This window comes from Crossiella sp. NPDC003009, assembly GCF_053591555.1.
On sequence record NZ_JBSFUA010000010.1, the window covers coordinates 173,015 to 255,731 of the forward strand.

80 protein-coding genes (1 of these 80 only partly in view) are annotated in these 82,717 nt (G+C 71.7%); 43 read left to right on the forward strand and 37 right to left on the reverse strand.

Annotated features, from left to right (window positions below; translation table 11 throughout):
• The 6 genes in view from ACWDY5_RS14030 to ACWDY5_RS14055 are tightly spaced (at most 54 nt apart) and all read left to right on the forward strand, a layout consistent with a single transcriptional unit that may run on beyond the window.
• A protein-coding gene (locus ACWDY5_RS14030; RefSeq protein ID WP_449722600.1) for a hypothetical protein crosses the window boundary here: on the forward strand, positions 1–648 show its 3' portion. 810 nt of this gene lie to the left of the window's left edge; the window shows 648 of its 1,458 coding nt (coding positions 811–1,458); its start codon lies off the left edge, out of view; it ends in the stop codon at positions 646–648.
• A gap of 33 nt (positions 649–681) precedes the next feature.
• Complete coding sequence (locus ACWDY5_RS14035; RefSeq protein ID WP_449722601.1) at positions 682–1,677, forward strand: SDR family NAD(P)-dependent oxidoreductase; 996 nt, start codon at positions 682–684, stop codon at positions 1,675–1,677.
• Between the two features lie 29 nt (positions 1,678–1,706).
• Entirely contained in the window at positions 1,707–2,453 is a 747-nt protein-coding gene (locus ACWDY5_RS14040) for a sugar phosphate nucleotidyltransferase (RefSeq protein ID WP_449722602.1), read from the forward strand.
• A 54-nt stretch (positions 2,454–2,507) separates the two neighbouring features.
• The gene (locus ACWDY5_RS14045) at positions 2,508–3,461 is read left to right on the forward strand and encodes an NAD-dependent epimerase/dehydratase family protein (RefSeq protein WP_449722603.1); all 954 of its coding nucleotides are present in this window, start codon (positions 2,508–2,510) and stop codon (positions 3,459–3,461) included.
• Positions 3,458–4,171 carry a spherulation-specific family 4 protein gene (locus tag ACWDY5_RS14050; RefSeq protein ID WP_283664264.1) on the forward strand — a complete coding sequence of 238 codons (714 nt, stop codon included), beginning with the start codon at positions 3,458–3,460 and terminating at the stop codon, positions 4,169–4,171. The genes ACWDY5_RS14045 and ACWDY5_RS14050 overlap by 4 nt, the downstream gene beginning before the upstream one ends.
• The gene (locus ACWDY5_RS14055; protein WP_449722604.1) at positions 4,096–5,070 is read left to right on the forward strand and encodes an endo alpha-1,4 polygalactosaminidase; all 975 of its coding nucleotides are present in this window, start codon (positions 4,096–4,098) and stop codon (positions 5,068–5,070) included. Before ACWDY5_RS14050 ends, ACWDY5_RS14055 begins: the two co-directional genes overlap by 76 nt.
• Here the strand turns inward: ACWDY5_RS14055 and ACWDY5_RS14060 are convergent.
• From ACWDY5_RS14060 to ACWDY5_RS14075, 4 genes are all read right to left on the reverse strand, one after another.
• Positions 5,018–7,255, reverse strand: a complete 2,238-nt coding sequence (locus tag ACWDY5_RS14060) for a copper-translocating P-type ATPase (protein WP_449722605.1) — start codon at positions 7,253–7,255, stop codon at positions 5,018–5,020. The two genes, ACWDY5_RS14055 and ACWDY5_RS14060, sit on opposite strands and share 53 nt — an antisense overlap.
• Before the next feature lie 126 nt (positions 7,256–7,381).
• A complete protein-coding gene (locus ACWDY5_RS14065) occupies positions 7,382–8,230 on the reverse strand; it encodes a glutamate ABC transporter substrate-binding protein (protein ID WP_449722606.1) in 849 nt (282 codons plus the stop codon).
• Between the two features lie 752 nt (positions 8,231–8,982).
• The gene (locus tag ACWDY5_RS14070; protein ID WP_449722607.1) at positions 8,983–11,424 is read right to left on the reverse strand and encodes a family 20 glycosylhydrolase; all 2,442 of its coding nucleotides are present in this window, start codon (positions 11,422–11,424) and stop codon (positions 8,983–8,985) included.
• Positions 11,425–11,548: 124 nt separating this feature from the next.
• The gene (locus ACWDY5_RS14075) at positions 11,549–12,442 is read right to left on the reverse strand and encodes a M23 family metallopeptidase (protein ID WP_449722608.1); all 894 of its coding nucleotides are present in this window, start codon (positions 12,440–12,442) and stop codon (positions 11,549–11,551) included.
• A 93-nt stretch (positions 12,443–12,535) separates the two neighbouring features.
• On the opposite strand from ACWDY5_RS14075, the gene ACWDY5_RS14080 reads away from it, so the two are divergent.
• Positions 12,536–15,343: a BTAD domain-containing putative transcriptional regulator gene (locus tag ACWDY5_RS14080; RefSeq protein ID WP_449722609.1), complete on the forward strand. Its 2,808-nt coding sequence runs from the start codon at positions 12,536–12,538 to the stop codon at positions 15,341–15,343.
• On the opposite strand, the gene ACWDY5_RS14085 is transcribed toward ACWDY5_RS14080, so the two are convergent.
• Entirely contained in the window at positions 15,310–16,119 is an 810-nt protein-coding gene (locus ACWDY5_RS14085) for an SGNH/GDSL hydrolase family protein (protein ID WP_449722610.1), read from the reverse strand. The genes ACWDY5_RS14080 and ACWDY5_RS14085 overlap by 34 nt on opposite strands.
• Positions 16,120–16,217: 98 nt before the next feature.
• Positions 16,218–17,345, reverse strand: a complete 1,128-nt coding sequence (locus ACWDY5_RS14090) for a lactonase family protein (RefSeq protein ID WP_449722611.1) — start codon at positions 17,343–17,345, stop codon at positions 16,218–16,220.
• A 232-nt stretch (positions 17,346–17,577) separates the two neighbouring features.
• Here ACWDY5_RS14090 and rocD point away from each other — a divergent pair, with 232 nt between their 5' ends.
• The gene (gene rocD / locus ACWDY5_RS14095) at positions 17,578–18,819 is read left to right on the forward strand and encodes an ornithine--oxo-acid transaminase (RefSeq protein ID WP_449722612.1); all 1,242 of its coding nucleotides are present in this window, start codon (positions 17,578–17,580) and stop codon (positions 18,817–18,819) included.
• Positions 18,820–18,871: 52 nt separating this feature from the next.
• Here the strand turns inward: rocD and exaC are convergent, their stop codons facing one another.
• A complete protein-coding gene (gene exaC / locus ACWDY5_RS14100) occupies positions 18,872–20,389 on the reverse strand; it encodes an acetaldehyde dehydrogenase ExaC (protein ID WP_449722613.1) in 1,518 nt (505 codons plus the stop codon).
• Between the two features lie 162 nt (positions 20,390–20,551).
• Between exaC and ACWDY5_RS14105 the strand changes: the two genes are divergently transcribed.
• The gene (locus tag ACWDY5_RS14105) at positions 20,552–20,941 is read left to right on the forward strand and encodes a peptidase inhibitor family I36 protein (protein ID WP_449722614.1); all 390 of its coding nucleotides are present in this window, start codon (positions 20,552–20,554) and stop codon (positions 20,939–20,941) included.
• Positions 20,942–20,962: 21 nt separating this feature from the next.
• On the opposite strand, the gene ACWDY5_RS14110 is transcribed toward ACWDY5_RS14105, so the two are convergent.
• Positions 20,963–22,165, reverse strand: a complete 1,203-nt coding sequence (locus tag ACWDY5_RS14110; RefSeq protein WP_449722615.1) for a transcriptional regulator — start codon at positions 22,163–22,165, stop codon at positions 20,963–20,965.
• A 50-nt stretch (positions 22,166–22,215) separates the two neighbouring features.
• On the opposite strand from ACWDY5_RS14110, the gene ACWDY5_RS14115 reads away from it, so the two are divergent.
• On the forward strand, positions 22,216–23,568 hold the full coding sequence (locus ACWDY5_RS14115; protein WP_449722616.1) for a DUF2252 domain-containing protein: 1,353 nt from the start codon (positions 22,216–22,218) through the stop codon (positions 23,566–23,568).
• A gap of 4 nt (positions 23,569–23,572) precedes the next feature.
• On the opposite strand, the gene ACWDY5_RS14120 is transcribed toward ACWDY5_RS14115, so the two are convergent.
• The 3 genes from ACWDY5_RS14120 to ACWDY5_RS14130 are packed head-to-tail and all read right to left on the reverse strand — an operon-like array spanning position 23,573 to position 26,582.
• Positions 23,573–25,195, reverse strand: a complete 1,623-nt coding sequence (locus tag ACWDY5_RS14120) for an ABC-F family ATP-binding cassette domain-containing protein (protein ID WP_449722617.1) — start codon at positions 25,193–25,195, stop codon at positions 23,573–23,575.
• 42 nt (positions 25,196–25,237) lie between these two features.
• Positions 25,238–26,269 carry a cell division protein ZapE gene (gene zapE, locus ACWDY5_RS14125; RefSeq protein WP_449722618.1) on the reverse strand — a complete coding sequence of 344 codons (1,032 nt, stop codon included), beginning with the start codon at positions 26,267–26,269 and terminating at the stop codon, positions 25,238–25,240.
• 28 nt (positions 26,270–26,297) lie between these two features.
• Positions 26,298–26,582 (reverse strand): hypothetical protein, encoded by a 285-nt coding sequence (locus ACWDY5_RS14130; protein ID WP_449722619.1) that lies wholly within the window; start codon positions 26,580–26,582, stop codon positions 26,298–26,300.
• Between the two features lie 157 nt (positions 26,583–26,739).
• Here ACWDY5_RS14130 and ACWDY5_RS14135 point away from each other — a divergent pair, with 157 nt between their 5' ends.
• From ACWDY5_RS14135 to ACWDY5_RS14190, 12 genes are all read left to right on the forward strand, one after another.
• On the forward strand, positions 26,740–27,501 hold the full coding sequence (locus ACWDY5_RS14135; RefSeq protein WP_449722620.1) for a pyrimidine reductase family protein: 762 nt from the start codon (positions 26,740–26,742) through the stop codon (positions 27,499–27,501).
• On the forward strand, positions 27,498–28,040 hold the full coding sequence (locus ACWDY5_RS14140; protein WP_449722621.1) for an RNA polymerase sigma factor: 543 nt from the start codon (positions 27,498–27,500) through the stop codon (positions 28,038–28,040). The genes ACWDY5_RS14135 and ACWDY5_RS14140 overlap by 4 nt, the downstream gene beginning before the upstream one ends.
• Positions 28,037–28,624, forward strand: coding sequence for an anti-sigma factor family protein (locus ACWDY5_RS14145; RefSeq protein ID WP_449722622.1), 588 nt, complete (start codon positions 28,037–28,039; stop codon positions 28,622–28,624). Before ACWDY5_RS14140 ends, ACWDY5_RS14145 begins: the two co-directional genes overlap by 4 nt.
• 91 nt (positions 28,625–28,715) lie before the next feature.
• Positions 28,716–29,180 (forward strand): Asp23/Gls24 family envelope stress response protein, encoded by a 465-nt coding sequence (locus ACWDY5_RS14150; protein WP_283664244.1) that lies wholly within the window; start codon positions 28,716–28,718, stop codon positions 29,178–29,180.
• A complete protein-coding gene (locus tag ACWDY5_RS14155) occupies positions 29,180–29,467 on the forward strand; it encodes a hypothetical protein (RefSeq protein ID WP_252479003.1) in 288 nt (95 codons plus the stop codon). The genes ACWDY5_RS14150 and ACWDY5_RS14155 overlap by 1 nt, the downstream gene beginning before the upstream one ends.
• Positions 29,468–29,473: 6 nt before the next feature.
• Entirely contained in the window at positions 29,474–29,743 is a 270-nt protein-coding gene (locus tag ACWDY5_RS14160; RefSeq protein WP_449722623.1) for a hypothetical protein, read from the forward strand.
• Between the two features lie 14 nt (positions 29,744–29,757).
• Positions 29,758–29,937, forward strand: a complete 180-nt coding sequence (locus tag ACWDY5_RS14165; protein WP_283664242.1) for a hypothetical protein — start codon at positions 29,758–29,760, stop codon at positions 29,935–29,937.
• Positions 29,934–30,287, forward strand: a complete 354-nt coding sequence (locus ACWDY5_RS14170) for an Asp23/Gls24 family envelope stress response protein (RefSeq protein ID WP_449722624.1) — start codon at positions 29,934–29,936, stop codon at positions 30,285–30,287. Before ACWDY5_RS14165 ends, ACWDY5_RS14170 begins: the two co-directional genes overlap by 4 nt.
• A 4-nt stretch (positions 30,288–30,291) precedes the next feature.
• Positions 30,292–30,825: a DUF6286 domain-containing protein gene (locus ACWDY5_RS14175; RefSeq protein WP_449722625.1), complete on the forward strand. Its 534-nt coding sequence runs from the start codon at positions 30,292–30,294 to the stop codon at positions 30,823–30,825.
• A complete protein-coding gene (locus ACWDY5_RS14180) occupies positions 30,822–31,418 on the forward strand; it encodes an alkaline shock response membrane anchor protein AmaP (RefSeq protein ID WP_449722626.1) in 597 nt (198 codons plus the stop codon). The genes ACWDY5_RS14175 and ACWDY5_RS14180 overlap by 4 nt, the downstream gene beginning before the upstream one ends.
• 40 nt (positions 31,419–31,458) lie before the next feature.
• Positions 31,459–32,547 carry an ATP-dependent DNA ligase gene (locus tag ACWDY5_RS14185; protein ID WP_449722627.1) on the forward strand — a complete coding sequence of 363 codons (1,089 nt, stop codon included), beginning with the start codon at positions 31,459–31,461 and terminating at the stop codon, positions 32,545–32,547.
• Between the two features lie 75 nt (positions 32,548–32,622).
• Positions 32,623–34,185 carry an alpha/beta hydrolase gene (locus tag ACWDY5_RS14190; RefSeq protein ID WP_449722628.1) on the forward strand — a complete coding sequence of 521 codons (1,563 nt, stop codon included), beginning with the start codon at positions 32,623–32,625 and terminating at the stop codon, positions 34,183–34,185.
• A gap of 828 nt (positions 34,186–35,013) precedes the next feature.
• On the opposite strand, the gene meaB is transcribed toward ACWDY5_RS14190, so the two are convergent.
• Genes meaB through mutA form a run of 3 tightly spaced genes read right to left on the reverse strand, consistent with a single transcriptional unit; the run spans position 35,014 to position 40,072 of the window.
• A complete protein-coding gene (gene meaB, locus ACWDY5_RS14195; RefSeq protein WP_449722629.1) occupies positions 35,014–36,009 on the reverse strand; it encodes a methylmalonyl Co-A mutase-associated GTPase MeaB in 996 nt (331 codons plus the stop codon).
• Positions 36,009–38,219, reverse strand: coding sequence for a methylmalonyl-CoA mutase (gene scpA, locus ACWDY5_RS14200; protein WP_449722630.1), 2,211 nt, complete (start codon positions 38,217–38,219; stop codon positions 36,009–36,011). Before scpA ends, meaB begins: the two co-directional genes overlap by 1 nt.
• On the reverse strand, positions 38,219–40,072 hold the full coding sequence (mutA, locus tag ACWDY5_RS14205) for a methylmalonyl-CoA mutase small subunit (protein WP_449722631.1): 1,854 nt from the start codon (positions 40,070–40,072) through the stop codon (positions 38,219–38,221). The genes scpA and mutA overlap by 1 nt, the downstream gene beginning before the upstream one ends.
• Positions 40,073–40,297: 225 nt before the next feature.
• On the opposite strand from mutA, the gene ACWDY5_RS14210 reads away from it, so the two are divergent.
• From ACWDY5_RS14210 to ACWDY5_RS14225, 4 genes are all read left to right on the forward strand, one after another.
• Positions 40,298–42,586 (forward strand): glycosyl hydrolase family 95 catalytic domain-containing protein, encoded by a 2,289-nt coding sequence (locus tag ACWDY5_RS14210; protein WP_449722632.1) that lies wholly within the window; start codon positions 40,298–40,300, stop codon positions 42,584–42,586.
• A 9-nt stretch (positions 42,587–42,595) separates the two neighbouring features.
• Positions 42,596–43,063: an AAA family ATPase gene (locus tag ACWDY5_RS14215; protein WP_449722633.1), complete on the forward strand. Its 468-nt coding sequence runs from the start codon at positions 42,596–42,598 to the stop codon at positions 43,061–43,063.
• 115 nt (positions 43,064–43,178) lie between these two features.
• Entirely contained in the window at positions 43,179–43,766 is a 588-nt protein-coding gene (locus ACWDY5_RS14220; protein WP_449722634.1) for a DUF6932 family protein, read from the forward strand.
• A complete protein-coding gene (locus ACWDY5_RS14225) occupies positions 43,763–44,653 on the forward strand; it encodes a hypothetical protein (RefSeq protein WP_449722635.1) in 891 nt (296 codons plus the stop codon). Before ACWDY5_RS14220 ends, ACWDY5_RS14225 begins: the two co-directional genes overlap by 4 nt.
• 100 nt (positions 44,654–44,753) lie before the next feature.
• On the opposite strand, the gene ACWDY5_RS14230 is transcribed toward ACWDY5_RS14225, so the two are convergent.
• Together ACWDY5_RS14230 and ACWDY5_RS14235 are read right to left on the reverse strand one after the other, a co-directional pair.
• Positions 44,754–45,212: a GNAT family N-acetyltransferase gene (locus tag ACWDY5_RS14230; protein ID WP_449722636.1), complete on the reverse strand. Its 459-nt coding sequence runs from the start codon at positions 45,210–45,212 to the stop codon at positions 44,754–44,756.
• A 41-nt stretch (positions 45,213–45,253) separates the two neighbouring features.
• Positions 45,254–46,696 carry an alpha/beta hydrolase gene (locus ACWDY5_RS14235; RefSeq protein WP_449722637.1) on the reverse strand — a complete coding sequence of 481 codons (1,443 nt, stop codon included), beginning with the start codon at positions 46,694–46,696 and terminating at the stop codon, positions 45,254–45,256.
• 168 nt (positions 46,697–46,864) lie between these two features.
• Here ACWDY5_RS14235 and ACWDY5_RS14240 point away from each other — a divergent pair, with 168 nt between their 5' ends.
• Both ACWDY5_RS14240 and ald read left to right on the forward strand, forming a co-directional pair.
• On the forward strand, positions 46,865–47,512 hold the full coding sequence (locus ACWDY5_RS14240; RefSeq protein ID WP_449722671.1) for an FMN-binding negative transcriptional regulator: 648 nt from the start codon (positions 46,865–46,867) through the stop codon (positions 47,510–47,512).
• Positions 47,513–47,603: 91 nt separating this feature from the next.
• A complete protein-coding gene (ald, locus tag ACWDY5_RS14245) occupies positions 47,604–48,722 on the forward strand; it encodes an alanine dehydrogenase (protein WP_449722638.1) in 1,119 nt (372 codons plus the stop codon).
• A gap of 31 nt (positions 48,723–48,753) precedes the next feature.
• Here ald and ACWDY5_RS14250 read toward each other — a convergent pair whose 3' ends face one another.
• The 10 genes from ACWDY5_RS14250 to ACWDY5_RS14295 all read right to left on the reverse strand — a co-directional run bounded on the left by ACWDY5_RS14250 (position 48,754) and on the right by ACWDY5_RS14295 (position 57,292).
• Complete coding sequence (locus ACWDY5_RS14250; protein ID WP_449722639.1) at positions 48,754–49,719, reverse strand: MBL fold metallo-hydrolase; 966 nt, start codon at positions 49,717–49,719, stop codon at positions 48,754–48,756.
• A gap of 192 nt (positions 49,720–49,911) precedes the next feature.
• Positions 49,912–50,436, reverse strand: a complete 525-nt coding sequence (locus tag ACWDY5_RS14255; RefSeq protein WP_449722640.1) for a hypothetical protein — start codon at positions 50,434–50,436, stop codon at positions 49,912–49,914.
• The gene (locus tag ACWDY5_RS14260) at positions 50,429–50,749 is read right to left on the reverse strand and encodes a hypothetical protein (RefSeq protein ID WP_449722641.1); all 321 of its coding nucleotides are present in this window, start codon (positions 50,747–50,749) and stop codon (positions 50,429–50,431) included. The genes ACWDY5_RS14255 and ACWDY5_RS14260 overlap by 8 nt, the downstream gene beginning before the upstream one ends.
• 33 nt (positions 50,750–50,782) lie before the next feature.
• Positions 50,783–51,352 (reverse strand): hypothetical protein, encoded by a 570-nt coding sequence (locus ACWDY5_RS14265; RefSeq protein ID WP_449722642.1) that lies wholly within the window; start codon positions 51,350–51,352, stop codon positions 50,783–50,785.
• Positions 51,349–51,834 carry a hypothetical protein gene (locus tag ACWDY5_RS14270; protein ID WP_449722643.1) on the reverse strand — a complete coding sequence of 162 codons (486 nt, stop codon included), beginning with the start codon at positions 51,832–51,834 and terminating at the stop codon, positions 51,349–51,351. Before ACWDY5_RS14270 ends, ACWDY5_RS14265 begins: the two co-directional genes overlap by 4 nt.
• Before the next feature lie 59 nt (positions 51,835–51,893).
• Positions 51,894–52,103 carry a hypothetical protein gene (locus tag ACWDY5_RS14275; protein WP_252479029.1) on the reverse strand — a complete coding sequence of 70 codons (210 nt, stop codon included), beginning with the start codon at positions 52,101–52,103 and terminating at the stop codon, positions 51,894–51,896.
• 75 nt (positions 52,104–52,178) lie between these two features.
• Positions 52,179–53,909, reverse strand: coding sequence for an ABC transporter ATP-binding protein (locus ACWDY5_RS14280; protein WP_449722644.1), 1,731 nt, complete (start codon positions 53,907–53,909; stop codon positions 52,179–52,181).
• Positions 53,906–55,687 (reverse strand): ABC transporter ATP-binding protein, encoded by a 1,782-nt coding sequence (locus ACWDY5_RS14285; RefSeq protein WP_449722645.1) that lies wholly within the window; start codon positions 55,685–55,687, stop codon positions 53,906–53,908. Before ACWDY5_RS14285 ends, ACWDY5_RS14280 begins: the two co-directional genes overlap by 4 nt.
• 89 nt (positions 55,688–55,776) lie before the next feature.
• Entirely contained in the window at positions 55,777–56,529 is a 753-nt protein-coding gene (locus tag ACWDY5_RS14290; protein ID WP_449722646.1) for a thioesterase II family protein, read from the reverse strand.
• An 82-nt stretch (positions 56,530–56,611) separates the two neighbouring features.
• Positions 56,612–57,292, reverse strand: a complete 681-nt coding sequence (locus ACWDY5_RS14295) for a TetR/AcrR family transcriptional regulator (protein WP_449722672.1) — start codon at positions 57,290–57,292, stop codon at positions 56,612–56,614.
• Positions 57,293–57,371: 79 nt separating this feature from the next.
• Between ACWDY5_RS14295 and ACWDY5_RS14300 the strand changes: the two genes are divergently transcribed.
• The gene (locus ACWDY5_RS14300) at positions 57,372–58,586 is read left to right on the forward strand and encodes an MFS transporter (protein ID WP_449722647.1); all 1,215 of its coding nucleotides are present in this window, start codon (positions 57,372–57,374) and stop codon (positions 58,584–58,586) included.
• A 90-nt stretch (positions 58,587–58,676) separates the two neighbouring features.
• Here ACWDY5_RS14300 and ACWDY5_RS14305 read toward each other — a convergent pair whose 3' ends face one another.
• Together ACWDY5_RS14305 and ACWDY5_RS14310 are read right to left on the reverse strand one after the other, a co-directional pair.
• The gene (locus tag ACWDY5_RS14305) at positions 58,677–59,630 is read right to left on the reverse strand and encodes a nucleoside hydrolase (protein WP_449722648.1); all 954 of its coding nucleotides are present in this window, start codon (positions 59,628–59,630) and stop codon (positions 58,677–58,679) included.
• A 14-nt stretch (positions 59,631–59,644) separates the two neighbouring features.
• Positions 59,645–61,009, reverse strand: a complete 1,365-nt coding sequence (locus tag ACWDY5_RS14310) for an NAD(P)/FAD-dependent oxidoreductase (protein WP_449722649.1) — start codon at positions 61,007–61,009, stop codon at positions 59,645–59,647.
• 325 nt (positions 61,010–61,334) lie between these two features.
• Here ACWDY5_RS14310 and ACWDY5_RS14315 point away from each other — a divergent pair, with 325 nt between their 5' ends.
• Together ACWDY5_RS14315 and ACWDY5_RS14320 are read left to right on the forward strand one after the other, a co-directional pair.
• The gene (locus tag ACWDY5_RS14315; RefSeq protein WP_449722650.1) at positions 61,335–62,882 is read left to right on the forward strand and encodes an LCP family glycopolymer transferase; all 1,548 of its coding nucleotides are present in this window, start codon (positions 61,335–61,337) and stop codon (positions 62,880–62,882) included.
• A gap of 23 nt (positions 62,883–62,905) precedes the next feature.
• Positions 62,906–64,114: an amidohydrolase family protein gene (locus ACWDY5_RS14320; protein WP_449722651.1), complete on the forward strand. Its 1,209-nt coding sequence runs from the start codon at positions 62,906–62,908 to the stop codon at positions 64,112–64,114.
• Here ACWDY5_RS14320 and ACWDY5_RS14325 read toward each other — a convergent pair.
• From ACWDY5_RS14325 to ACWDY5_RS14340, 4 genes are all read right to left on the reverse strand, one after another.
• Entirely contained in the window at positions 64,111–64,461 is a 351-nt protein-coding gene (locus ACWDY5_RS14325; protein ID WP_449722652.1) for a hypothetical protein, read from the reverse strand. The two genes, ACWDY5_RS14320 and ACWDY5_RS14325, sit on opposite strands and share 4 nt — an antisense overlap.
• Positions 64,462–64,500: 39 nt before the next feature.
• The gene (locus tag ACWDY5_RS14330) at positions 64,501–65,451 is read right to left on the reverse strand and encodes a hypothetical protein (protein ID WP_449722653.1); all 951 of its coding nucleotides are present in this window, start codon (positions 65,449–65,451) and stop codon (positions 64,501–64,503) included.
• Between the two features lie 173 nt (positions 65,452–65,624).
• Positions 65,625–66,656, reverse strand: a complete 1,032-nt coding sequence (gene ligD, locus ACWDY5_RS14335) for a non-homologous end-joining DNA ligase (protein WP_449722654.1) — start codon at positions 66,654–66,656, stop codon at positions 65,625–65,627.
• Positions 66,643–67,287, reverse strand: coding sequence for an NUDIX hydrolase (locus ACWDY5_RS14340; RefSeq protein WP_449722655.1), 645 nt, complete (start codon positions 67,285–67,287; stop codon positions 66,643–66,645). Before ACWDY5_RS14340 ends, ligD begins: the two co-directional genes overlap by 14 nt.
• Positions 67,288–67,312: 25 nt before the next feature.
• Here ACWDY5_RS14340 and ACWDY5_RS14345 point away from each other — a divergent pair, with 25 nt between their 5' ends.
• The 9 genes from ACWDY5_RS14345 (at position 67,313) to ACWDY5_RS14385 (ending at position 74,871) form a co-directional block, all read left to right on the forward strand.
• The gene (locus tag ACWDY5_RS14345) at positions 67,313–67,621 is read left to right on the forward strand and encodes a hypothetical protein (protein ID WP_252479045.1); all 309 of its coding nucleotides are present in this window, start codon (positions 67,313–67,315) and stop codon (positions 67,619–67,621) included.
• A 17-nt stretch (positions 67,622–67,638) separates the two neighbouring features.
• Positions 67,639–68,064, forward strand: coding sequence for a peptide-methionine (R)-S-oxide reductase MsrB (gene msrB, locus ACWDY5_RS14350; RefSeq protein WP_283664210.1), 426 nt, complete (start codon positions 67,639–67,641; stop codon positions 68,062–68,064).
• 156 nt (positions 68,065–68,220) lie between these two features.
• A complete protein-coding gene (locus tag ACWDY5_RS14355; RefSeq protein ID WP_449722656.1) occupies positions 68,221–69,168 on the forward strand; it encodes a TIGR04222 domain-containing membrane protein in 948 nt (315 codons plus the stop codon).
• 42 nt (positions 69,169–69,210) lie between these two features.
• The gene (locus ACWDY5_RS14360) at positions 69,211–70,113 is read left to right on the forward strand and encodes a TIGR04222 domain-containing membrane protein (protein WP_449722657.1); all 903 of its coding nucleotides are present in this window, start codon (positions 69,211–69,213) and stop codon (positions 70,111–70,113) included.
• Between the two features lie 36 nt (positions 70,114–70,149).
• The gene (locus ACWDY5_RS14365) at positions 70,150–71,034 is read left to right on the forward strand and encodes a TIGR04222 domain-containing membrane protein (protein WP_449722658.1); all 885 of its coding nucleotides are present in this window, start codon (positions 70,150–70,152) and stop codon (positions 71,032–71,034) included.
• Positions 71,031–71,846, forward strand: a complete 816-nt coding sequence (locus ACWDY5_RS14370) for a DUF692 domain-containing protein (RefSeq protein WP_449722659.1) — start codon at positions 71,031–71,033, stop codon at positions 71,844–71,846. The genes ACWDY5_RS14365 and ACWDY5_RS14370 overlap by 4 nt, the downstream gene beginning before the upstream one ends.
• On the forward strand, positions 71,843–72,184 hold the full coding sequence (locus ACWDY5_RS14375) for a hypothetical protein (protein WP_449722660.1): 342 nt from the start codon (positions 71,843–71,845) through the stop codon (positions 72,182–72,184). Before ACWDY5_RS14370 ends, ACWDY5_RS14375 begins: the two co-directional genes overlap by 4 nt.
• Positions 72,185–72,306: 122 nt before the next feature.
• Positions 72,307–72,819 carry a TetR/AcrR family transcriptional regulator gene (locus tag ACWDY5_RS14380; protein WP_449722661.1) on the forward strand — a complete coding sequence of 171 codons (513 nt, stop codon included), beginning with the start codon at positions 72,307–72,309 and terminating at the stop codon, positions 72,817–72,819.
• A gap of 708 nt (positions 72,820–73,527) precedes the next feature.
• Positions 73,528–74,871 (forward strand): carotenoid oxygenase family protein, encoded by a 1,344-nt coding sequence (locus ACWDY5_RS14385; protein WP_449722662.1) that lies wholly within the window; start codon positions 73,528–73,530, stop codon positions 74,869–74,871.
• A 4-nt stretch (positions 74,872–74,875) separates the two neighbouring features.
• On the opposite strand, the gene ACWDY5_RS14390 is transcribed toward ACWDY5_RS14385, so the two are convergent.
• Genes ACWDY5_RS14390 through hemE form a run of 4 tightly spaced genes read right to left on the reverse strand, consistent with a single transcriptional unit; the run spans position 74,876 to position 78,743 of the window.
• Positions 74,876–75,508 carry a methyltransferase domain-containing protein gene (locus tag ACWDY5_RS14390; RefSeq protein ID WP_449722663.1) on the reverse strand — a complete coding sequence of 211 codons (633 nt, stop codon included), beginning with the start codon at positions 75,506–75,508 and terminating at the stop codon, positions 74,876–74,878.
• A 15-nt stretch (positions 75,509–75,523) separates the two neighbouring features.
• Complete coding sequence (gene hemQ / locus ACWDY5_RS14395; protein ID WP_449722664.1) at positions 75,524–76,219, reverse strand: hydrogen peroxide-dependent heme synthase; 696 nt, start codon at positions 76,217–76,219, stop codon at positions 75,524–75,526.
• On the reverse strand, positions 76,207–77,670 hold the full coding sequence (gene hemG / locus ACWDY5_RS14400; RefSeq protein WP_449722665.1) for a protoporphyrinogen oxidase: 1,464 nt from the start codon (positions 77,668–77,670) through the stop codon (positions 76,207–76,209). Before hemG ends, hemQ begins: the two co-directional genes overlap by 13 nt.
• The gene (gene hemE / locus ACWDY5_RS14405; protein ID WP_449722666.1) at positions 77,667–78,743 is read right to left on the reverse strand and encodes a uroporphyrinogen decarboxylase; all 1,077 of its coding nucleotides are present in this window, start codon (positions 78,741–78,743) and stop codon (positions 77,667–77,669) included. Before hemE ends, hemG begins: the two co-directional genes overlap by 4 nt.
• A 96-nt stretch (positions 78,744–78,839) precedes the next feature.
• On the opposite strand from hemE, the gene ACWDY5_RS14410 reads away from it, so the two are divergent.
• A complete protein-coding gene (locus ACWDY5_RS14410; RefSeq protein WP_247758574.1) occupies positions 78,840–79,403 on the forward strand; it encodes a DUF3000 domain-containing protein in 564 nt (187 codons plus the stop codon).
• 26 nt (positions 79,404–79,429) lie between these two features.
• Here ACWDY5_RS14410 and ACWDY5_RS14415 read toward each other — a convergent pair whose 3' ends face one another.
• Positions 79,430–80,473, reverse strand: coding sequence for a dipeptidase (locus ACWDY5_RS14415; protein WP_449722667.1), 1,044 nt, complete (start codon positions 80,471–80,473; stop codon positions 79,430–79,432).
• A 254-nt stretch (positions 80,474–80,727) separates the two neighbouring features.
• On the opposite strand from ACWDY5_RS14415, the gene ACWDY5_RS14420 reads away from it, so the two are divergent.
• Positions 80,728–81,444, forward strand: coding sequence for a response regulator (locus ACWDY5_RS14420; protein ID WP_185002827.1), 717 nt, complete (start codon positions 80,728–80,730; stop codon positions 81,442–81,444).
• Positions 81,445–81,680: 236 nt separating this feature from the next.
• Positions 81,681–82,717 (forward strand): HRDC domain-containing protein (locus tag ACWDY5_RS14425; protein WP_449722668.1); only part of this gene is annotated, 1,037 nt, incomplete at its 3' end.

Here is an 82,717-nt window from a genome sequence, read left to right on the forward strand (position 1 = left end):
CGGACCCGACCGGCGAACCCGGTGCGGGACAAGGCCAAGCTCCGCTGGACCGAGCTGCGCAACGCGCTGCCGCACGCGCTGTTCGGCCTGTGCGCGGCCGGGCTGCTCGCGCTGCCGGTGGTGTGGGCGGTGCTGCCGGACGCGCCGGAGATCCCGGGCGCGGCACTGGCCGCGCTGCCGATCTCGCTGAGCATGGGCATCGCCGAGTGGTGCCTGTTCGGCTACCGCAGGCGGATGGGCCGCCTGCTGCGGGAGAGCACCTCGCTGCCCAGCTTCGCGCGGCGTTCCCGGTTCGTGCTCACCGGGGTGCTGGCCCGCTACCTGCTCGCCGCGGCCGCGCTGTGCGCCGTGGTGCTGCTCGCCGTGCCAGGGGCCATCCCCGGCGCGGTGCCCACCTACACCGCCTACCTCGCCCTCGGTGGCGCCCTGTTCCTCGCCCTGCTGGTGCAGGCACTGGGCCTCAACACCATCGCGCTGCTCGCCTGCGGCGCGGCGCTGGCCGCCGAGGTGGCCTTCACCCTCACCGGCGGGGCCGGGCACTGGCCGCTGGGCACCGTGTGGGTGCAGCTGTCCGTCGCCCTCGCCCTGCTCCTGGTCCTCTACTGCCACGCGGCGAGCTCGCTCGGCAGTGCGGTCCGCCACCGCTGAAACCCGGTTCCGCCAAGAAGAAAGAGGCACACCGTGTCCAACGTCGTCGCCGTGACCGGCGCCGAGGGCTTCATCGGCTCCCACCTGGTCGAGCGCCTGGTCGCGCACGGCCACCGGGTGCGCGCCATGGTGCTCTACAACTCCTTCGGCTCCTGGGGCTGGCTGGACTCGCTGCCGGCCGAGGTGCTGGACCAGGTCGACGTCGTGCTGGGCGACGTCCGGGACCAGGCCAGCGCCCGCGAGCTCATCGAGGGCGCCGAGGCCGTCTACCACCTGGCCGCGCTGATCGCGATCCCCTACTCCTACCGCGCGCCACGGTCCTATGTGGACACTAACGTGATCGGCACGCTGAACGTGCTGGACGCGGTGCGCGCCGAGCAGACCCCCAGGCTGGTGCACACCTCCACCAGCGAGACCTACGGCACCGCGCTGACCGTGCCGATCAGCGAGGCGCACCCGTTGCAGGGCCAGTCCCCCTACGCCGCCTCCAAGATCGGCGCGGACAAGCTGGTCGAGTCCTACCAGCTCAGCTTCGACGTGCCCGCGGTGACCCTGCGGCCGTTCAACACCTTCGGCCCGCGCCAGTCCGCCCGCGCGGTGATCCCTGCCGTGATCAGCCAGCTGGCCGCCGGGGCCACTGAGCTGAAGCTGGGCGCGCTGGACCCGACCCGCGACTTCCTCTACGTCAAGGACACCGCGGCCGCCTTCCACACCCTGGGCACCGCACCGGCCTCGGCGGTGGTGGGCGAGCTGTTCAACGCCGGCACCGGCGAGGAGGTCTCCATCGGTCAGCTGGCCGAGGACCTGGTGCGGGTGATGGGCGTGCACGCGGTGGTCACCGAGGACGCCCAGCGCATCCGGCCGAAGAACTCCGAGGTGCAACGGCTGGTGTGCGACGCGGCGAAGCTGCGCGAGCGCACCGGCTGGGCCCCGGCGCACACCAGGGACGAGGGCCTGGCCGAGACCATCGAGTGGTTCCGGGACCCGGCCAACCTGGCGCACTACAAGCCCGGCATCTACACCCAGTGACCAACGAGACAGGACAAGGGGCAACGACGATGCACGCGATCATCCTGGCCGGTGGCAAGGGCGTCCGGCTGCGGCCGTACACCACCTGCCTGCCCAAGCCGCTGGTGCCCATCGGCGACGAGTTCTCCATCCTGGACATCGTGATGACCCAGTTGGCGCACAGCGGTTTCCGCAGCGCCACCCTGGCCATCGGCTACCTCGGCGACCTGATCCGCTCCTACGTCGGCGACGGCGGCAAGTGGGGCATGGCGGTGGACTACGCCGAGGAGGAGAACCCGCTGGGCACCATCGGCCCGGTGGTGCAGCTGCTGGACTCGCTGCCGGAGCACTTCCTGGTGATGAACGGCGACGTGCTCACCGACCTGGACTACGGCGCGCTGCTGCGCAGGCACAGCACGGAGAACGCGCCGCTGACCGTGGCCACCTACCAGCGCCAGGTGAAGATCGACTTCGGCGTGCTGAGCGCGCAGGCCGGGAAGATCGTGGAGTTCACCGAGAAACCGACCCTGGACTACCGGGTCAGCATGGGCGTCTACGGCGTCAGCCGGGAGTCGCTGCGCGGCTACACGCCGGGGCTGCCGCTGGGCTTCGACGAGCTGGTGCTGGACCTGCTCAAGACCGACACCCCGCCCAGCAGCTACGAGTTCGACGGCTACTGGCTGGACATCGGCCGTCCCGACGACTACGACCGGGCCAACGCCGAGTTCCCGGTGCTGCGGCACAGCCTGCTCAAGGACACCCCGTTGCAGCACCCGCCGCTGAAGGTTCCCGCCTGATCCCAGCGGCTGCGGAGACGACCGACCCGCCGTCCGCCGTCTCCACCGTCCACAATGATCGTCCACATCAGACAAAACGAGGAGATCGCAGTGCCCCGCGTGTTGTTGCTCGGCGCTACCGGCTTCATCGGCAGGCACGTCCACCGGCGGCTCACCGAGCGGGCCGGCCTGGAGGTCGTGACGGTCGCGCGCGGGCCACTGCCCTCGTCCTCCTGGCACATCCGGCTGGACCTGACAGCCGACAGCGCTCACCCGATCGGTGGACTGCTCGCGCGGACCGCCCCCGACATCGTGATCAACTGCGCCGGTCTGGTCGGCGGCGATCCCGCCGATCTGGCCGCCTGCAACATAGATCTGCCTGCCGCGCTGGTGCGGGCCGCGCTGTGCGGCCCCGCGCGGGTGCGTCTGGTGCATCTCGGTTCGGCTGCGGAATACGGCAGAGTGGTGACGGGCGAGCCCGTCACCGAGCAGACTCCGACACGACCGGCCGGCGTCTACGGGATCACCAAGCTGGCCGCCAGCCGGTTGGTCTGCCTTGCCCGCGTGGCAGGCCTGGATGCCGTGGTACTGCGGGTGTTCAACCCGATCGGCCCCGGATCACCGCCCGGCAACGTCGCCGGAAGGCTGGCCCAGGAGCTGCTTCGGGCCCAAGCGGAGGGCGACGAGGTCCGGCTCGGCCCGCTCTCCGCGGTGCGGGACTTCATCGACGTCCGGGACGTCGCCGAGGCGGTCTACGCCGCGGCGCTGGCCCCGGAGATCGGTGACCCCGTGCTCAACGTCGGCAGTGGAGAGGGAGTCACGGTGGGCGAGCTGGCCAAGGCGCTCACCGGGATAGCCGGTTACACCGGCCCGATCAGGCAGGCTGACGCAGGCTCCGCGCGCTCGGCGGAGGTGCCGTGGCAGCAGGCCGAGATCAGTGCGATCGGGAAGGCCCTCGACTGGCGACCCGCCATCGACTTGGCCACCTCGCTATCGGACCTCTGGCAGGAGGCGCAATGCCGCACATGACCATGGAACCGGACCGCGGGCTGCTCGCGGTTCCGGCCTACTTCCACCCCACCACCGCCCCGGCCGACTGGCAGACGCTGGTCAGCGCCGCGGAGTACCTGCGCCTGGTGATCCTCAACATCGACAGCGGCCCAGGGCTGGCGAAGGAGATCATGTTCAGCGCCGTGGTGCAGCGGCTCAAGCTGGCAGGCATCCCGGTGATGGGCTACGTGGACACCGGCTACGGGCGCTGCTCGCGGGAGCTGGTGCAGCGCCAGATCGCCCGCTACCACGCCTGGTACCGGGTGGACGGGGTGTTCTTCGACCAGGTCTCGGCCGACGCCGAGCACCTGCCGCAGTACAAGAGCCTGGCCGCCGCGGCACGCGGGATGGGCGCGCGCACGGTGGTGTTCAACCACGGCGTCTACCCGGCCTACGGGTACGCCAAGCTGGCCGACCTGCTGGTCACCTTCGAGGGACGGCTGCGCGAGCACGAGAACCTCAAGGTCCCGGCCTGGGCCTACGGCATGCCGGCCCAGCGGTTCTGCCACCTGGTCTACGGCACGCCGAGGGGCGACACCGAACGGACGTTGCAGCGGGCCTCGCGGTTCAACGCGGGCGCGGTGTACGTGACCGACCTGGACGGAGCGAACCCGTGGCGACGACTTGCGGGGCATTTCAACCGGCAGACCCTGGCCGTCGGCCGCTGCGGCCCACGCCGCGTGTCCTGACCCTGCTGCTGGCCGCCGCGCTGGCGGCAGGCGGCTGCGCGCCGGGCAACGCCACCGAGGAGGACGCGGCCACCCCCGCCTCCCCGGTGGCCCCGGCCACCAGCACGGACGCCCCGCCCGGCAGCACGGGGACCCCGGCTCCTTCGCCGTCGGAGCCGGGGTCCGCCCCGCCGCCACCGGCCAGGTCGCCGGAGCCGGAGCAGCGCTGGCGGCCCGCGCCCGGCGTGACCTGGCAGTGGCAGCTGACCGTGCCGGTGGACACCTCGGTCAAGGCCGAGGTCTTCGACATCGACGCGGTGGAGAACGGCCCCGAGGTGGTCCGCGAGCTCCAGGCCAAGGGCAGCAAGGTGATCTGCTACGTCAACGTGGGCGCCAGCGAGGACTACCGCCCGGACGCGCACCGGCTGCGCGGCCCGGTGCAGGGCAAGGAGAACGGCTGGCCCGGCGAGCGCTGGCTGGACGTCAAGCGCCTGGACGTGCTGCTGCCGGTGATGGCCGAGCGGTTCCAGGTGTGCCGGGACAAGGGTTTTGACGGGATCGAGGCCGACCTGGCCGATGCCTACGCCCACGACACCGGCCATGAGATCTCCGCCGAGGACCAGCTCGCCTACAACCGGGCGCTGGCGAAACTGGCCCACGGCAAGGGGTTGGCCATCGGGCTGAAGAACGCGCTCGGGCTGGTTCCGCAGCTGGTGGCCGAGTTCGACTTCGCGGTCAACGAGCAGTGCGCCGAGTTCGACGAGTGCGCCAAGCTCACCCCGTTCATCAAGGCGGGCAAGGCCGTCCTGCACGCCGAGTACGACGTGCCCAACGACAAGTTCTGCGCCGCCACCCGCAAGCTCGGCTTCAGCTCGATGCGGAAGAACCTGAAGCTGGACGCTCCGCGCTGGCCCTGTTGAGCCGGACCCGGCGCAGCAGCTGGGCGTTGAGCGCGACCACGATGGTGGACAGGCTCATCGCGACCGCGCCCACCGCGGGCGGCAGCACGAAGCCGATCCCGGCCAGCACCCCGGCCGCCAGCGGCACGGACAGCACGTTGTAGCCGGTGGCCCACACCAGGTTCTGCCGCATCTTGCGGTAGCTGGCCACGGACAGCCGCCGCACCGCGAGCACCCCGCGCGGGTCGTCACTGGCCAGCACCACGCCCGCGGACTCGATGGCCACGTCGGTGCCCGCGCCGATGGCGATGCCCACGTCCGCGCGGGCCAGCGCGGGCGCGTCGTTCACCCCGTCGCCGACCATGGCCACCCGGTGCCCTCGGTCCTGCAGCGCCCGCACCGCGGAGTCCTTGTCCTCGGGCAGCACCTCGGCGAACACCTCGTCCACGCCGAGCTCGGCCGCGACCGCCTCGGCCACGTGCCGGGCGTCCCCGGTGACCATGACCACCCGCACCCCGGCCCGGTGCAGCTCGGCCACGGCTTCCCGGGACTCCGGCCGCACCTCGTCGGCCAGGCCGATCGCACCGAGCACCTCGTTGTCCCGCAACACGTGCAGCACCGCCGCACCCCGGGCCGCCCACTCCTCGGTCGCCCCGGTCAGCGGCTCGATCCCCTTCTCCCGCAACAGCGCCGGTCCGCCGACGCTGATCAGCGAGCCGTCCACGGTGGCCTGCACGCCCCGGCCGGTCAGCGAGCGGAAGTCACTGGCGCGCGGCAGGCCCGGCCCGGCGGCGGCGAGCACGGCGCGGGCCAGCGGGTGCTCGGAGTCGCTCTCCGCGGCGGCGGCCAGCCGCAGCGTGTCCGGGTGCCCGGTCACGCCGAGCACCGCGGGACGGCCCTTGGTGAGGGTGCCGGTCTTGTCGAAGAGCACCGCGTCGACCTGGCGCATCCGCTCCAGCGCGAGCCGGTCCTTGACCAGGATGCCCGCGCGGGCCGACAGCGAGGTGGACAGCGCGATCACCAGCGGAATGGCCAGCCCGAGGGCGTGCGGGCAAGCGATCACCAGCACCGTCACGGTGCGCTCCACGGCGGCGGTGAGATCCCCGAGTAGCGTCCAGATCAGGAAGGTCAGCACCCCCGCCGCCGCGGCGAAGTAGAACAACGCGGCCGCCGCCCGGTCGGCCAGGGCCTGCACCCGCGACCGCGACTCCTGGGCCTGCGCGACCAGCCGCTGGATCCCGGCCAGCGCGGTCTGCTCCCCCACCGCGCTGATCCGCACCCGCACCGCCGAGTCGGTGGCCACCGTGCCCGCCACCACCCGGTCCCCCGCACCGCGCCGCACCGTCCGCGACTCCCCGGTCACCATGGACTCGTCGACCTCGGCCGCCCCGTCCACCACCACACCGTCCGCGGGCACCCGCCCACCGGAACGCACCAGCACCACGTCACCCACGGCCAGCTCCGCCAGCGGCACCGGCACCGGGTTCCCGTCGGGCCCAAGGCGTTCCGCGGTGTCCGGCAACAGCTCGGCCAGCGCCGCCAGCGCGCCGGAGGCCTGCCCGAGCGCGCGCATCTCCAGCCAGTGCCCGAGCAGCATGATCACCACCAGCAGCGCCAGCTCCCACCAGAAGTCCAGCTCAGGCCCGAGCACCCCGAGGGTGGCCAGCGCGCTGGCCAGGAAGGCGACCGAGGTGCCCATCGCGACCAGGGTCATCATGCCGGGCCTGCGCGCGCGGAGCTCGCTGACCGCGCCGGTGAGGAAGGGGACGCCGCCGTAGAGGAAGACCACGGTGCCGAAGACCGGGGCGACCCAGGTGAGCCAGGACGGGACGTGGTAGCCGAGCCAGCCGGAGACCATGTGCGAGGCGAACACGGCCGGGACGCTGAGGATGAGGCTCAGCCAGAACCGGTCCCGGAACTGCGCGGCGTGGTCGCCATGCCCGCCGTGCCCGCCGTGCCCCGCGTGCCCGCCAGCGCCGTGGCCCGCATGCGTGTCGTGCCCGCCATGCCCACCAGCGCCGCTGTGCCTCGCGTGTGCGCCGTGCCCGCCACCCTCGTGCGCGTCCGCGCCGTGGCTCGCATGCGCGCCGCCGTGCCCGCCAGCGCCGCCGCGGCTCGTGTGCGCGCCGTGCCCGCCGCCCTCGTGGCCGCCCGCGCCGTGCCCCGGGTGCTCATCCTGCTTCGTCTGCTGCTCGTGTTCGCGCACTGCTCTCTCCTCCTCAGTGGACGACCACTGCAACGATACCCCCGGGGGGTATGTTCCCGATCAGCCAAAAAAGAACGGCGGGCATCCCCCAACCTGGGAGATGCCCGCCGTCGGCGCTGGTGAGAGCTACCGCTCCGTGATCGACGGCGGCGTCGGCACCTGGTAGCCCGAGGGCCCGACGTTGCGGTCGATGGACTTCTTCCACTCGCCGCTGCTGATCATCTTCTCGATCGCGGCGTTGATCGCGGTCCGGCCCTCGGCGTCGTCCTTGTTCAGGCCGATGCCGTAGCGCTCCTGGGTGAACGGCTTGCCGGTCACCTTGAGCAGCTCGGGGTTCTGCGCGGCGAACCCGGCGAGGATCACGTCGTCGGTGGTGACCGCGTCGACGTTGTTGAGCAGCAGCGCGTTGACGCACTCGGAGTACCGGAAGTACTCGACGAGCTGGGCGTCCTTGGCGAACTTCTGCCGCACCTGCTGGGCCGAGGTGGAGTCCTTGACCGAGCAGAGCTTCTTGCCGTTGAGCGACTCCGGGCCGGTGATGTTGTTGGTGGTCGAACGGACCAGGATGCCTTGCCCCGCAACGAAGTACGGTCCGGCGAAGGACACCGACTGCTTCCGGGTGTCGTTGATCGAGTAGGTCGCGACCACGAAGTCCACCGACCCGTCCTTGATCAGCTTCTCCCGGTCGGCGGCGCGCACTTCCTTCCAGGTGATGCCCGAGGGCTGCACACCGAGCTGGCCGGCGATGTACCTCGCCACGTCGATGTCGAAGCCCTCGAACTTGTTCTCGGAGACCTTCAGCGACAGGCCCGGCTGGTCGAAGCGAACCCCGATGGTCACCTTCTTGGTGTCCTCGGCGCGGGCGACCAGCGACTTGCTGCCCCCGGCGGATCCCTGCCCCGGTGTGCCACAGGCGGCGGCCAAGGCGACGGCGGCCAGCGCCGCACCGATTCGCAGGAGCCCGGTGAATCGCATCGCATGTTCCTTCCGACGGCCGGAAAGCTGAGGGAAGTTCAGCCCGGCTTCACGTGTCAGTTCGTGCGCGCCCGGCCGGGTGTTTCAACACTTGTATGTGTCACACCTCACAGCGGGCGGCAACGCAGCCACACCTCACAGTCTGAACAACCGATCTCCCCAGGTCACATCGTCGTGACTGAAGACACTCAACCGGTACCGTCAGTTCTACACCGAGCCCAACGGAACCGGCGAACGGAGGGTTCAGTCGGATACCCCTTGGCAGACAAGGTAAACAGCTGGTGAATGAGTCACCGGGCCACTCTTCGAACCCGTGGAACCGGCAGCTTGAGACAAGGCTGTCGCAGTCGCGACAAAACTTCTGGCGCGGATTACCGGCAAAACCTCCGGCACTGCGCGGTTGTGCGCGAAGTTGACGATTCCCGAGCACTAATGCGGGCTCCGGCGAGGCCGTGTGAGGTTCCCGTTGGCCCGTCACAAGAATCCGCAAAAATTCTTGCCGAAACCCAGCGCACACCGACCCGCACCAGTACTGTTTCTAACGCGGGCCTACGCCCCGGAGCCCCTCCCCCCTGTGGTTCCCGCGCGTAGGCCCGCCCTAGCTTCCGCTTGCTGAACGCTTCGCTTGCTCAACGCCTTTGGCGTTTTCGCTCGGCCCTTATGTCTGCCCGGGGGCCCGAGGCCCCGGACCCCCACGGTGCGGCTGGTGCCGAACCAGCGGGGGTCAGCGGGGTCCGCGCGCGGGCGTTTGCTCAGCGCAAGCCGTCGCTCAGCTCCGTGTAGTCCCATGGGCCCTGGCCCGGGGCGGCCTGCCAGCCGTGCAGCATCCGGCCGGCGGTGTTTCGCGCGAAGATCACCAAACGGCCCACGTGGTCCTGGATCGCGCTGACGTCGCTGGTGATGTTGCCGCCCAGGTCCGCCTCCGACCAGTTCCACAGGCCGGGTGAGTTCTGCCAGCCGTGCTGGACGTGGCCCTCGGTGTCGCGGGCGAAGAAGGTCAGCTTGCCGTCTGGTTGCAGGGACAGGGCGACCTCGCCCGCGATGCCGCCGCTGTACTGCCTGGTGTCCCACCGGGATCCGCTGTGCTGGGCGAGCAGCAGCCTGCCGTTGGTGGTGCGCGCGGCGGCGAAGAGCCTGCGGTCGCGGTCGAGCACCAGGGCCGGGTCGCCGGCGATGTCGGCGCCGAAGGTGGAGTACTGCCAGTTGCCGGAGCTGGGGCGTTCGCGGCGGCCCAGCAGCAGGCGGCTGCCGCCGGTGCGGACCACAAAACACGGGATCTTGTCCCGGTCCAGCACGATCGCCGGGTCGCCGTGCGCGTCGACCTGCAGGCGGGTGTAGTCCCACTCGCCGAAGCCCGGCGTGCGTTCCCGGCCCAGCAGCAGCCCGCCCTCGGCCGCGCGGACCACGAAGGTCAAGCGCCCCGCCTGGTCCAGCACCATGGCCGGGTCGCCGAGCACCCGGACCGGCAGCTCGGTGAAGTCGGTCCACGGGCCCGAGCCGGGCGCGGGCTGGCGGCCGCACTCCAGCGTGCCGGCGTTGGTGCGGGCCAGGTACGTCAGCCGCCCGTAGATGTCCAGGATCACCGGGGTGTTGCCCGCGATGCCGCCGCCGTAGCGGCCACCAAAAGCGGTGCGCGCCCACGGGCCGTGGCCGGGGTGGTGCTGCCAGCCGTGCTCGACCTTGCCGTCGGCGCGCGGGGCGAAGAAGGTCACCACCTCGTAGCCGTCCCTGGACACGCCCGGCCCGTGCCCGCACGGCACGGTGATCGGCGGCACGTAGCCGGGCGCGCGGCCCACGTTGTCCACGATGGGCTTGAACGCCCCCCAGCTGGTGGTCAGCTTCGGCGAACCCCAGGCCTGCTGGGCCACCGCGCGCAGGCTGTCGAACATGGCCAGCTCGGTGGCCTGGCTGCTCTCCAGCTGCTCCACCGGCAGGTCGTTCCACTGGCAGAACCGGATGCCCAGCAGCGCCGGGTGGTCGTCCGGGAGGTCCTCGCCGTGCATGTCGCCGGGCCGGAACTGCTCGTAGATCCGCCGCGCGTCGCTCTTCTTGCGCTGGCTGCCGTCGGGGTTGCGGCCGCCGTTGTAGTAGATGAACTGGTCGTTGCCGTTGACCAGCTTGTGGCCACGGTTGATCAGGTCCTGCACCGAGAGCAGGCCCTCCCGGTCGCTGGTCCAGTGCTCGATCACCGTGCCCGGGTCCACCCGCACCACCTGCGCGTGCACCCGCTGCATGTCGCTCCAGATGCGGATCTGCTTGCCGTGCCTGCGAATCCGCTCCGCGCCGTCGTTGATGAAGCCGTTGAAGGCGTCCCAACCGTTTGCCTGCCCGCCGTAGCGGCGCCTGCCGTACTCGGCCAGCTGCGGGAAGTCGTCGATGCCGCCCGCCCAGGCCGGGTACTCGTCCGCGCCGAAGTGCCACACCGGGCCGGGGAAGATCGGCAGGTACTCCTCGATCAGGCCGAAGGCCCACTCCCGCGCGGCGTCGTTGCTGATGTCCAGCGCGTTGTGCCGGTACTCGCCGCTGGGGTGGCGCAGCTGGTACTGCCGGTGCGGCGGCAGCACCTGGTCCATGTGGCCGGGCATGTTCAGCTGCGGCAGCACGGTGACGTGGTACTGCTCGCTGAGCCTGGCGATCTGCTCCAGCTCCTGGCGGGTCAGGCCGACGCCGTCGACGTAGATGACCAGCTCGTTGAACTTCAGGTAGGACAGGTCCCGGATCTGGTTGGTCCACCAGCCCATGTCGTAGTGCTTGGTGGCGTTGCACAGCAGCGCCCCGCGCACGGTGTAGCGCGGCCAGTCCCTGATCCGCCCGGCCTGGACCGGCTCGCCCGCGGTGCCGTGCAACAGCTGCAACACGGTGCGGGAGCCCCAGAACACGCCGAGCCTGCGCCGCGCGTGCAGCCGCAGCACCGGCCCGATCTCCAGCTGGTAGCCCTCCTCGCCGAGCTGGGCGTCGCTGAGCCCCAGCCCGAGGACCAGGTCGCCGTCCCTGGCGTCGGCCGCGGGCGCGGTGCGCACCTTGGGCGGCGCGGTCTCGAACAGCAGGCCGAGGTCGACCGCGAAGGTGTTCGCGTCCGCGGTCAGCTCGGCCGAGGCGGCCGGGTCCACCAGGATCGTGCTGCCGGGACCGAACCGGTACCGGCCGTCACTGGCCGCCCAGCTCTGGACCGCCGGGATGGTCCGTGGAGTCACGATGGCCCCCCTCAAATCAGCGAGCAGAACACCAGGAACCTATCTCGGTGCAAAACTCACCAACAAGCGGCCATCGGAGCGGATTTGCCTAGACCCGCACTGTTACCGCAGGTAGGGGGCAGGGTCAACCGCAGTGCTCGAACGGACTGTTATAAACCGCCGAGCCCACGGAACCGCCCCATTTCACGCATTTGTCGGCCGCCGCCTTGCGCACCGGACCCGCGTAGTACTCGAAACTCCCCGAGTCGGTCGCCCTCGCCTCGCCCTGCACCTCCAGGTAGGCCGACACCGCCGACGCGGTGCCGATGGAGGCGCCCTTGAGCGTCACCACGCAGTTGTTGCCGTTGCCCGCGTTGAACGCCAGCGCCACCGAACCGGCCGCGCCCAGCGAAGCGGTGTCGATCACACTGTACCCGGCGCCGCAGACCTCGGCCGCGTCGTAGGGGTTGCCGCCGCCACCGCAGTTGCGGGAGGTCAGCGTCTGGTTCGGGTAGCCAAAGCGGGCGCCGTTGAAGTAGGCGGGCTGGATGTTGCCCGGGTAGGAGGTGTCGGTGGTGCGCACCTCGTAGTGCAGGTGCGGGGTGATGTTGTTGCCCGGTCGGCTGGTGTTGCCCACGGTGCCGATCTTCTGCCCCTGCCTGACCTGCGCGCCGACCCCGACCGAGCGCACGTCCAGGTGCGCGTAGTAGGTGCGCCAGCCGCCGCCGTGGTCGAGCACCACCAGGTTGCCGTAGCCGTTGACCGAGCCCTGGTGCGCCGAGGTGATCACCTTGCCCGCGGCGGCCGCGGACACCGTGTCGCCCTTGTCCGCGCCGGGGCTGCCACCGCGGTTGAAGTCGATCTCGTAGGCGCGGTGCGCGCTGCTGTTGTCGTTGTCGCCGTTCCAGGCCTGTCCGCAGGGAAAAGGCAGCTGGAAGTTCGGGCGGGGACCGGCTGCCTGGGCCGCGGGCGCGACCGCCACCGATGCGGCCGCGAGCAACAGTCCTACTCCCGCCGCTACCAGATGTCTGATTTTCATGCTTCCGTCCCTCCTGTCGGCGTCGACAGCGTGCGGGCGGCGCGTACAGAACGGCTTCAAACCGCATACAACCGCGAGCCCGGCGGGGGTGAGATGACCCAGGACGAACTGGACTTCCGGGTGCTTGGACCGCTGGAGGTCAGGGCGCAGCGGCTCGCGCTGCCCATCGGCGGCCTCAAGCCGCGCCAGCTGCTGGCCACCCTGCTGCTCAACCCGAACCGCCTGGTACCGGCGGAAACGCTGGTCGACGTGCTGTGGCCGCAGTCGCCGCCGCGCTCGGCGGTGCCGAACCTGCGCACCTACGTCAGCACCCTGCGCAGCAGCCTGCGCGCCGGTGGCGAGGAGCGGATCCTGGCCCAGCCGCGCGGTTACGCCATCGTGGTCCGGCCGGACGAGCTGGACCTGCTGGTCTTCGAGGAGCTGACCGCCAGGGCCAGGCAGAGCCGTGCCGACGGACGGCTGGAACTGACCGTGGAGCTGCTGCGCCGGGCCGACGGGCTGGTCCGGGGCGCGCCGCTGGAGGACCTGCCACCGGCCCCTGGCTGGACCGCACAGCTGCGCCGGGTGGAGGAACGCGTCCTGCAGGCCACCGAGGAGCGGCTGGCCGCCCTGGTGGCGCTGGGCCGCTACGAGCCCGCCATCGCCGAGCTGCGCGAGCTGCTGGCCCGGCACCCGTTCCGGGAGGGCCTGAGCCAGCAGCTGATGCTCGCGCTGGCCGGCACCGGCCGGGACGCCGAGGCCCTGCAAACGTTCGCCGACCTGCGCCGCGGCCTGCTGGAGGAGCTGGGGGCCGAACCCGGCCAGGAGTCCAGGCGCATCCACGCCGCGCTGCTCTCCGGCGAGCTGCCCGCCACCGAGCCGGTGGTGGCCCCGGCGACCCGGTCCGCGGTCAGCCAGCTGCCGCCGGCCGACGGCGACTTCACCGGCCGCGGCCCCGCGCTGGACCAGCTGACCGCGCTGCTGCAACCGGTGTCCCCCGAGCTGGGCGCGGCCCGGATCGCGGTGCTCACCGGACCGGCGGGCGCGGGCAAGTCCGCGCTGGCGGCCCAGGCCGCGCACGCGGTGCGGGCCCGGTTCCCGGACGGCCAGCTGTACCTGGACCTCGGCGGCTCGCACCGGCCCGCGCCCACCGGCCGCCTGCTCGCCGAGCTGCTGCGCTCCCTCGGCGTCACCGACCTGCCCGACGGCCTGGCCGAACGGGCCGCCCGCTACCGCTCCGCGCTGGCCGAGCGGCGGGTGCTGGTGTGGCTGGACGATGCCGCGGGCGCGGCCCAGGTGCGGCCGCTGCTGCCGGCCACCAGCGGCTGCGCGGTGCTGGTCACCAGCCGCCGGGGACTGACCGAACTGCCCGGTGTGCACGAGGTCCCGGTGGAGGCGCTCAGCCCGGCCGAAGGCGACCGGCTGCTGGCCCGGATCGTCGGCTCGGCCCGGATCGCGGCCGAACCCGAGGCCGCCGCGGCCATCCTGCGCGCCTGCGGCGGACTGCCGCTGGCGGTGCGGATCGCGGGCGCCAGGCTGGCCGCCCGGCCCGCCTGGCGGCTGGCCACCCTGGCCGAGCGCCTGGCCGACCCCGCGCGGCGGCTGGCCGAGCTGCGCTGCGGTGACCTGGACGCGGGCGCGGGCATCGCGGAGTCCAGGCGCGGGCTGAGCCTGGCCGCCGCCACCACTTTCCTGCGCTGGGGCCTGCTCGGGCCGTCGCCGGTGCGCGCGGAGACGCTGGGCGATCCGGCCGCGGTGGAGGAGCTGGTGGATGCCGGGCTGGCCGAGGTGGCCACCGCGAGCGGCCCGCGCTACCGGCTGCCGGAACTGCCGCGCTGCGCCGCGATCGCCGACGCGCCAACGGATCCGGCCTGGGTGCGCCAGGTGCTGGACGGCTGGCTGCACCGCGCCCGCGCCGCCGCCGCTGCCCTGCCGGTCAACATCTTCACGCCGGGCCAACGAGATCACCCCGCCACCGAACCACTGACCCGCGCGCTGGCCTGGCTGGACGCCGAGCGCCCCGCGCTGGTCGAGGCGGTCGAGCTGGCCGCCCGGCACGGCGAGCACGGTGTCGCCGCCGAGCTGGCGCTGGCCCTGGTCCCCTACTTCGACCTGGGCAGCCACCACGAAGACTGGGAACGTACCCACCAGGCCGCATTGCCGGTCTCCCAAGGGGAACAGCGCGCGGCACTGCTGCGCGGGCTCGGTCAGCTGCACCTCTACCGCGACGAGTACCAGCGGGCCAGGGAACGCTTCACCGCCGCGCACCAGCTCTTCGCCGACGACTACGGCCGCGCGCTGGCCCGGTGCGGACTGGGCGCGCTGGCCAGGGTGCTCGAGCGCCCGGCCGAGGCGCTGGAGCACCACCGCACCGCGCTGATCGCCTTCCGCGCCAAGGGAGACGCGTGCGCGGAGGCCTACGCGCGCAGTGCGATCGGCTCGGCCAGGATGGCCCAGCACCGGCTGGACGAGGCGCTGCCGGCCTTCACCGACGCGCTCCGGCTGGCCAGGCTGGCCGGGGACGAGCACCGCGCCGCGCACGTGCTGCACCAGCTCGGCGTGCTGCACCACCGGCAGGGCAGGCCGGACCGCGGACTGTCCTGTTTGGACGAAGCGCTGTCCATTTTCGAGCGGCTCAGGGACGCGCACGGCGAGGCGTATGTGTTGCGCGCCTTGGGGGAGCTGCACTCCGCGGACGGCCGTCGCGCCTGCGGGCGCAGCTCCCTGGAACGCGCGGTCCGCCTCTACCAGCGGCTGGGTGACCGGCACGGCGAGGCCGGGGCCACCCAGCTGCTCGGCGAGGTGCTCCGCGGCGAGCGCCGGGAGGCACTGGCCGAGGAGCACCTGCGCCGCGCCTTACGGCTGTGGCGGGACCTGCGGTTGCCGCCTCAGCCGGTGACCCGGTTGAGGGCGGGCAGGTAGCCCTCGGCGTTGCCCTTGCTGTTGGGGTGGTAGGACTCCACGATCGGCCAGCTCAGCCCGTTGACCCACTCGTTGGACGAGCAGATCCCGTGCGTGTTGAACGAGGCGCGCACGTCCACGTAGGTGCCGCCGTTGGCCGAGGCGCGCCCGGCGACCACGTCGGAGAGGATGTCCGCGGCCGAGTTCAGCTTGACCCGCTTGGTCTGGCTCATCCCGCCGAAGGAACAGGACGGGCCGCCGTCGAACAGCCTCGGGTAGCCCATCACCACGAGCTTCGCGTTGGGCGCCTTGGCTTTGACGGCCCGGTACACCGAGTCCAGGCGGGCCGGCAGGTCCCGCTGGGCGAAGGCGATCGCACCGTCCACCGCGCCGCGGCAGTCGCTGTCACTGCCCAGCTGGCAGCGGGTGAGGATGTCGGCGAAACCCGCGTCGTTGCCGCCGATGCCGACCGTGACCAGGTCGGTGTTCGCGTTCAGCGCGCCCAGCTGCTTGTTCAGCACGTCCGCGGTGCGCGCCCCGGAACAGGCGGCGAAGGTGAACGAGCTGGTCTGGTGGGACTTGGCCCACAGCGCGGGGTAGGCCAGCTGGCTGCGGCGGCAGTCGCCGCTGCCGGAGTCGTACTGCCGGGTGCCCACCCCCGAGTGGTAGGAGTCGCCCAGCGCCACGTAGTCCACGGGCGCGGCGGCCTTCCTCGGTGCGGCCATCGCCGGTGCGGCGGTGACCGCACCGGCGATGAACAGGGCCGCGACACAGGCCAGTAACCGGTTCGGGTTCATGGTCCATACCTCCGTGCAGGGTCAGTGAGGTAGAACACAAATTAACTCGCGGGTAACATGGCCGGTACCGCCGTGAGCGGGTAGTTCTAGCAGGGGTTTTACGCTACAACCGCGCAGACCGGAGCAGGTGTGCGCAGCTCACCGGTCTGCTTGGGCAGGCCGTTCACCGGGTCGACACCGAAGATTCCGATCACGTTGCCGCGCTGGTTGGAGCTGTAGAGCGTGCGACCGTCCCGGGTGACCTCCAGGTGCCGCGGCCAGTCCCCGCCACTGCCCGGCGTGCCGGCCAGGGTGACCTTGCGGCCGCCCTCGCTGGTGGCGAAGACCGCGATGCTGTTGTGCCCCCGGTTGGCGCCGTAGACGAACCGGCCGTCCGGGGAGATGGTGATCCCGCCGGGGTAGTTCTGCACGCCGGCGCCCGGCGGCAGGGTGGAGATCCGCTGACCCGCGGTGAGCTTGCCGGAGGCCGGGTCATAAGCGGCCACAACAAGTGTGGAGTCCAGCTCGTTGAGGATGTAGACGGTGCGGCCGTCCGGGTGGAACACCAGGTTGCGCGAGCCCGCGCCCTTGGCCAGGGCCAGGGTGGAGCGCAGGGTGAGGCGGCCCGCGTTGAGGTCCAGGGTGTAGGTGTAGACCGAGGAGGTGCCCAGATCCGTTGCCAGCACGTGCTTTCCGTCCGGGCTGACCACCACCTGGTGCGCGTGCGGCTTGCCCGGGTGCTGCACGATGTGGGTCGGGTTGCCCAGCGCGCCGCCGGCGCGGACCGGCAGCACGCCCACGGTGCCGGAGGTGTAGTTGGCGGTCAGCAGGTACCGGCCGCTGGGGTGCACGACGAGGTGGCAGGGGTGCGCGCCACCGCTGGAGCGGGCGCCGAGCGCGCGCAGGGATCCGTTGCCGGTCACCGAAAACGCGCTGACCGTGCCCTTGTCCAGCTCGTTGACCGCGTACACCGTGCTGCCGCCGGAACCGACCGCGATATAGGAGGGGCTCGCGTTGGTCACGGTGGACTCGACGGTCAGCTTGCCCGCCGCGTCCGCCTTGGCCAGGCCGATTCCCTTGCCACCGCTGGCGGCGTCGGTGTAGGTGCCGAGGTAGACCCGCCCGGCCGGGGCGCAGACCTCGCCGCCGGACTCCGCCGCCGAGGCGGCCCCGGTGCTCATCAGGCCACCGCCGACGACGGCCGCGCCGACCGCTCCGAGGAAAGTGCGACGCCCGATATCCGCCATGTCACAGCTCCTGTCGTCGTCCTGCTCATCGCGCCCACACTGGACTGGACCACTGCGCTTTGGGAAGAGGGCGCAACGAAGATTGCAGCTGACGCAACTCACCCGATCGATTCACGGTTTTAACGCCGTTGCAACAAATCGCCACGCCATCTGACGATTGCGCAACAAACCACTGTAGTGCGCAACACTCGGCGGATGAAATCTCCGCAATCGGGGGCTTAGCCTTTACGCCATGACCGCCATTGCCGAGCACCCCACCACGACCGGCGAGCCCTGCTCCCCCGGCGATTTCATCGCGCTGGACGAGGAGTGGAGCACGCACAACTACCACCCGCTCCCGGTGGTGATCGCCGAGGCGGAGGGCGCCTGGGTGACCGACGTGTCCGGCCGCCGCTACCTGGACTTCCTCGCCGGGTACTCGGCGCTGAACTTCGGGCACCGGCACCCCGCGCTGGTGGCCGCGGCCACCGAGCAGCTCAACCGGCTCACCCTGACCAGCCGCGCGTTCCACCACGACCAGTTCGGCCTGTTCTGCCGCGAGCTGGCCCAGCTGACCGGCACCGAGATGGTGCTGACCATGAACTCCGGCGCGGAGGCGGTGGAGTCGGCGATCAAGGTCGCCCGCAAGTGGGCCTACCGGGTCAAGGGCGTGCCGCAGGGCCAGGCGCAGATCGTGGTGGCCGGGTCCAACTTCCACGGCCGCACCACCACCATCATCTCCTTCTCCACCGACGAGGACGCCCGCGCCGACTTCGGCCCGTACACCCCCGGCTTCGTGGTGGTGCCCTACGGCGACGCGGCCGCGCTGGCGGCGGCGATCACCGAGCACACCGCCGCGGTCCTGGTCGAGCCGATCCAGGGCGAGGCCGGTGTGGTCGTGCCGGGACCGGGCTACCTGGCCGAGGTCCGGCGGCTGTGCGACGAGCGCAACGTGCTGATGATCGCCGATGAGATCCAGTCCGGCCTGGCCCGCACCGGCCGCCTGCTGGCCCTGGACCACGAGGGCGTGCGCGCGGACCTGTACACCCTGGGCAAGGCCCTCGGCGGCGGCATCCTGCCGGTGTCCGCGGTGGTCGGCAGCCGCGCGGTGCTCGGCGTGCTCCAGCCCGGCCAGCACGGCTCCACCTTCGGCGGCAACCCGCTGGCCTGCGCGGTGGGCCGCGCGGTGGTCGGCCTGCTGTCCACCGGCGAGTTCCAGCAGCGCTCAGCCGAGCTGGGCGCGCACCTGCACACCCGCCTCAACGCCCTGATCGGCCACGGCCTGGCCAAGGTCAGCGGCCGCGGCCTGTGGGCGGGCGTGGAGATCGCCCCCGGCGGCCCCACCGGCCGCGAGGCCTCCAAGGCCCTGGCGGCCAGGGGCGTGCTCTGCAAGGAGACCCACGACAACACCCTCCGGATGGCCCCGCCCCTGGTGATCACCAAGGAGGAGCTCGACCTGGGCATCGACGCCCTCACCGAGGTCGTCTCCCGCTGACCGTGGCCCGGACCTGGCCCAACTCGCGCCGTGAGCTGGGCCAGGCCGGGGTCTAGAAGAACCCGAGCTTCTTCGGCGAGTAGCTGACCAGCAGGTTCTTGGTCTGCTGGTAGTGCTCCAGCATCCGCAGGTGGTTCTCCCGCCCGATGCCGGACTTCTTGTACCCGCCGAAGGCCGCGTGCGCCGGATAGGCGTGGTAGCAGTTGGTCCACACCCGCCCGGCCTTGATCTCCCTGCCGAACCGGTAGGCCTGCGCGCCATCCCTGGTCCACACGCCGGCGCCGAGCCCGTACAGGGTGTCGTTGGCCAGCCGCAGCGCTTCCTCGTCGGTGTCGAAGGTGGCCACCGAGACCACCGGGCCGAAGATCTCCTCCTGGAACACCCGCATGTCGTTGGTGCCGCGGAAGATCGTCGGCTCGAGGTAGTAGCCGCCGGGGTAGCCCTCGACACTGCGGGTGCCGCCGCCGGTGAGCAGCTCAGCGCCTTCCTGCCGGCCGATCTCCAAGTAGGACAGGATCTTCTCGTACTGCTCGTTGCTGACCTGCGCGCCGATCATGGTGGCCGGGTCGAGCGGGTCGCCGCCGACGATGGCCTCGGTGCGGGCCAGGCAGCGGGCCATGAACTCCTCGTAGATGCGGGAGTGGATCAGCGCCCTGGACGGGCAGGTGCACACCTCGCCCTGGTTGAGCGCGAACATCACGAAGCCCTCGACCGCCTTGTCCAGGAAGTCGTCGTCGGCCGCGGTGACGTCGGCGCGGAAGATGTTGGGGCTCTTGCCACCCAGCTCCAGCGTCACCGGCACGATGTTCTCGCTGGCGTACTGCATGATCAGCCGCCCGGTGCCGGTCTCCCCGGTGAAGGCCACCTTGGCCACCCGGGGACTTTGCGCCAGCGGTTTCCCCGCCTCCACGCCAAAACCGTTGACCACGTTGACCACACCCGGCGGCAGCAGGTCCGCGATCAGCTCGATCAGCAGCAGCAGGCTCGCGGGCGTCTGCTCGGCCGGTTTGATCACCACGCAGTTCCCGGCGGCCAGTGCGGGCGCGAGCTTCCAGGCGGCCATCAAGATCGGGAAGTTCCACGGGATGATCTGCGCGACCACGCCCAGCGGCTCCTGGAAGTGGTAGGCCACGGTGTCCGCGTCCAGCACCCCGATGCTGCCCTCCTGCCCGCGGATCACCCCGGCGAAGTACCGGAAGTGGTCCACGGCAAGGGGCAGGTCCGCGGCCAGGCACTCCCGGACCGGCTTGCCGTTCTCCCAGGTCTCGGCGACCGCGAGCGGCTCCAGGTTTTCCTCGATGCGGTCCGCGATCCGGTTGAGCATGCGGGAGCGCTCGGTCACCGAGGTCCGCCCCCAGCCGTCCGCGGCCGCGTGCGCGGCATCCAGCGCCAGCTCCACATCGGCCGCCCCGGACCGCGCCACCTCGCAGAAGGCGTGCCCGGTGACCGGACTGGGGTTGTCGAAGTAGCGCCCGGCCACCGGCGCGACCCACTTGCCGCCGATGAAGTTGTCGTAGCGGGCGGCGAACTCGACGATGCTGCCCTCGGTTCCCGGCTGGGCGTACGCCATGGGACTCCCTTTCGGCGCCGGAGTGCGTGCGGCCCACCATGGCCGCCCAAGGTTGGCGCGAGGTTGGCGTGGGGGTTTCAGGCCTGGCTGAAGGAGGTGCGCCCGGCTCCTCCCGCAGGCACAATGCCCAACTGATACAGCTTGTAACAATTGGAGGGGCACATGTCCAAGGCTCGACTCGCCGGCGCCGCGCTCGCCGCGTTCGCCACCGCGGCCACCATCGGCCTGGCCGGGGCGGCCCCCGCCTCCGCCGCGCTGGCCGACTGCCCGAACGGCCACCTCTGCATCTGGGACGGCGCCGCCTTCGCGGGCAAGCCGATGTACAACGGCCCGGCGGGCGGCGGGATCATCTACCTCAACGGGCCGTTCGGGCACATGAACGACCGGGCCTCCTCGCTGTCCAACAAGACCGGCCGGGACCTCTGCTGGTACGAGCACTTCGACCCCAGCAACGGCCGGGTGTGGGGCAGGCACGACCACCCGTCCTACTTCCTGGACGCGCGTCAGCTCTCGCCGAACGACTCGCTGAGCGCGCTGGGCGCCTGCGTCTGAGCCGATTCGCCCGCGGGGTGGTCAGGCCGAGCGCAGCTTGTGCAGCTGGGCCAGCACCACCCCGCGCCGGGCGTCCGCCGGCTCCAGCCTGCTCAGGGCGAGCTGGTGGGCCTCGATGTCGTACGGGTGGCGGGACAGGTAGGCCAGCAGGTGGTCAGTTTCCGGTGACCGGAGCACCGCCTCGCGCAGCGCGACCTCGATGATCTCCCGCCACTCGCGGATGCCGGGGGCCTCGGAGTCCGGCAGCAGCGGGCCGAGGTAGTGCCGCAGCGCGGTGGTCAGGTCGCGGGCGGCCAGGGCGTCCAGCACCGCGCGGGCGTCCGCGGCGACCGGGGCGCACAGGTGGTAGCTGCGGGTGGTGACGCCGCCGCGCAAGGCCCGGCGCAGGTGGCTGACCTCGGCTTTCAGTGTGGTCCGGTGCACGGGGCGGTCGGCGTAGAGGGCGTCCTGGAGTTGTTCCGGGGTCAAGCCGTCGGGGTGCAGGGTCAGCAGGGTGAGGATCTCCAGCTGGCGCGGGCGCAGCGGGACCGGGGCGCCGCCGTCGAGCAGCTCGCCGCGGCCGAGGCAGCGCAGCGACCAGCCCGCAGGGGCCAGGTCCAGCGGCGACTCGGCCAGGCGCGCCTCCAGCGCGCTGACCAGGGTGCGGACCGTGGGCATGGCCAGCGGGTGCGAGCGGTCCCAGGTGGTGGACAGGTCCAGCACGCCGAGCACCTTGCCGTTGGGCGCGTGCACCGGCGCGGAGTAGCAGACCCAGCCGTGCAGGGCCTGCACCAGGTGTTCGGCCGAGAAGCAGGTGGCGGGCCGGTTGTGGTCCAGGGCCAGCGACAGCGCGTTGGTGCCCATCGCGGTCTCCGACCAGCGCCCGCCCGCGGCGAAGTTCACGCGTTCGGCGCGGCGGCGCATCACCCGGCCGCCGAAGGTCCACAGGATGGTGCCGCCCGCGTCGGCGACCGCGGCCACGTAGCCGGCGTCCTCGGCGATGCTGCGCAGCTCGGCCGAGGAGGCCAGCACCGGCTCGCGCAGCGGCGAGTCCTGCCAGCGGGCGTCCGCGCAGCTCGGCGCGCTGTCCCTGGCCGGGCTCACCTCGGGTAGCGCCCGCGCCCAGGACTGGGTGACCTCGGGGGCGACCGCGGCCGCCGCGCCCGGCGACCGGTGCGCCACCCAGCACTCCCAGTCCCGCTCCAGCTGGGCCCGGCGCTGGCGGAGAGTGGTCCGTGGCGGCATCCATCACACGTTAGGGGGATGATGGCGGGGTGGATAGGGGAGAGAGCGCGGTGTCGCGCGACTGGGTCAAGCCCAGCGAGGTCTTTGCCAGGGGTCGCGCGCTGCGGGAGGAGGTGCGGCCGAAGCTGCACGACCACGCCGCGCTGGGCGCGGACCGGCCAGGGGCGGTGGAGTTCGTGCACGCCAGCAACGCGCCCCGGCTGCCGGAGCTGGTGCCGCTGCGGGTCGGCCGGATGCTGGCCTCGCCGTTCGCGTTCTTCCGGGGCGCGGCCGAGCTGATGGCCGCGGACCTGGCCGCCACCCCGGCCAGCGGGATCAGCGCGCAGATCTGCGGGGACGCGCACGCGGCCAACTTCGGGCTGTTCGGCACCAACGAGGGCCGGATCGTCATGGACATCAACGACTTCGACGAGACCGTGCCCGGCCCGTGGGAGTGGGACCTCAAGCGCCTGGCGACCAGCCTGGTGCTGGCCGGCCGCGAGGGCGGGGTCTCCGAGGACGGCTGCGCCAAGGCCGCCGAGGACGCGGTGCGCGCCTACCGCAAGACCATGGCCCGGCTGGCCGAGCTGCCGTTCCTGGAGTCCTGGAACGCGCTGGCCGACGCCTCCACGATCAGCAAGGTCAAGGCGGACGAGCTGCTCGACGACTTCGAGAAGGCCTCGAAGAAGGCGCGCAAGAACACCAGCCGCAGGGTCGCGGCCAAGTGGACCAGGCAGGTCGAGCGGGACCACTGGCGGTTCGTGGAGGAGCTGCCCGTGCTGAGGCACGTCAGCGCGCCCACCGCCGAGGCGGTCGCGGCCAGCCTGGACTCCTACGTCGGCACCCTGCGCGAGTCCCGCCGCAACCTGATCCGCCGCTACCGCGTGGCCGATGTGGCCTTCCGGGTGGTCGGCACCGGCAGCGTGGGCCTGCGCAACTACCTGGTCCTGTTGCACGGCAACGAGGACGACGCCCTGGTGCTCCAGGTCAAGCAGGCCAACCCGTCCTGCCTGGCGCAGTACCTGGACATCCCGGCCTACGAGCACGAGGGCAAGCGGGTGGTCGAGGGGGCCCGGCTGGTGCAGGCCGAGACGGACATCCTGCTCGGCTGGACCACGGTGGACGGGCGGCACTACATCGTGCGCCAGTTCCGCAACATGAAGGGCGACATCGACCCGACCGCGCTGCGCAAGGACCACCTCGACGACTACGGCAGGCTCGCCGGCGCGCTGCTGGCCAGGGCGCACTGCCGCTCGGCCGATCCCAGGCTGCTGGCGGGCTACTGCGGCGAGGACGACGAGCTGGACGAGGCGGTGGCCCGCTACGCGGTGCGCTACGCCGACGCCACCGAGGCCGACCACGCCGAGCTGGCGGCCGCGGTGAAGCGCGGCGAGCTGACGGCCGAGATCGAGGACCGGGACTGACCGGTCAGCGGGCGCGCTGGACCCTGGCCTCGTCCCAGACCGGCGCGTCCGCCTCGCTGACCGTGCCGTCGGCGCGGAAGATCAGGAAGCGGTCGAAGCTGGCCGCGAACCAGCGATCGTGGGTGACCGTGACCACCGTGCCGTAGAACTGCTCCAGCGCCTCCTGCAGGGCCTCGGCCGAGGTGAGGTCCAGGTTGTCGGTGGGCTCGTCGAGCAGCAGCAGGGTGGCCCCGGACAGCTCCAGCAGCAGGATCTGGAACCGGGCCTGCTGGCCGCCGGAGAGCGTCTCGAACCGCTGGTCGCCGCTGGTGTGCAGGCCGTAGCGGCGCAGCGCGGACATGGCCCGGCCGCGGTCCAGCCCGGTGCGGCCGTCCTCGCCGGTCCACAGCAGCTCGACCAGGGTCTTGCCCAGCCACTCCGGGTGGTCGTGGGTCTGCGCGAACAAGCCGGGCACCACCCTGGCCCCCAGCTTGCACAGTCCACTGTGGACGACCGAGGGATCTTCGTTGAGCAGGCGCAGGAAATGGCTCTTGCCGGAGCCGTTGGAGCCCAGCACCGCCACCCGGTCGCCGAAGAAGATCTCGGTGTCGAACGGCTTCATCAGCCCGGTCAGCTCCAGGCCGGCGCAGGTGATCGCGCGCAGCCCGGTGCGGCCGCCGCGCAGCCTGGGGGTGAGCTTCTCCTCGGTGGGCAGCTCCGGCGGCGGACCGGCCTCCTCGAACTTGCGCAGCCTGGTCTGCGCGGCCTGGTACTGCGAGGCCATGCCGTCGTTGTACTCGGCCTTCTGCTGCAACATCCGGACCAGTTCCTTGAGCTGCTGGCGCTTCTCCTCCCAGCGCCGGTGCAGCTCGGCGATCTTGTCCCAGCGCGCCTCCCGCGCGGCGTGCCAGGTGCGGAAGCTGCCGCTGTGCGTCCAGGCCGAGTGGCCCTCCACGGTGACCACGTGCGTGGCCGCCTGGGCCAGCAGCTCCCGGTCGTGGCTCACCAGCACGATCGCTTTGTCCGAAGTGGACAGTCGTTGTTCCAGCCAGCGCTTGCCGGGCACGTCGAGGTAGTTGTCCGGCTCGTCCAGCAGCAGCACCTGTTCCCGGCCGCGCAGCAGGACCTCCAGCACCAGGCGTTTCTGCTCACCGCCGGAGAGGGTCTTCACCCCGCGGAAGCGCGCCCGGTCGAACGGCACGCCCAGCGCGGCCACGGTCACGGTGTCCCAGAGCACCTCGGCCTCGTAGCCGCCGACCTCGCCCCAGGCGACCAGCGCGGCCGCGTAGCGCATCTGGGTGGGTTCGTCGTCGGTGTCCATCAGCTTCAGCTCGACCTCGTCGAGCTCGGCCGCAGCGGCCCTGATCGGCTCCGGCGCGACCGCCAGCAGCAGGTCGCGGACCGTGCGGTCATCGCGCACCGAGCCGACGAACTGCGGCATCACCGCCAGCCCGCCCTGCACCGACACGCTGCCCTCCACCGGCTTCAGCTCGCCGGCGAGGATGCGCAGCAGCGTGGTCTTGCCCGCGCCGTTGGCGCCCACCAGCGCGACCACCTGACCGGCACTGGCCTTCACCGACACCTCGGCGAACAACTCGCGCCCGTCCGGCAGGACATAGGACAGGCCGCCTGCCTCGAGATAACCCACGCCGCCGATGGTGCCCGAGCGCCGGGGCGGCTGGCGAACGCTTTACCGCCCAGCGGCCGCGGCGTCGCGCGAAAGGGCGACCAGGCGGGAGACCGCGCGCAGGTACTTCTTCCGGTAGCCGCCGCGCAGCATCTCCTCGGTGAACAGCTCGGAGAGCGGCTGCCCGGAGACCACCACCGGGATGGCCCGGTCGTACAGCCGGTCGGCCAGCACCACCACCCGCAGCGCCACGTCCTGGTTGGGCACCGCGTGCAACTCGCGCAGGTGCACCGCGCGCACCCCGTCCAGCAGCCGCCCGTACTTCGACGGGTGCAGGGTGGCCAGGTGCGCGCACAGCTCGGCGAAATCGTCCACAGTGGACCCCGGCCTGGCCGCGGCCAGCGCGTCGAGTTCGACTGAGGCGACCGGATCCGGCGCGGGCGGCAGGCCGCGGTGCCGGTAGTCCGGGCCGTCCACCCGGACCACGGTGAACTTCGCCGACATCGCCTGGATCTCGCGCAGGAACAGCTCCGCGTCGAAGCGGCCCTCGCCGAGCTTGTCCGGCAACGTGTTCGAGGTCGCCGCCACGAACACCCCGGCGTCGGTCACCTCCCGCAGCAGCCGGGTGACCATGGTGGTGTCGCCGGGGTCGTCCAGCTCGAACTCGTCGATGGCCAGCAGCCGGTGCTCCGACAGCCTGCGCACCGCCTCGGCGAAACCCAGCGCGCCGACCAGGTGGGTCAGCTCGACGAAGGTGCCGTAGGCCTTGGGGCCGGGCACCGCGTGCCAGACCGAGGCGAGCAGGTGCGTCTTGCCCACGCCGAACCCGCCGTCGAAGTACAGCCCCGGCTTGGCCACCGCGGCCGGCTTGGCGCCGAACAGGCCGCCAATCCAGGACTTGCGCGGCGGACCGGTGATCACCTTGGCGCAGAAGGCCTGCCCGGCCTCGACCGCGGCGGCCTGGCTGGGCTCCTCCGGGTTGGGCAGGTAGGACTCGAAGCGCACCGCGTCGAACCGGGGCGGCGGGACCATCCCGGCCACCAGGTCCGCCGGGTCGATCTCCGGGCGACGATCCACCAGGCGCACGCTCGACATTCCGGCAGCGTATCCGGCGCCAGGGCGGCTAGTGCAGGCCCGCCCACAGCAGCAGCTGCCCGGCCAGCGCGGCCACCAGCAGGCCCAGCAACGCCGCGGCCACCCCGGTCGGCACCGGCCGCCACACCGCCATCCGGTCCAGCAGGGCCAGCGCGATGCCGCCGACCACCAGCCCGCCCAGGGCCACCGCCACCGCCACGAGCAGGCCGAACGCGGGCGCCAGGCCCAGCACCCCGGCCGCGCAGCAGGCCAGCAGCACCGCGGCCGCGGGCAACAACGAGTCCGTCCGCTTCTTCCGTCTGAGGTCTTCCACGGGCACCGTCCCCGACATCGGCGTCGAAACCTCTCACCCTGGATACGAGGGAAACACGGCCCCCGGACCACTCGCCGGTGGTCCTTCTCACATCGTGACCTGGCCGCCCGCGCCGCCCGGCGAGCGGACCGAGGGGGTCCCGTGCTCAGATAGAGGTGTGGACTGGCTCTGGCCCTCGAACTCCCCCGCCGTCAGGACGCCCGCCGACGAGAGCGGGCTCGAAGCGCGCTACGCCTACCCCGAGGGGCTGACCCGGCCCTGGCTGCGGGTCAACTTCGTGTCCAGTGTGGACGGTGCGGTGACCGTGGAAGGGCGCTCCCGCGGGCTGTCCACCGAGCTGGACAAGGAGATCTTCCTGCTGTCCAGGGACCTGGCCGACGTCATCCTGGTGGGGCTGCGCACCGCGGTGATCGAGGGCTACGCGGGCGCCAAGCCGGGCGCCGAGCGGCGGGCCCGCCGGGCCAGGCACGGGCTGTCCGCGGCGCCGCCGATCGCGCTGGTCACCACCACCTGCGCGCTGGACCCCGACTCGGCGCTGCTGACCGACACCAGGGTGCCACCGATCGTGTTCACCTGCTCGAACGCGCCTGCCGAGCGCCGGGCGGCGCTGACCGCGGCGGGCGCGGAGGTGGTGCTCACCGGCGAGGCGAGCGTGGACCTGGCCGTGGTGCTCGGCGAGCTGGACCGGCGCGGGCTGCGCCGGGTCGACTGCGAGGGCGGGCCCACCCTGTTCGGCTCGCTGATCGCCGCCGACCTGGTGGACGAGGTGTGCCTGACCGTCTCCCCGCTGCTGACCTCCGGCGACGCCACCCGGATCGCGCACGGCGCGCACCCGGACGCGCCCCGCGCGCTGCGCCTGGACTCGGTGCTGCACGAGGACGGCGCGCTGTTCCTGCGCTACCTGCGGGACCAACCGTGACCAGGGCCGACACCGACCTGCTCGCCGCGGCGGCGCGCGGGGACGACACGGCCTTCGACGACCTGGTGCGCCGGCACACCAACCGGATGTACCGGATCGCGCTGCGCATCGTGGGCGACCCGGCCGAGGCCGAGGACGTGGTGCAGGAGGCCTGGGTGTCGGCCTGGCGCGGGCTGGGCCGCTTCCGCGGCGAGGCCGCGCCGACCACCTGGCTGTTCCGGGTGGTCACCAACACCGCACTGGCCCACCTGCGCAAACGGCGGCCGACCGTGCCGCTGGAGGACACCGTCGAGCCCGCGATGACCGATGTCGCCGCCGACCCTGAACGGGCCGCGCTGCGCAGCGAGCAGACCGACCTGGTGCTGCGCGCGATCGCCACCCTGGAACCCAGCCAGCGGGTGCCGCTGGTGCTGCGTGAGCTGGAGGAACTCAGCTACGAGGAGGTGGCCGAGGTGCTGGACGTGCCGGTGCCGACGTTGCGCTCCCGGCTCTACCGCGCCAGGGTGGCTCTGCTCGCCAAGTTGGAGGAACTGCGATGACCGGAGCGAACGCGGCCCTGCCGTGCGGCCGTCTGCGCGGTGACCTCCTGGCGCTGGTCGTCGACGGCGAGCTGGAACCGGCCGACGCCGAGCTGGCCGGGCACGCCCGCGACTGCCCGCACTGCCAGGCCGAGCTAGGCGCGCTGGACGGCCGCTGGGGCGCGGTGCGCGCCGCGGCCAAGGCCCCGGTGCCGATCCCGGACGGGCTGGCCGCGCGGATGCTGGCCGGGGTGCGCGGGCTGCGCGGGGTGTTCTCCGCCGCGGACGCCGAGCTGGACCAGGGCGAGGGCAGGCTGACCGTGTCCGCGCGGGCGGTGCTCACGCTGGCCCGCCAGTTCGCGGTGGACGCCGTGCACGAGCTGCCGGGGGTGCACCTGCGCGGGCTCACCGGCGACGGCGCCGCGATCACCGTGTCGGTGTCGGTGCGCTACGGGGTGGCCGCGGACCTCATCGCCCAGCGGCTGCGGCAGGACCTGCGCGCCCGGCTGGCCGGCTCGCTGGACACCGCCGCGCCTGAGGTCACCGTGGAGGTGGCCGACGTGCTGCCGCCCCGACCGGGTATCGGACTTCCCCAGTTCGAGTGACAAACCGCAATGCGGTGGAGCTGCGGGGCATCCGAACCGATGTCAGGTGAAGGACGAACACCTGACGTCGACACGATGCGAAGGAGTCCCCATGGCGCAGTCCACCACCACCGAGTCCGTGCCCGTCGCCCGCGGCGGCAACACCCCGGCCCGGCTGGCTGACGACACCTCGCAGGGCAAGACCACCATCTCCGCCTCGGTGGTGCAGAAGATCGCCGGCATCTCCGCTCGGGAGATCTCCGGGGTGCACGCGATGGGCGGCGGGGTCTCCAGGGCCTTCGGCGCGCTGCGCGAGCGCATCCCCGGCGGCGGCACCTCGGCCACCTCCGGCGTGCAGGTCGAAGTGGGCGAGAAGCAGGCCGCGATCGACCTGGACATCGTGGTCGAGTACGGCGCGTCCATTGTGGACCTGGCCAAGGCGGTGCGGCGCAACGTGATCACCGCGGTTGAGCGGATGACCGGCCTCGAGGTGATCGAGGTCAACATCGCGGTCAACGACATCAAGCTGCCCAGTGAGGACGACGAGGACAGCGAGACCAACACCAGGGTCGAATGATGACGGCCGAGCTGGCGGACCGGATCGCCCAGGTCGTGCTGACCCACCCGAGCGTGGTGTCCCTGCACGGCGGCGCGTACGGGCAGGTGCTCTCGTACCTGCCCGGCCGCAAGGTGATCGGGGTGCGCAGCACCGGAGACGGCGAGCCGGTGGAGGTCGGGGTGGTGCTGCGCTTCGGCGAACCGCTGCCGGAGGTGGTCACCGAGCTGCGCCAGCGGGTGCGGCAGGTGACCGGCGCGGTGCCGGTGGACATCACCGTGGTCGACGTGGTGGAGCCCGGCGAGTAGGCGCCGATGGTGGACACGGGCGGCGAGCCCCCGGCGGACCGGGCGGCCTTCCGCGAGTACGTCCGGCGGCACCACCCCGATGTCGGCGGCGACCCGGTGGCCTTCGCCGCCGCGGTGGCGGCCTACCGGCGGCGGCAGGCCGAAGCTGAGTCCGAAGTGGACGACCGGTTCGACGCGCCGGTGGAGATTGTGGTGACACCGCGGGGGATCCGCGGGATCGCCACCCGGATCGGCCGGTGGCGGGCGAAACGCAGGCGCCCGCCCCGGGTGAACTAAGGAGTGGGTTCGACGTGAACAGCACCCAGACCGGCCTGCTGGCCGGGCTCGTCCTCGGCGCGGCAGGCGCCCTCGGCGGGTTCACCGCTTTCCTGATCACCGTGCTCGTCGGCGCCATCGGCCTGGTCGTGGGCAAGGTGCTCGACGGCGAGCTGGACCTCGGCGAGCTGCTCGGACGTGGGAAGGACCGGTGAGCCAGCCCGATCCGGCGGACCGCGGCGGGCTGAGCATCGACCCCGGCGTGCTGCGCAAGGTGGTCGAGCACAGCGCGGACGGGGTGCCCGGCACCCTGCGTGTGCCCCGGAAGCTGGCCGGGGTCGGGATCGGTGAGCAGGGCGCCAGCGCCCGGCTCACCCTCTCCGGCAAGGACATCGACGTGCGGCTGGACCTGGCGCTGCGCTACCCGGCCCCGGTCCGGTCCACTGTGGACGCGGTGCGGGTGGCGGTCAGCGACGAGCTCGAGCGGATCACCGGGTACCGGGTGCGGGTGGTGGACGTGACCGTCTCCGCGCTGCTGCCGGAGACCCGGCCGAGGGTGGAGTGACGTGATGCGGCTGATCGTGCGACTGCTGTCGACCCTGCTGGGACTGGCGCTGGCCGCCGCGGGCGCGCTGCTCGCGGTGGAGTTCGCCTGGGCTGCCTGGAAACCCGGCGAGCACGTGCTGGTGCCCTGGCGGGACTGGACCGCGGCACTGGGTTCGGTGGACTGGACCGCGACGGTGACCAGGCTGGTCGCCGGCGGGCTGCTGCTGCTCGGGCTGGTGCTGCTGTGGGTGGCCACCGGCGCGCGGCGGCGGGATGTCCGGCTGGCCGATCCGGCGCCGGAGGTCACCGTGACCACCTCGCCGCGTTCGCTGGCCCGGCTGGTGGGCACCAGGGTGCGCGCCGAGGACGGGGTGAGCGCGGCCACCGTGACCGCCTCGGTGGCCAGGGTCCGGGTGCGTGCCGCCAGCCGGTTGCTGGCCAAGAACGAGCTGCGGCCCAGGGTGCTCGAGGTGACCAGGACCGTGGTGACCGATCTGCCGCTGCCGCGCACCCCCAAGGTGTCCGTGGTGGTGGCTTCGCCGAAGGAGCGCCGATGAGCACTCGATCCGCGGCCGCGGTGGCCCGTTCCGCCCGCGCCGAACGTGTCCTGACCGGCGGGGCCGGGGTGCTGGCGATCTTGCTCGGCGTCGGCGCGCTGGTGCTCGGCTCCGGGTGGCTGGGCGCGGGGCGGGCGGGTCGGCCGGTGCTGGATCCGATGATCAGGGACTGGCTGCTCGCGCACCGGCCATGGGTGCTCGGCGTCGGTATCGCGCTCGGGCTGCTGGTGCTGGTGCTGGGCCTGCGCTGGGTGGTGCGCTCACTGCGCCCGGAGACCCGGCCCGACCTGCGGCTGGACGGGTTCGGCCCGAGCCGGGTGACGATCACTTCCGGCGCGTTCGCCGAGGCGGTGCGGGCCGACGCGGCCAGGGTGAACGGGGTCAGCCGGGCGCACGCGCGGCTGGTGGGCAGTGTGGAGCGGCCCGCGCTGCGGCTGTCGCTGTGGCTGGCCGAGGGCACCGATGTGCGCACGGTGTGGCAGCAGCTGGACGAGACCGTGCTGAGCCGGGCGCGGGCCTGTCTCGGGGTGGAGACACTGCCGACCGCGGTGCGCCTCGAACTGGACAGCGCGCGTCGTCAGCGGGTGCGGTGAACGGCTGCGCAACCGGTTGCGACCAGGCATGATGGCCCGCATGACGCTGCCGCTGACCCCGCCCGTCCAGCCGATGCTGGCCAGCCCGGTGGACGAGGTGCCCGACCGCGACGGACTGCTGTTCGAGCCGAAGTGGGACGGGTTCCGCTGCGTGGTCTTCCGCGACGGCGACTCGGTGTTCCTGCAGTCCCGCTCCGGCAAGGACCTGGCCAGGTACTTCCCGGAGGCGGTGGAGTTCCTGCGCGCCGGGTTGCCGGACCGGGTGGTCATCGACGGTGAGCTGGTGGTCGAGGTGGACGGCGAGCTGGACTTCGACGCGCTGACCGAACGGATCCACCCGGCGGCCAGCCGGATCACCCTGCTGGCCGCGCAGCACCCGGCCCGGTTCATCGCCTTCGACCTGCTCGCGCACGGCGAGGAGAGCTTGCTGGAGCTGCCGTTCACCGAGCGGCGGGCCCGGCTGGAGAAGCTGTTCGAGCAGGTCAGCGGCGATCGGGTGCACCTGACCCCGGCGACGGCCGAGATCGCCACCGCGCGCGAGTGGTTCACCCTGTTCGAGGGCGCGGGCCTGGACGGGCTGATCGCCAAACCCGCGGACGAGCCGTACGCGCCGGGCAAGCGCACCCTGTTGAAGATCAAGCACGCGCGCACCGCGGACTGCGTGCTGGCCGGGATGCGCTGGCACGTCAAGACCGAGCCGGGCACCGCGGTCGGCTCGCTACTGCTCGGCCTCTACGACGACAAGGGCGTGCTGCACCACGTCGGCGTGATCGGCTCCTTCCCGGCGGCCAAGCGCAAGGCCCTGGTCGAGGAGCTGGCCGAGCTGCGCGAGGGCGCGGAGGACAACCACCCCTGGCTGACCGGCGAGTCCGAGGGCCAGCGCCTGCCCGGCGCGATCAACCGCTGGCGCAGCAACGAGCAGAGCTGGCTGCCGCTGCGCCCGGAGCGGGTGGTGGAGATCGCCTACACCCAGACCGAGGGCGGTTTCCCGGCCCGGCTGCGCCACAACGGCCTGTTCCTGCGCTGGCGGCCGGACCGGGAGCCGGACTCCTGCCGCTACGACCAGCTCGACCAGCCCGCGAAGTACGACCTGGACTCGGTCCTGGGCGGCGAGGTCAAACCCGCCTGACCCGCGTTCACCCTGGCCTCACCCCGGCCGTGCGAAGCTGCGGTCAGCCTGTCACCGGACCCGGGGAGATCATCAGTGCCGCGCCGTCGAGCCTCCATCAGCGTCGGCGCGATGGCCGTGGTGTCCGCACTGGTCCTGTCCGCCTGCGCGGTCGGGCCCTCGGACCGGCCAGCGGTCGCGCACGACGGCAGTGGCGCGGGCCCCGGCGGTCCGCCGCCGACCTCCGCCCCGGCCAGGCCGATCCCGCCGCTGACCGAACCCAAGGACGTCGGACTGTCCTTTGTGGACTGCACGGACACGGTGAACCGCAAGCTGGGCAGTCCGAACGGTCTCCGGGTCGGCTGCGCGAAGCTGCCCACCACACTGGACTCGCCGACCAGGCCGGGTCGCGGCAACACCCGGATCCAGCTGACCAAGGTCGGCGAGGGCAAGCACCCGCTGGTGGTGCTCAACGACGCCATGGGCGAACCCGGTTCGCTGTACGCGGTGCGGCTGGCCGCGCAGCTGCCCAAGGAGATCCTGGACGTCTTCCACCTGATCGGCGTGGACCGGCGCGGCACCGGCGACTCCGACGCGGTGCGCTGCGTGAACCAGCCGTCCCGCAGCGCGATGGTCGGCTTCGACCCGGCGGTCACCGACGCCGGCGCCCTGGGCGAGCTGCTGGAGACCACCAGGGACGCCGCCCAGGAGTGCATGCTGGACCTGGACGAGCAGCTGGGCGCCTTCGACACCGCGCGCACCGCCAACGACATGAACGCCCTGCGCGAGGCACTGGGCGTGCCGCAGCTGAACGCGGTGGCCCGCGGTGACGCCTCGCGGGTGCTGACCGTCTTCGCCGAGCGCTACCAGGACGAGGTGGGCCGCTTCATCCTGGACGGCTCCCCCGATCCCACGGTCGACGCGGTGGGCCAGGCCGAAGCCCGAGCCAGCGGCCTCAAGGACGCCTTCGCCGCCTTCACCGCCGACTGCGCCACCCGAGGCTGCCCCCTGGGCGCCACCCCCGACCAGGTGGTCAACGACCTGGTGGGCAAACTACGCGGCGAGCCCCTGCGCGGCGCCCGCATCACCTTCCAGTCGGGAACCGCGCTGCGCGCCATCGCCGCCGGCCTGGCCGACCGCCCCCGCTGGCCGGAGCTCGCCGAGGCCATCACCAAGGCCCGCGACGGCGACGCCAGCGGCCTGGAATCCTTCGTGCTACCACTGTGGAACGGCCCCGACCGCGACATGATCCGCCTGGACGGCGGCCTGGTCACCACCTGCAACGACACCACGACCAGGGTCGACCCGGCGCGCGCGGCCACCCTGGCCCAGGAGTGGACAGCGAAGTACCCGATCTTCGGCGCACTGAGCGCCCACGAACTGGCCTGGTGCATGCCCTGGCCGGTGCCCGCCCAGCCCCTGCCCATCCCCCGCGCGCCGGAAGCGCCGCCGATGTTGGTGCTGGGCACGGAAAAGGACGCGGTGACCCCACTGGCGGGCACCACCAAGACGGCCGAGGCGCTGGCCACGGCGGTGCAGGTCAACTGGCAGGGCGCGGGCCACGGCGCGTTCGCCCGGTCCAGCTGCGTCAACGAGGCGAGCAGGCTGTACCTGGTCGAGGGCAAGGCCCCGACAAACGGAACGGTGTGCCCCCCGTAGCCGGGAAGGCACACCGTTCGGCTCGTGAGTTCAGCAGTTGGGACAGCAGTTGTCCCCGCAGCCGGTGCACTTGGCGCAACAACCACAACCTGCCATAGCAGCCTCCGATGATCGCATGCTGTGCCTGCCCAACTACGGTAAGCAACTTTCCTGTTCAGTTCGTACCGCCACCAGCGTGACGGCTGCGCACAAAACGGTGACGTTTCTGCACTACAAACCAGCGGCCGATTCCGGGTGAAAACCCACGAAGAGGGCCTCTCGTCTTCTCCGTACGGCCTGGAGACCGCGCACCGCATCCCGCCGAGCAGACGCTCACAGCAACCGCCGCCAATGCCGCGCAGCGTGACGGCGGCTGGTCGGTGGGATGTGGTTCGCTGTCGGAAGGTCGTGCGGAGAAGACGAGAGGACCGCGAGCACGCTGGAACCGGCCCCGGCAGCCTGCTCAACCCCGCAACCTGCTCGTCCCGGCTTTTGACTTGTCCCCCACCTCCGGGGGTCTGCCCGTCCGGCGAGGACATTCTTTTGATCTTCGGGGCTAAAAAGAAAGATCAAGAGCGTCCTCGCCGGACGGGCAGGAATCAAAGCATGGGGGGGAAAGTCAAAGGCAGAGACGCAGGCGGGTCTTGAGGTTCCCCATGCCCGTCAACCCTCCGAAATCAAACCACATCCCAGCCCACGGCCGCCCTCGCGTTGCGTGGCCTTGGCGGCGGTTGCTGTGAGCGTCCGTGGGCTGGGATGTGGTTAGTTTTCTCCAGGTTGACGGGCATGGGGAACCTCAAGACTTCGGACAGGTTTTGAAAAGCCAGCCCGTCGCTGGTTCTTGGTCGCTCAGCCTTCTTTGCCCTGTTGGAAGGTGTCCAGGATCCGTTGTGCCGCTTGGGCTGGGGTCACCGTGCCCTCGGCTACCTGCTTCGTCAGCGCCGGTCCCAGTTCCCGTACTCCCGGGTGGCTGTGCAGCTCGTGCAGCAACCTGTCGTGCACCATCGCCCAGGTCCAGCCCAGCAACTGGTTGCGGCGCTTGGCATCCAGTTCTCCGGCGGCGTCGAGTTGGTCGCGGTGGCGGGTCACTTGCGCCCAGACCTCGGCGATGCCCTGGTCGTCGCGGGCGCTGCACGTGAGGACCGGGGTGTCCCAGGTGGCGTCTGCCGAGCGCAGGAGGCGGAGGGCGCCCGCTAGTTCTCGGGCGGCGCGGGCGGCTTCCTTGGCGTGGTCGCCGTCTGCCTTGTTGACGGCGATGACGTCGGCCAGTTCCAGGACGCCCTTCTTTATTCCCTGCAACTGGTCTCCGGTGCGGGCCAGGGTGAGCAGGAGGAAGGTGTCGACCATGTCGGCGACGGTGACCTCGGACTGGCCTACGCCGACCGTTTCGACCAGGACCACGTCGTAGCCCGCCGCTTCCATCACCACGATGGTTTCGCGGGTCGCCTTTGCCACTCCGCCAAGGGTTCCGGCGGTGGGGCTGGGGCGGACAAAGGCGTTGGGGTCCGCGGAGAGGCGGGTCATCCTGGTTTTGTCGCCCAGGATGCTGCCGCCGCTCTTGGTGGAGGACGGGTCGACCGCCAGGACCGCTACCCGGTGGCCTTCGGCGGTGAGGCGGCTGCCCAGGGTGTCGATGAATGTGGACTTGCCCGCACCTGGGACGCCGGTGATGCCGATGCGGCGGGCCTTGCCGGCGTGGGGTTGCAGTTCCGCCAACAGGTTCTGGGCGGTGGCGCGGTGGTCGGCTCGTCTGGACTCGACCAGGGTGACCGCGCGAGCGACCCAGGACCGGTCGCCCGCGAGCACTCCCTCGGCGTACGTGCCGACGTCGATGGGGCCGCGCATCAGCCCTGCTGGTCGGTCAGGACCTTCAGCAGGTCCAGGGCGGCCTCGGCGATCACGGTGCCGGGCGGGAAGATCGCGGTGGCACCTGCGGCCCGTAGCTCGTCGAAGTCCTGGGGCGGGATCACGCCGCCGACCACGATGAGGATGTCCTCGCGGCCCTGGGACTCCAGCTCCTGCCGCAGGGCGGGCACCAGGGTGAGGTGACCGGCGGCGAGGCTGGAGACGCCGACGATGTGCACGTCGGCCTCGATGGCCTGGCGGGCCACCTCGGCCGGGGTCTGGAACAGCGGGCCCACGTCCACGTCGAAGCCCAGGTCGGCGAAGGCGGTGGCGATGACCTTCTGGCCGCGGTCGTGACCGTCCTGGCCCATCTTGGCGACCAGGATTCTCGGCCTGCGGCCCTCGGCCTCCTCGAAGGCCTCGGCGGCCCTGCGGGTGCGTTCGATGTTGCTCACCGCACCGGCCTCCTCCCGGTAGACCCCGGAGATCACCCTGATCTGGCCGGAGTGGCGGCCGTAGACCTTCTCCAGCGCGTCGGAGATCTCGCCGACGGTGGCCTTGGCGCGGGCCGCGTTGATGGCCAGTGCCAACAGGTTCCGGTCGAGACCAGCCTCGCGGCGGCCGTTGGCGGCGTCGTCGGCTGCCTTGGTCAGAGCGTCCAAAGTGGACTGGGTCGCCGCGCTGTCCCGCTCCTCGCGCAGGCGGCGCAGCTTCTCCACCTGCTGGGCGTACACGCCCGCGTTGTCCACCTTGAGCACGTCGATGGCCTCGTCCGCGGTGACCCGGTACTTGTTCACCCCGATCACCGGCTGCCTGCCGGAGTCGATGCGCGCCTGGGTGCGGGCCGCGGCCTCCTCCACGCGCAGCTTCGGGATGCCCTCGTCGATGGCCTTGGCCATCCCGCCCGCGGCCTCGACCTCCTCGATGTGGCCCCACGCGCGGCGGGCAAGGTCGTAGGTGAGGCGCTCCACGTAGTTGCTGCCGCCCCACGGGTCGATCACCCGCGTGGTGCCCGACTCCTGTTGCAGCAGCAGCTGGGTGTTGCGGGCGATCCGCGCGGAGAAGTCGGTGGGCAGCGCCAGCGCCTCGTCCAAGGCGTTGGTGTGCAAGGACTGCGTGTGGCCCTGGGTGGCGGCCATCGCCTCCACACAGGTGCGCACCACGTTGTTGAACACGTCCTGCGCGGTCAGCGACCAGCCCGAGGTCTGCGAGTGCGTGCGCAGCGACAGCGACTTGGCGTTCTTGGGATCGAACTGCTTCACCAGCTTCGCCCACAGCAGGCGGGCCGCGCGCAGCTTGGCGACCTCCATGAAGAAGTTCATGCCGATCGCCCAGAAGAAGCTCAGCCGAGGGGCGAACGCGTCGATGTCCAGGCCCGCGTCCCGGCCGGCCCGCAGGTACTCCACGCCGTCGGCCAGGGTGTAGGCCAGCTCCAGGTCGGCCGTGGCCCCGGCCTCCTGGATGTGGTAGCCGGAGATGGAGATCGAGTTGTACCGCGGCATCTTCTGCGAGGTGAAGGAGAAGATGTCGGAGATGATCTGCATCGAGGGCTGCGGCGGGTAGATGTAGGTGTTGCGGACCATGAACTCCTTGAGGATGTCGTTCTGGATGGTCCCGGCCAGCTGCTCCGGCGCCACCCCCTGCTCCTCGGCGGCCACGATGTAGAGCGCCAGCACCGGCAGCACCGCGCCGTTCATGGTCATCGACACGCTCATCTTGTCCAGCGGGATGCCGTCGAAGAGCTGCCGCATGTCGTAGATCGAGTCGATCGCCACGCCCGCCATGCCGACGTCACCGGGCACCCGCGGGTGGTCGCTGTCGTAGCCGCGGTGGGTGGGCAGGTCGAAGGCCACCGACAGGCCCTTCTGCCCAGCGGCCAGGTTGCGGCGGTAGAAGGCGTTGGACTCCGCGGCGGTGGAGAAACCCGCGTACTGGCGGATGGTCCACGGCTGGTTGACGTACATGGTCGGGTACGGCCCGCGCAGGTACGGCGCGATACCCGGGTAGGTGCCCAGGAAGTCCAGGCCCTCGGTGTCCGCGGCGGTGTAGAGCGGGTTGACCGTGATGCCCTCCGGCGTCTCCCACACCAGGTTCTCGGCGTCCTTGCCGGTGGCCTCGGTGAGCGCGGAGCGCCAGCTCGCCGGGTCCGCGGCGGCGGCCGGGACACCCAGGTCGACCTGGCCGAAGTCGGGGATCAGGTTGCGCGGCATCAGAAAGCCACCCCCAGGTCGGTGAGCGTGCTGCGGAGGACACCGAGTGCGTCGCATCCGGCGAAGAGGTAGTCGTCGATGCCCGCGGCCTTGTCGCTCTCGGCGCGGTCGCCGGGCTTGCCGGCCAGCCAGATCCGTTGCGCGCCAGCGGCTTTCAGCGCCTCGGCGACCGGGGCGGCATGCTCGGCGTAGCTCTTGTCGCTGCCGCACAGGCACACCACGCTCGCGCCACTGTCCTTGAACGCGGCCGCGATCGCCGCCGGGTCGGTGCCGGGGCCGCTGTCCGGGGTGGCGATGCCGCCTGCCTGGAACAGGTTCGCGGCGAAGGTGGCGCGCGCGGTGTAGGAGGCCACCGAGCCCAGTGTGGCCAGGAAGACCGTGGGCCGCTGCGGCGCCTGGTCCGAGGCGGTGCGCAGGTCCTCGAACTCCTGCGCGTACCGAACCCTGGGCAGGCCGCCGGTGGGCGGGGCCGGGTTCGGTGTGCGGACCGGCAGCTTCTCGGTCAGGTTCGGGAACTCGCTGACGCCGGTGATCGCGTCCTTGCGGTGCGCGATCCGCTTGGCGCGCTTGGCCTGGGTGGCCGCCAGCCGCTGCTCGATGAGCCCGTCGGCCAGCGCCGCCTCGAAGCCACCGGCGCGCTCGATCTCGGTGAAGAAGGCCCAGGCGGCCTGCGCCAGGTCCTCGGTGAGCCGCTCCACGTAGTAGGAACCGCCTGCCGGGTCGATCACCCTGGCCACGTGCGACTCCTCCACCAGCAGCGCCTGGGTGTTGCGCGCGATCCGCCTGGCGAAGTCGTCCGGCAGGCCCAGGCAGGCGTCGAAGGGTTGCACGGTGACGGAGTCCGCCCCGCCCACACCCGCGCCGAAGCAGGCCAGCGTGGTGCGCAGCATGTTCACCCACGGGTCGCGGGCGGTCATCATCGCCGAGGAGGTCACCGCGTGCTGCCGCTGCGCGGGCGCACCCGCCTGGCACACCTCACCGACCCTGGCCCACAGCCGCCGGGCGGCGCGGAACTTGGCGATGGTGAGGAACTGGTCGGCGGTGGCGGCGTAGCGGAACTCCAGCTGCGCGAAGGCGGTGTCCACGTCCAGCCCGGCCTCGGTCAGCGCGCGCAGGTAGGCGGTGGCCACCGCGAGCGAAGCGCCCAGCTCCTCGGCGTCCGAGCCGCCCGCGTCGTGGAAGACGGTGCCGTCCACGGTCAGCGTGCGCAGCCTCGGGTACTTCGCGGCGACCCTGGCGGCCAGCGCGGCGGCGGCCCCGAGGTCGGTGTCCGCGCCGGTGCGGGCGCGCAGGCCGAGCGGGTCGGCGCCCAGGTTGCCGGACAGCTCGCCGTCGGGCACCCCGCGCTCGGCGGCCAGCGCGAACAGCGCCTCGGCCGCGGCCTCGGTGTCCGGCCCCGCGTCCAGCACGATCGCGGCCAGGTCCAGGTACACCCCGTCCAGCACCCCTGGCAGGGCCTCGATCGGCAGCGCGTCCCCGCCGAGGGTGAGCCAGAGCGAGCTGACGCCGTTCTCCAGGTCCGCCAGCACCGCCTCGCGGCTGATGGCCGGATCGGGGTGGCTGTGCCGCTGGCGGACGTCCCAGCCGCCCGGAACCGCGCCCTCCGGCTTGCTGCCCCTGGTGTACGGCGCGAGGCCGGGCAGGCCGGTCTCAGGGGCCGCGTCCTCACGGGTGTAGAGCGGGTTGACGGTGATGCCGTCATACGTCGTGCGCGAGAGCCTGGATTCGGGGAACTCCGGCAGCTCGGTCACGCCGGACTTGCGGAGCACGCCCGCGACCAGCTCCCGCCACTGCCCCAGCTCTGGCTGCGGGAACTCCGCGGCCAGGGTGAGCTGCTCGCCAGGCAAAGTCATGCAGCGGATCGTAGCCAGGATGCGCGGTCAGAAACCCTTAGTCGTGGCCCGACCCACCCCTAACTTTTCGAGTCATCGGATGACTGGGGTGTCGTTCAAGTCCGTGAACTGGGAATACGCCAAACGAATCACACCAAAGTCCAGGTAAACATCGTATGATTCGCCCCCATGTCACCCCTTTCCAGGCGACGTTTCCTCCACCGTGGTTCGGCCGCCGCCGGACTCGTGACTCTCGGCGCTGGCTGGACCACCGCCGCGACCACCGCGTGGGCCGAACCCTCCGCCGAGGCGTTCGGGCCCAAGAACGTGCACCGCGACATCGCGCGGGACGCCCGCATGCTCTGGCGCAAGCTGCCGACCAGCTGGCAGGACGCGCCCTTCCTGGCCAACGGTTTCCTCGGCGTGCAGGTCTACCGCGGCGCGAACGCCAACGAGCTGCGGTTCATGCTCAGCCACAGCGAGGTGCAGGACCAGCGGCCCCAGTGGGAGGCCGCGGTCGGCCTGTCCCGGCTGCCGATCGGCTACCTGACCCTCACCCTGGCCGGCACCGTCACCGCGGTCGACTGGCAGCTGGACCTGTGGGACGCCGAGCTCTCCGGCACGGTCACCACCACCGCGGGCAGCCTGAGCTTCCGCGCGCTGGTGCACAACGACCGGGGCGTGCTGCTGGTCTCGCTGAGCCCGAACGCCGGTGAGGAGGCGGCCGCGTGGGGCTTCACCGCGATGCCGTCCAAGACCACCCGCCTGATCCGGATCCCACCGGACTACACCGCCAACCCGGACCCGCGGGCCGGCAGCTCGGCCGGGGTGTCCTATGTGGAGCAGCCGCTGCACGCCGGGGGTGGCTACACCACCGCCTGGCAGGAGAAGCGTATCGGCACAAAGCGGCTGCTGGCGGCCACCGTGGCCTACGGGTTTCCACAGTCCACCTCCACCGGGGACGCGGTCACCGCGGTCCGGCACGCCCAGCTGGCCGGGCTGGACCCGCTGGTCTTCGCCCACCGCGCGTGGTGGCACCGGTTCCACTCCAGGAGCCTGGTCTCGGTGCCGGACAAGTGGGTGCAGCGCTTCTACTGGATCCAGCTGTACAAGATGGCCTGCGCCACCAGGGAGAACGCGCCGGTCACCAGCGAGTGGGGCCCGTGGTTCCCCGAGGGCGGCGGCAGCTGGACCGCGGTGTGGTGGAACCTCAACGTGCAGATCACCTATCCGTTCGCCGGCATCGCCAACCACCCCGAGCTGGACGCGGTGACGCAGACCTTCCGCAAGCACCACAAGAACCTCGAGTTCTCGGTGCCGCCGGAGCTGCGCGACGGCCAGACCTACGCGCTGGCCCACCCCGGCGACCGCACCCTGCGCTCCGGCGGGCCGAAGCTCGGCGCGGAGATCCCCGGCAACGCCACCGTCGGCCGTCCCGGCACCTCCACCAAGACCGACCAGACCGGCAACCTGATCTGGGGCCTGCACAACGTCTGGCTCAGCTACCGGCACAGCATGGACCGACGGATCCAGCGGGACGTGCTGTACCCGTTGCTGCGCAAGGCACTCAACTTCTACCTGCACTTCCTCAAGCCGGGCCCGGACGGCCTGCTGCACCTGCCGCTGACCCGCTCGCCGGAGTTCGCCGACGCGGTGGACGCCACCTACGACCTGTCCCTGATCCGCTGGGCCGCCCGCACCCTGCTGGAGACCACCACGCAGCTGCGCGTCGACGACCCGCTGGCCCCGCGCTGGCGGGAGGTGCTGGCCAAGCTGGTGCCCTACCACCGCAACGAGCAGGGCGTGCTGATCGGTGAGAACGTCACCCTGCACGGCTCGCACCGGCACTTCTCGCACCTGCTCTGGTTCCACCCCTTGCGCGAGGTCAGCTGGGAGACCGGCGACCGCGACCTGATCCGCCGCACCTACGACCAGTGGAGCAAGGACCGCTCGGCCTGGGCCGGGTACAGCTACCCGGCGGCGGCCATGATGTGCGCGCTGATGGGCGAGGCGGACACCGCGCTCGGCCACATCCGGCACCTGCTGGACGGCAACGTGATCGGCATCGCCAAGCTGACGCCGAACACGATGTACGTGGAGGGCAACAACCTCGCGCTGGAAAGCCCGCTGTCGGCGGCCGAGTCGGTGCTGCACCTGTTGCTGGACAGCGGTTCCGGCGTGGTCAAGGTCTTCCCCGCGGTGCCGTCCGCCTGGCGGGAGGCCGCCATCGACGGCCTGCGCGCCCAGGGCGCGTTCGTGGTGGACGCCTCCCGGCGGGACGGGGCCACCGAGTGGGTCCGGGTGCACAGCGAGGCGGGCGAACCCCTTGAGCTGGACCACGGCATCCCCGGCGACATCCAGGTCCGCTCCGAGCTGGGCCTGCCGCTGCGCTGGCGGCAGATCGGTCCCGGCCGGATCTCGGTGACGCTGCGCCGGGGCCAGACCGCGGTCGTGACCCGCAAGGGCCACCGCCCCGACCTGCGCCCCCGCGACGTCCCGGCCAACGCCGCCGCGCCGCAGTGGGGGCTGCCCTAGGTTGAACGGGTGACCAAGGTTCTGCTCACCGGCATGTCCGGCACCGGCAAGTCGACCACCCTGTCCGCACTCGGCGAGCTCGGGTGCCGGGTGGTCGACACCGACACCGACGAGTGGAGCCACTGGGTCACCGACGCCGATGGCGAGCCGGACTGGGTGTGGCGCGAGCAGGCCGTCACCGACCTGCTGACCGGCCACGGAGAGGGCAGCCTCTTCGTGGCCGGTTGCAAGACCAACCAGGACGGCTTCTACCCGCTGTTCGACCACATCGTGCTGCTGAGTGCGCCTGCCGAGGTGCTGCTGGCGCGGATCGCGGCGCGCGTGGACAACCCTTACGGCAAGGACCCGGCGGAACGGGCCGCGATCCTGGCGAACCTGGAGCTCGTCGAGCCACTGCTCCGGGAGTCGGCGACCCTGGAGATCGACACCAGCGCGGCGGTGGCGGAGGTGGTGCGGCGGCTGGTCGCGCTCACCTGACGCCCCCGCGCTGCACAGAATTCGTTACTATTCTGCAGCCAGCTCGTATTGAGTTTTGGGGGCAACGCGCGCACTCTCTTTGCTCTACCTGTTACCCAGACGGCGAGGGAGTGTCGTGGCGTTCCATCCGTTCCTGGAAGACAGCGAGCACCTCCCGCCCGGAAGGTGCTCGCTCTCCTGGGACGAAGCGAAGGCGCTACTTGTCGACAGCCCCATGTTCGTGGAATCACAGTCGCGGCCAGGATTGTGGCGTGGCTTGACGAGGTACATAGCTCGATTCTTCGAGCTGCAAAGTCAATACGAAAGCGTGCTTGAAGGTACGCAACTTGTGCGCTTCATTTGGATCGGCGGAAGTTTCGCCAGCAAAAAGCTTGAGCCTCGCCAGATTGATCTTTCTATCGCCATCGACATCTTCGGACGGCAGCGACTGGCAGGAAATCCTGGCGCCGGTTGGTTCAGGGACGCCACTTGCAGACGACACAGCGTGGACAACTACGGGGTATCGGCAATTGAGATTCCCTACGTCGTAGTTCCTAGCCCGTTCAGGTCTCGCGACCTTGGCATCGAAGAACAAAACTACCTGCGCGAACGTGGCGCTTGGGACGAGTGGTGGCAGCGCCTCCGGGCACCTGGAGTGGTTAATTGCCCGCCTTCACGGGATACTGCAGCTGCAGCACGTGGCTACCTGGAGGTGACGCTATGACTGGACCATGGCGTCAACGTCTCTCAGCTACTGAACGCGCAGAACTCGACCAGTGGTGGGCGACGATGTTGGCGTCCGATCCGCCCACCGAGTTGGAACTAGAGGAGGCATCCCGGCGTAACAGTCTCGAGACCCGACGGTTCTACGACCGGTCGGCAACACTCGAAGAGGAGCTGCAGGTGCGCCTGTACGGCCCTCATATCGAAGGTGAACTTCCGTTCGACCTAGGCCAGGAGCTGTTCAGGCCGCTTCGCGACAGTGTGAACTCGACAAGCAGAGCCAAGGTTCATCTCGCCCTGGCGGGCGTCACCTCAGGTAGTACCATCCTTCGAATCAGGGCCACCGCCCCCGAAGCAAAAGACTCCGAGTTTGCGCTGCTGCCACCCAGGGCCGCGTCAGCTCCCGATCACGCCGTACGCAAGTTGCTCGATTTCATCGGCCTAGCCGAAAACGAAGGTGACCTGAGAGCCTGGCCCGCCGCGCTGCGATCAACTCTCCCTAAACTTGCCGATGTATTATTCACGCATAGTCTCATTGCCGAATTCACCTGGCTTGCCAGCACTGGGACAATTCGGCGCACTCGACTGTCTTCTCGCGGACAAGCCTTCATTAGGAGACTCCGCGAGTACACCGAGCAAAAGCGGACAACTGAGGTGGTCGGCCTGGTGAGCGAACTCCGCCAGGCCGGCTGGATCGTTGTCAGCCCCGCAAAAGGCGCGGACATTCACGTGCACATCGAGCAGGGAGCCTTGGCAACCCTGCGTTTAACGCTGTGGCAGCAGGTTCGCCTCGAGGTCGAAGTCACCGTACATACCAACAGGTTTGGCGACAAGACCAACGCTCATTACCAATACCGGCGCCTCCTACACATACCCACAGACTCCTAGATCCAGCAAAGCTGGACCGTCACGATGGATTGTCCTGATCTTGCGATAAATATCCCAACCTTGTCAGCCGGTCACAGCGCAAGCTGATGCAACGTCCCACCTACTTCACCATCACCAGCTCCACCCAGCCGCCCTTGTCCACCAGCCGGTCGTCGGCGAACCCGTGCCGCCGGTACAGCGCGGCCGCGCTCTTGTTGTCCGCCATCACATCCAGCGTCACCCTGGTCGCACCGCGCTGCTCGGCCCAGCGCAGCGCGACCCGGATCAGCTCGTCCCCGACCCCGCGCCCCCTGGCGAACGGCGCGACCCACATCGAGCGCAGCTTCACCGTCGCCTGCCCGGTCCGGGTCGCGCTGACCATCCCGGCGTCCCGGCCGGCCAGCACGGCCACCAGGTTCAGGTCGGCCTCGGCCAACCGGTCCCGCCAGCGTTGCTCCGGCGCGTCCGCCCAGTCGGCCAGCTTGGCGCCGAACGCGGCCGGCGCCTCGGCCAGCGCGGCCAGGCGCAGGTCCCGCCACCGTGCCCAGTCCCGTGTGCTCAGCGCGGTCAGCCCGATCATGTCTCCGACTCTCTCCGTCAACCGGTGTCCCGGCAACCGGTTTACTTGCAGCGCAGGCCTTCCGGCGGCAGTGTGCCGTCCACCAGGTACCGGGTCACCGGCTGGTCCACGCAGGTTTTGCCCTCCAGGTAGACGGTGTGCTGGTCACCCTCGAAGGTGACCAGGCGGGCCTTGAGCGCCTCAGCCAGCGCGATGCCCCAGTCGTGCGGGGTGGCCGGGTCGCCGGTGGTGGAGACCACCACGGCGGTGGGCGCGCCGTCGGCCTTGGGGCGGTGCGGGCCCATGGTGTTCGGCACGGCCCAGAAGGCGCACACGTCCAGCACCTCGGCCTTGCTCCTGTCCTTGACCGGCGGTGCGTCCACGCAGTTGACCGCGGTGAGCGCGTTCTGGTTGCCGTCGTAGCTGCCGTCGGCGCGGCGGCCGTGGTACTCATCGGCCACGGCGAGCATCTCGGTGCCGTCACCCGCCTTGAGGCCCTCGATTGCCTCGGTCAGCCGCAGCCAGCTTTCCGAGTGGTACAGCAGGTGGTCGACGGCGTCGGAGACATCCTCGGCGGACAGCTTCCGGTCGCCGACCGGCAGTGGGCGCTTGCCCAGCGGTTCGGTCAGGGCGTCCAGGCGCTCCCTGGCCTTGGCCGGGTCCTCGCCGACCGGGCAGGCATCGCGACCGGCGCAGTCCTTGGCGTAGCTGAGGAAGCTCTCCGCGAAGCCGTCGCCCTGCTCGGCGTGCTTGCCGGTCAGGCCGAAGTCGTCCGCGCCGTCCAGGACCAGCGCGCGCACCCTGGCCGGGAAGGTCTCGGCGTAGACGGTGCCGATCTTGGTGCCGTAGGAGTAGCCGACATAGGTCAGCTTCTCCTCGCCGAGGGCGGCGCGCAGCAGGTCCAGGTCGCGCACCACGTCCCTGGTGCCCAGGTGGGCCAGCTCGTCCCGGCCGGTGCGCTCGGCGCACTTGTCCGCGAGCTCCTTGTTCCTGGCCTCCTGCTTGGTCACGCCCTCCGGTGTGGACGAGTCGACGGACTCCGCCCGGCGGGCGTCCTGTTCCGGTCCGGTCAGGCAGCGCAGCGCGGGCTCGGAGGCGCCGATGCCCCTGGGGTCGAAGCCGACCAGGTCGAACCGGGCGGAGACCTCGTCGTCCCGCTTGGCCAGCCTGCCGCCCAGGTCGGCGAGCTGGGCCATGCCGGAGGCGCCGGGGCCGCCGAAGTTGAACACCAGCGACCCGATCCGCCGCGCCGGGTCGGTGGCGCGCTGCCGGAGCAACCCGATCTTGATCTTGCGGCCGCCCGGCTGGTCGTGGTTTAGGGGGACCGCCAATGCGGCGCAGTCCAGCGAGCGGCGGTCGAAGGCGGCCTTGCGCTCGGCGTCCCCCGCGAACGGCGCGCAGTCGCCCCAGGCCAGGCCACCCGCGGCGACCGGCTGCGGCTGCGGTGTGGCGCAGGCCACGCAAGCCAGCGCCAGCAACACGATGACCGGGAAGCGTCTGTCCATATCGGACAGTCTCGGGACCGGCGCGGCCCGCGGGCAAGGACTCGCCGGGGGCTCTCATCACATCCGCACAGGAGTCGCACAACTCCATCGGGTGAGCCCGGAATGGCCATCCGAACGGGCGACAGAGTGGACCTGTTGTGCCACCTCGGCACAGCGCAGGCTGGCCTGGTGCTGATCCATCCCTGGGACGCCGCCCGCTCCGACGAGGACTGGCGGGACCTGCTGACCCGGCACGACTTCGGCGAGCTGATCGCACCCGGCCGCGGCCGGGACCTGCCGGTGGTCGTGCCCACCCATTTCGCCTTCGCCGAGCCCGGCACGGTGTGGCTGCACCTGGCCCGGCCCAACCCGGTCTGGGCCGCGCTCACCGAGCACCCTCGCTGCCTGCTGGTGGTCACCGGCGAGGTCGCCTACGTGCCTGCCGAGTGGAACGCCGCGCCCGGAGCCGACCCGGCCCTCGGCGTGCCGACCTCCTACTACGCCACCGTGCAGCTGGAGTGCGACGTGCGGATCGAGGACGATCCGGAGGGCAAGGCGGCCATCCTGCGCAGGCAGCTCGCGCACTTCGAGCCGGATGGGGGGCGCACGCCGGTCTCGGCCACCGAGGACCCGGACCGGCGGCTGCTGCCGGGCATCCGGGGCCTGGAGCTGACCGTCACCGGGGTGCGGGCGAAGTTCAAGTTCGGCGGCAACAAGCCACTCGAACAGCGGGAACGGATCGCGGCAAGATTCACCGAGCGTGCCGGGGCCGGCGACGCCGCCGTGGTGGACCGCCTGCTCCGTGCGGGTGACGATTGTCCGATCAGCACCAAGTGATCATGGAATGTTGTCCACGGATGCCAATGACTCACGCCACGGGGCGGTCTGACCATGGGTTTAGCCGCAGTCACCCACGAGGAGTCTTGCCATGAGGATCGGCGTTCCCCGCGAAGTGAAGAACCACGAGTACCGAGTCGCGATCACCCCGGCCGGTGTGCTCGAACTGGTCCGTCATGGCCATGAGGTCTTCATCGAGCACGACGCGGGCGCCGGTTCGGCCATCGCGGACGCGGAGTACGTCGCGGCGGGCGCCAAGGTGCTGCCCACCGCCGACGAGGTGTGGGGCACCGCGGACATGGTGCTCAAGGTCAAGGAGCCCGTCGCCGAGGAGTACCACCGGATGCGCCCGGGGCAGGTGCTGTTCACCTACCTGCACCTGGCCGCGGACCGCGCCTGCACCGACGCGCTGCTGGAGCGCAAGGTCACCGGTGTCGCCTACGAGACCGTGCAGCTGCCCAACGGCGCGCTGCCGCTGCTCGCCCCGATGTCCGAGGTCGCCGGTCGCCTGGCCACCCAGGTCGGCGGCGAGACCCTGATGAAGTCCCGCGGCGGCCGCGGCGTGCTGCTGGGCGGCGTGCCCGGCGTGCACCCGGCCAAGGTCACCGTGCTGGGCGCGGGCGTCTCCGGCATGAACTCGATCGCGATCGCGGTCGGCATGGGCGCCGACGTCACCGTGCTCGACCTGTCCGTGGACAAGCTGCGCGCGGCCGACTCCTACTACCAGGGCCGCCTGACCACCGTGGTGTCCAACGCCTACGAGGTCGAGCGCGCGGTGCTGGACGCCGACCTGGTCATCGGCGCGGTGCTGGTGCCCGGCGCCAAGGCGCCCAAGCTGATCAGCAACGACCTGGTGAAGCGGATGAAGCCGGGCGCGGTGCTGGTGGACATCGCCATCGACCAGGGCGGCTGCTTCGAGGACTCCCGGCCGACCACGCACGCCGAGCCGACCTTCCCGGTGCACGACACCCAGTTCTACTGCGTGGCGAACATGCCGGGCGCGGTGCCGAGGACCTCGACCTTCGCGCTGACCAACGTGACCCTGCCGTACGCGATCGCCCTGGCCAACAAGGGCTGGCAGCGCGCGCTGGGTGAGGACAACTCGCTCGCCCTTGGCCTGAACACCCACGACGGCCTCCTGACCAACGCCGGTGTCGCCGAAGCGCACGACCTGCCGCTGACCGCCGTCGCCGACGTTCTGGCCAGCTGAGGACTCAGCTCGGCTCGCTGGGCCCAGCTCCTTACCTTCCCTGGAGCTGGGCCCAGACTTCTTTGTCCCGCTCAGCGGTCCAGATCACCGGCCGGTCCACCCCGGAGAGCTCGTCCCACAGCCTGGCCACGTTGAACGGCAGGCAGTGCTCGAAGATCGGCCAGCCGCCGTAGCGCGGCGCCAGCGCGGCGTGCGCGCCGTCGAAGGCCTCCTTGAGGCTGCCGTGCCGCACGTGCACCGCGGCCACCTGGGCCTGGAGCACCTGCAGGAAGTGCCGGGTCTGCGCGATCGCCGCGTCCACCTCGTCCCGCCCCCTGGCCACCGCGCCCCGCCCGCCGACCAGCACCTCGGCCCGCAACGCGGCCACAGTGTCCAAAGTGGACGATGACCAGTCCCGGTGGTAGGCGTCGCCGGTGTAGAGCGCGGCCTGCGACTCCACCAGGTCCCCGGCGAAGAGGATCCGCTGCCGGGGCAGCCAGGCCACCAGGTCGCCCTCGGTGTGCCCCCGGCCGCAGTAGCGCAGCTCCAGGTCGCCGCGGTCGCCGCCGAGCGGGATGGTCAGCCGGTCGGAGAAGGTGAGCGTGGGCCAGGTCAGGCCGGGGATCGACTCGGGCTCGGCGAACAACCTGGGCATCCTGGCGAACTCCGAGGCCCAGTCCGCCTCCCCGCGCTCGGCGATCAACGCCCTGGTGTGCTCGTGCGCCACGATGACCTGCGCGTCGAAGGCGCTCGCGCCGAGCACCCGCACCGCGTGGTAGTGGCTGAGCACCAGGTACCGCACGGGTTTGCCGGTGTGCTCGCGCAGCCGGTCCAGCCAGCCCCTGGCCGCCACCGGCGTGGCCATGGCCTCGAAGCAGACCAGGAAGTCCTCGCCCTCGATCGCCCCCACGTTGGGATCCCCGGCCGCGGTCAGCGCGTACACGCCGTCACCGAGCACTTCCAGGGTCTGCTCCTTGGCCGCCAGATCGGCGGAGGAGGCGAACGGCTTGCCGGACATGCGAACCTCCCTGTTCTGCATCGGGCAGCAGCCTAAGGGAAGTGGCCCCTACCCCGGTGTCCGCCAACGGGGCCCAGGTGGGCGCCCGGCGGCCACCCAGGAGGGCAGCCGCACGCGCCCCTCGCCCACCCACCGCAGCTCGCCGTGCGCCATCCACGCACCCAGGCCCCGTACACCGGCCGCGGCCGCCGCTCAGTCATGGAACACCCGGCGCGGCGCGCGCAGCCGCGACCCGTCTGCCCAGCACAGCGCGTTCCGCTCCAGCCGGGGCGCCGCCTCGCCGCTGCCCTGCCACAACGGTTCGCAGGTCTCCGGCCCGCACCGCACCAGCGCCATCCGCCGCGAGGACCACACCGCCCACAGCCCGTCCGGCGGGCGCGCCGCGTCGGCGAAGCGCACCGCGTGCGTGCCGGGCCTGGCCAGCACGGTCAGCACCCGGCCACGGCCGAGCCGGAGCAGCAACAACCTGCCCAGCCAGCCGAAGACCCGCAGCAGCAGCTCCACGAACCAGAGAAACACCGCGTGCCAGCTCAGCGCCAACAGCAGGTCGTCCGCCTCAAGGGGCAGGTCAGGGGTGCCCTCGCGGGACCACCGGGCCGATCCGTCCAGCCGCCGCCCGCGCACCCGGTAGCGGAGCTTCAGCTCGCCCAGCGGCGCGACCGACACCCGCTCCCCCCACTCGCCCTCCGCCCACTTCCGCACCTGCCGCTCAGCCATCGAGCCCCTCCCCCAGTCCCTCCGGCAGCCGAACCTCGGCCCCGTCCGGCCACACCAGCAGCACGCCGTCCCGCCACGCCGGCACAGCCCCCGACCAGCGCCGTTCCACCCAGTCCTGGCCGACCAGCAACACCGCCATCCGGTTCGCCGACCACACCAGCCAGCGCTCCCCCGGCCCGTGCACCGCGCCCACGAACCGCGCCGCCGCGGTGCCCGCCGCCGCCCGCCACCGGCACTCCACCCCGGTCACCTCGGCCACCCGCACCGGCTCACACCAGCCCAGCGCCCACTCCCGCACCAACCGCTCGGACACCCCGGCCCCCCTTCCACCCGGGATGACACCGGTTCAGCCGGAAAGGTTGGCCGCCCCCAAGATTCCCTTCGGCAACCGCACCCTGGACCCGTCCGGCCAGCGCAGCAGGCTCCGCTCAACCCGCGGCGACTCGCCGTCCCACAACGGCTCGCACCACTTCGGCCGCACGTGCAGCAACGCCATCCGCTCCCCCGACCAGGCCAGCCACACATCCGCACGCTGGTTGGCCGCGTCCGCGAACCGCACCCCGAGGTCCCTCGGCCCGCCGGCCACGGTCGCGGTGCGCCGCCGCAGCCGCCGACTGCCCAGCCGCAACACCACCCACACCGCCCGAGCCCCCAGCAGCAACACCCACAGCACCGCCGACACCACCAGCGCGACCAGCGCCCCCGCACACCCGTCAGCCTGCTCCAGCGGCGCGCTCACCCACTCATCGGCGCTGCTGGAACTGGACCCGCCGGTGTTGCGCCGCGAACCGTCCACCCGCCGCCCGCGCACGTGGTACCGGAACCGCACGTCCCCCAACGGAACCACCCGCGCCGCCTGCCCCCACTCCCGCAGCGTCCACTCCGCCGCCTCGCGCGCGAGCCGGTCCCCGGTCAACGAACCTCCTGCCGGACCCTGGCCTTCTCCGCCCGCTTCGGCGGCAGCACCACCCGCCCGCCATCCGCCCAGATCACCGCGAACTGCCTGGTCGCGAACTGCGCGGGCCCCGACCACAACACCCGCCCGTCCGCCTGGGCCAGCAGCACCTGCCCACCACCCCAGGCCACCCACACCCGCCGGGCTCTCCGTGCCAGATCCGCGAACTCGATCGCGGGCGAGGCCGGCGGCGCGGTGACCGTCCCCCGCCGCAGGTCGATGTCCCCGTCCCCGTCCAGCACGAGCTGCACCAGCACGCCGGCGAACCGCACCAGGTTCCAGAAGAACCGCCGCACCAGCCGCCGCCCAGCCACGGTCCCATCCGACCGCCGCCCCTTGACCCGGTACTCCGGCCGCACCTTGGCGATGTAGACCACACCCACCGGCGCCCGCCACTGCGCCGCCGCCTGCGCGCGCACCCGTTCCCGAACAGCCTCAACCATGCGAACCCCCAGATCCGCCGGTCATGCTAGCCGCGCTCGTAGTCCTTTGTGGTCAAGGCCTAGCAGTCCTCGGACTCGGACTCCTGGCGCAGGTGATACTCCCAGCCGTGTTCCTCGCTGTGCCGCAGGTCGTAGTGGTGCACGATCTTGGGTCCCTGGTGCAGGTGGACGTGCGTCACCGTGGCCAGTGCCGCTGGACTGGCGGAGGTGAAGGTCTGCCACCGGCCGTCCAGGGGACCGCCGACGAAGCGCGCCAGGAACGTGTGCACCGGGTCCTTTCCACCGTTGCGGCGACAAGTGTCTGCCCAACAGTATGCCGGTGGGTGCGAACGTTGGCGGCCACGTTAACGCGTTGGGAGCAGCCGCCAGCCGTGTGCGCGGTTGCGCTCGGCCCAGAACTCGGCGTACCGGCCGCCGAGGGTCAGCAGCTCCTCGTGGGTGCCCGACTCGGCGACCCGGCCGGCCTCCAGCACCACGATCCGGTCGGCGGCCACCACGGTCTGCAACCGGTGCGCGATGACCAGCAGGGTGCGGTCCGCGGTGAGCGCGGTCAGCGCGTCCTGCACCGCGGACTCGTTCTCCGGGTCCAGCGCGGCGGTGGCCTCGTCCAGCAGCACGATCGGCGCGTCCTTGAGGATGGCGCGGGCGATGGAGATCCGCTGGCGTTCCCCGCCGGAGAGGGTCACGCCGCCCTCGCCGATGCGCGCGGACCAGCCGCCGGGCAGCCGCTCGACGATCTCCTCCACCCTGGCCAGCCGGGCCGCGGCGCGCACCTGCTCCTCGCTCGCGCCCGGCCTGCCCACCCGGATGTTCTCCTCGATGGTGCCCTCGAACAGGTAGACGTCCTGGAACACCAGTGACACCAACGACATCAGCTGCTCACCGGCGATCTCGCGGACGTCCACCCCGCCGAGGCGGACCGAACCGGAGTCCACGTCGAAGAAGCGGGCGATCAGCCGGGTGACCGTGGTCTTGCCGGAACCGGACGGGCCGACCAGCGCGGTCATGCTGCGCGGCGGCACCCGCAGCGACACGTTGGTCAACACCGGCCTGCTGTCGTAACCGAAGGACACGTCGACCAGCTCGATGGAGGCGTCACCCGGCTTGCGCGGGGCGGCGGGCTCGGGCAGCAGCGGGGCCGCCAGCAGCTCGGTCATCCGGTGCAGGGCGTTGCGCCCCAGGCGGATCGCGCCGCCCAGGTCGGCGGCCATGGCCAGCGGCTCGACGAACCGGGCGGCCAGCACCAGCAGCGCCAGCAGCTCCGGCACACCCAGGCTGCCGCCCAGGGCGAGGCTGACGCCGAGGACCAGCAGCACGGTGAACGCCGCCTGCACCACCAGGCCGAAGCCGACCAGGCCCCACACCCCGGTGGTGATCATGCGGCGGCCCGCGTCGCGTTGCGCCACCAGGGCTTCGTCCAGCAGCCGGTAGCCCTGCACGGTGCGGCCGAAGGCGCGCAGCACCGGCTGGGTCTGGGCGAACTCGACCACCCGGCCACCGGCCTCGGCGATCACCAGGTCCCGGCCGCGGTCGGTGCGCTGGATCAGCGCGCCGCTCCACTGGTAGACGAAGTAGAGCACCGGCGCGGACAGGGTGGCGGCCAGCGCCAGCCGCCAGTCGAAGAGGTACATCAGCGCGACCACGGTGGCCGGGGTGAGCACGGCGTCGATCAGCGGGCGCAGCAGGTGGGCCGGCACCTGCATCACGTTGATCACGCCGCCGCTGGTGAGCTGGCCGAGCTTGCCGAGGCGGTCACCGGTGAAGAAACCCAGTGGCAGGCTGGCGATGTGGTCGCCGAGCCGGTGGTGCAGGCCGCGGGAGAGCGTGGACCCGGCCCGGTACCCGGCCACCTGGGCGGCGTAGGCGGCCAGCGACTGGGCCAGCGCGACCGCGGCGAAGACCCCCAGCCACGGCCAGGCGTCGGCGGGGCTCGGCCCGAGCAGGGCGCGCAGCACCGGCACCAGCAGCGCGAACGCGAGGCCCTGCAACACCGAGGCCAGCGCCATCACGCCGATCATCCGGCGCAGCGGGGCGGCGTGCGCCGGGCCGAGAACGGACAGCAGCGAGCGGATCATCGGGTCTCCAGCGGCGAGGTGTGCGGCTGCCAGGTGCCGGCGCGTTCGTGGGCGGCCCACATCCGCGCGTACAACCCTTGGCGGGCAAGGAGTTCGGTGTGCGTGCCCAGTTCGGCGACCCGGCCGTCGGCCAGCACCGCGATCTGGTCGGCCTCGGCCACCGTGGACAGCCGGTGCGCGATCACCAGCAGCGTCCGCCCGGCCACCAGGGTGGACAGCGCCTGCTGGATGGCCGACTCGGACTCCGGGTCGGCGAAGGCGGTGGCCTCGTCCAGCACCAGGATCGGCGCGTCGGCCAGCAGTGCGCGGGCGATGGACACCCGTTGCGCCTCACCGCCGGAGAACCGGGCGTCCTCGCCGATCACCGAGTCGTAGCCGCGCGGCAGCTCCAGGATCCGCTGGTGGATCTGGGCCGCCCGCGCCGCATCCTCCACAGTGGACTGATCGGCTTCCGGCACGGCCAGCCGGATGTTGTCGGCCACCGTCGCGCGCAGCAGCTGGACGTCTTGCAGCACAAAGGAAACCCGCCGGTAGAGCTGTTCGGCGGAGAGGTCCCTGATGTCCACCCCGCCGATGCTCACCGAGCCGTCGGTGACGTCGAAGAACCGGGGCAGCAGCTTGGCCAGGGTGGACTTGCCGCCGCCGGAAGGCCCGACCAGCGCGGTCACCGTGCCCGGCGCCAGCTCCAGGTCGATCCCGCGCAGCACCGGCGTGTCCGCGGTGTACCCGAAGTGGACGTTGCGCAGGCTGACCCTGCCGTCGGCCGGATCCGCGGCCTCGGCCTCGGGCGCGGGCAGCGGCTCGGTGTCCAGCACCGCGGCCACCTGCGCCGCGGCCAGCCGGGCCGAGCGCAGCTGCTGCGAGGTCTGGGCCAGGGTGGTGATCGGCGCGGCGATGCCCAGGCCCAGCAACGCGAAGGGCAGCACGTCGGCGGGCGCGAGCCAGCCGTTGGTGACGAACAGCGTGCCGCCGGTGAGCACCACGAGCAGGACCACCACCGGGGACAGCAGGATCTGGCCGATCGCGCTGATCCTGGTCACCCCGCCGACCCAGTCCAGGAAGAAGGTGGCGAAGTCGTCGGCGGCGCTGGTGAACCGCTGGTGCGCCTTGCGGGACTGGCCGAAGGTCTTGACCACCGCGATGCCGTTGACGAACTCCACCGCGCTGCCGTTGATCCGGCCCAGCGCCTGGTCGTAGGCGACCATGTTCTCGCCGTACCCGGCCATCGAGCGGGCGTAGAAGTACAGGCCGGCGGCCACCGGCAGCAGGGTCACCAGGGTCATCCGCCAGTCCACCCACGCCAGGTAGGCCAGCGCGGCCACCGGGGTGACGATCCCTGCGGTGAGGTCCAGCAGCGAGTGCGCGACCAGGTGGTGCATCGCGGTGACGTCGTCCTGCAGCGCCTTCTTCACCGTGCCCGAGTTGCGCGCGCCGAACCAGCCCAGCGGCACCTGTCCGAGCCGGGTGGCCATCCGCCGCCGCAGGTCCAGTTGCAGGTCCGCGTCGGCCAGGTGGGTCAGCCCGCCGGCCAGGAAGAACAGCACGAACCGGGCGGCCAGCGCGCCGAGCGCCACCCACACGATCGGCCACGCGCCCGCCGCCGGGCCGCCGCCGAGCAGGAGTCTGCCCAGTTCGGCCACGGCCACGAACGGGACCACCGCGGCCAGCGCGGCGGCGACCTGCGCCACCACCGCGATCCGGATCCGGGTGCGGACGGGGGCGAGCAACCGGGCCAGCGCGGCCCGGTCGGGACGCTGCGCCGGTGAACCGTCGGACATCGCGACTGCCTCAATTTAGACAACGTACAAATGAGTGTTAGGTGCACCTAACCACTCGAACGTGTGCCGGGGCAAGCGCCGTCAGGAGGTCAGGGCGTGGACGGCCAGGAGGGGGCGAGGGCCAGGCGGCGGGTGAGGGCGGTGACCACCTGGGCGCGGCCGTCGTTGAGGTAGAAGTGGTCGCCGGGGAAGACCTGGAGGTCGAACTCGCCGGTGGTGCTCTTGCCCCAGTCGCGGGCCTGCTCGATGGTCAGCTCCGGGTCGCGGTCGCCGACGAAGGCGGTGATCGGGCAGGTCAGCGGCGGGGCCTCGGTCGGCCGGTAGGTCTCGATCAGCCGGTAGTCCGCGCGCACGATCGGCAGCAGCAGCTCGCGCAGCTCGGGGTGTTCCAGGACCGCGGCGCCGGTGCCGCCCAGCGCGGTCAGCTCCGCGGCCAGGCCGTCGTCATCGCGCAGGTGCACCTCGCCGGGGGTCACGTGCTCCGGCGCCTCCTTGCCGGAGAGCACCAGCCGCTGCGGCCCGGGCAGGCCGAGCCGCTGCAGCACCAGCGCGACCTCGTAGGCCACCGCCGCGCCCATGCTGTGCCCGAAGAACACGAACGGCCGGTCCAGCTCGCCGCGCAGCCCGGTGACCAGGCCGTCCACCAGCTCGGCCATGGTGGTCAGCGCGGGCTCGCCGAAGCGCTCCTCGCGGCCCGGGTACTGCACCGCGAGCATCTCCACCCCGGCGGGCAGCAGCGGCGGCCACAGCCGGTACGCGCTCGCGGTGCCGCCCGCGTGCGGGAAGCAGAACAGCCGGAGCCGTGCCTGCGGGCGGGCCTCGTAGCAGCGAACCCAGGTCACGGGTCAGCCTCCTCGGAGTCGGCGGGGAACCTCGGCCACGACGGTAGCCGCCGCGCCGCCACCGGCCCCTGTTGGCCGCGTCTCACTCGGGGTGCAGCTCGGCCAGCCTGGCCTGCGCCCCGTCCACCGCCCGCTGCACCGCGTAGGCGTAGAACGGTTCGGTCCCGCCGGGGGTGAGCAGGTACTCGGCCATCGCGGCCAGCCCGGTGCGCTCGTCGTCCCGGTAGGCGCCCAGCGCCTCGGTGATGGTGGTCTTGGTGCTCGCGCTCTCCGCGTCCCGCTCGTCGTAGGACATGATCAGCAACATGCCCGCGTTGAGCAGCGAGCTGTAGATCATCGGGGCCTCCGCGCCGAAGCCCGCGCGCTGCAACACCCGCACACCCCGGTCCAGGATGCGCAGCGCGGAGGGCACGATCGGGCCGCGCAGCACCAGCCAGCGGGCCACCCCGGGGTAGGCGCGCAGCACCGGCCGGGCGCCCAGGAGCAGCTCGGTGAACCACTCCCGCCAGTCCAGCTCCTCCTCCGGGCAGGGCATCCGGGAGACCACCCGGTCGGCCACCGCCTGGTGCACCGCGGCCCGGTCACCCACGTGGTGGTAGATCACGGTCGGCCAGCAGTCCAGCTCCGTGGCGAGCTTGCGGATGGTCCACCCCGCAAGGCCGTGCTCGGCGGTGAGCCGTTCGGCGGCGTCCACGATCAGCTCGGGCGTCAGCGGCGTCTCGCCGCGGAAGACCCGGGGGCCTCGCTCGGTTGCGGAACTCATCACGCGCTCACGGTAGCCATTGCGCGCCGGGTTTCGGGAGGCTTACCTTTTGGACACCGTACAAAAGACTGGGGAGCCCATGACTACGCAGACGGCGGCCAAGGTGTCGCTCGTCCCGATCTACCTGGCCGTCTTCGGCGTGTTCACCGGCCAGCAGATCCTCGCGCCGGTGCTGCCGCCGCTGGCCCGCGACCTCGGCCTGTCCGAGGTCCAGCTGGGCCTCGTGTTCAGCGTCGCCGCCACCATGGTCGTGCTGACCAGCGGTTTCTGGGGCAGGCAGAGCGAGTCGCGCGGCCGCAAACCGGTGCTGCTGGCCTGCATGACCGCCGCGGCCGCTGGTCTGCTGATCTTCGCGGTGATCGCCCAGCTCGGACTGGCCAAGGCGCTGCCGGTGACCGCGGTGTTCGTGCTGGTACTCCTCTTCCGCAGCCTGTTCTTCGGCTTCGCCTGGGCCGGGGTGCCGGTGGCCGCGCAGTCCTACGTCGCCGACGTCACCGAGGGCGAACGGGAACGCGTCCAGGGCATCGCGAAAACCGGTGCGGCCCAAGGACTTTCCCTGGTCCTCGGCCCGGCACTGGGCGGCCTGCTGGCCTTCGGCGGCCTGCTGCTGCCGATGTACGCCGCACCGGTGATCATCGCCGTGTTCGCGGTGCTGGTCTGGCTGCGGCTGCCCCGCGAACAGCGGCACGCCGACCGCCCGAAACCGCCGAAGCTGAGCCCGTTCGACCACCGGCTGTGGCCGTTCCTGCTGACCGGTTTTGGCCTCTACCTGTCCCTGGGCGTCATGCAGATCACCGTCGGTTTCCTGTTGCAGGACCAGCTCCAGCTCAGCTCCCAGGACACCGCCACCCTGGCCGGTGCCGCCATGCTGTGCGCGGGCCTGCCGTTCCTGCTCACCCAGGCCGCCGTCGTGCCCCGGCTCGGCTGGTCCCCGGCCAGGCTGATGCGCGCCGGAATCCCGTTGGCGGCACTGGGCTTTCTCGGCGTCGCGGTCAGCTCCGGCCTCACCTTGATCCTGCTCGGCCTGGCCGTGGTCGGCCTGGGCCTGGGCCTGGCCATGCCCGGCTGCACCGCCGCCCCCACCCTGCTGGTCAGCCGCGCCGAACAGAGCGGCGTGGCCGGCCTGGTCGGCGCGACCAACGCCCTGACCTTCGTCGTCGGCCCCCTGATCGGGGCCACGCTCTACCGCCTCGGCCCGTCCCTGCCGTACCTGTCGGCGGCCGCGGTGCTCGGCGTGCTGTTCGTCTTCGTCCTACTACACCCGGCCACGCGGGCAGTAAGACGAACGAGCTGACCTGCTGCGAAAGAGGCGTGGCGCGCCAGCGACACGGCGGGCCGTTGACTCCGCGGTGGGTCCCGCGCGCGGAGCGCGCCAATGTCACAGCTAGTCGATCAGAGCCTCGGTCAGCTGCTTGAAAAAGGCCTGGGCATCGACCGTCCGCGCGACCTTGATCGCCGGACGGTCGGTGATCCCGCCCAGCTCAGCCGCGATCTCCTTGCCGTACCCCCGAAGATCGGCCACCGTCTGCCCCCTGGTCTTCTCCCCGCGCAGCTCCACGCTCACCGGCAGCTCGCGATAGGTCGCCAGGTCGGGGTGCAGCAGGATGGCCGCGGCCAGCGGGTCGTACAGCGTGCAGCAGCGTTCGCCGAGCATCCGGCTGTAGAAGTCGACGTAGAAGCCGAGCACGTCGTGCGCGAACTTGCCGCGCGGGCCGGTGCAGGCGGCCAGCGCGTCCAGCCAGTCGGCGTCCGCGCGGGCGGAGTGGGTGACGTCCAGTGCGACCAGGGTCAGCTCAAAACCGGCGGCCAGGACCAGGTCGGCGGCTTCCGGGTCGTGCCAGATGTTGGCCTCGGCGAACGGAGTGGCGTTGCCGGGGGCGTCCACCGCGCCGCCCATCACCATCACCGAGCGCAGCAGCCTGGGCAGTTCGGGTTCCAGCAGCAGGGCCAGCGCGACGTTGGTCAGCGGGCCCAGTGCGAGGAGGTCCAGCTCGCCCGGGTGCTGCCGGGCGAGCTGGACGATCTGTTCGGCCGCGGACTCGCGCACCGGGGGCTTGGACGGTTCCGGGCCCTGCCAGCTGCCGAGTCCCAGCGGGCCGTGCACCACCTCGGAGGTGGCCAGCGGCTGGGCGAGCGGGCGGGCCGCGCCGACGGCCACCGGCACCTCGTCCAGCCCGAGCACGTCCAGGATCCGCCTGCTGTTGTCCGCGGCGACCTGCGCGGGCACGTTCCCGTGGACGCTACCCACAGCGACGATCTCGACGTCTGCCTGCGCGGCCAAGTACAGGATCGCGAGCGCGTCGTCGATCCCCGGATCGGTGTCCAGCACAATTCGCACGGTTGAACAGTCAATCAGACTTTCCGGTCCTCGCCCGAGAACGGTTTCGTGACTGTGATCTGCGGATTCGACTCCACCTCCGCCACGATGGCCGCCCAGTCCCGGCGCGGATGCTCCACCTGGCCGAGTGACACCACCTCGCGGCCGCAGAAGAAGGTCAGCACCCAGTCGCCCAGCACCCGCACCTTGCGGTTGAAGGTGGGCACCCGGCTCAGGTGGTACAGCCGGTGCAGCAGCCAGGCCAGGAACCCGCGCAACCGGATGCCGTAGACCTCCGCCACGCCCTTGTGCAGGCCGAGGCTGGCCACCGAGCCGACGTGCTTGTGCCGGTACTCCCGGACCGGCCTGCCCCGGACCGCGGCGCGCAGGTTGTCCGCGAGCACCTTGGCCTGCCGCACCGCGTGCTGGGCGCTGGGCGCGCACACGCTCAGCCCGCTGGCCGAGAGGTCCGGCACCGCCGCGCAGTCACCGGCCGACCACACCCCGTCCTCGCCGATCACCTCAAGGGCGGGCGTGCACAGCAACCGGCCCCTGCTGTCCACCGGCAGCCCCGAGCGCGCGGCCAGCGGGTTGGCCTTCACCCCCGCGGTCCACACCACCGTGTCCGCGGCGAACTCCTCGCCGTCGGTGAGCACCACCTGCCCACCGTCCATTGCGGACACCCGGGTGCCCAGCCGCACCTCGGTGCCGCGCTCGCGCAGCCGCCGCACGGTGTACTCGGCCATGCTGGGCGAGACTTCCGGCAACACCCGATCGGCTGCTTCCACCAGCACCCACCGCATGTCCTTTCCGGACAGCCGGGGGTGGTGCCGCAGGGCCGCGCGGGCCATGTCCTCCAGCTCGCCGAAGACCTCGATGCCGGCATATCCGGCGCCCACCACGACGAAGGTGAGCGCCCGCCGCCGCAGCACCTCGTCCTCGGTGGTGGAGGCCACGTCCAGGCGGGAGAGCACGTGGTTGCGCAGGTGGATGGCCTCACCGACCGAGCCGAAGCCGATCCCGCACTCGGCCAGGCCGGGCACCGGCAGCGTCCTGGCGACCGCGCCGGGAGCCAGCACCAGGTGGTCGTAGGCCAACTCGGTCGGCACACCCTCCACCGGCAGCACGGTGACGATCTTGCGCGCGGCGTCCACCGCGGCCACCCGTCCGGTGAGCACAGTGCACTTGCGCAGCACCTTGCGCAGCGGTACTACCACGTGGCGCGGCTCGATCGAGCCGGCGGCGGCCTCCGGGAGGAACGGTTGGTAGGTCATGTTCGGCTGCGGGTCGACGACCGTGATCGTCGCCTCGCCCGCGCGCAGCTTTCGCTGGAGTCGCAGCGCGGTGTACATGCCGACATAACCGCCCCCGACCACGACTATCCGTTGCGGTCCGCTCATCGCTCTCCCCGTTCGTGACTCTGCGCGTTGACAGCACCCAGCCTGCGGCGAAGCGGTCAGCGGCAACTCCCCCACAGGAACCAGCGCACTCCCCCGGGAGAGGGGATCGAGGCGATTCCGGTCACGTGCGGCAACCAAATCGACTATCGGTACGTTTAACGGCCGAGGGCCGGTGCCACCTGCGGCGGCCCAGCGGAACCACTGGTCAGCGGTGCAACCCGGCTCGGGACTGCGGCGTATGAACAGCGCAGGACAGAACCGAGGAGCTGGACACATGGGCCGACGGTCGCGAGAGAGTGAGCAATCGCGCACGCTGGGTAAGGCTTTGCTGCTCACCCTGAGCTCGGTGGTCGTGCCCGGTTCCGGACACCTGGCCCTGCGCAAGCGAGCGGGCTGGTTCCTGCTGGCCGGTTTCCTGCTGCTGATCGGCGCCGGGGTCTACGTCGGGCTGACCATCACCCAGGAGCAGCTGTTCCAGTACGCGGTGTCACCGAGGGTGCTGCTCGGCGCGATCATCGCCTGCGTCCTGCTCGCGCTGGTCTGGATCGCCGTGGTGCTGCGCACCTTCGCGCTGGCCCGCCCGCGCGGCATGCGGCTGGGCGGCCGGATCACCGCCACCCTGGTGGTGGCCACCCTGTGCGCGGTGATCGCCGCGCCGCTGGGCTTCGCCGCCTACAACGTCCACGCGCAGCGCTCGCTGGTGCAGAACCTGTTCCCCTCCGGCGGCACCACCGCCAGCAGCGGCCAGGGCGGCACCGCGCAGACCGGCGACGCCGAGGCGATCAAGAAGCCGCGGATCAACATCCTGCTGGTGGGCAGCGACGCCGGCCCGGACCGCACCGGTACCCGCACCGACACCATGATGGTGGCCAGCCTGGACACCAGCAGCGGCCAGACCGTGCTCTTCGGCCTGCCGCGCAACCTGCAGCGCGCCCAGTTCCCGGCCGGTTCGCCGATGGCCAAGCAGTTCCCCAACGGCTTCCACGACGGCAGGGACCCCAACTCGGGCGAGTACCTGCTCAACGCGCTGTACAAGTACGGCAACGAGCACCCGCAGCTGGCGCCCAGCGGCCCGAGCACGGTGCCGGGGCTGAACCTGCTGCACTCCTCGGTGGCGGCCATGCTGGGCGTGGACCTGGACTACTTCATCCAGGTCAACATGGCCGGCTTCGCCTCCATCATCGACGCCCTCGGCGGCGTGGACGTCAACGTGGGCCCCAAGCCGATCCCGATCAACGGCCTCGGCCCGCACGGCGAGCAGATCCGCCCCAAGGGCTGGATCCCGGCCGGGCAGCAGCACCTCAACGGCGAGCAGGCACTCTGGTACGGCCGCGCGCGCAGCGACGGCAGCGACTACATGCGGATGAGCCGCCAGCGCTGCCTGATCAAGTACGTGATCGAGCAGAAGAGCCCGATGGACCTGCTGACCAACTTCCAGGGCATCGCCGCGGCCACCCAGGACAACGTGGCCACCAACATCCCGCAGGACGTGCTGCCCGCGCTGCTGTCGCTGGCCAACAAGGCCCGCACCAAGCCGATCCAGAGCATCTCCTTCGACCCCAACCTCTCCACCCGCAACGGCGGCAAGTTCTCCACCGCTGTGCCGGACTTCAACTACATGCGCGAGGTCGTGCGCAACGCCCAGGCGCTGACCACCACCAGCACCACGGCCAAGCCCACCACGACCACCAGCGCCGCCCCGCCGACCACCACCACCGGCAAGCCCGGCGGCAAGGTGACCCTCAGCCGCACCACCGGCACCCAGCCGCCCAGCAGCGCGGGCAACGGCACCGGCACCTCGCCGAACATCGCGCCGCCGGACTCGCTGGACCAGATCTGCTCCACTGACCCCGGACAGACCGACAAGAACTAGTCAGCCGCCTACGCTGACCCGCTATGGGAGGCGAGGCGGGGCTGGTACTGACCGGGGCGACCCTCATCGACGGCACCGGTGCCGATCCGGTCCCGTCGGCCACTGTGCACACCCTCGGCGACCGGATCACCTCGGTGGACTCGCCACCGTCGCCTGCCGCACGGGTGCTGGACCTGTCCGGGTGCACGCTGCTGCCGGGGCTGATCGACGCGCACTCGCACCTCGGCCTGATCGACCTCGGCGAGCGGGACCCGCTGTCCCCGGCCAGGACCGCGGCCGAGATGTTCCGCAACGCCGAGCTGTGCCTGCTCGCCGGGCACACCACCGCGCGCGACCTCGGCGGCGCGGACGGCGCGCTCACCGAGGTCATCGAGGCGGGGCTGGTGCCGGGGCCGCGACTGTTGCCCTCCGGGCCGATGCTGGCCCAGTCCGGCGGGCACGGCGACCACACCCCGAGCTTCCTGGACCGCCACCAGCACTACGCGGGCCTGCCCGGCCTGTCTCACGCCACCCAGACCTGCGACGGGCCGGAGGAGGTCCGGCGGGCCGCCCGGCACGCCTTCCGGCGCGGCGCCACCCAGCTCAAGGTGGCCGCCTCCGGTGGCGTGCTGTCGCGTACGGCCGGCATCGCCGACACCCAGTTCACCGTGGCCGAGCTGCGCGCCGCGGTCGAGGAGGCGGCCAGCCGGGGCAGCTACGTGACCGCGCACGCCCATGCGCTGCAAGCGATCCACAATGGACTCGACGCCGGGGTGGCCTGCTTCGAGCACGGCAGCTACCTGGACGAGGAGACCGCGGCGCGGATGGCCCTGCACGGCGCGGCCCTGGTCCCGACACTGTCCATTATGGACGTTTTTGATCGGCCCGAGCTGGCCGACCGGATCGAACAGGTGCGCGCGGCCACGTACAACGCGGTGCTGGTGGCCACCGAGGCCGGGGTGCTGGTCGGCTCCGGCAGCGACCACCTCGGCCCCGGCCAGCACCGGCGCGGACTGGAGATCGCGGTCAAGGCCAAGGTGCTCGGCGCGATGGCCGCCATCGTCTCGGCCACCCTCACCAACGCCCGGATCCTGCGGCTGGACCACAAGATCGGCTCGATCGAGGTCGGCAAGTGCGCCGACCTGGTCGCGGTCTCCGGCGACCCGCTGGCCGAACCGGGACTGTTCGCCGACCCGGACCGGGTGGTGCTGGTGGTGCGCGGCGGCCGGATCGTCAAGGACACCAGGACTTAGGACAGCTCCTCGCGCAGCACATCCAGCACCCCGGCATCGAGCCCGGACCCGGCCTGGCCGGCCAGCCACCGCTCCAGCTCCCGGCCCCGGTCCACCAGCCACAGCTCACGCCCGCCGCGCTCGCGCACCAGCACCGCCCCACCGGCGATCACGACCTCCGCGATCGGCGCGCCGGCCGAACCCGGCTCAACCCGCAAACCCCGGTACCCCAACGGGTCCGGCCGCGTGTCCGGCGCGGGCGCCGGGTCGAGTCCGGCGAGCCTGCGCAACAGCTCGGTCCCGGTGGCCGGATCCAGCCGGAAGCGCGGGTTCGGCCGCCCGCTGTAGAGATCGACCTCGACGTCCATGCCCGCCGCCCCCCGCCGGTGCTGTAAAGGCCAACGGTATCAACGAATGCGCTGGCGCTGGCTGTTGCAGCCGTAGAAGTAGCCGCAGAACTGGGTGTACGGGCCGCGGTTGGCGGTCTCCGGGTTGCTGATGACCACGCCGCTGTTGTCGGTGTTGCGCGCGGCGGTGCGGCCCGGCTTGTGGCCCCAGAACGGCTCGGACTGCAACCGGTACCAGTGGTAGTCGATGAAACCGGGTCCCGGCGCGACCACCAGCGCCACCAGCGGGCGCGGCTTCTCGGTGTCCGGGAAGCAGTCGTAGCGGCGGTGCATGCCGTCGGCCAGCGCGCCCCTGGTCACCTCGGCACAGGTGACCGCGGAGTACACGGCGCCCGCGCCGCGGCCCGGCTGGGCGAAGGTGTTGGTCCGCCAGTTGGAGGCGTAGTTGTAGCAGTTGTTGTCGCGCAGCGTGGTGGCGTCGTTGTTCCAGAACCCGGGGTTGAACGCGGTCCGCTCGATGTAGCAGGTCACCGCGGCCGCCGACTCGGCCTCCTCCGGGGCCCGCTCCGCGGCCGAGGCGCTGCCGCCGCGGGTGTCCCGCACCGACTGCGAGGCCGTCCCCGCCGAGCTGACCGACTCCAGTTGCGCGCCCAGGAAGGAGGCCAGCGACTCATCCAGCGGCAGCGCGTCCTGCGCCCCGTAGCCCGCGCTCTCACTGTGCCCGATCAGGCCGATCAGCCGCTCCCCCAGCTCCGCCGCACCCGGTCCACCGGCCAGCGCGCCCACCGGCAGGTACACGCTCGCGATCCCCAGGTCCGCCGCGTGGTCATCGCCCAGTGCCTCCACCTGAAAGCCCCGGAACCCGAGCCCGCCCTGCGCGGGCGCCGACTCGGTGAGCAGGTCCCGGCTCGCGGTCAGCGCCCGGACCGCGGCCCGCGCCTCGGCCCCGTCCCGCACCTCCCACACCGGGTTCGACCGGCCGGAGAATATGTCAGCGGTAATGCGCAACATCGGTTCGTCCCTTCCCAGCAACGTCTCGTGTGACCACCGACGACGCTGCCAGGAATTCCCGCACGGCAAGGCGACTCGTCCCCAAGGGGCGCCGCGCACCGCCCCTTGGTCTGCCCCATCCGGCTGGAAAACCCTTATCGCTCTAGGGAATCCGGCCAGTTGGCCCAGTGCGGCTAGCTCTCCGCCTTGCGCGCCTTGGACGGCTGCACCCTGGGCGGTTCCCCTGGCATCTTCGGATAGTCGGGCGGGTACGGCATCTCGCCGAGCCCGTGGTCCCGCTCATCCTTGGCGTACCACTCCAACGCGGTCTCGATCCCGAAGGCCCGCTCGTCCATACTCGCGTGTGCGTCCCCCCGCTCGGCGAGCAGCCCCGGCACGGTCAGCACGTCGAAGTCATCAGGGTCCACCGTGGACAGATCGGCCCAGTCCAGCGGGAAGGACACGGTCGCCCTCGGCGTGCCGCGCACCGACCAGGCAGAGGCCACCGTGCGGTCCCTGGCGGCCTGGTTGTAGTCCAGGAACACCCGTTCGCCGCGCTGTTCCTTCCACCAGGCGACGGTGGCCTGCTCCGGGAGGCGGCGTTCCACCTCGCGGCCCAGCGCGATCACCGCGTGCCGGACGTCGATGAAGTCCCAGTCCGGGCGGATGCGCACCAGCACGTGGATGCCGCGGCCGCCGGAGGTCTTCGGGTAGCCGGTCAGCCCGGCCTCGGCCAGCACCTCGCGCAGCACCCCGGCCACCCGCACCGCGTCCTGGAAGTCGGTGCCGGGCTGCGGGTCCAGGTCGATGCGCAGCTCGTCGGGGTGGTCCACGTCCGGGCGCCGGACCGGCCAGGGGTGGAAGTCCAGGGTGCCCAGGTTGGTCGCCCAGACCAGCACCGCCGGTTCGGTCGGGCAGACCTGTTCGGCGGTGCGCCCGGACGGGAAGGTGATCCGCACCGGCTGCACCCACTCCGGCGCGCCCTTGGGCACGCGCTTGGCGTAGAAGGGCTCGCCAGCGACCCCGTCCGGGAAGCGCTTGAGCGTGGTCGGGCGCTCCCCCAGCACGCGCATCAGCGGCTCGGCCACGGCCAGGTAGTACTCGACCACCTGGCGCTTGGTGATGCCCCGCTCCGGGAAGTACAGCTTGTCCGGACTGGACACCCGCACGGCACGCGGCCCCTCGGGCCCGTCCACGGTCAGTTCGAGTGCTTCACCCCTGCTCACGGGCGTGGACGCTACCGCCCAGCGGCCCGTTCCGCAGCAAACCGAAGGTCATCGCGTGCAGCAGGCCCAGGTGCGAGGGCGCGCAGCTGACCAGGTCGCCGCCGAGCACCTCGCGCAGGTGCTCGTGCCCGACCCACACCGCGTGGCCCTCGTCGTGGTTCTCCGGCCCGCCCAGCCACCGCCCCACTCGCGCGTGCACGAAGTGGAAGAGCTGGTCGCTGCGGCCGTTGGAGACGCACCGGGACAGGTACAGCCGGGGCGCCTCGGCGGCCCAGCCGGTCTCCTCCGCGGTCTCCCGGACCGCGGCGGTCACCGGGTCCTCACCGGGGTCGATCGCACCGGCCGGCAGCTCCAGGCCGATGGTGTCGGTGATGAACCGGTGCCGGTGCAGCATCAGCACCCCGCGCTCGGGGTCCTCCAGCACCACGGCCACCGCGTCGGCCATCCGGACCACGTGGTGCTCGTACGGCGGCGCGGTCGGCGGGCGCACCGCCACCAGGTCCACATTCACCCACTCGCTCCGGTACAGACCGCGCTGACCTGCGGGTTCCCAGCGGGGCGCGCCCGGCAGCCCGGCCAGGCCGAGGGCGGGGTCGTATTGCGGCGCGGTATCGGTGTCTGCCCTGTTCACAGCTCCGCACGCTACCGTTGCGGGTATGCGACGCACGGAACCGGATGACGAGCCGCAGGGCCCGCCAGGGCGGTTCGGTGAGGACCTGGTCGGGCTGGACCCGCACGATCCCGAGGCGCAGGCCTTCGCCAAGCACCTCGACCGGATCGAGCACGCCCCCAAGCCCTACACCGTGGAGGGCTACCTGGCCGGGGTGAGCGAGTTCGCCGACTCGGCCAACCGGGTCGGCGGCGGCTGGCGGCTGGCCGCGGTGGTGGTCACCGGCCTGATCCTGATCGGCCTGGTGCTCACCTTCTCCGGCGCGCTCAACACCATTCTGCTGTTCCTGTTCTGAAGTATTAGCGTGGTGGCATGGAACAGGGTCCGAAGGTCGTCAAGACCGAGCAGGAGTGGCGGGAGCAGCTGACTCCCGAGGAGTACCGGGTGCTGCGCCAGGCGGGCACCGAGCGGGCGTGGACCGGCGAGTACACCGACACCAAGACCGAGGGCATCTACGAGTGCCGGGCCTGTGGCGCCGAGCTGTTCCGCAGCGACACCAAGTTCGAGTCGCACTGCGGCTGGCCGTCCTTCTACACGCCGCTGGCCGGGGACGCGGTGGTGCTGCGCGAGGACCGCAGCATGGGCGCGGTGCGCACCGAGGTGCTCTGCGCGACCTGCCACAGCCACCTCGGGCACGTCTTCGAGGGCGAGGGCTTCCCGACGCCGACCGATCAGCGCTTCTGCATCAACAGCGTCAGCTTGCGCCTGGTGGCCGACCCGACCGAGCAAGAAGGCTGAGTATCTTCATAACGGCCGGATTTCGTTGTGGTTGAGCCGAAAACCGGCCAATCTCAAGCTTTCCCTAAGTTCTGCCCAATCCTCCATCAAATACCCTTGTACCGGTGTGACCCAGACCGCACCATGAGGCTTCCTTGCTGGTGAGAGGGGGTCACGATGGAGAATCCATGGGGACTGACCGGCCCGGAGTTCTTGCAGTTGTACGCCATCGGCCTGGTGGTGGCGCTGGTGCTGGCGGGGTGGATCCGGATCGCCGGACGGCGGCCGGATCCCACCGCGGCCACCAGGCCGGGTGAGCTGACCGACGTCGAGCTCGCCTTCCTGGTCGGGGGCGCGCCACGGGCGGTGGAGACCGCGGTCGCGGCGCTGCTGGAACGGGATGTGCTGCGGGCCTCGCGTGGGGGCTACGTGAGCGGCACCGGCCCACTCCGGACCACGGATCCGCTGGCCCGCGCGGTGTGCGACTACACAGGGGACACCGGCCGGCGCACGCTGCAACTGCTGGTGGACCGGGTCGCGGACAGCCAGGCCGCGGCCGATGTGGGCGCGCGGCTGGCCGACCGGGGGCTGCTGGTGCCGCCGGAGCGGTTGCCCGGCATGGGTTTGCGCTCCGCGCTGCCGCTGATCGGGCTCGGCGTGATCGGCCTGTGGCGGGCGATCGACGGTGGCAGCCAGGGTTACCCGGTCGGGTACCTGATGCTGTTCCTGCTGCTGACCGGGCTGCTGGCGGGCTTCGCCGCCTGGCTGCCGGTGGCCTGGCGCACCCAGGCCGGTGACGCCGCGGTCGAGCAGGCGATGCAGTCCACTTCGGACAGTGCGGCCAGTCTCGTTGCGCGGCAAGGCGTTTCGGGCTACCCGGATGCCCGGGTGCGCACGGCGCTGCTGAGCCATTCGGCCCAGCTACAGACTCAGCGCGACCTGAAGGCGGCCCGCGGCGGCCGCCGGGGGTCCCGTTACGACAGCAGCGGCTCCTACGCCGGGTACGCCGGCGGGTTCGCCGCCGGGGGCACCATCGGCGACGGTGGCGGCGGGGGCGGCGGTGGCGGTGGCGGCTCGAGCTGTGGTGGCGGAGGGGGTGGTTGTGGCGGCGGTGGCGGCGGCTGACGCGCTACCGTCGCCCCAACCAAGAGCGACACGAGGTGGGCGATGACCGAGACGTGGGGCCTGACCGGGCCGCAGTTCCTGCTCCTGTACTGCCTGGGGCTGGTTGTCTCGATCGTGGTGGCGGTCTGGGCGCGCCGGTCGGTCCGGCGCGCCGAGATGGCCCCCGGTGCGGGGCGGCTCAGCGCGGACGATGTGGCCTACCTCGCCGGCGGCGGGGCCCAGGTGGTCTTCACCGCGGTGGCCAGGATGCTGGAGGCGGGCAGCCTGCGCGCCGCCAGGGGCAGCTGGCTCAGCGTCACCGGCCTGACCGCGCGGCACCCACTGGACCAGGCGATCCTGGCCGAGCTGAACTCCAGGGCTAACCCGGCGGCCACGCTGGGCAGCCTGCGGGCGAAGTTCGAGGATCACCCGCTGGTGGGACAGGTGCGCAACCGGCTGGAGACGCTGGGCCTGGTGGTCTCGCGCAGGCAGCAGTGGCAGGCCAGGCTGCGCGGGGCGGCGGCCTTCGCGGTGCTGTTGCTCATCGGCGTGGTCCGGGTGGCCGACGGCACCGGCAACGGCAGGCCGGTCGGCTACCTGGTCTGGCTGCTGGCGCTGACCGCGGTGCTGGCCCTGATCGCGTTGCTGGCCAAGGTCAACCGGCTCACCCAGGCGGGTGTGCGCACGCTCACCCAGTTCCAGACCACCGTTCGCCGCGAACCGAGGGCGGACAACAACGACCAGCTGGCCCTGCTCGGCGGCGCGGCGATGCTGGTCGCGGTCGGCGGACTCGCGGCCTTCCCGGACGACGAGGTCAGCAAGGTGCTGGCGCTGCCGGCCTCGGGCGGCGGCTCGGCCGGCGGTTCTTCCTGCTCCGGCAGCAGTTCCTCCTCCTCGTCCTGTTCCTCCTCCAGCAGCAGCGGTGGCAGCAGCTGCGGCGGTGGCGGGGGCGGCTGCGGGGGCTGATCCCGTTACACCACAACGGCACCTGGGGGTGGCGACATGCACGACACGTGGGGCCTGACGGGCCCGGAGTTCCTCGGTCTGTACGCACTGGCGCTGATCGTCACCGTCGCGGTGGCCATCCGCCGCCGCCTGTCCGCGCGCAAGCTCACCAGCGCGCACCCGCGCACCCCTGAGCTGACTGTGGACGAGGCCGCCTACCTCTCCGGCGGCACCCGCCGCCTGGTCGAGGCAGCCATGGCCCGGCTGGTCGCCACCGACGCGCTGCGGGTCAGCCGGGGCGCGCTCCCGGCGGCCACCGGCAAGCAGGCGGAGTCCATGGTCGACAGCCGGGTGCTCACCGCCGTGCGGGACCGCAAACCGGCCGACGGCCTGGAAGCCGCGACCAAACAGCTGAACCGCTCCGCCGAACTGGGCGAGCTGCGCCAGCGCCTGATCCAGGCGAACCTGCTGGTGCACCCGGAACGCGCCCGCACGGCCCGGCTGTCCGCCGCCGCCTGCTTCGCACCGGTCGCGCTGGTCGGCGCGCTCCGCCTCGCCGACGGCGTCAGCAACGGCAAACCCGTCGGCTTCCTGGTCTTCCTGCTGATCCTGACCGCCGCCCTGACCCTGGCCGCCGCCCTGGTCCCCGGCCCCAAGGCCACCACCCTCGGCCACCGCGCGCTGGAACGCGCCCGCACCGAGGCCGCGCGCAGGCGCTCGGACAACACCCTGCTCAACACGGCAGGCTCGGTGGTGAGCGCCGAAGTGCTGTTCCTGGTGGCGTTCCACGGAATGAGCTCTCATCCCGACTCCGCCATCGCCGCGGGCCTGGCCCCCGACACCGGCGGCGCGGGCGGCGGCAGCAGCTGCGGCTCCGGCGGCGGAGGGAGCGGCGGCTGCGGTGGCAGCAGCGGCGGAGGCGGCGGGGGGTGCGGCGGATGACCCGGATCCCGCGCCTGGGCGTCGGCATCGGCTGGCGCCCGGAGATCGACCTGACCGTGGAACGCCTGCCCGAGGTCGACTTCGTGGAGGTGGTGGCCGAGAACCTGTCCGGCCCCACCCTCCCGGAGTCCCTGGAAATCCTGCGCGCCAGAGGAGTCCCCGTCCTCCCGCACGCGGTGACCCTGTCCCTGGGCGGCGCGGACCCCGTTGTGCCCCAACGAGTCCACCACCTCGCCACGATCGCCGAACGCCTGGGCGCCCCGCTGGTGAGCGACCACGTGGCCTTCGTCAGGGCAGGCGGCATCGAGGCGGGCCACCTGATGCCCGTCCCGCGCACCAAGGACGCGCTGGATGTGCTGTGCGCCAACGTGAAGGACGCCCAACGCGACCTGCCGGTCCCGCTGGCGCTGGAGAACGTGGCCGCCCTGATCGACTGGCCGGACAACGAGCTCACCGAGGCCCAGTTCCTCACCGAACTGGCCGAGCGCACTGACTGTCTCCTGCTGGTGGACGTCGCCAACCTGCACGCCAACAACCTCAACCTGGGCACCGACCCGGAAGAGTTCCTCACCACCCTGCCCCTGGAACGCCTGGCCTACGTGCACGTCGCGGGCGGCACCACCGAACACGGCCTCTACCACGACACCCACGCCCACGCCGTCCCCCAGCAGGTCCTGGACCTACTCGCCGACCTCTGCGCCCGAGTCCACCCACCCGGCGTCCTCCTGGAGCGAGACGACGCCTACCCCCCGGACGCCGAACTCGCCGCCGAACTGGCCGCCATCCGCGCAGTGGTCGAGGCCCCCCGATGACCGACCCCCGCACCCGCCTGGCCGCCGCCCAGTCCACCCTCCTGCACGCCCTGCTCGCCAACGGCCCAGCCCCCACCGGCTTCAACCCCACCCGCCTCCAAGCCCAGTCCCAGGCCCTGCGCGCCAAACGCCGCCGGGTCACCGCCGCCCTGCGCCCCGATCTGCCCGAGCGACTGGGCGAGCGGTTCCGCGAGCTGTTCGACGCGTATGCCGCCGCATACCCACGGCGAGAGGGCGTCGGCGCCCGCGCGGACGCGAACGCTTTCGCCGACTGGCTGGTCGCAGAAGGCCGCCTCCCCAAACCCCGCCGCCGCTGGTGGCCCCGCCCCCGCCGCTGACCACGAACGCCACAGCCCCGGTTGGGCGACCCCCGCTTGACCCCAAAAAGTGTGAGTGGTTTATTACTCACATGGGCGAAACGGGTCGAGTGCTGTCAACGGCGGACGAACGACGAGAAACCGTGCTGCGGACAGCGGTAGGAGCGTTCGCGGCCAAGGGCTACTACGGCACCACGACCACCGAGGTCGCCAAGCTCGCAGGCATCTCCCAGGCCTACATCTACCGCCTGTTCCCGAACAAGGAAGCACTGTTCGTGGCAGTGGTCGAACGATGCTTCAACCAGATCAGGGAAGCACTGACCCGGGGCGCGACCGCGACCCAGGCCAGCGCACCGGAAGTGGTGCTGAGCGCCCTGGGCGCCGCCTACGCCCGCCTGGTCACCGACCGGGACCTGCTGCTGGTGCAGCTACACGCCCAGGCCGCGGCGGCCTCGGACGAGACCGTGCGCGCGGCGGTGCAAGCCGGGTACGCGCGGCTGGTGGAGTACGTGCGCAGCGTGTCCAACGGAACGGACCACCAGGTCCAGCAGTTCTTCTCCCGGGGCGCGCTCTGTCATCTGGTGGTGGCGATGGGCGCTGAGGGCGTGGACGCGCCGTGGGCGAACACGCTGTCCGAAGGCATTCGCCACTACTGACCAGCCAGCTCCACGCCCCCCGGCCACCCAAGCACCCCTCGGCCAGCCGGCACTCCCTGACCGATCGACCCTCCCGATCGCCGGACGCCGCCGACCGCCCGCTCTCCGATCACCGGACACTGCCGATCGCCCCCTCCCCGACCGCCCCTCCCGACCGACCGCCCCACCGAACGATCCACACCCTAACCGCTCCAAATCAGTGAGTGATCGACCACTAAATGACTGCCCCAGTGAGCGATCAACCAGTAAGCAGGCCAGATTAGTGAGTGATCGACCACTCATCGCCTCGCGGGACCGACACCGGCACGGCACGGGCACGGGCACCGGTGCCAGCATGGCGGGGCAGGACGAGGCGGGGCGAGGCGGGGCAGCACACGGCACGGCGAGGCGGGGCAGGGCAAGGCGGGGCAGGGCAAGGCGGGGCAGGGCGGGGGCGGGGCAGGGCGGGGGCGGGGCACCGGCGCGGCACCAACAGCGCCAGCACGGGCACGGGCACGGGACACCCGGGCCTCAGAGACCAGGGCAATGAGTGATCGACCACTCAATGATTGCCGCCATCGACCGAACCTGCTCGGCAGCTAAACCGCATCACCGATCAAGCCCACGTCAGCATCCACCAGGCCGACTCCATCAGTCGGCCTTCATTTCGCCACAAGAGTGAGTGATCAACCACTCACACCAAGCCACTCACACCAAGGGAGCCCCACCATGACCACCCCGCCCTACCTGACCGGCCACTACACCCCCGTCGCGCACGAGCACACCGTCACCCAGCTCACCACCCGCGGCACCCTTCCGCCCGAGCTCACCGGCCGCTACTTTCGCAACGGCCACAACCCCAAACCCGGCGACACCCCCACCCACTGGTTCACAGGCGCCGGCATGGTGCACGGACTCCGGCTCCGGGCCGGGCGAGCCGAGTGGTACCGCAACCGCTGGGTCCGCACCCCGGCCCTCGACGGCGCGCCCTACCAACGAGCCGACGGATCGGTCGACCTCACCGCGAGCGTCGCGGGCACCCACGTCATCGAGCACGCCGGGCGCATCCTCGCGCTCCAGGAAGCGAACGTGCCGTTTGAGTTGTCGGGGGAGCTGGAGACCTTGGGGGCGTTCGACTTCGGGGGGCGGTTGCGGACGGCGATGACCGCGCATCCCAAGGAGGATCCGGTCAGCGGGGAGTTGCACTTCTTCGGGTATTCGCCCGTTCCGCCGCATCTGACCTACTACGTCGCCAACGCGGCGGGGCACATCACCCGGGCGGTCGTGGTGGACGGGGCGGGGCCTTCGCTGATGCACGACTTCGGGCTGACCCGGGGGCATGTGCTCTGGCTGGACCTGCCGGTGGTGTTCGATCCGGCCGAGCGGTCCGGCATTCCGTACCGCTGGAGCGATGACTACCAGCCGCGCATCGGGGTCATGCCGCGGGTGGGCGAGCCCGTGGTCACCTGGTTCGAGGTGGCGCCCTCGGCGCTGCTGCACGTCGCCAACGCCCACGAGGACGCCGACGGGCGGATCGTGCTGGACGGGCCGCGCTACGACCGGGCCGCGTGGGAGTCCTCGTGGAAGTGGTGGGTCGGCGCGCCTGGGCATCCCTCGGTGCCGTTGGTCGGTTCGGTCCGGCATCGGTGGGTCTTGGATCCGGTGACCGGGGTGGCGAAGGAGGAGCGGGTGGATGATCTGGTGACCGAGTTCCCGACCATCAACGAGGACTTCGCGGGGGCGGCGACGCGGTTCGGGTACGCGGTGGCGATGCCGGGTGCGGGGCTGGAGCAGTACGCGGTGGTCAAGTACGACGATGCCACCGGTGGGCGTCAGGTGCTGCCGCTGGGACCGGAGCGAATGCCTGGCGAGGCCGTGTTCGTGCCGGCCGAGGGTGGCGGCGCGGAGGATGACGGGTATCTGCTGACCGTGGTCAGCGACCTGCGGCGGGACAACTCCGAGCTGCTGGTGCTGGACGCCCGTGATCTGGGCGCCGCGCCGGTGGCGGTGGTCGAGCTGCCGCACCGGGTGCCCTCGGGCATCCACGGGTCCTGGATTCCGGATCGGGACTGAACGCTCAGGCGGCGGCCAGGGCCCAGCCGGTGACGAACGGGCTGACCCGGCGGGTGGCGATCACCGTCAGGCCGGCCAGGGCCGCCGCCCGCCGCCACTCCTCGCTCGGGTAGAACTGCCAGGCGCCCGGTCCGAAGACCGCCAGGGTCCTGGCGTTGCGGTGCTGTTCGATGAGCACCATCCGGCCGTCCGCGCTGAGCAGCCGCCGCGCCTCGGCGAACAGGGCCTCGCGTTCCCTGGGTTCGCGCAGCTCGTGGGCGGCGAAGACGGCCAGCACCACGTCCACCGAACCGGGCCTGCCGGGCAGCGACTCCGGGCGGGCCGGGACCACCCGCACCGTCTCCGGGCGGAGCAGGCTGACCACGGCCCGCCGGTGCGCGATCACGTCCACCACCAGGCCGCGGGCCGGGGCCAAGACACTGCGCAGCGCGGGGACCGACTCGTCGACCCCCGCGGTGACCAGCAGGAAGCGGCGCAGGTGCAGGGGCAGCAGCTCGTGCAGCCAGCGCCAGCGTTGCAGCTCGGCGCCGCGCCGCAGGCTGACCGCGGTGGCCAGCCTGGCCAGGGCGAACCAGGTCGCGCCGACGAGAGCCGTCCAGGCTCCCGCGGCGGCGGCGACGCGAACTGCCTTGCGCATGAGCACTTTCCAGGACTACGGCAGGTTGGCGATCAGGTCGGCGACCGGCATCCGGGTGCCGGTGTAGAACGGGATCTCCTCCCGCACGTGCAGCCGCGCCTCGGTGCCGCGCAGGTGCCGCATCAGGTCGACGATCCGGTGCAGCTCATCGGCCTCGAAGGCCAGCACCCACTCGTAGTCGCCGAGGGCGAAGGAGGCCACCGTGTTGGCCCGCACGTCCGGGTAGTCGCGGGCCTCCTTGCCGTGGTCGGCCAGCATCTTGCGGCGTTCCTCATCCGGCAGCAGGTACCACTCATAGGACCGCACGAACGGGTACACGCAGATGAACTTGCGCGGGTCCTCACCGGCCAGGAAGGCCGGGATGTGGCTGCGGTTGAACTCCGCGGGCCGGTGCAGCGCCACGTTGCTCCACACCGGGGTCGAGGCGCGGCCGAGCGGAGTGCTGCGGCGGAAGCCGTTGTAGGCCGCCTGCACCTGCTCGATCTCCTCGGCGTGCCACCAGATCATGAAGTCCGCGTCGGCGCGCAGCCCGGCGACGTCGTACACGCCACGGACGACAACGCCCTTGCCCGCCAACGACTCCAGGTACTCGGAGGTGGCCTGGGCCGCCTGTGCGCGGTCCTCGGGCAGCACGCCCTGCTGGATCCGGAAGACCGACCACATGGTGTACCGGATGGTGTCGTTGAGTTCGTTGTAGTTCAGCCGCGCCATGTCCCCATACTCGCACCAGTCGGGCGACGGGCGACGGCCAGGTGAGTGGCGACACGGGTCGCCGCGGCCTGCCCGGTCGCGATGCACGCCGGAATCCCCACCCCGTGCAGGCTCGCGCCCGCCACCGCCAGCCCCGGCACCTCGCCGACGGCGGCCTCGATCGCGGCCACCGTGGCGGTGTGCCCGACCGCGTACTGCGGCAGTCCGCCGCCCCAGCGCCGTACGACCGCGTCCACCGGCTCGGCCCGCACCCCGGTCAGCTCGGCCAGGTCGGCGCGCACCGCGGCGATCAGCTCGGTGTCCTCGCGTTGCAGGGTCTCGGCCTCGCCGAAGCGGCCGACCGAGGCGCGCAGCAGGGTGCCGCGCTCGGCGAAGTGGCCCCACTTGCGGCTGGAGAAGGTGAACGCCTTGGCGGTGAACGGCGTGCCGTCGGCGTGCCGCTCGCCCACGGCCAGCAGCACCCCGGAGGCGGCGGGCAGCTCGGCCCCTTCGGGCAGCGCGAAGGCCACCACGGCCATCGAGGACACCTCGATCCGCGCGTAGGCGGCGGCCGCCGCCGGCACCTCCTCGGCGAGCAGCTTGCGCGCGGCCGGGGCCGGCACGGCCAGCACCACGGCGTCGGCGTCCAGGAACTCCGGGCTGGCCGCCGAGCCCAGCTCCAGCCGCCAGCCCTCGGGCGTGCGGCGCAGCCCGCGCACGGTGACGCCGAGCCGCAGCTCCGCGCCGGAGCTCTCGGCCAGCCGCGCCACCAGGTCGGCCATGCCGCCGGTCAGCGCGCCGAACACCGGCGGCCGGGTCTCCCCCGGCTTCAGTCCCGGCCCGAGCACCTTGGCGGCCGCCGCGGTCAGCGAGCCCGCACCCTGTTCCAGGGCGTCGACCAGCGGCGGCATGGTGGCGCGCACGCCGAGCCCGGCCGCGCGGCCCGCGTACACCCCGCCGAGCAGCGGTTCGGCCAGCCGGTCCACCACTTCAGCGCCGAAGCGGGCGCCGAGCAGGTCGGCGACCGGCACGTCCCAGTCCGGGCCGTCCGGGCGCAGCGGCGGCAGCTCCGGCTCGGCCATCGCCTTGGCGAAACCGTCCGGGCTGAGCACCTCGCGCAGGACGGCCGGGTCGGCGGGGACACCGAGGAAGGTGCGCGGCGGCAGCCCCCTGGTCGCCCCGCCCGCGTGGATGGTCGGCGCGGCGCGCAGCGGGTGCCGCAGCTGCTCGCCAAGGCCCAGCTCGGCGACCAGCTCCATACCTTCGGTGCGGCGGGTGACGAAGGCCTCCGCGCCCACGTCCACCGGCGCGCCGGCCAGCTCCTCGGTGCGCAGCTTGCCGCCGAGCCGGTCGGTCTGCTCCAGCACGGTCACCCTGACCTGCTCGCCGAGCAGGCCGCGCAGCCGGTGCGCCACGGTGAGCCCGGCGATGCCGCCGCCCACCACCGCGACCCGCTGCGGCGCGGTGGTCATGGCCGCAGCTCGTGCACCAGCTCGACCGCGCGGGTGATCTTCCCGGGGTCGGTCTCGGGCAGCACGCCGTGGCCGAGGTTGAAGATGTGCCCGGCCGCGGCCCTGCCCTCGGCGCCGATCCGGTTGATCTCGCGCGCGAGCACGTCCTCGCCGCTGAAGAGCACGGCCGGGTCCAGGTTGCCCTGCACCACCGGGGCCGGCAGGTCGGGCCGGGCGCTGGTCAGGCGGCGGACCGCCTCGTCAAGCGGCACCCGCCAGTCCACGCCGACCACGTCGTTGCCCGCCTCGCGCATGGCCACCAGCAGCTCGCCGGTGCCCACGCCGAAGTGGATCCGCGGGATGCCGGTCTCGGCCAGCCCCGCGAAGACCTTGGCCGAGTGCGGCAGCACGAACTCGCGGTAGTCCCGCTCGGAGAGCGCGCCTGCCCAGGAGTCGAACAGCTGTACCGCGTCCACGCCCGCGTTGACCTGCACGGTGAGGAAGTCCAGCGCCATGTCGGCGAGGTGGCCCAGCAGCGCGTGCCAGGTGGCCGGTTCGGAGTGCATGAGCGCCTTGGTGCGCTCGTGGTTGCGGCTGGGACCGCCCTCGATCAGATAGGAGGCCAGCGTGAACGGCGCGCCGGCGAACCCGATCAGCGGCGTCTCACCCAGCTCCTTGGTCAGCAGCCCGATCGCCTCGGCGACCGGCTGGACCTGCTCGGCGGCCAGGCTGGGCAGCTTGTCCACGTCGTGGATCGAGCGCACCGGGTTCGCGACCACGGGGCCGGTGCCGGGCACGATGTCCAGGTCCACCCCGGCCGCGGCCAGCGGCACGACGATGTCGCTGAACAGGATGGCCGCGTCGACCCCGTGCCGCCGGACCGGCTGCATGGTGATCTCGCAGACCAGCTCCGGCATGAAGCAGGAGCGCAGCATCGGAATGCCCTCGCGGACCTTCCGGTACTCCGGCAGGGATCGGCCGGCCTGGCGCATGAACCACACCGGGGTCCGGCTCGGCGTGCCGCCACGCGCGGCGACCAGCAGTGGAGCTTGGGGAAGGTCCCGGCGCGCCGGGACCTGGGCAGCGGTAGTCATCTCGGCTCCCATGTTGCCACGGGTTGCGCAAGGCGTTCGCGCGGCTCCGGCGTGCCTCCCGCCGCACCCGCCCGGCGCGGCCTAGAGTTCGCCAACGTGACCGGGATATCGGGTGAACCCGAGGTGTTCCGGCAGGCTGTTGCCGCGTTGCGGTCGATGCATCCACGACCTGAGGTCGAGCTGGGCGAGGTCCGTGCCCCGCAGCGTCTCGCCCCGTGGAGCTTCGCCCTCAGCGCCGAGGCCAACGGGCCGGCCGGGGAGCTGGCCACGGGCCGGTTGGTGCTGCTGCACGATCCGGACGGGGCCGAAGCCTGGGACGGGGTGCTGCGACTAGTGGCCTACGTCCGGGCCGAACTCGACACCGAGCTTGCCGCCGACCCACTGCTACCCGCGGTGGGCTGGTCGTGGCTGACCGAGGCGCTGGAGCTCTCCGGCGCCGCCTTCACCGCGCTCGGCGGCACGGTCACCCAGACCTCCTCCGCCCGCTTCGGCGACATCTCCGGCCCGAGCAGCACGCACGACCTGGAGCTGCGCGCGTCCTGGACGGCTCGGGACACGGAGCTGGCCGCGCACGCGGAGGCCTTCTGCGAGCTGCTCTCCAGCGCGGCCGGGCTGCCACCGGTGGGCATCGCGATGATCAGTCAGCGCAAGGGCGACTGACTGACCACCGCGACCACTCGGGCGGCTCAGCGGTTCTGGCGGAGCTCCGCGGCGACCTTCTCGGCGGCGTCCAGCACGCGCAGGACGTTGCCGCCGGCGAGCTTGGCCAGGTCCTGCTCGGACCAGCCGCGGTCCATCAGGTCGGCGAACAGCTCCGGGTACCTGGAGACGTCCTCCAGGCCGTCCGGGAGCTCTGAGGTGCCGTCGTAGTCGCCGCCGATGCCGATGTGGTCGATGCCGGCCACCTCGCGCGCGTGTTCCAGGTGTGCGACCACGTCCGCCCTCCTCGCCCGGCGCACCGGGTCGGCCGAGACGAAGGCGGGCACGAAGGTGATCATGCACACGCCACCCTTGGCGGCCAGCTCGCGCAGCACGTCGTCCGGCACGTTGCGGACGTGGTCGGTGACCGCCCGGCAGGAGGAGTGGCTGAAGATCACCGGGGCGGCGCTGGTCTCCAGCGCGTGCCACATGGTGCTCGGTGCGACGTGCGAGAGGTCGACCAGCATGCCGAGCCGGTTCATCTCCCGCACCACCTCTCGGCCGAAGTCGGTCAGCCCACCCGCGGCGGGCTGGTCGGTGGCCGAGTCCGCCCACGGCGTGTTGTCGTTGTGGGTGAGGGTCAGGTAGCGGACCCCGAGGCGGAACAGCGCGCGCAGCGCACCGAGAGACTCCCCGATGCAGTGGCCGCCCTCGGCGCCGAGCAGGGAGGCGATCCGGCCGTCGGCGAAGGCGGACTCCACCTCGGCCGCCGATCGAGCGAGCCGGAGCTGTTCGGGGTACCGTTCAACCAGCTCGTGAACCAGCTCGACCTGTTCCAGCACCGCCGTCACAGCGCGATGCTCGAGAAGGTGGCACGGCACGTAGACCGACCAGAACTGAGCGCCCACCCCACCGTGGCGCAGCCGGACGAGGTCGGTGTGCAGACCGGGTTGCTCGACGGTCAGCTCGATCGCAGCCACCTCCCCGCCCGATTTGTCCCGGATCGCCCACGGCAGATCGTTGTGCCCGTCGACGAGCGGAACCCGCCGGAGAAGCTCGCGCGAACGGCCTAACGACCCCTCGGTCGGCATAGTGCAAATCCTTCATGTCGTTTGTGTACGGCTCGGCGTTAACCACCATCCGAGGGACCGCCCGATCGTGTGATCAGACCACGTCAAAGTGACAACCCGATCGGGACAGATACCCAATTGATCGTCCCACTGACCCGCTTGGGCGGCTACGCTCCTCCCGACGACACCACTTTCGGTCGATCGGTGGCGCGGCCGATCGGTCGAAAGTCCCGGTGCCGGTCGGGGGGCACGACCGACTCCAGGGAGGTAGTGACGTGGCTGCCGTCGGCTTAGGACAGGCCGTTCGAACCACGCCAGCCGGCACTTTGCCGGCGAACATGGTCCCGCACCCGCGGGAAGAGCTGTTTTCGGTGCTGGTGGTCGATGACCACCCATTGCTGAGGGAGGCCATTGCGGCGCGACTGATGCAGATGGGAGCCGGCACGGTGCATGAGGCCGCATCGGTGGCCGAGGCGAGGGCGCGTGCCCTGGCCACGGGGCCGTGCGACCTCGCGATACTGGATCTCGGGCTTCCGGATGGAAGCGGCATTGACCTGGTCACGGAACTCCGTGCGCAGGGCTGGCCGCGCATCGTGGTCCTGGCATCCTCCGATGACCCGTACGCGGTGCGTGCGGCCTTCCAGGCAGGCGCTCAGGCCTACCTGCTGAAGTCCGCATCGCCGATGGTGGTCACCGACGGGGTGCGCAGGGTCCTCGAGGGCGGGGTCTACGCCGATCCGTCCGTGGCTCCGGTGCTTGCTGCCGGAACCAGGGTGCCCGGAACGGACAACACGCCGAGGGAACTCTCCGCGCGAGAGGTCGAAGTGCTGCAACTGGTAGCCGACGGCCGCTCGAACAAGGAGATCGGCGAAGCACTGAACCTGTCCGCGCTCACGGTGAAGTCTCACCTGTCGCGGATAGGGCGCAAGCTGGGAACCGGGGACCGGGCTCAGATGGTGGCGCTGGCCATGCGTGCCGGCGTTATCCGCTGACTCCTCAGCCGAGGGGGTCCGAAAGTCGCGGTCGGGTGCGTTGCAGAGCGCGGACACGCCCGGCACACGAAGTTCGGACCCCGTGACGACCGGGGTGTGGTTGGCCGGTACGGAAAGATCGGAAAGCGTTGGATCAGCCTCTGACCAGCAATTTCCGGTCGGCGCGCCGTGCCGGTCAGCCTACTTCAGTGGATCTCGACTGTCTGAGCGCACCGTTGACGCATAGGGTCACGGCCGTGGATGTAGGCCGAACCGCTGTCAACGACTCCGGTGAGCAACCAGAACTGACGTTGCTCACCACCCCCTCCGGTGGCGTGCCGCTCGTCATCGACACCGTCGATGGCGTAGGGCGGGCCGCCGCGATGCTGGCCGCCGGCACGGGGCCCTTCGCGGTGGACACCGAACGCGCTTCCGGATACCGGTACTCGCAGCGGGCCTACCTGGTGCAGATCCGCCGCGAGGGCGCAGGCACGGTGCTGATCGACCCGGTCGCGGTCAACGGCCGGGTGGAAGCGCTGGCCGAGGTGCTCAACCCCGCTGAGTGGGTGCTGCACGCCGCCAGCCAGGACCTGCCGTGCCTGCACGAGCTGGGGCTGCGCCCGGAGGTCCTGTTCGACACCGAACTGGCCGGCAGGCTGGTCGGCTTCGAGCGGGTCGCGCTGGGCGCCCTGGTGGAACGCCAGCTGGGCTTCCGGCTGGAGAAGGGCCACGGCGCCGCCGACTGGTCCCGCAGGCCGCTGCCCGCCGACTGGCTGGCCTACGCCGCACTGGATGTGGAGCTCCTGCTGGAGCTGCGCGCCTCCCTGGAGGCCGAGCTCATCGCCCAGGACAAGCTGGCCTGGGCGCTGGAGGAGTTCGAGGCGGTCCGCACCGCCCCGCCACCGGCCCCGCGCGCCGAACCCTGGCGCCGCACCTCCGGCATCCACCGCCTGCGCAGCCCGCGCCAGTACGCCGCGGTCCGCTCGCTCTGGCAGGCCCGCAACACCATCGCCCAGCAGCGCGACATCGCGCCGGGCCGGGTGCTGCCGGACTCCGCCATCGTCGAGGCCGCCCTGCACGACCCCACCGGCCACGCCGAACTGCTCTCCCTGCCGGTCTTCCGCGGCCGCGCCCAGCGCCGGATGGCCGACGTCTGGTCAGGCGCCCTGCGCGAGGCCCGCGAACTCCCCAAGTCCGACCTGCCGGACCCCTCCCCGCAACACGACGGCCCCCCGCCGCCCAACCGCTGGGCCGAGCGCGACCCGGTCGCCGCGGCCCGCCTGGGCGCGGCCCG

Coding starts and splice junctions, on each gene's coding strand:
- ACWDY5_RS14150 (WP_283664244.1), top strand. CDS start 28,716: ATGGCGCAGTCCACCACCACCGAGTCCGTGCCCGTCGCCCGCGGCGGC.
- ACWDY5_RS14180 (WP_449722626.1), top strand. CDS start 30,822: ATGAGCACTCGATCCGCGGCCGCGGTGGCCCGTTCCGCCCGCGCCGAA.
- ACWDY5_RS14325 (WP_449722652.1), bottom strand. CDS start 64,461: ATGGACGTCGAGGTCGATCTCTACAGCGGGCGGCCGAACCCGCGCTTC.
- ACWDY5_RS14320 (WP_449722651.1), top strand. CDS start 62,906: ATGGGAGGCGAGGCGGGGCTGGTACTGACCGGGGCGACCCTCATCGAC.
- ACWDY5_RS14295 (WP_449722672.1), bottom strand. CDS start 57,292: ATGAGTTCCGCAACCGAGCGAGGCCCCCGGGTCTTCCGCGGCGAGACG.
- ACWDY5_RS14255 (WP_449722640.1), bottom strand. CDS start 50,436: ATGGCTGAGCGGCAGGTGCGGAAGTGGGCGGAGGGCGAGTGGGGGGAG.
- ACWDY5_RS14310 (WP_449722649.1), bottom strand. CDS start 61,009: ATGAGCGGACCGCAACGGATAGTCGTGGTCGGGGGCGGTTATGTCGGC.
- ACWDY5_RS14175 (WP_449722625.1), top strand. CDS start 30,292: ATGCGGCTGATCGTGCGACTGCTGTCGACCCTGCTGGGACTGGCGCTG.
- ACWDY5_RS14085 (WP_449722610.1), bottom strand. CDS start 16,119: ATGAACCCGAACCGGTTACTGGCCTGTGTCGCGGCCCTGTTCATCGCC.
- hemE (WP_449722666.1), bottom strand. CDS start 78,743: ATGACTACCGCTGCCCAGGTCCCGGCGCGCCGGGACCTTCCCCAAGCT.
- ACWDY5_RS14375 (WP_449722660.1), top strand. CDS start 71,843: ATGACCGACCCCCGCACCCGCCTGGCCGCCGCCCAGTCCACCCTCCTG.
- ACWDY5_RS14390 (WP_449722663.1), bottom strand. CDS start 75,508: ATGCGCAAGGCAGTTCGCGTCGCCGCCGCCGCGGGAGCCTGGACGGCT.
- ACWDY5_RS14285 (WP_449722645.1), bottom strand. CDS start 55,687: ATGTCCGACGGTTCACCGGCGCAGCGTCCCGACCGGGCCGCGCTGGCC.
- meaB (WP_449722629.1), bottom strand. CDS start 36,009: ATGCGCGGCCCCATCGACGTCGGCACGTACGCCGAGGGAGTGCTCGCG.
- ACWDY5_RS14345 (WP_252479045.1), top strand. CDS start 67,313: ATGCGACGCACGGAACCGGATGACGAGCCGCAGGGCCCGCCAGGGCGG.
- exaC (WP_449722613.1), bottom strand. CDS start 20,389: ATGGCGTACGCCCAGCCGGGAACCGAGGGCAGCATCGTCGAGTTCGCC.
- ACWDY5_RS14235 (WP_449722637.1), bottom strand. CDS start 46,696: ATGGACAGACGCTTCCCGGTCATCGTGTTGCTGGCGCTGGCTTGCGTG.
- ACWDY5_RS14365 (WP_449722658.1), top strand. CDS start 70,150: ATGCACGACACGTGGGGCCTGACGGGCCCGGAGTTCCTCGGTCTGTAC.
- hemQ (WP_449722664.1), bottom strand. CDS start 76,219: ATGGCGCGGCTGAACTACAACGAACTCAACGACACCATCCGGTACACC.
- ald (WP_449722638.1), top strand. CDS start 47,604: ATGAGGATCGGCGTTCCCCGCGAAGTGAAGAACCACGAGTACCGAGTC.
- ACWDY5_RS14145 (WP_449722622.1), top strand. CDS start 28,037: ATGACCGGAGCGAACGCGGCCCTGCCGTGCGGCCGTCTGCGCGGTGAC.
- rocD (WP_449722612.1), top strand. CDS start 17,578: ATGACCGCCATTGCCGAGCACCCCACCACGACCGGCGAGCCCTGCTCC.
- ACWDY5_RS14090 (WP_449722611.1), bottom strand. CDS start 17,345: ATGGCGGATATCGGGCGTCGCACTTTCCTCGGAGCGGTCGGCGCGGCC.
- ACWDY5_RS14355 (WP_449722656.1), top strand. CDS start 68,221: ATGGAGAATCCATGGGGACTGACCGGCCCGGAGTTCTTGCAGTTGTAC.
- ACWDY5_RS14250 (WP_449722639.1), bottom strand. CDS start 49,719: ATGTCCGGCAAGCCGTTCGCCTCCTCCGCCGATCTGGCGGCCAAGGAG.
- ACWDY5_RS14280 (WP_449722644.1), bottom strand. CDS start 53,909: ATGATCCGCTCGCTGCTGTCCGTTCTCGGCCCGGCGCACGCCGCCCCG.
- zapE (WP_449722618.1), bottom strand. CDS start 26,269: ATGTCGAGCGTGCGCCTGGTGGATCGTCGCCCGGAGATCGACCCGGCG.
- ACWDY5_RS14160 (WP_449722623.1), top strand. CDS start 29,474: ATGGTGGACACGGGCGGCGAGCCCCCGGCGGACCGGGCGGCCTTCCGC.
- ACWDY5_RS14415 (WP_449722667.1), bottom strand. CDS start 80,473: ATGCCGACCGAGGGGTCGTTAGGCCGTTCGCGCGAGCTTCTCCGGCGG.
- mutA (WP_449722631.1), bottom strand. CDS start 40,072: ATGACTTTGCCTGGCGAGCAGCTCACCCTGGCCGCGGAGTTCCCGCAG.
- ACWDY5_RS14065 (WP_449722606.1), bottom strand. CDS start 8,230: ATGCGATTCACCGGGCTCCTGCGAATCGGTGCGGCGCTGGCCGCCGTC.
- scpA (WP_449722630.1), bottom strand. CDS start 38,219: ATGCCGCGCAACCTGATCCCCGACTTCGGCCAGGTCGACCTGGGTGTC.
- ACWDY5_RS14050 (WP_283664264.1), top strand. CDS start 3,458: ATGACCATGGAACCGGACCGCGGGCTGCTCGCGGTTCCGGCCTACTTC.
- ACWDY5_RS14225 (WP_449722635.1), top strand. CDS start 43,763: ATGACTGGACCATGGCGTCAACGTCTCTCAGCTACTGAACGCGCAGAA.
- ACWDY5_RS14075 (WP_449722608.1), bottom strand. CDS start 12,442: ATGAAAATCAGACATCTGGTAGCGGCGGGAGTAGGACTGTTGCTCGCG.
- ACWDY5_RS14155 (WP_252479003.1), top strand. CDS start 29,180: ATGACGGCCGAGCTGGCGGACCGGATCGCCCAGGTCGTGCTGACCCAC.
- ACWDY5_RS14230 (WP_449722636.1), bottom strand. CDS start 45,212: ATGATCGGGCTGACCGCGCTGAGCACACGGGACTGGGCACGGTGGCGG.
- ACWDY5_RS14110 (WP_449722615.1), bottom strand. CDS start 22,165: ATGCCGCCACGGACCACTCTCCGCCAGCGCCGGGCCCAGCTGGAGCGG.
- ACWDY5_RS14040 (WP_449722602.1), top strand. CDS start 1,707: ATGCACGCGATCATCCTGGCCGGTGGCAAGGGCGTCCGGCTGCGGCCG.
- ACWDY5_RS14080 (WP_449722609.1), top strand. CDS start 12,536: ATGACCCAGGACGAACTGGACTTCCGGGTGCTTGGACCGCTGGAGGTC.
- ACWDY5_RS14370 (WP_449722659.1), top strand. CDS start 71,031: ATGACCCGGATCCCGCGCCTGGGCGTCGGCATCGGCTGGCGCCCGGAG.
- msrB (WP_283664210.1), top strand. CDS start 67,639: ATGGAACAGGGTCCGAAGGTCGTCAAGACCGAGCAGGAGTGGCGGGAG.
- ACWDY5_RS14385 (WP_449722662.1), top strand. CDS start 73,528: ATGACCACCCCGCCCTACCTGACCGGCCACTACACCCCCGTCGCGCAC.
- ACWDY5_RS14045 (WP_449722603.1), top strand. CDS start 2,508: ATGATCGTCCACATCAGACAAAACGAGGAGATCGCAGTGCCCCGCGTG.
- ACWDY5_RS14185 (WP_449722627.1), top strand. CDS start 31,459: ATGACGCTGCCGCTGACCCCGCCCGTCCAGCCGATGCTGGCCAGCCCG.
- ACWDY5_RS14330 (WP_449722653.1), bottom strand. CDS start 65,451: ATGTTGCGCATTACCGCTGACATATTCTCCGGCCGGTCGAACCCGGTG.
- ACWDY5_RS14105 (WP_449722614.1), top strand. CDS start 20,552: ATGTCCAAGGCTCGACTCGCCGGCGCCGCGCTCGCCGCGTTCGCCACC.
- ACWDY5_RS14300 (WP_449722647.1), top strand. CDS start 57,372: ATGACTACGCAGACGGCGGCCAAGGTGTCGCTCGTCCCGATCTACCTG.
- ACWDY5_RS14360 (WP_449722657.1), top strand. CDS start 69,211: ATGACCGAGACGTGGGGCCTGACCGGGCCGCAGTTCCTGCTCCTGTAC.
- hemG (WP_449722665.1), bottom strand. CDS start 77,670: ATGACCACCGCGCCGCAGCGGGTCGCGGTGGTGGGCGGCGGCATCGCC.
- ACWDY5_RS14270 (WP_449722643.1), bottom strand. CDS start 51,834: ATGGTTGAGGCTGTTCGGGAACGGGTGCGCGCGCAGGCGGCGGCGCAG.